101 protein-coding genes, 2 tRNA genes and 1 pseudogene (2 of these 104 running past the window's edge) are annotated in these 113855 nt (G+C 66.1%); 58 read left to right on the top strand and 46 right to left on the bottom strand.

What is annotated here, in order from left to right:
• Nucleotides 1–1896, top strand: partial view of a DUF3772 domain-containing protein gene (locus tag ABR323_RS10735; protein WP_439449288.1) — the 3' portion only. It extends 534 nt beyond the left edge of the window; 1896 of the gene's 2430 nt are visible here — the last part of the coding sequence; its start codon lies off the left edge, out of view; it ends in the stop codon at nt 1894–1896.
• A 479-nt stretch (nt 1897–2375) separates the two neighbouring features.
• Here the strand turns inward: ABR323_RS10735 and ABR323_RS10740 are convergent, their stop codons facing one another.
• Together ABR323_RS10740 and ABR323_RS10745 are read right to left on the bottom strand one after the other, a co-directional pair.
• Nucleotides 2376–4481, bottom strand: a complete 2106-nt coding sequence (locus ABR323_RS10740; RefSeq protein ID WP_439449289.1) for a phosphoglycerol transferase I — start codon at nt 4479–4481, stop codon at nt 2376–2378.
• A 240-nt stretch (nt 4482–4721) separates the two neighbouring features.
• Nucleotides 4722–6368 (bottom strand): annotated as a pseudogene (locus ABR323_RS10745) (ABC1 kinase family protein); the annotation flags it as partial.
• A gap of 241 nt (nt 6369–6609) precedes the next feature.
• Between ABR323_RS10745 and ABR323_RS10750 the strand changes: the two are divergent.
• A complete protein-coding gene (locus ABR323_RS10750) occupies nt 6610–7536 on the top strand; it encodes a DUF808 domain-containing protein (RefSeq protein WP_135275392.1) in 927 nt (308 codons plus the stop codon).
• Nucleotides 7537–7750: 214 nt separating this feature from the next.
• On the opposite strand, the gene ABR323_RS10755 is transcribed toward ABR323_RS10750, so the two are convergent.
• Nucleotides 7751–9292 (bottom strand): diguanylate cyclase domain-containing protein, encoded by a 1542-nt coding sequence (locus tag ABR323_RS10755; protein WP_439449290.1) that lies wholly within the window; start codon nt 9290–9292, stop codon nt 7751–7753.
• Between the two features lie 106 nt (nt 9293–9398).
• Here ABR323_RS10755 and ABR323_RS10760 point away from each other — a divergent pair, with 106 nt between their 5' ends.
• The 3 genes from ABR323_RS10760 to ABR323_RS10770 all read left to right on the top strand — a co-directional run bounded on the left by ABR323_RS10760 (nt 9399) and on the right by ABR323_RS10770 (nt 11459).
• A complete protein-coding gene (locus ABR323_RS10760; protein ID WP_439449291.1) occupies nt 9399–10034 on the top strand; it encodes an NAD-dependent dehydratase in 636 nt (211 codons plus the stop codon).
• Entirely contained in the window at nt 10034–10741 is a 708-nt protein-coding gene (locus ABR323_RS10765) for a helix-turn-helix transcriptional regulator (RefSeq protein WP_439449292.1), read from the top strand. Before ABR323_RS10760 ends, ABR323_RS10765 begins: the two co-directional genes overlap by 1 nt.
• A 331-nt stretch (nt 10742–11072) precedes the next feature.
• Nucleotides 11073–11459, top strand: a complete 387-nt coding sequence (locus ABR323_RS10770; protein WP_439449293.1) for a VOC family protein — start codon at nt 11073–11075, stop codon at nt 11457–11459.
• A 121-nt stretch (nt 11460–11580) separates the two neighbouring features.
• Here the strand turns inward: ABR323_RS10770 and ABR323_RS10775 are convergent, their stop codons facing one another.
• The 4 genes from ABR323_RS10775 to pdhA are packed head-to-tail and all read right to left on the bottom strand — an operon-like array spanning nt 11581 to nt 15457.
• Entirely contained in the window at nt 11581–12963 is a 1383-nt protein-coding gene (locus tag ABR323_RS10775; protein WP_439449294.1) for a dihydrolipoamide acetyltransferase family protein, read from the bottom strand.
• Entirely contained in the window at nt 12960–13313 is a 354-nt protein-coding gene (locus tag ABR323_RS10780) for an SH3 domain-containing protein (RefSeq protein WP_032973473.1), read from the bottom strand. Before ABR323_RS10780 ends, ABR323_RS10775 begins: the two co-directional genes overlap by 4 nt.
• 1 nt (nt 13314) lies before the next feature.
• Entirely contained in the window at nt 13315–14382 is a 1068-nt protein-coding gene (locus ABR323_RS10785) for an alpha-ketoacid dehydrogenase subunit beta (RefSeq protein ID WP_167796844.1), read from the bottom strand.
• Nucleotides 14375–15457 (bottom strand): pyruvate dehydrogenase (acetyl-transferring) E1 component subunit alpha, encoded by a 1083-nt coding sequence (pdhA, locus tag ABR323_RS10790; RefSeq protein WP_439449295.1) that lies wholly within the window; start codon nt 15455–15457, stop codon nt 14375–14377. Before pdhA ends, ABR323_RS10785 begins: the two co-directional genes overlap by 8 nt.
• Nucleotides 15458–15792: 335 nt before the next feature.
• Between pdhA and ABR323_RS10795 the strand changes: the two genes are divergently transcribed.
• The 4 genes from ABR323_RS10795 (at nt 15793) to ABR323_RS10810 (ending at nt 20390) form a co-directional block, all read left to right on the top strand.
• Nucleotides 15793–16668 carry a tryptophan 2,3-dioxygenase gene (locus ABR323_RS10795; RefSeq protein ID WP_439449296.1) on the top strand — a complete coding sequence of 292 codons (876 nt, stop codon included), beginning with the start codon at nt 15793–15795 and terminating at the stop codon, nt 16666–16668.
• A 179-nt stretch (nt 16669–16847) separates the two neighbouring features.
• Nucleotides 16848–18347 carry a peptide MFS transporter gene (locus ABR323_RS10800; RefSeq protein WP_439449297.1) on the top strand — a complete coding sequence of 500 codons (1500 nt, stop codon included), beginning with the start codon at nt 16848–16850 and terminating at the stop codon, nt 18345–18347.
• A gap of 19 nt (nt 18348–18366) precedes the next feature.
• Nucleotides 18367–18966 carry a thioredoxin family protein gene (locus ABR323_RS10805; RefSeq protein ID WP_439449298.1) on the top strand — a complete coding sequence of 200 codons (600 nt, stop codon included), beginning with the start codon at nt 18367–18369 and terminating at the stop codon, nt 18964–18966.
• Nucleotides 18967–19250: 284 nt separating this feature from the next.
• A complete protein-coding gene (locus ABR323_RS10810; RefSeq protein WP_135275382.1) occupies nt 19251–20390 on the top strand; it encodes a hypothetical protein in 1140 nt (379 codons plus the stop codon).
• A gap of 31 nt (nt 20391–20421) precedes the next feature.
• Here the strand turns inward: ABR323_RS10810 and ABR323_RS10815 are convergent, their stop codons facing one another.
• Nucleotides 20422–21438 (bottom strand): PDDEXK nuclease domain-containing protein, encoded by a 1017-nt coding sequence (locus ABR323_RS10815; protein ID WP_439449299.1) that lies wholly within the window; start codon nt 21436–21438, stop codon nt 20422–20424.
• A 418-nt stretch (nt 21439–21856) separates the two neighbouring features.
• Nucleotides 21857–22414: a MarR family winged helix-turn-helix transcriptional regulator gene (locus ABR323_RS10820; RefSeq protein WP_135275381.1), complete on the bottom strand. Its 558-nt coding sequence runs from the start codon at nt 22412–22414 to the stop codon at nt 21857–21859.
• 66 nt (nt 22415–22480) lie between these two features.
• Between ABR323_RS10820 and hppD the strand changes: the two genes are divergently transcribed.
• A complete protein-coding gene (gene hppD / locus ABR323_RS10825) occupies nt 22481–23593 on the top strand; it encodes a 4-hydroxyphenylpyruvate dioxygenase (protein ID WP_206141107.1) in 1113 nt (370 codons plus the stop codon).
• A 102-nt stretch (nt 23594–23695) separates the two neighbouring features.
• Nucleotides 23696–25003, top strand: coding sequence for a homogentisate 1,2-dioxygenase (gene hmgA / locus ABR323_RS10830; protein WP_439449300.1), 1308 nt, complete (start codon nt 23696–23698; stop codon nt 25001–25003).
• A gap of 283 nt (nt 25004–25286) precedes the next feature.
• Here the strand turns inward: hmgA and ABR323_RS10835 are convergent, their stop codons facing one another.
• Nucleotides 25287–25829: a hypothetical protein gene (locus ABR323_RS10835; RefSeq protein ID WP_439449301.1), complete on the bottom strand. Its 543-nt coding sequence runs from the start codon at nt 25827–25829 to the stop codon at nt 25287–25289.
• A gap of 124 nt (nt 25830–25953) precedes the next feature.
• Between ABR323_RS10835 and ABR323_RS10840 the strand changes: the two genes are divergently transcribed.
• On the top strand, nt 25954–26586 hold the full coding sequence (locus tag ABR323_RS10840) for a hypothetical protein (protein ID WP_439449302.1): 633 nt from the start codon (nt 25954–25956) through the stop codon (nt 26584–26586).
• 73 nt (nt 26587–26659) lie between these two features.
• Nucleotides 26660–27625 carry a sodium:calcium antiporter gene (locus ABR323_RS10845; RefSeq protein WP_439449303.1) on the top strand — a complete coding sequence of 322 codons (966 nt, stop codon included), beginning with the start codon at nt 26660–26662 and terminating at the stop codon, nt 27623–27625.
• A 162-nt stretch (nt 27626–27787) separates the two neighbouring features.
• Here the strand turns inward: ABR323_RS10845 and ABR323_RS10850 are convergent, their stop codons facing one another.
• The 8 genes from ABR323_RS10850 to ABR323_RS10885 all read right to left on the bottom strand — a co-directional run bounded on the left by ABR323_RS10850 (nt 27788) and on the right by ABR323_RS10885 (nt 35596).
• Nucleotides 27788–28177 carry a Na+/H+ antiporter subunit G gene (locus tag ABR323_RS10850; protein ID WP_049401677.1) on the bottom strand — a complete coding sequence of 130 codons (390 nt, stop codon included), beginning with the start codon at nt 28175–28177 and terminating at the stop codon, nt 27788–27790.
• Complete coding sequence (locus tag ABR323_RS10855) at nt 28174–28458, bottom strand: K+/H+ antiporter subunit F (protein ID WP_005411334.1); 285 nt, start codon at nt 28456–28458, stop codon at nt 28174–28176. Before ABR323_RS10855 ends, ABR323_RS10850 begins: the two co-directional genes overlap by 4 nt.
• Nucleotides 28455–28961, bottom strand: coding sequence for a Na+/H+ antiporter subunit E (locus ABR323_RS10860; RefSeq protein ID WP_439449304.1), 507 nt, complete (start codon nt 28959–28961; stop codon nt 28455–28457). Before ABR323_RS10860 ends, ABR323_RS10855 begins: the two co-directional genes overlap by 4 nt.
• On the bottom strand, nt 28958–30493 hold the full coding sequence (locus ABR323_RS10865; protein ID WP_439449305.1) for a monovalent cation/H+ antiporter subunit D: 1536 nt from the start codon (nt 30491–30493) through the stop codon (nt 28958–28960). The genes ABR323_RS10860 and ABR323_RS10865 overlap by 4 nt, the downstream gene beginning before the upstream one ends.
• Entirely contained in the window at nt 30490–30882 is a 393-nt protein-coding gene (locus ABR323_RS10870; protein WP_135275375.1) for a Na+/H+ antiporter subunit C, read from the bottom strand. Before ABR323_RS10870 ends, ABR323_RS10865 begins: the two co-directional genes overlap by 4 nt.
• Nucleotides 30882–33710 carry a monovalent cation/H+ antiporter subunit A gene (locus ABR323_RS10875; RefSeq protein WP_439449306.1) on the bottom strand — a complete coding sequence of 943 codons (2829 nt, stop codon included), beginning with the start codon at nt 33708–33710 and terminating at the stop codon, nt 30882–30884. The genes ABR323_RS10870 and ABR323_RS10875 overlap by 1 nt, the downstream gene beginning before the upstream one ends.
• Before the next feature lie 334 nt (nt 33711–34044).
• Nucleotides 34045–34530 (bottom strand): DUF962 domain-containing protein, encoded by a 486-nt coding sequence (locus ABR323_RS10880; RefSeq protein ID WP_439449307.1) that lies wholly within the window; start codon nt 34528–34530, stop codon nt 34045–34047.
• A 139-nt stretch (nt 34531–34669) separates the two neighbouring features.
• Nucleotides 34670–35596: a phosphoribosylaminoimidazolesuccinocarboxamide synthase gene (locus ABR323_RS10885; RefSeq protein ID WP_439449308.1), complete on the bottom strand. Its 927-nt coding sequence runs from the start codon at nt 35594–35596 to the stop codon at nt 34670–34672.
• A 141-nt stretch (nt 35597–35737) separates the two neighbouring features.
• On the opposite strand from ABR323_RS10885, the gene ABR323_RS10890 reads away from it, so the two are divergent.
• The 4 genes from ABR323_RS10890 to yegS all read left to right on the top strand — a co-directional run bounded on the left by ABR323_RS10890 (nt 35738) and on the right by yegS (nt 38554).
• On the top strand, nt 35738–36067 hold the full coding sequence (locus ABR323_RS10890) for a J domain-containing protein (RefSeq protein ID WP_025874605.1): 330 nt from the start codon (nt 35738–35740) through the stop codon (nt 36065–36067).
• A 30-nt stretch (nt 36068–36097) separates the two neighbouring features.
• Complete coding sequence (gene rpe / locus ABR323_RS10895; protein WP_439449309.1) at nt 36098–36772, top strand: ribulose-phosphate 3-epimerase; 675 nt, start codon at nt 36098–36100, stop codon at nt 36770–36772.
• 58 nt (nt 36773–36830) lie between these two features.
• Nucleotides 36831–37313 (top strand): GNAT family N-acetyltransferase, encoded by a 483-nt coding sequence (locus ABR323_RS10900; protein WP_180850947.1) that lies wholly within the window; start codon nt 36831–36833, stop codon nt 37311–37313.
• Nucleotides 37314–37618: 305 nt separating this feature from the next.
• Nucleotides 37619–38554 (top strand): lipid kinase YegS, encoded by a 936-nt coding sequence (gene yegS, locus ABR323_RS10905; protein WP_439449310.1) that lies wholly within the window; start codon nt 37619–37621, stop codon nt 38552–38554.
• Nucleotides 38555–38569: 15 nt separating this feature from the next.
• Here the strand turns inward: yegS and ABR323_RS10910 are convergent, their stop codons facing one another.
• Nucleotides 38570–39433 (bottom strand): ankyrin repeat domain-containing protein, encoded by an 864-nt coding sequence (locus ABR323_RS10910; RefSeq protein ID WP_439449311.1) that lies wholly within the window; start codon nt 39431–39433, stop codon nt 38570–38572.
• Nucleotides 39434–39538: 105 nt separating this feature from the next.
• Between ABR323_RS10910 and ABR323_RS10915 the strand changes: the two genes are divergently transcribed.
• From ABR323_RS10915 to ABR323_RS10945, 7 genes are all read left to right on the top strand, one after another.
• Nucleotides 39539–41896 (top strand): XVIPCD domain-containing protein, encoded by a 2358-nt coding sequence (locus ABR323_RS10915; RefSeq protein WP_439449312.1) that lies wholly within the window; start codon nt 39539–39541, stop codon nt 41894–41896.
• Between the two features lie 157 nt (nt 41897–42053).
• Nucleotides 42054–43529: an anthranilate synthase component I gene (gene trpE / locus ABR323_RS10920; RefSeq protein WP_439449313.1), complete on the top strand. Its 1476-nt coding sequence runs from the start codon at nt 42054–42056 to the stop codon at nt 43527–43529.
• A gap of 67 nt (nt 43530–43596) precedes the next feature.
• Complete coding sequence (locus ABR323_RS10925; RefSeq protein WP_439449314.1) at nt 43597–44382, top strand: SIMPL domain-containing protein; 786 nt, start codon at nt 43597–43599, stop codon at nt 44380–44382.
• Nucleotides 44383–44384: 2 nt separating this feature from the next.
• Nucleotides 44385–44972: an anthranilate synthase component II gene (locus ABR323_RS10930; RefSeq protein WP_053509142.1), complete on the top strand. Its 588-nt coding sequence runs from the start codon at nt 44385–44387 to the stop codon at nt 44970–44972.
• Nucleotides 44973–44988: 16 nt separating this feature from the next.
• A complete protein-coding gene (trpD, locus tag ABR323_RS10935) occupies nt 44989–46020 on the top strand; it encodes an anthranilate phosphoribosyltransferase (RefSeq protein WP_313440904.1) in 1032 nt (343 codons plus the stop codon).
• 74 nt (nt 46021–46094) lie between these two features.
• Entirely contained in the window at nt 46095–46889 is a 795-nt protein-coding gene (trpC, locus tag ABR323_RS10940) for an indole-3-glycerol phosphate synthase TrpC (protein ID WP_439449315.1), read from the top strand.
• Nucleotides 46886–47602 (top strand): haloacid dehalogenase-like hydrolase, encoded by a 717-nt coding sequence (locus tag ABR323_RS10945; protein ID WP_135275362.1) that lies wholly within the window; start codon nt 46886–46888, stop codon nt 47600–47602. The genes trpC and ABR323_RS10945 overlap by 4 nt, the downstream gene beginning before the upstream one ends.
• A 121-nt stretch (nt 47603–47723) precedes the next feature.
• On the opposite strand, the gene ABR323_RS10950 is transcribed toward ABR323_RS10945, so the two are convergent.
• Nucleotides 47724–48485, bottom strand: coding sequence for a sulfite exporter TauE/SafE family protein (locus tag ABR323_RS10950; RefSeq protein ID WP_135275361.1), 762 nt, complete (start codon nt 48483–48485; stop codon nt 47724–47726).
• Between the two features lie 62 nt (nt 48486–48547).
• Nucleotides 48548–49237, bottom strand: coding sequence for a cAMP-activated global transcriptional regulator CRP (crp, locus tag ABR323_RS10955; protein WP_010482649.1), 690 nt, complete (start codon nt 49235–49237; stop codon nt 48548–48550).
• A gap of 149 nt (nt 49238–49386) precedes the next feature.
• On the opposite strand from crp, the gene speD reads away from it, so the two are divergent.
• Together speD and ABR323_RS10965 are read left to right on the top strand one after the other, a co-directional pair.
• A complete protein-coding gene (speD, locus tag ABR323_RS10960; RefSeq protein WP_006473908.1) occupies nt 49387–50181 on the top strand; it encodes an adenosylmethionine decarboxylase in 795 nt (264 codons plus the stop codon).
• A 165-nt stretch (nt 50182–50346) separates the two neighbouring features.
• On the top strand, nt 50347–50667 hold the full coding sequence (locus tag ABR323_RS10965) for a DMT family transporter (protein WP_135275360.1): 321 nt from the start codon (nt 50347–50349) through the stop codon (nt 50665–50667).
• Nucleotides 50668–50762: 95 nt separating this feature from the next.
• On the opposite strand, the gene coq7 is transcribed toward ABR323_RS10965, so the two are convergent.
• Nucleotides 50763–51407 carry a 2-polyprenyl-3-methyl-6-methoxy-1,4-benzoquinone monooxygenase gene (gene coq7, locus ABR323_RS10970; protein WP_135275359.1) on the bottom strand — a complete coding sequence of 215 codons (645 nt, stop codon included), beginning with the start codon at nt 51405–51407 and terminating at the stop codon, nt 50763–50765.
• Nucleotides 51408–51603: 196 nt separating this feature from the next.
• Between coq7 and rplM the strand changes: the two genes are divergently transcribed.
• Complete coding sequence (gene rplM, locus ABR323_RS10975) at nt 51604–52032, top strand: 50S ribosomal protein L13 (protein WP_006398837.1); 429 nt, start codon at nt 51604–51606, stop codon at nt 52030–52032.
• 2 nt (nt 52033–52034) lie between these two features.
• On the top strand, nt 52035–52427 hold the full coding sequence (rpsI, locus tag ABR323_RS10980) for a 30S ribosomal protein S9 (protein ID WP_005411311.1): 393 nt from the start codon (nt 52035–52037) through the stop codon (nt 52425–52427).
• Nucleotides 52428–52711: 284 nt separating this feature from the next.
• On the opposite strand, the gene ABR323_RS10985 is transcribed toward rpsI, so the two are convergent.
• Nucleotides 52712–52785: transfer RNA gene (locus ABR323_RS10985), tRNA-Gln, on the bottom strand.
• A 58-nt stretch (nt 52786–52843) separates the two neighbouring features.
• Nucleotides 52844–52920: transfer RNA gene (locus ABR323_RS10990), tRNA-Met, on the bottom strand.
• 120 nt (nt 52921–53040) lie between these two features.
• Here ABR323_RS10990 and ABR323_RS10995 point away from each other — a divergent pair.
• The 4 genes from ABR323_RS10995 to bfr all read left to right on the top strand — a co-directional run bounded on the left by ABR323_RS10995 (nt 53041) and on the right by bfr (nt 54890).
• Nucleotides 53041–53664, top strand: a complete 624-nt coding sequence (locus ABR323_RS10995) for an RNA pyrophosphohydrolase (RefSeq protein WP_135275358.1) — start codon at nt 53041–53043, stop codon at nt 53662–53664.
• Nucleotides 53665–53768: 104 nt separating this feature from the next.
• Nucleotides 53769–53966 carry a hypothetical protein gene (locus ABR323_RS11000; protein ID WP_439449316.1) on the top strand — a complete coding sequence of 66 codons (198 nt, stop codon included), beginning with the start codon at nt 53769–53771 and terminating at the stop codon, nt 53964–53966.
• A 100-nt stretch (nt 53967–54066) separates the two neighbouring features.
• Nucleotides 54067–54276, top strand: coding sequence for a (2Fe-2S)-binding protein (locus ABR323_RS11005; RefSeq protein ID WP_005411309.1), 210 nt, complete (start codon nt 54067–54069; stop codon nt 54274–54276).
• A gap of 143 nt (nt 54277–54419) precedes the next feature.
• Complete coding sequence (bfr, locus tag ABR323_RS11010; protein ID WP_033833577.1) at nt 54420–54890, top strand: bacterioferritin; 471 nt, start codon at nt 54420–54422, stop codon at nt 54888–54890.
• A gap of 58 nt (nt 54891–54948) precedes the next feature.
• Here the strand turns inward: bfr and ABR323_RS11015 are convergent, their stop codons facing one another.
• Genes ABR323_RS11015 through ABR323_RS11025 form a run of 3 tightly spaced genes read right to left on the bottom strand, consistent with a single transcriptional unit; the run spans nt 54949 to nt 59706 of the window.
• Nucleotides 54949–57156, bottom strand: a complete 2208-nt coding sequence (locus ABR323_RS11015) for an ATP-binding protein (RefSeq protein ID WP_439449317.1) — start codon at nt 57154–57156, stop codon at nt 54949–54951.
• A 1-nt stretch (nt 57157) separates the two neighbouring features.
• The gene (locus tag ABR323_RS11020) at nt 57158–59044 is read right to left on the bottom strand and encodes an EAL domain-containing protein (RefSeq protein ID WP_439449318.1); all 1887 of its coding nucleotides are present in this window, start codon (nt 59042–59044) and stop codon (nt 57158–57160) included.
• 44 nt (nt 59045–59088) lie between these two features.
• Complete coding sequence (locus ABR323_RS11025) at nt 59089–59706, bottom strand: DUF4126 domain-containing protein (protein WP_439449319.1); 618 nt, start codon at nt 59704–59706, stop codon at nt 59089–59091.
• 179 nt (nt 59707–59885) lie between these two features.
• On the opposite strand from ABR323_RS11025, the gene ABR323_RS11030 reads away from it, so the two are divergent.
• The 5 genes from ABR323_RS11030 to ampE all read left to right on the top strand — a co-directional run bounded on the left by ABR323_RS11030 (nt 59886) and on the right by ampE (nt 63601).
• Entirely contained in the window at nt 59886–60629 is a 744-nt protein-coding gene (locus tag ABR323_RS11030) for a DUF6776 family protein (protein WP_135275353.1), read from the top strand.
• A 4-nt stretch (nt 60630–60633) separates the two neighbouring features.
• Nucleotides 60634–61098, top strand: a complete 465-nt coding sequence (locus ABR323_RS11035) for a bactofilin family protein (RefSeq protein WP_135275352.1) — start codon at nt 60634–60636, stop codon at nt 61096–61098.
• 31 nt (nt 61099–61129) lie between these two features.
• The gene (gene erpA, locus ABR323_RS11040; RefSeq protein ID WP_135275351.1) at nt 61130–61522 is read left to right on the top strand and encodes an iron-sulfur cluster insertion protein ErpA; all 393 of its coding nucleotides are present in this window, start codon (nt 61130–61132) and stop codon (nt 61520–61522) included.
• Between the two features lie 139 nt (nt 61523–61661).
• Complete coding sequence (gene nudC, locus ABR323_RS11045) at nt 61662–62567, top strand: NAD(+) diphosphatase (RefSeq protein ID WP_135275350.1); 906 nt, start codon at nt 61662–61664, stop codon at nt 62565–62567.
• 146 nt (nt 62568–62713) lie between these two features.
• Nucleotides 62714–63601 (top strand): regulatory signaling modulator protein AmpE, encoded by an 888-nt coding sequence (ampE, locus tag ABR323_RS11050; RefSeq protein ID WP_439449320.1) that lies wholly within the window; start codon nt 62714–62716, stop codon nt 63599–63601.
• Nucleotides 63602–63981: 380 nt separating this feature from the next.
• Here the strand turns inward: ampE and ABR323_RS11055 are convergent, their stop codons facing one another.
• The 10 genes from ABR323_RS11055 to ABR323_RS11100 form a co-directional block, all read right to left on the bottom strand.
• Nucleotides 63982–64407: a DUF2752 domain-containing protein gene (locus ABR323_RS11055; RefSeq protein WP_135275348.1), complete on the bottom strand. Its 426-nt coding sequence runs from the start codon at nt 64405–64407 to the stop codon at nt 63982–63984.
• Nucleotides 64408–64450: 43 nt separating this feature from the next.
• The gene (locus ABR323_RS11060; protein WP_005411298.1) at nt 64451–64729 is read right to left on the bottom strand and encodes a CD225/dispanin family protein; all 279 of its coding nucleotides are present in this window, start codon (nt 64727–64729) and stop codon (nt 64451–64453) included.
• A 34-nt stretch (nt 64730–64763) separates the two neighbouring features.
• Complete coding sequence (locus ABR323_RS11065; protein WP_012512303.1) at nt 64764–65051, bottom strand: CD225/dispanin family protein; 288 nt, start codon at nt 65049–65051, stop codon at nt 64764–64766.
• A 236-nt stretch (nt 65052–65287) separates the two neighbouring features.
• Nucleotides 65288–67177 carry an MFS transporter gene (locus tag ABR323_RS11070; RefSeq protein ID WP_439449321.1) on the bottom strand — a complete coding sequence of 630 codons (1890 nt, stop codon included), beginning with the start codon at nt 67175–67177 and terminating at the stop codon, nt 65288–65290.
• Between the two features lie 140 nt (nt 67178–67317).
• A complete protein-coding gene (locus tag ABR323_RS11075) occupies nt 67318–68112 on the bottom strand; it encodes an SDR family NAD(P)-dependent oxidoreductase (protein WP_439449322.1) in 795 nt (264 codons plus the stop codon).
• A 156-nt stretch (nt 68113–68268) separates the two neighbouring features.
• Nucleotides 68269–70446: a YccS family putative transporter gene (gene yccS, locus ABR323_RS11080; RefSeq protein WP_439449323.1), complete on the bottom strand. Its 2178-nt coding sequence runs from the start codon at nt 70444–70446 to the stop codon at nt 68269–68271.
• A gap of 183 nt (nt 70447–70629) precedes the next feature.
• Entirely contained in the window at nt 70630–72696 is a 2067-nt protein-coding gene (locus tag ABR323_RS11085) for a TonB-dependent siderophore receptor (protein ID WP_439449324.1), read from the bottom strand.
• Nucleotides 72697–72945: 249 nt separating this feature from the next.
• Nucleotides 72946–76068, bottom strand: coding sequence for an efflux RND transporter permease subunit (locus ABR323_RS11090; RefSeq protein WP_439449325.1), 3123 nt, complete (start codon nt 76066–76068; stop codon nt 72946–72948).
• Between the two features lie 31 nt (nt 76069–76099).
• Nucleotides 76100–79333, bottom strand: a complete 3234-nt coding sequence (locus ABR323_RS11095) for an efflux RND transporter permease subunit (RefSeq protein WP_439449326.1) — start codon at nt 79331–79333, stop codon at nt 76100–76102.
• 74 nt (nt 79334–79407) lie between these two features.
• Nucleotides 79408–80649 (bottom strand): efflux RND transporter periplasmic adaptor subunit, encoded by a 1242-nt coding sequence (locus ABR323_RS11100; RefSeq protein WP_439449327.1) that lies wholly within the window; start codon nt 80647–80649, stop codon nt 79408–79410.
• Nucleotides 80650–80835: 186 nt separating this feature from the next.
• On the opposite strand from ABR323_RS11100, the gene ABR323_RS11105 reads away from it, so the two are divergent.
• From ABR323_RS11105 to ABR323_RS11160, 12 genes are all read left to right on the top strand, one after another.
• Nucleotides 80836–82155 carry a M20 family metallopeptidase gene (locus tag ABR323_RS11105; protein ID WP_135275340.1) on the top strand — a complete coding sequence of 440 codons (1320 nt, stop codon included), beginning with the start codon at nt 80836–80838 and terminating at the stop codon, nt 82153–82155.
• Between the two features lie 535 nt (nt 82156–82690).
• Nucleotides 82691–83509, top strand: coding sequence for an NADPH-dependent 7-cyano-7-deazaguanine reductase QueF (gene queF / locus ABR323_RS11110; protein ID WP_439449328.1), 819 nt, complete (start codon nt 82691–82693; stop codon nt 83507–83509).
• Between the two features lie 323 nt (nt 83510–83832).
• Nucleotides 83833–84126 (top strand): LysM peptidoglycan-binding domain-containing protein, encoded by a 294-nt coding sequence (locus ABR323_RS11115; RefSeq protein ID WP_005419771.1) that lies wholly within the window; start codon nt 83833–83835, stop codon nt 84124–84126.
• A 44-nt stretch (nt 84127–84170) separates the two neighbouring features.
• Complete coding sequence (locus ABR323_RS11120; RefSeq protein ID WP_135275338.1) at nt 84171–84680, top strand: hypothetical protein; 510 nt, start codon at nt 84171–84173, stop codon at nt 84678–84680.
• Nucleotides 84681–84813: 133 nt separating this feature from the next.
• Nucleotides 84814–85683: an RHS repeat-associated core domain-containing protein gene (locus tag ABR323_RS11125; protein WP_439449329.1), complete on the top strand. Its 870-nt coding sequence runs from the start codon at nt 84814–84816 to the stop codon at nt 85681–85683.
• A 785-nt stretch (nt 85684–86468) separates the two neighbouring features.
• Entirely contained in the window at nt 86469–88691 is a 2223-nt protein-coding gene (locus ABR323_RS11130; RefSeq protein ID WP_439449330.1) for an NADP-dependent isocitrate dehydrogenase, read from the top strand.
• A 308-nt stretch (nt 88692–88999) separates the two neighbouring features.
• On the top strand, nt 89000–89971 hold the full coding sequence (locus ABR323_RS11135; RefSeq protein ID WP_439449331.1) for a hypothetical protein: 972 nt from the start codon (nt 89000–89002) through the stop codon (nt 89969–89971).
• On the top strand, nt 89964–90512 hold the full coding sequence (locus tag ABR323_RS11140; RefSeq protein WP_439449332.1) for a GTP-binding protein: 549 nt from the start codon (nt 89964–89966) through the stop codon (nt 90510–90512). The genes ABR323_RS11135 and ABR323_RS11140 overlap by 8 nt, the downstream gene beginning before the upstream one ends.
• On the top strand, nt 90505–90921 hold the full coding sequence (locus ABR323_RS11145) for a roadblock/LC7 domain-containing protein (RefSeq protein WP_439449333.1): 417 nt from the start codon (nt 90505–90507) through the stop codon (nt 90919–90921). The genes ABR323_RS11140 and ABR323_RS11145 overlap by 8 nt, the downstream gene beginning before the upstream one ends.
• A gap of 53 nt (nt 90922–90974) precedes the next feature.
• Nucleotides 90975–91334, top strand: a complete 360-nt coding sequence (locus ABR323_RS11150; protein WP_005419760.1) for a hypothetical protein — start codon at nt 90975–90977, stop codon at nt 91332–91334.
• A 146-nt stretch (nt 91335–91480) separates the two neighbouring features.
• Nucleotides 91481–93211, top strand: coding sequence for a bifunctional isocitrate dehydrogenase kinase/phosphatase (gene aceK / locus ABR323_RS11155; RefSeq protein ID WP_439449334.1), 1731 nt, complete (start codon nt 91481–91483; stop codon nt 93209–93211).
• 61 nt (nt 93212–93272) lie between these two features.
• On the top strand, nt 93273–94160 hold the full coding sequence (locus ABR323_RS11160; protein ID WP_439449335.1) for an energy transducer TonB: 888 nt from the start codon (nt 93273–93275) through the stop codon (nt 94158–94160).
• A gap of 34 nt (nt 94161–94194) precedes the next feature.
• On the opposite strand, the gene ABR323_RS11165 is transcribed toward ABR323_RS11160, so the two are convergent.
• The gene (locus tag ABR323_RS11165) at nt 94195–95769 is read right to left on the bottom strand and encodes a sensor domain-containing diguanylate cyclase (RefSeq protein ID WP_439449336.1); all 1575 of its coding nucleotides are present in this window, start codon (nt 95767–95769) and stop codon (nt 94195–94197) included.
• A 296-nt stretch (nt 95770–96065) separates the two neighbouring features.
• Here ABR323_RS11165 and ABR323_RS11170 point away from each other — a divergent pair, with 296 nt between their 5' ends.
• The gene (locus tag ABR323_RS11170) at nt 96066–97133 is read left to right on the top strand and encodes a hypothetical protein (protein WP_439449337.1); all 1068 of its coding nucleotides are present in this window, start codon (nt 96066–96068) and stop codon (nt 97131–97133) included.
• A gap of 87 nt (nt 97134–97220) precedes the next feature.
• Here ABR323_RS11170 and rho read toward each other — a convergent pair whose 3' ends face one another.
• Together rho and trxA are read right to left on the bottom strand one after the other, a co-directional pair.
• Nucleotides 97221–98984, bottom strand: a complete 1764-nt coding sequence (gene rho / locus ABR323_RS11175; RefSeq protein WP_439449338.1) for a transcription termination factor Rho — start codon at nt 98982–98984, stop codon at nt 97221–97223.
• 232 nt (nt 98985–99216) lie between these two features.
• Nucleotides 99217–99546 (bottom strand): thioredoxin, encoded by a 330-nt coding sequence (trxA, locus tag ABR323_RS11180; RefSeq protein ID WP_005411275.1) that lies wholly within the window; start codon nt 99544–99546, stop codon nt 99217–99219.
• A gap of 509 nt (nt 99547–100055) precedes the next feature.
• Here trxA and rhlB point away from each other — a divergent pair.
• The 5 genes from rhlB to ung all read left to right on the top strand — a co-directional run bounded on the left by rhlB (nt 100056) and on the right by ung (nt 105153).
• Nucleotides 100056–101765 (top strand): ATP-dependent RNA helicase RhlB, encoded by a 1710-nt coding sequence (gene rhlB / locus ABR323_RS11185; protein WP_439449339.1) that lies wholly within the window; start codon nt 100056–100058, stop codon nt 101763–101765.
• A gap of 178 nt (nt 101766–101943) precedes the next feature.
• Complete coding sequence (ftsE, locus tag ABR323_RS11190; RefSeq protein WP_019338976.1) at nt 101944–102630, top strand: cell division ATP-binding protein FtsE; 687 nt, start codon at nt 101944–101946, stop codon at nt 102628–102630.
• 2 nt (nt 102631–102632) lie between these two features.
• Nucleotides 102633–103580, top strand: a complete 948-nt coding sequence (ftsX, locus tag ABR323_RS11195) for a permease-like cell division protein FtsX (RefSeq protein WP_135275325.1) — start codon at nt 102633–102635, stop codon at nt 103578–103580.
• A gap of 7 nt (nt 103581–103587) precedes the next feature.
• Complete coding sequence (locus ABR323_RS11200) at nt 103588–104430, top strand: response regulator (protein ID WP_135275324.1); 843 nt, start codon at nt 103588–103590, stop codon at nt 104428–104430.
• A 9-nt stretch (nt 104431–104439) separates the two neighbouring features.
• Nucleotides 104440–105153 (top strand): uracil-DNA glycosylase, encoded by a 714-nt coding sequence (ung, locus tag ABR323_RS11205; RefSeq protein WP_439449340.1) that lies wholly within the window; start codon nt 104440–104442, stop codon nt 105151–105153.
• A gap of 37 nt (nt 105154–105190) precedes the next feature.
• On the opposite strand, the gene ABR323_RS11210 is transcribed toward ung, so the two are convergent.
• The 3 genes from ABR323_RS11210 to ABR323_RS11220 all read right to left on the bottom strand — a co-directional run bounded on the left by ABR323_RS11210 (nt 105191) and on the right by ABR323_RS11220 (nt 108775).
• Complete coding sequence (locus ABR323_RS11210) at nt 105191–106726, bottom strand: serine hydrolase domain-containing protein (protein WP_439449341.1); 1536 nt, start codon at nt 106724–106726, stop codon at nt 105191–105193.
• Nucleotides 106727–106856: 130 nt separating this feature from the next.
• On the bottom strand, nt 106857–108386 hold the full coding sequence (locus tag ABR323_RS11215) for a M56 family metallopeptidase (protein WP_439449342.1): 1530 nt from the start codon (nt 108384–108386) through the stop codon (nt 106857–106859).
• Nucleotides 108383–108775 (bottom strand): BlaI/MecI/CopY family transcriptional regulator, encoded by a 393-nt coding sequence (locus ABR323_RS11220; RefSeq protein ID WP_439449343.1) that lies wholly within the window; start codon nt 108773–108775, stop codon nt 108383–108385. The genes ABR323_RS11215 and ABR323_RS11220 overlap by 4 nt, the downstream gene beginning before the upstream one ends.
• A 358-nt stretch (nt 108776–109133) precedes the next feature.
• Here ABR323_RS11220 and rpoH point away from each other — a divergent pair, with 358 nt between their 5' ends.
• The 3 genes from rpoH to ABR323_RS11235 all read left to right on the top strand — a co-directional run bounded on the left by rpoH (nt 109134) and on the right by ABR323_RS11235 (nt 110886).
• On the top strand, nt 109134–110009 hold the full coding sequence (rpoH, locus tag ABR323_RS11225; RefSeq protein WP_006397457.1) for an RNA polymerase sigma factor RpoH: 876 nt from the start codon (nt 109134–109136) through the stop codon (nt 110007–110009).
• Between the two features lie 177 nt (nt 110010–110186).
• On the top strand, nt 110187–110570 hold the full coding sequence (locus ABR323_RS11230) for a type II toxin-antitoxin system RelE/ParE family toxin (RefSeq protein ID WP_043397589.1): 384 nt from the start codon (nt 110187–110189) through the stop codon (nt 110568–110570).
• Nucleotides 110554–110886 carry a helix-turn-helix domain-containing protein gene (locus ABR323_RS11235; RefSeq protein WP_439449344.1) on the top strand — a complete coding sequence of 111 codons (333 nt, stop codon included), beginning with the start codon at nt 110554–110556 and terminating at the stop codon, nt 110884–110886. The genes ABR323_RS11230 and ABR323_RS11235 overlap by 17 nt, the downstream gene beginning before the upstream one ends.
• Before the next feature lie 76 nt (nt 110887–110962).
• On the opposite strand, the gene purD is transcribed toward ABR323_RS11235, so the two are convergent.
• The 3 genes in view from purD to purH are tightly spaced (at most 58 nt apart) and all read right to left on the bottom strand, a layout consistent with a single transcriptional unit that may run on beyond the window.
• Nucleotides 110963–112246: a phosphoribosylamine--glycine ligase gene (gene purD / locus ABR323_RS11240; protein ID WP_439449345.1), complete on the bottom strand. Its 1284-nt coding sequence runs from the start codon at nt 112244–112246 to the stop codon at nt 110963–110965.
• A gap of 58 nt (nt 112247–112304) precedes the next feature.
• Nucleotides 112305–113183, bottom strand: coding sequence for a hypothetical protein (locus ABR323_RS11245; RefSeq protein ID WP_439449346.1), 879 nt, complete (start codon nt 113181–113183; stop codon nt 112305–112307).
• A gap of 16 nt (nt 113184–113199) precedes the next feature.
• Nucleotides 113200–113855, bottom strand: partial view of a bifunctional phosphoribosylaminoimidazolecarboxamide formyltransferase/IMP cyclohydrolase gene (gene purH / locus ABR323_RS11250; RefSeq protein WP_439449347.1) — the final stretch only. It continues 928 nt past the right edge of the window; only the last 656 of its 1584 coding nucleotides appear in the window; its start codon lies off the right edge, out of view; the stop codon is at nt 113200–113202.

Below are 113855 nucleotides of genomic sequence, written 5' to 3' on the forward strand. Positions count from 1 at the left end.
GTCGCCGAGCGCCTGCCGATCGATATCGCACGCGTCGCGCCGCTGGCCGAACAGGGGCGCGATACGCTGGTCGCTGGCATCCGGGCCAATGGCTGGGGCACGCCGTTGCTGGGCCTGATCGCCGCGCTGGTGATGATGTTCCCGCTGCGGCTGTGGCTGCGCCGGCTGGGCCGCGGGTTCGCAGCCTCCGAGCGCGCGCCGGACGGTCGCCTGCGTCGATCCGGACTGGCCATGTGGCTGCTGCTGGTGGGCACGCTGCTGCCCGGGTATGCCGTTGTGGTGCTGATGGCGGCGCTGGATGCGATCGATGCCATCGCGCCGCGCCTTCAGGTGGTGGCCGACGGCCTGGAGACGGCTACCTTCCGCGCCGCCTTCATCGCTGCACTCAGCGCCTGCATGCTGGTGCCCAAGCGTCCGTCGTGGCGGCTGCTGAATCTGGATGACACCGCCGCGCTCAAGCTGCGCAAGTACGCGTGGGGCGCGGCGGCGCTGGCATGGTTGAGCACGGTGCTGGTCGCCCTCGATCAGGCCACACGTACCAGCGACGTCACCACGGTGGCGCTGGATGGCCTGATTGCGCTGACCTACCTCGGCCTGATCATGGCCATGCTGGTGACCCTGGCGCGCCTGCATCGCCGGCAGACCGCAGAGGCCGAGGCCAAGCTGGAAGCGCAGGCCGATGGCCTCGGTGCGAGTACGCCGGTGCGCCGCAGCAGCTGGCTGGTATTGGCACGCGTGGCGGGCAATGTCGCGGTGGTGGCCGCCATCGTCGCAACGTTGATGGGCTACCTGAATTTCGCCAAGTTCGTGAACCAGCAGCTGATCGGCGGCAGCATCGTAGTGCTGGCAGCGACCCTGCTGTTCAAGTTCGTCGATGACCTGAGCACGTGGATGCTCAACGCGGACAGCAAGGTGGGCCAGACCATCCTGCTCAGTACCGGCCTGAGCGTGTCGCGGCTGGAACAGGCCGGCGTGCTGCTGTCGGCGGCGCTGCGTACCATCGTTGTGCTGATCACGCTGCTGGCGCTGGTGGCACCGTTCGGCAACATCGGCGCGGTGGTGGAGCGCTTCTCGTCGCTGTTTACCTCTGGATTCGATGTAGGTGGAACGAAGCTGGAGCCGGTGCGCATCGTGCTGGCGGTGCTGGTTCTGCTGGCCGGCCTGGCGATCACCCAGCTGGTGCAGCGCTGGCTGACCGACACCTATCTGCCCAAGACCGAACTGGACCTGGGCGCACGCAATTCGGTCAGTACGGTTGCCCGCTACGTCGGCATCATCATCGCGGTGATCTGGGCGCTGAGCGCGATGGGCCTGCAGCTGAGCAAGCTCGCGTTGCTGGTCAGCGCGCTGTCAGTGGGTATCGGTTTCGGCCTGCAGGTGATCACCCAGAACTTTGTCTCCGGCCTGATCCTGCTGGCCGAGCGCCCGGTGAAGATCGGCGACTGGGTGAAGCTGGGCGACCAGGAGGGCGACATCCGCCGCATCAGCCTACGTTCGACCGAGATCCAGGTGGGCGACAAGTCGACCCTGATCGTGCCCAACTCCGAGCTGGTCACCAAGACCGTGCGCAACATGACGATGGGCAACAACCAGGGCCGCATCCAGATCCAGTTCGCGGTGCCGACCAGCACCGACGTCGGCAACCTGCGGCAAGCGCTGCTGGATGCATATACCGCGCACACCAGCGTGCTGAAGCAGCCGGCGCCGACGGTCTACATCGACAGCATTGCCGGTGGCCAGATCACCATCAACAGCTTCGCGTACGTAGCCAGCCCGCGACAGGTCTACGCCACCCGCAGCGATCTGTACTTCAGCCTGCTGCAGATCCTGGCGGAGCGGAACATCCCGCTGTCGACCCCGACCGACATCCACATCACCCGCGATCCGCAGGAGTAGGGGTGTTTTGCAGGGCTGCGCCCTGCACCCGCTACGAGCCGGAGCAACAGCAACAGCAACTGCGTGCATTCCGTGGGATGGCGTGCTCTTGGTGGGTGTCGACCTTGGTCGACACGTAGATCCACGCCATGCGTGGATGCTCTTCGATCAATTGTCGAAATATTCGATTTCGATGGAGATTCATCCACGCATGGCGTGGATCTACCAGACGCTAGGAAACTGTCAAAGGTGGGGCGGTGTCGGAGTGCGGGGTGTCAGCCGCATGGGCCCGAGGCATGCCTCGGGCGGGTTGGGCAGGACGCCCAACCCTGGTCTTGCCGTGTGCGCAGGACTGCGCACACGAGCAAGCGGCTGCCAAGCCTACACGGACGTACTTGCGGCGTCCCCGCACTCCGATACCGCCCCGCCAAACCACGGATTGCACGCTGTTGCTCTGGCTGTTGCTTCGGCGGGTGCAGGGCGCAGCCCTGCAAAGAACCCTACCCTCGTGGTCGGCTGCGCGACGGCACCAGCGCGAACGTATCCACCGCCAGCTTCTCGGCATGGTTCAACCACGCGCGGATCTCCAGATCATCCACTTCGTGGTCCAGCCCGAACGACACGTTGATCTTGCCGTTGGCATCGGGCTGCACCCACTGCTGCGCCAGCACTACCTTGCGCTGCGAGGACACGGCCTCGATCCAGAAGCCACGATCCGGGCGCGTGCTTGCCACCAGTTGCAGCATGTACTGGCCGGCGCGGGTACGGCGACCCTTCTGGGTGATCATGTGCGCCTGGCGCACGCTCGGGCGCGGGCCCTGGAATGCGTCCAGCGGTGCATCCACGGCAATGCCGCCGCGCAGGTCGTTGTCGCGGTACAGCTTGATGCCGTTGTCGCGGTTGACCAGCAGGGCGCACCAGTCACCGTCGGCCGATCCATCCTCGAACGCGGTGCAGCGATCGACGTAGGCCAGGGTGTTGTCCGGGTTGGCATCATCGAACTGGCGCGAAGTGTTCTCCAGATACACGGACTTCAAACCCCAGTCCTTGTCGTACTCCAGCAGCACCGGTGGCTGCACGTGCTGCAGGCCGACCACCACCTGGTCGTCGCCATCGATCTTCAGCTCGCGGGTCGGTTCGCCCAGCCACAGCGAACGCGCGAAGGCGAGGTACTGCGGGTAATCGCGGCCGCCATCGCGCTGGGTGGCCACGCTGGCGCTGGGCGCGCGCTGGGTATCGATCAGTGAGCGGCCGAAGCCCATCGTCTTCAGGTTCGGGTCCAGCAGGCTGAGCAGGGTCGCTCCCGAATCCAGGGTGGTGCCGGCGTCGGCGCTGAGCTGCTGCGGGGCAATGCCATCGCCCAGGAACAGCAGCAGGTTCTCGCGCTTCTGCTTGGCCAGCACGTGGCTGAGGTCGTTGGGCATCGCCAGGTGGTCGGAGGCGATCACGATCAGCGTGTCCTTGCCGTACGGGCTGGCCTGGATGCGTTCGACCAGCTGCGAGATCAGGCGGTCGGTGCACTTGAGTGCATTGAGCAGGCCGATGTTGCCGTACGGGCTCTGGTAGTGCTCGCCCTTGCACGACACCGGCAGATGACCGGCGGGATGATGGGTATCCATGGTCAGCGTGGTCAGCATGAACGGCGAACCGGCGCGCGAGAGCTGCTCGAAGCGTTGGTAGGCCGTGTCCAGCAGCACGTCGTCGTGCACGCCCCAGGCCGAGTAGTGGATGCGGCCGATCTTCTTCTGCTGTTTGAACCACGCCAGGTCATGCACTTCGTCGAAGCCGTGGCTGGCCAGGAACTGGCCTTTGCCGGCGAACTGGCCGTTGGCACCGCCCAGATAGTGGTTGGTGTAGCCCTGCTGCTTCAGGTAGTCGCCCAGGCACACCGCCTTGGGCAGGAAGCTGCCCATCCGGTCCATGCTGTTCTCATCGCCCTGCGAGGTGGTCAGCGGCACGCCGCACATCGACGACACCAGGCCGGCGATGGTCCAACCGCTGCCCTCGGCCGAGGCCAGGTCGCGCACGTCCAGCGACTCGGAAGCCAGGCGGTTGAGGTTGGGCATCAGGCCGGGAAACACGGTCTCGTCCAGGTAGGTCCGTTCCAGGCTCTCACCGTAGATCCAGACGATGTTGCGCGGGCGCTGCAACGGCTGCGTCGGCACCTGGTACTCGGGGGCGATGCGCGCGAAGTCGACCGGGCGCAGCTGCTGGTAGAGGCGCTGGCCATCGCGGGCCAGTGGGCTGATCATGATCGTGGCCACCCATACGGCCGCGAAACCGGCGAACAACGCGCCGCCGTGGCCGGTCCGGCGCCAGCGCTTCACCCGCGTGGCGAACAGCGGCAGCAGCGAGACCAGCGCCAGCACGATGAAGCCGGCGATATAGCCCTTGAAGTCGGACACACCGGCGCCTTCCATGTCGGCGCCGAGGTGGTACAGGGTTGCAGCGTTGAGCCCATCACCGGACAGCTTGTCGATCAGCCACCATGCGCTGAGCATGAGCAGCAGCAGCGAGAATGCACTGGCCTTCCACCACACCCACTTGTCGGACGCGAGGAACAGCCAGCACAGCAGCAACAACGACAACAACAGTATCCAGAGCATAGGCAGCTTCGGCAGTGACGGGATGTTGATGGACGTCGTACCGACGCGTGTCCATCCGACCGGCGCTGTCGCAAGCACATACACATGACAGGCCGATGACCCGATAGTGCATGCACGAACCTGACTGAAATGTTTGTTGAAATGACGCGCGCGCAATCGCGCTCAGAAGGTAAAACGAGCGTGAAAGGCTTCGTTGGATTGCATTAAAAACCGCATGAATACGGCGGTTTTGTCGACACGCTAGCGGTGCCCACGTTCCTCGCGTGCCCGCGCGCGACGATCGAACAGCAATGCGCTGGTGACGATGCCAAGCCCCAGCACCACGCCGATCAGCAGCAGCACCAGCGCGATGAGCGGGTACCCGAACAAGTGCCAGCCTGTATCGATCTTCATCATCATTGCCGCCGCCATGATCAGTGCTGCGCTGATGATGCCGGCCGCCACGCGGTTGGCGATCTTCTGCAGGTTTTCCATCAACCGCGATTCTTCCAGCCCAGTCACCTTCATCTGCAGGCGGTTCTCGGCCAGCAGCGCCATGATGTCCGACAGCTTGCGTGGCCCATCGCGCAGCAGCTGCTGCAACTCCATCGCTTCGCTGGCGAGGTTGGCCGCAGACAGGGACTTTTTCAGGCGCGCACGCATTACGTGCTGCAGCTGGCGTTCGACGATGCGGCGGGTATCCAGATCCGGTGCCAGCAAGCGGCATACGGTTTCCAGGTTGAGCAGCGCCTTGCCCAGCAGGCTCAGCTCCGGCGGTGTGCGCAGGCCGCAGGCGGTGGCGATGCGCACCAGGTCCAGCACCACGCGGCCTTCGGAGAAGCTGCCACTGGCCGCGTAGCGCGCGATCAGCTGGCCGGTCTCGCGCAGGTAGCGTTCTTCGTCGAAGGCCTCCAGCCGCGTGCTGATGCTGATCAGGTCATCGGCCACTTCCTCGCCACGACCATCGACCGCCGCGAACAGGATCTTCAGCAGGCGCTCGCGCAGGCGTGGCGGCATGTGCGCGACCATGCCCAGGTCGAAAATCGCCAGCCGGCCATCGGGCATCACCCGCAGGTTGCCGGGGTGCGGGTCGGCGTGGATCTCGCCGTGCACGAAGATCTGGTCCAGGTAGCCGCGGATCAGCGCCGCCGCCAGCGGATCCATCGATTGTTCGGTGCGGCGCACATCGGGAATCGCATCCACGCGCACGCCGGTGGCCAGTTCCATGGTCAGCACGCGCTGGCTGCTGTAGTCCCACAGCGGCTGCGGTATCCACAGGCGGCGGAACGGCTTCAAGTGTCGCCCGAAACGGGCGAGGTTCTCGGCCTCGGCGTGATAGTCCAGCTCCTGCATCAGGGTCTTGGCGAATTCGTTGAGCCAGTCGCGCAGGCGCACGCGGCGGCCGACCTGGGTCAGATGGTCGGCCGCCAGCGCGAAGCTGCGCAGCGCCTCCAGGTCCGAGCGCAGTTGTGCAGCCACTTCGGGCTTCTGCACCTTCACCGCTACCTCGCGGCCATCATGCAGCACCGCGCGATGCACCTGTGCGATCGAGGCGCAGCCCAACGGCTCAGGATCAAACGCGGCGAACAGCTTGTTCACCGGCGCGCCCAGTTCCTGTTCGACGATGGCATGGATGCGCTCGACCGGAATCTCGGCCACCTTTTCCTGCATGCGCTCCAGCGCCGTAGCAAACTCCACCGGCACCATGTCCGGGCGCGTGGACAGCATCTGCCCGAGTTTGACGAAGGTCGGTCCCAGCGCTTCCAGATCGCTGACGAACTGTTCCGGGTTGCCGTCGGCGGGTACTTCAGTCTGGCTGCTGGCCGTATCCAGATTCATGCCCGAGAACACGCCTGAATGGCGGTAGCGCATCAACAGGCGCAGGATCTGGCTGCGCCGGTTCATGCCCTTGACCAGAGGAGGGTTGCCATTCGCGGTGGGCGGCTTGCTCAAGCGGAACTCCTTGCAGACGACGGCCGGTAGCGCCGGGCCATGCCCGGCGGATGCACCGCGCAGGTAGCGCCATGCCCGGCGAAAGAGGGACACCGCCAGTGTCCCCACAACGGGGTCGTCACGCGGTGAACCCGATATCTTCCTCAGCCCGCACCGGATCGGTCAGAATCCGCTCATTCCCTCTCTTGGACGCCCCATGGCCGGTGCCAGCCTGTTTGCCCTGCTCGACGATATCGCCACCCTCCTCGACGATGTCTCGGTCCTGACCAAGGTCGCGGCAAAGAAGACCGCCGGTGTGCTCGGTGACGACCTGGCGCTGAACGCGCAGCAGGTGACCGGGGTCAATGCCAACCGCGAGCTGCCGGTGGTGTGGGCGGTGGCCAAGGGTTCGCTGGTCAACAAAGTGATCCTGGTGCCGGCGGCACTGGCGATCAGCGCGCTGGAGGCGTGGCTGCACAGCCGCGGCTGGAACGTGCCATTGATCGTGCCGTTGATGATGATCGGCGGTGCCTTCCTCTGCTTTGAAGGCGTGGAGAAGCTGGCCCACCGCTTCCTGCACTCGGCCGAGGACGACGCCGAGCATCAGGCCGAACGGCGCAAGGCACTGTCCGATACGCAGGTGGACATGGTGGCGTGGGAGAAGGACAAGGTGAAGGGTGCGATCCGTACCGACTTCATCCTCTCGGCAGAGATCATCGTGTTGACGTTGGGTGTGGTTGCCAGCGCGCCGTTCACCAACCAGGTCGTTACCTTGGCCGTGGTTGCACTGGCGATGACGGTCTTCGTCTACGGGCTGGTCGCGGGCATCGTGAAGCTTGATGACGTTGGCCTGTACCTGTCGCGCAAGGGTGGCGCCATCGCCGCCTTCGGTCGCGGCCTGGTGGCCTCGGCGCCGTGGCTGATGAAGTTCCTGTCGGTAGCCGGCACCATTGCCATGTTCCTGGTGGGCGGCGGCATCCTGGTGCACAACGTGCCGGCGCTGCATCACGCGGTGCAGGCGCTGGGTGGCGAAGGACAGTGGGGCTGGCTGATCAGCGCGGCGGCCAACATGGTGGTCGGCATCGTCGCCGGCGCCATCGTACTGGCCGTGGTGACCGGCGTGCAGAAGCTGCGCGGGAAGTAATCGCCGGCAGGTTCCCAGGTAGAGGCCGACCTTGGTCGGCGCTTCGTTTGCCGCACGTGCCAACCAAGGTTGGCACCTACCGAAGCTGTTTAGGGTGGTCGGTATCATCGCCGGCGGGTTCCCCGGTAGAGGCCGACCTTGGTCGGCGCTTCGTTTGCCGCGCGTGCCAACCAAGGTTGGCACCTACCGAAGCAGTTTCCGGTGCGCCGGGGAACTACCCCGCCTGCACCCGGTTCTTGCCTTGCCGCTTGGCCGCATACAGCGCGTCATCGGCACGTCGCAGCAGGGTTTCGATATCGTCGCCCGGTTGCCATTGCGCCAGCCCGGCGCTGAAATGCACCGGCACGCGCCGGTCCTGCACGGTCAGCACGCGGTGCGCAAGTGAACGTTGCAGGCGCTGCACCGTGGCCATGCTGTCGGCGCCCTGGGTTTCCGGCAGCACCAGCACGAACTCGTCACCGCCCAGCCGTGCGATGCCGTCGGTGGCGCGCAGCAGCAGCTTGCACACGGCCACCAGGTGCTGCAGCAATGCATCGCCACCGGCGTGGCCGTGCGCCTCGTTGGTCAAGTGGAAATCATCCAGATCGATCACGGCCACGCCCAACGGCGAGCCGTTGCGTGCGGCACGGGCCAGCTCACGCTGCAGCAGCTCGTCCAGGCCACGGCGGTTCAGTGCCTGGGTCAGCGGATCGATGCGCGCCAGGTCACCGGCGGCACGCAGTTCCTGCTCCAGCTCGGCGATGCGCTGTTCGGCGCGTTCCACTTCCTGCCGCGCGCTGGCCAGATGATCGCGGGCCTGCGCGGCCTGCTGCTGCACCTTGCCGGTATCGCGCATCACCTCCTGCAGCAACTGGTTGAGGTCGGCGATGCTGCGCGCTTCGCGCAACTGCAGTGCGTAGCTACCGATGCGGTCGTGGTACTCACCGGTACTGGTGGCCATGCCATCCATGCGCTCGATGAATTCGCCCATCAACCCACGCATCGCCGCTTTGGAATCGTCGATGCCCTGGCGCAGCAGGCCCTGCTTGTAGATCACTTCGCGCAGTTCGGCGCGGGTGCGCTCGACTGCTTCAGCTTCCAGCGGCCCATCCAGCAACTGGCGCACCGCGGCGATCTGGCCCTGCAGCCAGCTGCGGTCATCCAGCAGCTCGCTCACGTTCTCCAGCAGCAGCGCGAACAGCTCCAGCAGCAGCGCCTGTTGCTCCTGCCAGCTCTCGGCGCGCACGCCGACCTGGTGGCCGAGTTCGCGCACGCCCTGTTCGATCGGTTCCAGCGCGGTACCGGGTTGCCACTGCCGCAGGCGCAGTGCCAGCGCCTGCGCCTGCTCGCGCAGATCCGGGTCGTGCTGCAGCAGGGCCACCACCGCGCCGCCCAGCAGCAGCCGCAGCTGCTCGGACAGGCGCAGGCTTTCCGGCTGCCCATCCGGCGAGTGCTGCTCGATGGTGCGGATGTACTTGTCGATCAGCTGGCGCATCGCGCGGCCATAGCGCGGCCAATCGGCACTGGCCTGGGCCGACTGCAGGCGGTCGCCCATGTCGCCCAGTTCGCCGGGCAGCGTGGCCATGCCGTTGGCGAACGCGGCCAGCAGCGGCTCGGGCGCGTCGGCGCCGGCGAACAGCTGCTGCAGGGCCACGCCACCACTACCCTGCAGTACCACGCGGTCACCGAGCCCGTCATCCACCACCGCACGCACGCGTGCCGGCGGCCCAAGGGCGGTACCGGGTGCGGCGGGAAGGGGGTCGGGCTGGTCCGTCATGGAGCAAATCCTGGGGGCTGGCAGGGACTGGTTCCAGCATATCGGCGCGGCTGCCGATGGCTTGAACGGCTAGGATGGGCGACAGGATGCCGCAGTGGAGGTGGTGATGCGCGTGATGTTGCTGGGGGCGACCGGCCTGGTCGGCGGGCTGACCCTGTCCCGGCTGCTGGACGACCCGCGCTGCAGTGGCGTGATTGCTCCCACCCGCCGCCCGCTGGCCGTGACCCATGGGACGCTGGAGAACCCGGTATTGGCCTTCGACGCGCTGCCTCCCGCGCCGCAGTGGGCGCAGGTGGACTCCGTCATCTGCGCGCTGGGCAGCACCATTGCCCAGGCCGGCAGCCGCGAGGCCTTTCACCGCATCGACCATGGCTATCCGTTGGCCTTCGCTCGCTTGGCGCAGGCGCAGGGTGCGCGGACCTACGTGCTGAACTCTGCAGCCAGCGCCAACCCGCAGTCGTCGATTTTCTACAGCCGGGTGAAGGGTGAGCTGGAGCGTGATCTGCGCGCGCTCGGCTTCAACTCATTGACCCTGGTCCGCCCAGGGCTGATCGGTGGCGAGCGCAACGAGGTACGCCGTGGCGAGCGTTTCGCACTGACGGTGTTGGGTGCATTGGGGCCAGTGTTGCCACGGGCGTGGCGGATCAACCCGGCCAGCGAAATCGCCAAGGTACTGGTCGAGGCCGCGCTGGCCCCGCAACCGGGTGAGCATGTGGTGGCATCGAGCGCGCTGGCCGGCTGATGTCGCGTGCGCTGCGTCTGACCCAGCTGCTGCAGTTGCTGCGCCGCCATCGACGACCGGTGGCCGGGCAGGTGCTGGCCGACGCGCTGGGCATCAGCCTGCGCACGCTGTACCGCGATATCGAGACGCTGCGCGAGCAGGGCGCTGACCTGCGTGGCGAGGCCGGCGTCGGCTACCAGCTGGCACCGAGCGACACCCTGCCACCGATGAGCCTGCCGCCGGCCAAGATCGACGCGTTGGTGCTGGGTCTGCGTTGGGTCGCGGCGCGCACTGAGCCGGCGCTGGCCGAAGCCGCGCGTGATGCCCTGGCGCGCATCGCGCATGTGTTGCCTGCGGCGCGCCGGGAAGCCTTGCGTGACAGTGGCCTGCGCGTGGGACCTTCGCGTGCGGCGGCCAAGGTTCCCGCCGCACGTCTGCAGGCCGTGCGTGAGGCCGTGGGTTCGCAGCAGCGCCTGAAGTTCGGCTACGAGGATGCGCAGGGCCAGCGCAGCGAGCGCATCGTCTGGCCGTTCGCGCTGGGCTACTTCGATGAGGTGCCGATGCTGGCGGCGTGGTGCGAGAGCCGCGAGGATTTTCGCCATTTCAGGTTGGACCGCATCCGCCAGGTGCGGGTGCTGGAGGATCACTACCTCGTGCCGCGCGCCACGCTGCTGCGGCGCTGGCAGAAGGCGCAGGGCATTGCGCCGGACTGGTTGGATCGTTCGTAGCGTCGGGCTTGTCCGCCTGCTTCCGCGCCTCGCTTCCTGCTGCTGGCGGGATGGGGTGACGGCCTTTGTTCTTCGCTCCTGGTAGATGTCGAGCTTGCTCGACTGCCCTTGATCTTCGCGAACAGCAGTCGAGCAAGCTCGACCTCTACCAAGGCAGGGGCAACAGCAGTCGAGCAAGCTCGACCTCTACCAAGGCAACGGCAACAGCAGTCGAGCAAGCTCGACCTCTACCAAGGCAACGGCAACAGACGTCGAGCACGCTCGCCGCTACTGACAGAATCTGTCAGCAGGCTCGTTCCACCATGATTGCTCCCAACAACGGAGCTTCCCCATGTTCAAGCCCAGCACCCTGCTGCAGTACGTGCGCGACGTCGCCGCCAGCGCCACCTTCTACAGCGGCATCCTCGGCAAACCGCCGGTCGAGCAGTCGTCAGGCTTTGCCCTGTTCCTGCTCGGCGATGGTGCCGCCCTGGGCCTGTGGCAGCGCGATGACGTGCAGCCGCCGGTGTCCGCGCAGGCCGGTGCGGCGGAACTGGCGATGGTGGTTGCCAACCCGGAGGCTGTGCAGCAGATGCACGATGCCTGGCGCGCACTCGGCGTGCAGATCCTGCAGGCGCCGGTGACGCTGGAGTTCGGCCATACCTTTGTCGGGGCAGATCCTGATGGCCACCGCCTGCGTGTGTACAGCCGTGCCGAGGGCTTGGTCGCGCGCGATTGATCGCCCGCATTGTGTAGATCCACGCCATGCGTGGATGCGGGCAAAAAAACGCCGGGCAGTGCCCGGCGTTTTCCCGTTCATGTGCCAACCAACGGTTGGCACCCACCGATAAGGCGGTCGATCAGCTGGCCAGTGCCAGGTCGTCCATCATCGCGCGCAGGAAGCGGGCGGCTTCACCACCGGTGGCCGCGCGGTGGTCGAAGGTGACCGACAGCGGGATCACCTTGTGCGCTTCCACGCCGCCCATCACCGGGGTCATCTGGTGGCGGGCACGGCCGGCACCGACGATGGCCACGCACGGCGGCACCACGACCGGGGTCGCGTAGCGGCCGGCGAACATGCCGAAGTTGGACAGCGAGATGGTGTAGCCGCTCAGTTCCGAGGCGGCGATGGAACGCGATTCCACCTGCTCGCGCAGGCGGTTGACGCCTTCACGGATGCCGCGTGCGTCGAGCATGTCGGCATTGCGCAGGGCCGGCACGAACAGGCCGTCGTCGGTGTCCACGGCGATGCCGATGTCCACCTGCGCGTGCAGGGTGCGGGTCAGCGCTTCACCGTCGAACCAGGCGTTCATCGCCGGCACCTTCTGTGCGGCGACCACGATCGAACGCACCAGGCGGGCGGTAACGTCGTTGCCCGGCAGCCAGGCATGGATGTCGGCGTCGTCGTTCAGCGTGGTCGGCACGACCTTGCTGTGCGCATCGGCCATCACCCGCGCCATGTTGCGGCGCACGCCCTTCAGCGGTTCCGGCTGGCCCTTGGCGACCACGCCCGGCGGCTGGGTGCGCATCGGCTTGCCGGCGGCGGACAGCGGGGTGCGAGCTTCGCTCTGCACCGGGGCAGACACCTGCGCCGGGGCCGGCGCGGCATACGCGGCGGCAGCGACCGGCGCCGGAGCGGCACCCAGCTTGGCGCTGCCATCGGCCGCAGCCTGCTTGACGTCGGCCATGGTGACCGCGCCGTCGGTGCCGGTGGCACGCACGCGGCTCAGGTCCACGCCCAGCTTGCGCGCGGTGGCACGCACGGCTGGCACGGCCTTGACGCCACCGACGGCCAGCGCCTGCTCGGCGTGCACGGCGTTGGAGCTCTGCATCGCGCCAACCACGGTACCGGCGTCATCGCGTTCGGCAGCGGCGGGCTTGGCTGCTTCGGCGGCGACCGGTGCGGCCGGCAGCGGCGGCGGCGTCGGTGCAGCAGCTGGCGCTGCATGACCGTGGCTGTGGCCGGTGTCCTGGCCATCGGCACGCTGCGGCAGGTTCGGGTCCAGCTCGAAGCTGGCCAGCACCGAACCGGTCGGGATGATGTCGCCGGGCCCGCCGGACAGCTTCAGCACCTTGCCGGAGAACGGCGAGGGCACTTCCACGACGGCCTTGGCGGTCTCCATCGAGACCAGTGGCTCGTCCAGCTTGATCACATCGCCTTCCTTGACGAACCACTCGACGATGGTCGCGTCCGGCAGGCCTTCGCCCAGGTCGGGCAGGTTGAAGTTCTTGGTCTGGCTCATTTGCAGTTCTCTTCCAGCAGTTCCAGTTCGCGGGCCGGCAGCCAACCCGTCGCGCCATTGGCGCGCTCGGACCACCACCACCCGCCGTGTTCGTGATGAAGCTTCACCATCTCGCCGTTTTCCACATCCAGCTCGCGGGCGTCGTAGTCGCACAGCGCTTCGGCGCGACCCTCGTCCAGCAGCTGCAGCCAGGCGATGGGCGCCCATCCAGCGCGCCCATCGTTGGTGCGTACCCAGGCAAACGCCGGCCATTCCTCGTCACGTACACCTACTTCGACGATCTGGCCGGTGCGGAACCGGAGCGGGTTGGGATACTGGCTGCGGTAAGCCCCCAGAAGGCGGGCCCGCATGTCAGCCTGCCGCCACCGCGCGCTTGGCCGCAGCCACGATCCGCTCAACGCTCGGCAGGTACTTCATTTCCAGGCGGAACAGCGGAATGTGGGTGTCGTAGCCAGTGACGCGCTCGACCGGGGCCAGCAGGTCGTAGATCGATTCCTCGGCCAGGCGCGCGGCGATCTCGGCGCCGAAGCCCGCGGTCTTCGGGGCCTCCTGCACGATCACGCAGCGGCCGGTCTTGGCCACCGATTCGGCGATGGTGGCGAAGTCCAGCGGACGCAGCGTGGCCACGTCGATGACTTCGGCACTGATGCCTTCGCCGGCCAGCTTGTCGGCCGCTTCCAGCGCTTCCTTCACCTGTGCGCCCCAGGTCACCAGGGTCACGTCGGTGCCGTCGCGCAGCACGAAGCACACGTCCAGCGGCAAGGCTTCGCCGTCGTTGACGACCACTTCCTTGTACTGGCGGTAGATGCGCTTGGGCTCCATGTAGATCACCGGATCCGGCTCACGGATCGCGGCCAGCAGCAGGCCATAGGCACGCTGCGGCGAGGACGGCAGCACCACGCGCAGGCCCGGCACGTTGGTGAAGATCGCCTCGTTGGCTTCGCTGTGGTGTTCCGGCGCGCGGATGCCACCGCCCCACGGCACGCGCAGCACCATCGGGCAGTGCAGGCGGCCACGCGTGCGGTAACGCAGGCGTGCGGCGTGGCAGATGATGTGGTCGACCATCGGGTACATGAAACCGTCGAACTGGGCTTCGGCCACCGGCTTCATGCCCTGTGCGGCCAGGCCGATGGTCAGGCCGGCGATGGTGGTTTCATCCAGCGGGGTGTCGAGGATGCGCTCGGAGCCGAAGCGCTGCTGCAGGCCGGCAGTGGCGCGGAACACGCCACCGTTGACGCCCACGTCTTCGCCCAGCACCAGCACCGACGGGTCGTGTTCCAGCTCCCAGGCCAGTGCCTGGGTGATGGCTTCGATCAGGGTGATGGGGGTGGTGGTCATGCTCTCTTCTCCGCGCGCGACGGCGGCGCTGTCGGCGGCGTTGGTGTGCGCGCCGGGCGCGCCGTTCTTGATCTCATCCATGGCGCTGCTCCAGCGCAATCGCCTGGGCACGCTGGGCCAGCAGGTCCTGCGGCGGATCGGCATACAGGAAGTCGAACATCGCCTCGACCGGCTGCACCGGCGTGTTGAGGTACAGGTTCACTTCTTCGTCCACGCGCTTGCCGCACTCGGCGACCCAAGCGGTTTCCTCGTCTTCGCTCCACACACCGGCGTTGATCAGGTACTTGCGCAGGCGCAGCATCGGCTCGCGCTGCCAGGCATCCTTCACTTCGGCGTCGTCGCGGTAGCGGCGCGCGTCATCGGCGGTGGTGTGGTCGGACAGGCGGTAGGTCATCAGTTCCAGCACAGTGCCACCGTCGCCGGCCAGCGCACGTTCGCGCGCCTGCTCCATCGCCGCCAGCACCGCGATCAGGTCGTTGCCGTCTACCTGCAGGCAGTGCAGGCCGCCGGCCAGGCCCTTCTGCGCCAGCGTTTCGGCACCGGTCTGGGCCGAACGCGGAACCGAGATGGCCCAGCCGTTGTTGACGATGCACAGGATCAGCGGGAGCTTGTAGGCGCCGGCCGAATTCAGTGCCGCGTAGAAGTCGGTCTTGGAGCTGCCGCCGTCGCCGCACACGGCCACCGCGATCTGCGGTTCCTTGTTGAGCTTGAACTTCAGCGCGGCACCTGCGGCATGCAGGCACTGGGTGGAGATCGGCACGCAGAACGGGAAGTCCTTGGCCGCGTTGCCACCGTAATCGTTGCCGCGTTCGTCGCCGCCCCAATACATCAGCACGTCGTGCGGACGCACGCCACGCATGAACATCGCGCCATACTCGCGGTACGAAGGTGCGAACACGTCGTCCTTCTGCATCGCCGCGCCGATGCCCACGTGCGCGGCTTCATGGCCCAGGCAGGCGGCATAGGTGCCGAGCTTGCCGGTGCGCTGCAGCGCGATGGATTTGCTGTCGAACGTACGTACGAACAGCATCTGCTTGAACAGCGGTACCAGGACCTTGGGGTCGCGCAGCGACGCGGGCAGGTCATCGCGGACGAGCGTGCCGTCCGTATCCAGGTACTGCAGGTATTCGATCTTGAATTCAGCGGCAACCGTCATTGCGTACTGCACCTTCGACAGAGAAGTTACAAATGATATGAATCGCCATGTTAAGGAACGCGTACGGAATAGCCTTCCTGCGGCGCAACACGGCGATGCCCTGTTTTACCCCTGCCGGCGGGTGGGGGGCCAATAACAACAACGTATTCAGTCGTTGCTGCAAAGCATCAGAATACGCCTCTGGCTGACTGCCCGTACAACGGCCCGAACGGTTCCACGCGCAGGCCCGGCATCGGCGGATGCTCCACGGCCCGCCGGACGCCCCGGTATGGACGTGGCGGCTGCCAGCGTGGCGGCAACGCGCTACCCTTGCCGCCCCCGATCTGGTCCCGCCCATGTCCGTCGACAACAACCAACGCGATCTCGAAGCCGGCATCCATACCGACCTGCAGGGACGGCTGACCTACGGCGGCTACCTGCGGCTGGACCAGCTGCTCAGTGCGCAGCAGCCGCTGTCCAGTCCGCCGCACCACGACGAGATGCTCTTCATCATCCAGCACCAGACCTCGGAGCTGTGGCTGAAGCTGCTCGGCCACGAGCTGCGTGCCGCAATCGGCTTCCTGCAGCGCGATGAAGTCTGGCAATGCCGCAAGGTGCTGGCGCGCAGCAAGCAGGTACTGCGCCAGCTGACCGAGCAGTGGTCGGTGCTGGAAACGTTGACGCCGTCCGAGTACATGGGCTTCCGCGACGTGCTGGGCCCGTCGTCGGGCTTCCAGTCGCTGCAGTACCGCTACATCGAGTTCCTGCTGGGCAACAAGAACGCGCAGATGCTGCAGGTGTTCGAGCATGATCCGGCCGGTCAGGCACAGCTGCGCATCGCGCTGGAAGCGCCCAGCCTGTACGAGGAATTCCTGAAGTACCTGGCCCGTTTCGGCCACGCCGTGCCGGCGGTGTACGAGGCCCACGACTGGACCCAGCCGCATGTGGCCGACGACGCGCTGCAGCCGGTCTTCGAACGCATCTACCAGGACACCGACCGCTACTGGCGCGAGTATTCGCTGTGCGAGGACCTGGTGGACCTGGAAACGGCCTTCCAGCTGTGGCGATTCCGACACATGCGCACGGTGATGCGGGTGATCGGCTTCAAGCGCGGCACCGGCGGCTCGTCCGGCGTGGGCTTCCTGGCCAAGGCGCTGGAGCTGACCTTCTTCCCCGAATTGTTCCAGGTGCGCACCAGCCTGCAGGCCGCGCCCGCGGCCGATCTGGCCTGACTCCCATTCAGCTTGGCCACCGACCCCGGTTTGATTGTTTCAGATGCAAGTTCAGCGAGCAGGTTGCCACCTGCCTCGAACGGCGTGTATTTGACGTGAACGACAGAAGTCGGTGATCCTCGCGCGTTGCTCCATTGCACATTGGACGTGCTCGTCATCCACCGAACCAGGAAACCCGCATGAGCGTAAACGCCACTGCGAACACCCCAGAGCCGGCCGTGCCGGACTTCAAGACCATGATGGGCCACCCGCGCCCGTTGTGGATGCTGTTCATGACCGAGTTCTGGGAGCGCTTTGCGTTCTACGGCATCCGCTGGGCCTTGGTGCTGTACATCGTCGCCCAGTTCCGCGATGGCAGCGCCGCCGGTGAAGCCGACGCCAGCCGCATCTATGGTGCCTACCTGGCGCTGGTGTACGCCGCGGCGATCTTCGGTGGCTACGTGGCCGACCGGGTGCTGGGGTACCAGCGATCGATCCTGACCGGTGCGGTCATCATGGCCGCCGGCCTGTTCATGATCTCGTTGCCGGAAGAGCATCTGTTCAAGCTTGGCCTGGCCACGATCATCGTCGGTAACGGCATGTTCAAGCCGAACATCTCGACCATGGTCGGCAAGCTGTACGGCCTGAAGGACGAGCGTCGCGATTCGGGCTTCACTATCTTCTACATGGGTATCAACATCGGCGCGATGATCGCCCCGGTGCTGACCGAGTACCTGGCCCGCAAGGTCTTCGGCACCTCGGAAATGCCGTCCTACAAGGTCGTGTTCATCGCCTCGGGCGTGGGCATGCTGGTCTCGCTGGTGTGGTTCTACATCGGTCGTGCCGGCCTGAAGGGCATTGGCGCGCCGCCGGCCGGCGCTGAAGGCTTCGGCCGCGTGGTCATGGTGCTGGTGGGCTCGCTGTTCGCCATTCCGGTGGCCTACTTCCTGCTCGCCACCGGTGCCGCCGCGCTGGCCTGGATCCTGGGCGTGATGTTCGCCGCCCTGGCCGTGCTGCTGCTGGTGGAGGGCATCCGCGAGGGCAAGGTGCAGCGCGACCGCGTGATCGCCATGCTGATCATCTTCGCCTTCAACGTGATGTTCTGGATGTTCTTCGAACAGGCCGGCAGCTCGTTCACCTTCCTGGCCGAGAACATCGTCAACCGCCAGATGGGTGAGTGGACCTTCCCGACCGCGTGGTTCCAGTCGGTCAACTCGGTGGCGATCATCACCCTGGCGCCGATCATCGCCTGGATCTGGGTGGCCCTGGGCCGCGCCAATCCGTCCATTCCGCGCAAGTTCGGCCTCGGCCTGCTGTTCAACGGCGCCGCCTTCGCCCTGCTGATGTACGCGCTGTCGCAGATGGTAGTGGACGGCAAGATCCCGTTCTGGACCCTGTTCATGGTCTACGTCATCCAGTCGGTCGGTGAGCTGTGCCTGTCGCCGATCGGCCTGTCGATGGTGACCAAGCTGGCCCCGGTGCGCCTGGTCGGCTTCGGCATGGGTGGCTGGTTCCTGTCCACCGGCATCGGCAACAACCTGTCGGGCATCTTCGCTGGTGTTGTCAGTGGTGAAGGTGGCATGACGGTCGAGTCGGCCCTGAAGGGGTATACCTTCGGGTTCTGGGCCCTGATCGGCTCCGGCGTGGTGCTGTTCCTGGTCGCCCCGCTGATCAACAAGCTGATGCACGGCGTCAAGTAATGATGAGAGGGTAGATGGCATGCGTAGCAAGCTCGGTACTGCGGTGGTGGTGGTCTGTGTGGCGCTGATCGGCGCCTGTTCCCAACCGCAACCGCCTGCAGCTGCCGAGCCTGCGCAGCCATTGGATACCCGACCCACCGAGCCACCGGTCGCTGACCCCAGCGAACCGGTGGCCTCGGGCAACACCCCGGTGGCGGCGGACATCGCCGCCATCGCCGGGCTCGGTGCACAGTTCGACCCGAGCCGCGACCCCGGCAACGATCTGGCCACCGCCAAGGTGGAAGCCCAGCGCGGCAACAAGCGCATCCTGCTCGAGGTCGGCAACGCCGCCTGCGAGCGCTGCAAGTCACTGGATGAGACGGTTGAAGGCAACGGCGACCTGCGCCGCTTCCGCGATGCCCACTATGTGTGGGTGAAGGTCAACGCCAGCGACGAACAGCCCAACACCGCTTTCTTCGCGCAGTTCCCGGTGATGGAACGCGACTACCCGTACCTGCTGGTGCTCGATGCCGATGGCGGACTGTTGGTATCGCAGGCCACCGGCGAGCTGCGCAAGGGCGAAGCCTTCCAGCCTGCGCGGGTGACCGCGTTCCTCAAGCAGTGGGCGCCTGACCGGTAGTGCCGGCCGCTGGCCGGCAGCTTTGGTGGGTGCCGACCGTTGGTCGGCACTGAGGCCGGATCGCATCCACGCATGGCGTGGATCTACTGTGGTGCTGATCGCTTGGCCGGCAGCTTTGGTGGGTGCCGACCGTTGGTCGGCACTGAGGCACATCCACGCATGGCGTAGCCCTACTGCGCGCGCCGTCACACTCTCCGAATCGGCGTCTCAACTTCAACGCACGTGCGCCGTTACCGGCAAGGACTTCAGTCGACGCCCCGTCGACGCACCCTACCGGAACGCCCATGCACAGCGACCACGCCGAACGATTGCCCGAACCTGCCAGCGCATTGGCCGAGGGCGGAGCAGACGAGGGCGTGACCTTGCCGGCACAGGAAGCGCTGCTCGATGACGCCGGAACCGGCGAGGACACCGTTGAACTGGCGCCGCCGCGCCACCGCCTGCCGCAGATTGCGCTGCCCGACAACGTGGTGCTGAAGGGCGCGGTGCAGAAGCTGGTCGAGCAGAAATCACGCTTGGATACGCTGGCCGCCGAAGGCCAGTTGGCCGGATTGCTGCCGCCGGAATGGCAGGGCCATGGCGTGCGCGCCATCGAACTGTCCACCTTCATCCAGGGCGTGCTGCCGTTCCTGCAGCCGGGCGAACGCGGCGAAACCGCGCCCGCGCGCTTGCCGGTGCGTCATGTGCTGGGTGACGACAGCCGCTGGGGCCTGGAGGATGTCTCCGAGCCGAAATCGCTGGCCTGGTACCTGGCCAGCGACGAACGCGCCACCGCGGGCAGCAAGGACGTGGGCGAGGCGTATCTGGTCGGTGCACTGGGGCTGGCGTGGATGCAGGAAGGGCGCAGCCGCCCCGGCTTCCTGCGCGCGATGGGCCAGGACAGTCTGGCGGCGCGGGTCACCATGCTCGGCTACCCGCCGGCCAACGAATTGGCGCTGTACAGCGTCACCGCGCACGGCCAGCCGCAGATCTGGTGCGTGCATGGCCGCCGCCGCATGCGCCCGTTGGTTGCGCCTTGGTTGAGCGTGCCGTTGCTGACCGCCTACGGCGTGCCGGCACCGGTCGCATGGCCGTCCAGTTTCCCGCCGGTGGAGGCCGTGGCCGACCTGTTGGCGACCGCACGCCAGGGCCGCGCGCTGCCCGAAGTGGACCTGGCCAAGGCGGTGGCGAAGATCGCAGAGGACGCCGCTTCCGACGCCTGGCAGCCGGTCAGCCTGCTGCAGCTCAACACCTGGTCGCCACGCTGGCACTTCTTCCTGGGCACCTTCGTCGGCCTGCCATCATTGCTGCTGGTGGCTGCGGCGCTGGCGCTGCCGGGGGCCATCGAAGCGGCCACGGTTGCCGCCTCGCTCGGCTTTGCCGGCGGTGCCATTGCGGCGCTGGCGGTGCCGTGGATCCATGCGCGGCGCAAGCATCTGAGCTGAGGCGTGAGCACCATCCACGCGTGGCGTGGCTCTACAGGGGGCTGGGTGCCGCGGTCTGCAGTTGTTGCCGGGCCCGCTCCATGGCGGTCTGCAATCTTTGCTTGAGGACCTCACGAGGGGGCAGGGTGGTCAGGTACTCCGCGACGTGGATGCCTGAGCGATCCAGCTCCAGCAATTCGATCTGGCCCGCCTTCTTCCCTGTGCAGAGGATGATGCCCAACGGCGCCTGTTCGCCGTCCTCACGTTCGTAGCGGTCCAGCCAGCGCAGATAGAGTTCCATCTGCCCTTTGTAGGCGGGCTTGAACTCGCCGATCTTCAGCTCGATGGCGATCAGCCTGCGCAGGCGACGGTTGTAGAACAGCAGGTCCAGGTGGAAGTCATCGCCGTCGATCTGGATACGCTTCTGGCGGGCGACGAAACTGAAGCCCGTGCCAAGTTCGAGCAGGAAGCCCTGCATCTCGCGAAGGATCGCGCTTTCCAGGTCATGCTCGTCCCAGCTGTCCTTCAGACCAAGAAAATCCAGTACATAGGGGTCACGCAGTACCAGCCCCGGAGACAGCTGCTGGTTGCCGCGCAGTGCCGCCAACTCATCGGCGATGGTCTGCTCTGGCTGACTGGAAAGCGCTGTGCGCTCATACAGCATCGAATCGATGCGCTGGCGTAACGTACGCACACTCCAGCCCTCGGTGGTGGCCATCTGCGCATAGAAGTCGCGCTTGAGCGGATCCGCCAGTGGGATCAGCGCGATGAAGTGGGTCCAGCTCAATTGTCGTATCAGCGATACGACAATCTGCTCGTCTGCAAATGCGGTGGAGAACTGCACCATCCTGCGCAGGCTCTTCTCACCGAAGGATGTGCCGAACTCGGCAGACAGCGCCTTGGCTATCCGGGCGAAGAGGACCTCTCCGTAGCGCGCACGTTGCCCAGCCATCTGGTCCACATGGATGCGACGCCCGATTCGCCAGTACAGCAGGGTCAGTTCGGCGTTGATGGTCCTGTGCATCCTGCTGCGCGCTGCACAGATCAGCTCTCTGAGATCGGCCAGCAATTCCTGGCCATGCGGCAGCGTTGAACGCGTGTCATCCATGAGGGAGCCCGTCCGATGTGGATCCATGGCCGGGCTGATACCCGTTGAACGCTTACCGTCAGGCTGCAGGCACGGACAGTCCAATAGGAGAATTCACTGGATCAGCTCGTTTCGATACACCAGCCTCGCGGAAACGGGCGGTAGCGGGCCAATGCGGAAATCCCGCCGGGCGAGAGCGACATCTCAGGACGACATCTGCAGGAAGTGAATGCGTCCGATGGCCTCGTTTGCGGCCAGCCCACGGTCCGCGAAAGAGCGGGTCGCGTCAGAAACAAAGGGGCGGACGACAACCGCCCAGCCGCTGTTCCGCTACCGGCCAGGGTCCGCACCCGCGACTTGGGGCCCAAAACGACTTAATCCCCTCCGTCCCCTTTTTTCCTCAGACCCCTTCGCCCATCCGTTCCAGACCATCACCGGCCAGGCGCTGGATCAGCTTCTCCAGCACCTGCTCTTCCTCTTCGCTCAGCACCGACATCAGCTTGCGGGTGATCTCGATCACCATCGGCGCGATGGTCTCGTACACCTCGAAGCCGGCTGCCGACAGCGCCAGCACCGAGCGGCGGCGGTCGTCGCCGTGGGTTTCGCGCTTGATGAAGCCGCGCTCCAGCAGGCGGGCCACGGCGCGGCTGACCGCCACTTTGTCCATTGCCGTGCGGTCGGAGACCTCGCTGGCCGAGGAGCCCGGGTACAGCGCCAGGATGGTGATCACCCGCCATTCGGGGATCGCCAGGCCGTAACGATCTCCGTATAGCTTGGCGATGTTGCCGCTGACCCGGTTGGACAGCACGCTCAGCCGGTACGGCAGGAACTGTTCCAGGTCGAGCAGGACGTGCGAGGAACGCAGGCGGGTCGAAACGGGATCGGCGGGGCTCATGTTGCGGTGCACCTTGCTGGTGGTTTCAAGTGTAACTATAAGGGGTAGGTCCAGACCCTGCATTCTCGCCGGGTCCCTACCTGCCCGCACCTGGTTTGTACCGATGCGGTACCGATTCGGAGCCACGCCATGAATACCGCAGTCCCGACCGCCTCGCATCCCAACCCCGGCATGCAGGTCACCACCTTCGAGAACCCGATGGGCATCGACGGCTTCGAGTTCGTCGAATTCGCCGCCCCGGCCGGCCGTGGCCAGGAGCTGCACGAGTACTTCCGGAAGATGGGCTTCAGCGCGGTGCTCAAGCACAAGCAGCGTCCGATTACCGTCTATCGCCAGGGCGACGTCAACTTCCTGGTCAATGAAGACCCCGATTCGTTCGCGGCCGACTTCGCTGAAAAGCACGGCCCGTGCGCCTGCGGCTTCGCCATCCGCTTCAAGAAGCCGGGCGCGGAGGTCTACCAGACCGCGCTGGGCAACGGCGCCGAAGCCATCGCCTTCAAGCCTGAGAGCAAGGCGGTCAATGCCCCGGTCATCAAGGGCATCGGCGACTGCATGCTGTATCTGGTCGACCGCTACGGCGATGCCGGCAGCATCTTCGATGGCGACTACGAACTGATCGCCGGCGCCGAACTGCGCCCGAAGGGCTTCGGCCTGACCTTCATCGACCACCTGACCCACAACCTGTACTTCGGCAACATGCAGCAGTGGTCGGACTACTACGAGCGTCTGTTCAACTTCCGCGAGATCCGCTACTTCGACATCAAGGGCCTGAAGACCGGTCTGGTGTCCAAGGCGATGACCGCGCCGGACGGCATCGTGCGCATCCCGCTGAACGAATCGTCCGACCCGCGCAGCCAGATCAACGAGTACCTGGATGCGTACAAGGGCGAGGGCATCCAGCACATCGCCTGCTTCACCGAGAACATCTACGAGACCGTCGAAGCGATGCGCGCGCAGGGCGTGGACTTCCTGGATACGCCGGAGACCTACTTCGACGTGATCGACCAGCGTGTGCCGAACCACGGTGAAGACGTGGCGCGCCTGGCGAAGAACAAGATCCTGATCGACGCTGATCCGGAAACCCACCAGCGCAAGCTGCTGCAGATCTTCACCCAGAACTGCATCGGCCCGATCTTCTTCGAGATCATCCAGCGCAAGGGCAATGAAGGCTTCGGCGAAGGCAACTTCACCGCGCTGTTCGAGAGCATCGAGCGCGACCAGATCCGCCGCGGCGTGCTGTAACGTTCAACAGTAGCGCCGGGTCATGCCCGGCGCCTGTTCACCTGTAGAGCCGAGCCATGCTCGGCTGCTTTCGGTTCCGGTCTCGTCGTGTCAGGAGTCCTCATGTCCCCCGCCATCACTGCCCGCGGCTACCAGTCCGGTTTCGGCAACGAATTCGCCACCGAGGCCGTCGCCGGCGCGCTGCCGGTCGGGCAGAACTCGCCGCAGAAGGTCGGCCACGGCCTGTACGCCGAACAGCTGACCGGCACCGCCTTCACCGCGCCGCGTGGCAGCAATCGCCGCAGCTGGCTGTACCGGATCCGCCCGGCGGTGACCCATGGCGAGTTCACTCCATTTGCGCAGTCGCAGCTGCAGTGTGATTTCGGCGCACAACCGGCCTCGCCGAACCAGCTGCGCTGGAGCCCACTGCCGTTGCCGGAACTGCCGACCGACTTCGTCGAGGGCCTGTACACGATGGGTGGCAACGGCTCACCTGACGCGCACGCTGGCGTGGGCATCCATCTGTATGCGGCCAACCGCGATATGGTCGGCCGCTACTTCTACGATGCCGATGGCGAGCTGCTGATCGTGCCGCAGCTGGGTAGCCTGCGCCTGCTGACCGAACTGGGTGTGATCGAGATCGAACCGCAGCAGATCGCGGTGATTCCGCGTGGCGTGCGCTTCCGCGTGGAGCTGCCCGATGGCCCGAGCCGCGGCTACATCTGCGAAAACTACGGTGCGCTGCTGAAGCTGCCCGACCTCGGCCCGATCGGTTCCAACGGTCTGGCCAATCCGCGCGACTTCGAGACCCCGCACGCGGCGTTCGAGGATGTCGACGGTGAATTCGAACTGATCGCCAAGTTCGAAGGCCGCCTGTGGCGCGCCCCGATCGACCATTCGCCGCTGGACGTGGTGGCCTGGCACGGCAACTACGCACCGTACCGCTACGACCTGCGCCGCTTCAACACCATCGGCTCGATCAGCTACGACCACCCGGACCCGTCGATCTTCCTGGTACTGCATTCGCCCAGCGATACGCCGGGGACCAGCAACATGGACTTCGCGATCTTCCCGCCGCGCTGGCTGGTGGCACAGAACACGTTCCGCCCGCCGTGGTTCCACCGCAACATCGCCAGCGAATTCATGGGCCTGGTGCACGGTGCCTACGATGCCAAGGCCGAAGGCTTCGTGCCCGGCGGTGCATCGCTGCACAACTGCATGAGCGGTCACGGCCCGGACGCACCGACCTTCGACAAGGCGTCCAATGCGGACCTGTCCAAGGCCGATGTGATCAAGGACACGATGGCCTTCATGTTCGAGACCCGCGCGGTGATCCGCCCGACCGCACAGGCCTTGGCTGCCAGCCATCGCCAGGGCGATTACCAGCAGTGCTGGAACGGCCTGCGCAACAACTTCCGGTCGACCCGCTAGCGTGGTGGGCGCCGACCTTGGTCGGCACGGATCCTGACCGCATCCACGCATAGCGTGGATCTACCGGTTGCTGCTCCTGGTGGGTGCCGACCTTGGTCGGCACGGATCCTGACCGCATCCACGCACGGCGTGGCTCTACCGGTTGCTGCTCCTGGTAGGTGCCGACCTTGGTCGGCACGGATCCTGACCGCATCCACGCATGGCGTGGATCTACCGAAAGGCGGTCGGGACGCGAAACCGTAGATCCACGCCATGCGTGGATGATTCCCGCCGGAACCTGCGCTTACGCCACCTCGGCGAACGCGTCGCAATGTTCCAGCGGCAGCGCCTCCAGCAGGCGCTGGCGTACGCGTTGGCAATAGCCGTCGGAGGTCAGCGCGGGCAGCACCTGCAGGGCTGACTGCAGCCGCTGCAGCACTTCGTCTTCCGCACGCGCCTGCTGCAGGTCGCGGAACACGGCGGCGGCCTGTGGGTGGCGCTGCATCTCGAGGATGCCCAGCACGTAGATGCGCGCGGCCACCAGCGAACGGCGACGTTCGACCGCGGGTGCAGCAGGTGCGGCTGCCGGTGGTTCGGGCACCGGCTCTACTGCGGCTGCGGGCGACGGTGCCGGGGCCGGGGCTGTGGCGCCAGTACCGGTACTGAGGTACCCCGCCTGTACCAGCTGGATGACCATCGCTGGCGCTTCCGGGCCCAGCAGGCCGGTCAGGTCGACGACGGTACGTTGGCCGTCGCACAGGATCAGCAGCCGTCGCTGGCGCATGTCCAGCGGCGCGCGGTGAGCTTGCAGCGCGGTTCGGGCGAGATCGGTCTTGCGCGGTTGCATGGGGGGACGGCCAGGTCGGTGCTCGCCGAGCCTGAACGAAGGCGATGAAACCGCGATGACAATGCAGCATCTGCACACGGGGTGGGCTAGCGTGCAGCCACCTTCGTGCCAGGGAACCGCACCGATGAAGCACCTCCCGATTGCTGGTCTGCTGTTGTTGTCGCTCACTGCCTGCAACCGCACGCCTGAGCCACCTGCTGATGCCCCGGCCAAGGGCGCTACGCCGGCTGCTGTCGCGGCTGATGCCGATCTGGCAACCCGGTCGCCGGCCGATCCCCGCACCGACAGCCCGGCGCAGTTGGACGGATTCGCCGGCGCAAAGCTGGGCGCTGGCATCGCCGAGGTCCGCAGCGGTTTCGGGAAGCCGCTGCAGGGGTTGGGTAGCGACGCCAGTGGCAAGCCGCTGCCAGCCGACGACGGCAACGACGGCTGCTATTTCCTGCGCCCGCAGGATGCCGAGGCCCCGCGCCTGATGATCGAAGGCCGCAAGCTGGTGCGCTATGACGTACGCAGTGCGGCGATCACTGCACCGGGTGGCGGCAAGGTCGGCATGACCCTGGGCGAGCTGCAGGTGCTGTATCCCGAGCGCGGTGATGTCGGTCCCGACAAGTACGACGAGAAGGCCCAGCACCTGCGTGTGCGTCCGGCGCAGGAGGGCGGGGCGGTGATCGACTTCGCACTCGGTGCGGATGGCCGGGTCGGCGCGTGGCGGGTCGGAAAGACCCCGCAGGTCGATTATGTGGAAGGCTGTGGCTGATCCTTGATCCACGGCCCAGCCACGCGCGCGGGCCAAGCGTAGAATCGCGCCACCACTGCTGGGGGAGTGCTCGATGATCGCCATTGCCATTGCCTGGTTCCTGCTTGGCCTGCTGCTGCTGGCGCTGGGCGGGGACTCCATCGTCAAGGCCGTGTCCGGTCTGGCCCAGCGCTTCGGGGCCAGTCCGTTCACTGCCGGACTGCTGCTGCTCGGGGTGACCACCTCGCTGCCGGAACTGGCGGTCAACGCGCGCGCGCTGGCGGTCGGCCAGCCGGAGCTGGCGCTGGGCAATGCGGTGGGCAGCAGCATCGTCAACCTGGGCCTGACCCTGGCTGTTGCCGCGATGGCTGCGCCGCTGCTGCTGCGCGCGCGGCTGCAGACGGTGATGTGGTGGTCGCTGCTGGCGGCCGGCGTGCTGTTGATCCTGTTCGGGCTCGATGGCGGCCTGGCGCGCTGGGAGGGTGGTGTACTGCTGGCCGGCTTCATCGTGGTGCAGGTGCTGCTGCTGCGCCGTGGCCGCAGCGAGAACGCCGAGGTGCAGGCGGCTATCGCCGAATCCGCTCTGAGTCGTACCAGCCTGCCGTTGAACGTGTTGCGGGTGCTGATCGCCGCGCTGACCCTGTACTGGGGCGCACGCCTGGTGGTGGGTGCGGCAGCTGACTTCGGCGTGGCCCTGGGTTGGACACCGCTGCTGGTCGGTCTGCTGCCGGTGGCGATCGGTACCGCGCTGCCGGAGGTGGCAACCGCAATTGCTGCCGCACGCCGTGGTCATGGCGACATGGTGTTGGGCCACGTACTGGGTTCCAGCGTGGTCAACCTGCTGCTGGTGATCGGTGCGATGGCGGTGCTGCAGCCGCTGGCACTGCCGGCCTCGTTCGTGCGCCTGGAACTGCCGGCGCTGCTGGCCTTCGCGCTGGTGCTGTACCCGATGCTGCGTGGCGACCTGAAGATCAGCCGCGGCGAAGGCGCGATCCTGCTGGTCGCGTTTGTTGGCTGGTTCGTGCTGGAGCTGCTGCTGGTGGGCGCACCGGTGTTGTAGATCCAAGCCATGCGTGGATGCGGTTGATGTCGTGCCGACCAACGGTCGGCACCCACCGGGCGTCGCGGTCGGTAGATCCACGCCATGCGTGGATGTGGTTGATTTCGTGCCGACCAACGGTCGGCACCCACCGGGCGTCACCTTGCCGGCCAGCGGCCGGCACTACCGGTTCTGCGTGGTTTCTTCTTCCCGCACCGGTTCCGGCGGCGGTAGCTGCTCTTCAGCAGCCGGCTCGTTGCCCGGCAGGCTGGGCCGGGTCTCCATCAGCAGCGACAGCGCGGCCTTGGCCATCATGTGCGCGCTGATCGGCGCGGTGATGAACAGGAACACGGTGATCAGCAGCTCGCGCGGCTGCGGGTCCTGGCCCAGGAAGATGTGGTAGCACACCGAGCACACCAGCACGCAGCCCACGCCCAGTGTGCTGGCCTTGGTCGGTGCATGCAGGCGCTTGAAGAAGGTGGACAGCTTCACCAGGCCCAGTGCGCCGACCAGGATGAAGAAGCAGCCGAACAGCAGCAGGATCGACAGGCCGATCTGGATCGCGGTGATCATTCGACGATGTCCCGGCGCAGCACGAACTTGCTCAGCACCACGGTGCTGCCGAAGCCGAGCATGGCGATGATCAGCGCCGCCTCGAAGTAGATCGGCGAGTTGAGGTACATGCCGAACAGCATCAGCTCGGCGATCGCGGTCACCGACAGGGTGTCCAGCGCGAGGATGCGGTCGGGCACGGTGGGCCCGCGCAGCAGGCGCCAGGTGGCCAGCAGCATGGCCAGGCCGACCACGTGCATGCACACCACCAGAGTGGTCTGGATGACTTCAAAACCGGTCATGGGAAGATCTCCATCAACGGCGCCTCGTAACGGCGCTTGATCGTATCGATCAGGTCCTGTGGGTCCTCCAGGTGCAGCACGTGCACCAGCAGGAACTTGCGGTCGTCGCTGAGCGCGGCCGAGACCGTGCCCGGGGTCAGCGTGATCATGCTGGTCAGCGCGGCGATGCCGTGGATGTTGGCGATGTCCAGCGGCAGCCAGATGAAACCCGGGTGGATGTTCTTCTCCGGGCCCAGCACCTGCAGGGCAACGCGGATGTTGGACATCAGGATGTCCCACAGGGTCACGCACAGCAGTTTCGGCAGCGGGCGCAGGGTACCGATGCGGGCGAACTCGCGGTCCAGGCGCGCGGCGAACAGCGGCACCACCACGCCCAGCAGCAGGCCCAGCACGATCTGGCCAAGGGTGAAGCTGTCGGACATCAGCAGCCAGAACGCCACCACCATGATGCTGAGCATCGGCGAGGGAATCAGGCGACGGAACAGGGAGCGCTGGGCGGTCATGGCTGGCGGATCTCCGGCGTGGTCGCACGCAGCTGCTGCACATACTCGCTGGGTTGCAGCAGCTGTGCGGCGGTGGCGTCGGTGTAGCGCATCAGCGGTGCAGCGGCCAGGGTCATGCCGATGCCGTAGGCCAGCAGGATGCAGGCCGCGTACAGTTCGACCCGGCGCAGGCGTGCCTTGCGCGGCTTGGGTGCATCCGCATCGACTGGCGGCACGCGCCAGAACAGGCGGATGCCGCCGCGGGTCAGGCCCATGATCACCAGCAGGCTGCTGACCAGTACGGCGGTCCAGACCGGGGCGGTGTACTGCGCCGGCATGCCGGCCAGCAGCGCGGCCTTGGCCAGGAAGCCGGACAGCGGCGGCAGGCCGGCCACTGACACTGCACCGATCAGGAACAGCACGGCCGGCGTTTCCTTGCCGGGCATCGGCGCCACTACTTCCTTGCGGTCGCTGGCGCCACCACGGCGGCGGCGGATCAGGTCGGCAATCAGGAACAGTGCGGCGGCGACGAAGCTGCTGTGTGGCAGGTAGTACAGGCCGGCCGAAAGCACCTGTGGCGTGCCCACCGAGAAGGCGATGAACAGCGTGGCGGCCGAAACGATCACCAGGTACGAGATCAGTACGCGCAGGCGGGTGGCCGCCAGTGCGCCGAGGCCACCGAGCACCAGCGTTGCCACACCGGCCCACAGCAGCCAGTCGCGGCCGTAGCCGGCCATCGCGCCGGCATCGTCGCCGAACCACAGCATCTGGATGCGCAGCACCGCGTACAGGCCGACCTTGGTCATGATCGCGAACAGTGCGGCCACCGCGGCCGGTGCGCGCGAATAGGCTTCCGGCAGCCACAGGTACAGCGGCATCAGCGCGGCCTTGGCGCAGAACACCAGCAGCAACAGGCCCATCGTCGCCTTCACCAGGGTCAGCTGTGCCGGCGGCACCTCGGCGATGCGCTGCGACAGCTCGGCCATGTTCAGCGAGCCCAGCGAGGCATACAGCAGGCCCAGCGCGATCAGGAACAGGGTCGAAGCAGTGACGTTGAACACCACGTAGTGCAGGCCGATGCGCATGCGCAGGCCGCGGCCACCACTGAGCAGCAGTCCGTAGGAGGCGATCAGCATCACCTCGAAGAACACGAACAGGTTGAAGATGTCGCCGGTAAGGAACGCACCGTTGAGGCCGACCAGCTGGAACTGGAACAGCGCGTGGAAGTGCGGTGCGCGGCGATCCCAGCCCGAGCAGGCATGCAGCAGGCAGGGTATGGCCAGCAGCAGGGTGGTCAGCAGCATCCACGCCGACAACCGGTCCGCCACCAGCGCGATGCCCAGCCGCGACGGCCAGTCGCCGAGCAGGTAGACGCTGACGTCGCCACTGGCGGTAGTTGCGAACAACAGGCCGACCACCAGTGCCAGCGCCGACAGCGAGGTCCAGGCCACCGCGCGCTGCACCTTCGGGCCATAGCGGCGGTGCTCGACGAACAGCGACAGCGCGGCACCGAGCAGGGGAACCAGGATCGGCAGGATCACCAGATGGTTCATGCGCGGTCCTCGCCCTGGCGCGGCGGCACGCGCTCATCCTGCAGGTCGTCATCCGGCTCGTGCGCGTCCACGTGGTCGCTGTGGTTGTCGCTGCGGCTGCGCATGGCCAGCACGATGCTGACGGCGGTCATCGCGAAGGCGATCACGATCGCGGTCAGCACCAGCGCCTGCGGCAGCGGGTCGGTGTAGTTGCCGAGGTGGCTGTCCACGCCTTCCTGCAGCACCGGTGCCTTGCCCAGTACCACGCGGCCACCGGCGAAGATCAGCAGGTTGGTGGCGTAGGACAGGAAGGTCATGCCGAGGATCACATCGAAGCTGCGCGCACGCAGCAGCAGGTAGATGCCGATCGCAGTGAGTACGCCGATCGCGGAGGCCAGGGCCAGTTCCATCAGTGCATCTCCCCGGTACGTGCCGAGCGGCGTTGCAGGTCGATCTCGCCCTTGCGTGCGGTACGGGTGCGAGAAGGTTTCACGGTGGCCATCATCGACAGCATCAGCATCGCGCCACCGAACACCACCAGGTACACGCCGATATCGAAGCCGATCGCGCTGGCCAGCGGTACGTCGCCGATCAGCGGCAGGTGCAGGTCGAGATGGCCGCTGGTCAGGAACGGCACGCCAAACAACATCGACGCACTGCCGCTGAGAATGGCGATCAGCAGGCCCATGCCGATGCAGCGGATGTAGTCGAAGCCGAAGCGCGATTCCACCGATGCGGTGCCCTGGATCACGTACTGGATCAGCAGTGGCACGGCCAGCACCAGGCCGGCTATGAAGCCACCGCCCGGTGCGTTGTGGCCGCGCAGGAACAGGAAGATCGACACGGTCAGGGTCAGCGGGAACATGATCTGTGCCAGATCGGCCGGAACCGGCAGCTTGATCGGCGGGCCGGGCATGATCTGCTCCGGCGCCATCCGCGTGCGCCGCAGCAGCGCATGCACCACCAGCGCGGCGATGCCGAACACGGTGATCTCGCCAAACGTATCGAAGCCGCGGAAGTCGACCAGGATCACGTTGACCACGTTCTGGCCGTAGGCCTCGGGCAGGGCACGGGCAAGCAGCTCGCCGGCCATGGTGTTCGGCGGCAGGGTCATCGCGGTATAGGCCAGTGCACCCAGGCCGGCACCGGCGATGATCGCGATCACTGCATCGCGACGCTTGCGCCAGCGCGGCCGCTCCGGCCCGGACTGCGCGGGCAGGTAGTTCATGCCCAGCAGCATCAGCACCAGGGTCACCATCTCCACCAGCAGCTGGGTCAGGGCCAGATCCGGGGCAGACAGGAACACGAAGGTCAGCGCCACCATCAGGCCGACGCCACCCACCAGCAGCACTGCCAGCAGGCGCTGCTTGTAGACGCGCAGGGTGGCGACGGCGCAGGCCATCATCACCAGCCACAGCACCCAGCCGAGCAGCGGAATCGGTTGTGGCGCGGTCCAGTTGGGCGAGGCCGGGTTGGCCACGAACGGCGCGGCCGCGACCACGATCGCCACCAGCACCAGGCCCAGCAGCATGCGTTGCAGGCTGCCGTTGGCGATGCCGTGGGTCAGCCGCTGTGCTGCGGCCGAGAGCAGGTCCAGCTGATGGTGGAACACATTGCGCCCGGGGCTGGTATTGGTCACCCCATGCAGATTGATCAGCTTGCGCAGGCCGAAGTACAGCGCCACGCCACCGACCACGCCGATCGCGCTCATCGCCAGCGGCAGGTTGAAGCCATGCCAGACCGACAGGCTGTACTCGGGCATGGCGCTGCCGAGGATCGAGGCCGCAGCGGCATGCAGCACCGGCGCTACGGTCAGTGCCGGGGCCACGCCCACCGCCACGCAGATCACCACCAGCAGCTCCACCGGCACCTTCATCCAGCGCGGCGGTTCGTGCGGTACGCGATCCAGATCATGCGGGCCTTTGCCGAAGAACGTGTCGTGCACGAAGCGCAGGCTGTAGGCCACGCCGAACACGCCGGCCAGCAGCGCGGCGATCGACACGGCCGTGCGCATGGTGTCCGTGCCACCGGCCGAGAGCGCTTCGGCGAACAGCATTTCCTTGGACAGGAAGCCATTGAGCAGTGGGATGCCGGCCATCGCCAGCGAGGCGATGATCGCCAGCGCGCTGGTGAACGGCATCAGCCTGCGCAGTCCACCCAGCTTGCGCATGTCACGGGTGCCGGTCTCGTGGTCGATGATGCCGGCGGCCATGAACAACGACGCTTTGAAGGTGGCGTGGTTGAGGATGTGGAACACGCCGGCCACCACCGCCATCGGCGTGGACAGGCCGAACAGCAGGGTGATCAGGCCCAGATGGGAAATGGTCGAGTAGGCCAGCAGGCCTTTCAGATCGTGCTGGAAGATCGCGTTCCAGGCGCCGATCAGCAGCGTGATCGCACCGATACCGCTGACGGTGTAGAAGAACAGATCGCTGCCGGCCAGGACCGGGTGCAGGCGCGCCAGCAGGAACACGCCGGCCTTCACCATGGTGGCCGAGTGCAGGTAGGCCGAGACCGGCGTCGGCGCAGCCATCGCGTGCGGCAGCCAGAAATGGAACGGGAACTGCGCGCTCTTGGTGAAGATGCCGGCCAGCACCAGGAACAGGGCGTACGGGTACAGCGCGCTGGCGCGGATCTGCTCGCCCGCGGCCAGCACCACGTCCAGGTCGAAGCTGCCGACGATGCGGCCGATCAGCAGCACGCCACCGAGCAGGGCCAGGCCGCCGCCGCCGGTGATCACCAGCGCCATGCGCGCGCCTTCGCGGGCGTCCTGGCGGTGCGACCAGAAGCCGATCAGCAGGAACGAGCTGATGCTGGTCATTTCCCAGAAGATCATCAGCAACAGCAGGTTGCCCGACACCACCATGCCCAGCATGGCGCCCATGAACAGCAGCAGGTAACAGTAGAAGCGGTGCGCGTTGTCCTGCTGGCTCAGGTAGTAGCGCGCGTACAGCACCACCAGTGCGCCGATGCCCAGCACCAGCCCGGCGAACATCCAGGCCAGCCCGTCCAGGCGCAGGGTGAAGTCGAGGCCGATCTGCGGCAGCCAGGGGACCATCGTCCGCACCACCTGGCCGTCGAGGACCGCCGGGGTCAGCCAGGCGAGGATGGCCAGCCCGCCCAACGGCGCCAGCGCCGCCAGCCAGGCAGCAGTCGAGCGCGAACTACGGGGGAAGGCCGCAACAGCCACTGCCATCAGGAACGGCAGGGCCAGCAGCAGGGGCAGGCTGGGGAGCATGCAGGGAATCCATGATTCACGAGCAGGTCAGGGAGGATAACAGGCTGCGAAATGTCGCCGAAACCCATCGAACAGCGATCAATTGCATGTAACGTTCGCTGATTCATTTTTTCTGCAGCGCAGCATCACGTTCCTGCGGTACCTCTCTGGCTGCCCTCGGGGATCACCCTACGCCCACGCAGGGAGACCGCAGGCCCTGTCGCACAGGGGCTGCCGTCAACGGGCGGGAGGTGGGGGGGCGGGTCACGGGCGCAGGCTGGCAGGGCCGCCGTGGACTACGGGTGACGGAACCTGCCCGTTCAGGAAACGGGGGGGGCCGTCTGCCGCTGTCAGGTCAGTAGCGCCAGTCGAGCTTGCGGTAGGCCTTGGCCATCACCCAGGCCGGACCAATCAGCAGGTAGGTCAGGTCGGTCAGGAAACTCGGCTTGCGGCCCTCGAACTTGTGGCCGATGAACTGCGCGATCCAGGCCACCACGAACACGCCCACCGCCAGCCAGAACAGGTTGTGCAGGCCGATCTCTGCCTCCAGCAGGCGGCACAGGCAGCCGAACACGAAGAACTGGATGAGCATGCCGATGCCCAGCGAGCGCGACAGCTTGTTGTAGAAGCACCAGGCGCTGAACATCGCGAACGCTGACCAGATGCCGTACTGGAACCAGGTGATCAGCGGCGGCAGGCACCACAGCAGCGCCACCACCGACCACAGGATCGCCGGCACCGCCACCACGTGGATGCGCTGGTTGATCACATTGCGGTGGTCGTCGGAATAGCTGGCGAAATAGCGGTCGATCGGCCGCGCAAGCTCGGTGGATGTCTGCATGCGGCCAGCATACTCCCGCCCGGGCCGTCAGTAGAGCCAGGCCATGCCTGGCTTCGGATTCGCCGAGGCTGCCGGCCAGCGGCCGGCACTACCCCTTCAAAACACCCCCGGCCATTGCGGCCGAGGGCGCAGGGGGGGATCAGTCGACGCTGATCCCGGCCAGGCGCTGCAGCGCCTCGGCGTACTTGGCGCGGGTGCGCTCGATGATCTCGGCCGGGATGCTCGGGCCCGGGGCGGTCTTGCCCCAGTCCAGCGTCTCCAGGTAATCGCGCACGAACTGCTTGTCGTAGCTCGGCGGGCTGGTGCCCACTTCGTACTCGTCGGCCGGCCAGTAACGCGAGGAATCCGGCGTCAGCATCTCGTCCATGATGTACAGGCGGCCATCGGCATCGGTACCGAACTCGAACTTGGTATCGGCCAGGATGATGCCGCGCTCGCGGGCGTATTCGGCGGCAAACTTGTAGATGCGCAGGGTGGCATCGCGCACGCGCTCGGCCATCTCCGCACCTACTGTCTTCACCATCGCATCGAAATCGATGTTCTCGTCATGGTCGCCCACGGCGGCCTTGGTCGAGGGGGTGAAGATCGGCTCGGGCAGCTGCTCGGCTTGGCGCAGGCCATCGGGCAGGTCGATACCGCTGACCTTTCCGGTGCGCTGGTAGTCCTTCCAGCCGCTGCCGATCAGGTAGCCGCGGGCGATCGCTTCCACCGGCACCGGCTTCAGCTTGCGGGTCACCACCGCACGCTTGGCGTACAGAGTCGGGTCCACGCCCTCGGGCAGCACGCTGGCCACGTCGATGCCGGTCAGGTGGTTGGGCATCAGGTGCGCGGTCTTGGCGAACCAGAAGTTGGAGACCTGGCAGAGCATCTCGCCCTTGCCCGGGATCGGGTCGGGCAGGACCACGTCGAACGCCGACAGGCGATCGGTGGCCACCATCAGCAGGTAGTCGCCCGGCGGGGTCCCTGCAGGCAGCCGCTCGCGCGGGATATCGAACACATCACGCACCTTGCCGCGGTGGCGCAAGGGCAGGCCGGGGAGATCGGATTGCAACAGCGTGGTTGGCACGGGCACTCCTGGGGCGTTGTCGATACGGCTGCCCAACGGACCCGGCGGGCCCGCTGACCAGCGGGCGGCCTAGTGTAAAGCCGTCCGGGCCCGCTGTGACGTAAAATGAGCGTCCATTTCGTCGGTCGACCCCGGAGCGCCATGCGCTGGTACGGAAAACTGCTCGGATTCATCGCCGGCGCCCTGCTGTTCCGGCCCAATCCGCTGTTCGGTGCGGTGGTCGGCCTGTTGCTCGGCCATGCCTTCGATTCGGACTGGTTCCGCCTGAACAAGGAGAATCCGTACCGGGAGCTGGGGCTGACCTCCGAGGCCACCGATGCCGAGGTCGAGCGTGCCTACCGCAAGCTGATCTCCCAGTACCACCCCGACAAGCTTGGCGGCGCCGCCCCCGAGCTGCAGCAGCAGGCCGAGCAGAAGTCGCGGCGGATCAATGCTGCCTACGACCGCATCAAGACCCTGCGCAAGCGCTGACCCTCTTTCCCCTCGTTGCAAGGCCCGGCCATGTCCCACTGCCTCATCGCCCCGTCCATCCTGTCCGCCAACTTCGCCCGCCTCGGCGAGGAAGTCGACAACGTCCTCGCCGCCGGTGCGGACTGGGTCCACTTCGATGTGATGGACAACCACTACGTGCCGAACCTGACCATCGGCCCGATGGTCTGCCAGGCGCTGCGCAAGCACGGCGTGACCGCACCGATCGACGTGCATCTGATGGTCGAGCCGGTGGACCGCATCATTCCGGACTTCGCCGAGGCCGGAGCCACCTACATCAGCTTCCACCCGGAGGCCAGCCGCCACGTGCACCGCACCATCCAGCTGATCCGCTCGCTGGGCTGCAAGCCGGGCATCGTGCTGAACCCGGCCACCCCGGTGGACATCCTGGACTGGGTGCTGGATGACCTGGACCTGGTGCTGCTGATGTCGGTCAACCCGGGCTTCGGCGGCCAGGCGTTCATCCCCTCGGCGCTGGACAAGCTGAAAGTGGTGCGCAAGATGATCGATGCCAGCGGCCGTGATATCCGCCTGGAGATCGACGGTGGCGTGAAGGCCGACAACATCGGTGAGATCGCGGCTGCCGGCGCCGACACCTTTGTCGCCGGCTCGGCCATCTTCAATGCCAAGACCAGCTACCAGGACGTGATCGCACAGATGCGCGCCAACGTCGCTGCGGCACGCTGACAAAAAGGGGACGGAGGGGATTAAGCTCGCTTAATTCCCTCCGTCCCCTTTTCCGCCCATGGCACTGTTGAACATCCGTCCGGCCACCGTTGCCGACGCGGGCCTGATCCTGCATTTCATCCGTGAACTGGCCATCTACGAGAAGGCCGAGCATTCGGTGCAGACCGATGAGATCGGCATCGCCGAGAGCCTGTTCGGTGCCGACGCCACCGCCCGCGCGCTGATCTGTGAAGCCGACGGCGAGGCCATCGGATATGCGGTGTATTTCTACAACTACTCCACGTGGCTGGGCCGCAAGGGCATCTACCTGGAAGACCTGTACGTGAGCCAGGAAAAACGCGGCGCGGGCGCCGGCAAGGCGCTGCTGAAGTACATTGCACGCCAGGCCGTGGCCGAAGGCTGCGGTCGCTTCGAATGGTCGGTGCTGGACTGGAATACCCCGGCCATCGAGTTCTACACCGCCGCCGGTGCCAAGCCTCAGGACGAGTGGACCGTGTACCGGCTGCAGGGCCAGGCGCTGCACGATTTCGCCAACGGTTGAGGCGAAGTGCAATCCACGCATGGCGTGGATCTACCAACCGGGTGGGTGCGCACCGCAGCCCGGTGGGTGCGATATTCAACCTGGTGGGTGCGAACCTTGGTTCGCACTCCCTGCGAACTCCGAAAAAAAAGCCACGCCAAACACTGGCGTGGCCTTGCTGCATGCGTGGGAGGCTGATCCTGCCTCCATCCGTCGTCCCTGCTATGGCCTTCCATTCTCCGGTAGCTGAATGACACCTGCGTGACATTCACTGTGGACAAACAGCGCATTGCTAGCCTGTGCCACCCCCTCCTTGGAAGCTCTGCATGACCACCCCGCGCTGGCGCCTGATCCTCAATGGAAAATCCGCTGGCAACGATGAGTTGCGCGATGCCGTCAGCCATTGGCGCGGGCAGGGCGTGCAGCTGGAAGTGCGGGTGACCTGGGAGGACGGCGACGCTGAACGCTATGTGGCCGAGGCGATCGATCATGGCGTGGACGTGATCGTTGCCGCCGGCGGCGACGGCACGCTCAGTGTGGTGGCCGAAACCCTGGCGCATCGTGAGGAATCGGCAGAATCATTGCCCTCGCTGGCGCTGATCCCGATGGGGACTGCCAACGACTTCGCGACTGCGGCCGGCATTCCGACCGAGCCGAAGGAGGCCTTCGCTTTGATCGGGCAGGCGACGCCGCATCCGATCGATCTTCTGCGCGTGGACGCCGATGGCACGCAATGGTGGTGCGCCAACCTGGCCAGCGGTGGCTTCGGCACGCAGGTGACGGTGGAGACCGATGCCGGCCTGAAGAAGATGCTGGGCGGGCTGGCCTACGTGATCACCGGTATCGCCAAGCTCGGTCGCATCGAGCCGATCACCGCACGGTTGTCCGGTCCGGACTTCGCATGGGAAGGCGACTTCATCGCACTCGGCGTCGGCAACGGCCGTCAGGCGGGTGGTGGCCAGCAGTTGTGCCCGCAGGCACTGATCGATGATGGGCGGCTGGATGTGACGGTGCTTCCGGAGCTGGAAGGAGAGGTCGCCGCCACCCTCGGCCAGATGCTGAAGTCCGGCACCCAGGCCGCACTGGAGCAGCTGGCCACGCGCGCGCGACTGCCGTGGCTGCAGATCGCATCGGAGCGCCCGCTGACCCTCAACCTGGACGGTGAACCCGTGCAGGCCCGGCAGTTCCGCATCGAGTGCGTGCCCGGCAGAGTGCGCATGCATCTGCCTGCCGGGTGCGCCTTGCTGTCGACGCCACGTTGAGCTGCAATGGAAGCGCTACAGCGCCGGGATATCCTGTTCCGTCGCCGGGAACCCGAGCGCTTCGCGCTTCTCGCGGATGTACTGCGGCAGCGGCGGCCGGGCAATGCCGTGATCGATCAGCCACTGCTGGCACTTCTTCTGCCAGGGCAGCAGGTCCGGTGTGGTGATTTCCCAGTAGATCGCTTCGACCATGGCCATCCGATCCGGCGCACCGGGTTGGGCCGATGACGGCGATGCAATCGTAGGGTCCGCACCATGTTCGAGCAGCCAGTAGGCCTGCTCGAAGCCCCCGCGGCCGGTGTACCAGCTCAGGACTGTATCGGCCTGGCCGATGTTGGATTCGTTGACGTGCGCGCCGCGCTCCACCAGCAGCTGGATGTTCTGCCACAGGTTGCCGGAAATGAAGGCCTGGTACAGCAGTGTTTCGGTGTTGGAGTTGCGGGTGTCCGGATCGCCGCCATGATCCAGCAGCAGGGCCAGGTAGCGCGGATCATCCATCTTCGCGGCGTAGACCATGGCGTTGTTGTGGCGGAACGTCTCGCCGTCCAGCGTTTCACTACGCCGTGCATTCGGGTCGGCGCCGTTGTCGAGCATCGCGCGCAGGCCTTCCAGGTTCTGCGCGCGTAACGGCCACGCGATAAGCGGAATGCCATCCTGCTTCGAGAATTCCTTGTCGGGGTTCACGCCTTCGGTCTTGATCAGGCGCGTGATCGTCGCCGCATCACCCTGTTCAGCGGCGATGGCCAGCTCAAGTGCCTTGCCTTCGAAATAACGCTCCGCGCCGTGTGAAGACGTGCGCGCGCAGGCGTTCAGCAGCATCAGCAGCATCAGCGCCACGCAGGAGAATGGCGTAAAGGAACTGTGAAGGTGGCGGCGCATGTGATTCCTTGACATGGACCCGTTCGGGGGATGATAGCGTTGGCCGTGGTCATTCCAGCAGGTCCTGGGTGACCGCGTCTTCACTGATGAGCAATGGAGTCTGCCATGAGCGGTCACGATCCCGAGCAGCAGGAACGCCTGCTGCAGGCACGGGCCAAGAGCATCCAGGCGCAGCAGCACCTGGTCGAGCAACTGCAGGGAAATGGACACGCCACCGAAGCGGCGCGGTTGCGCGAGACCTATCACGCCCGCGAGTTGGGCTCGCTTGCCGGTGATGTGTATGCCTCGGCAAAGGGCAAAGGGGAACCGCCGGTCGGGTGGACGCGTGCGAGCGCCGTGACCGACCCGGACACGCTCAAGGCGGCGGGTATCACGCTGGGCGCGGCCGACCTGAAGAAGCTGATGCGACCGAACGACTCGGGTTTCCGCGCAGAGATCTACATTCCGGACAAAAGGGTGTTCGGTGATGACGCCAAGCCGGTGCTGGTGTTCAAGGGATCAACCGGCGAAATCATCGATCCCCGGGCCAAAGGCGGACGGCGCGAGTCGGGCGGTGAGGATTTCCTCAACAACGGGCGGCAGGGCGTCGGCATGCAGAGCGATTACTACGATCGCGCCATGGGTCTGGCGAGCCGACTGAAGACCTCGGGCCTCAGCTTTGAACTCGCGGGCCACTCCCTGGGCGGCGGCATGGCGTCGGCCGCGTCGGCCGTCACTGGTGCGCGTGCCACCACGTTCAACTCGGCAGGCCTGCATCCGGTCACCGCTGATCGCTACGCCAAATTCCACGGGTTGCCGGTGTTCAACACGCGCGACACGGTGCACACCTACCAGACGTCGGGCGAGGTGCTCAACGATGTGCAGAATGGATTGAAGCGACTCAACGAGCATCATCGGCAGGGGTTTGGCCTGCTGGCCAGCGAGACCAGCCAGCTGCTGCGCCAGCCGGGCGTGCAGCAGATGGTCACCCGCAAGCTGCAGGAAATGATGCCGGCCGGTGCACAGACCGCCACCGCCCAGCTGGTTGACCAGCTGGCCTCGAAGTCCGGTGCCGAGGCACTGCGCAATGTTCCGGTGGCCGCCGGCAGGATGGAGCTGCTGCTGGATGCCAAGACCGAGGTGAATGGCAAGGTCGTGGACCGCCGCCATCGCGAGGCACCGAGCCAACTTGCCGAGTACGGTGGGCCGTTGGCGGAGGTGCTGATTGCCGGTGCCCGGGGCATGCGTGTTGGCCGGGTTGCGGGTGAACACATCGAGCAGGCGGGCGCGCTGGCGGGCCGCGGCATGAGCCTGTCCGGCGTTGCCGTTGAACGTGCGTCGACCCTGCAGGGAAATGCCATCGGCACCGTGGTGGATTACGGTGGCAAGAGCATGCGGGTGGGCATCGAAGGCGGTGCGACGGTTGTTGCCAAGGGACGCGAGCTGCAGGGCCTGGTCGAATCGGTCAGCCACCGCGTGCAGGCCAAGGGCAGCTACGGCTGGAACATCGGAGCAAGCGTGCTGGGCGCACTCGGTGCCGATGACATGGCCAAGCAGTGGCGCGAGCACGGTGATGCCGCGCGTGGCCAGCACGAGGCCAAGGCCCGTGAAGCCACCCGTGAAGCGACGGCAGACGCGGGTCGGATCCGCGCCGGTGGGCATCATCTGGGCGGCCAGGTGCAGGACGGCGTGCACGGCGTAGCCAATGGCCTGCGCAACGGCTATGCCGTGTATGGCGCAACCTTCCACATGGGCATGAACTGGAGCAGCCATCAGATCACCGGCCTGTCGTCGCAGGCGCCGGCCGTGCTGGCCGGCACCGTCGGGTTGGGCGCGATGGCCAACAAGGGCATCGCCACGCACCTGCCGACGCCGGCGTTGCCTCAGAACCTGATCAACCTGGCCAAGACGTCGTGGGTGGTCGGGCGTGGCGGGGCGACGCTGGGTGAATCCGTGGAGCGCCATGGCATGAGCGAGACCATGAATCCCAGCCTGGATGCGGCAATCGCCAGGCAGGAGACAGTCGCACGCAAGCTGCTCGGCCAGCCGCATGCGCAGCTGCAGGACGGGGGCGCGAAAGTGCCCGCGCTGAACGATCCGGCCCACACCGATTTCCACCTGTTCAAGGGGGCGCAATCGGGGGTGTACGGCCTCGACACGCGCCATGGACGCATGCCCGATCTGCAGAGCGACCAGCTGGCCGGCGCGCTGGCTGCGCAGGCCAAGCGTGACGGGCTGCAGGCCATTTCCCATGTGCTGCTCAGTGATGACCGCACGCGGGCATTCGCGGTCGACACCCCGGATCTGGACGCAGCTCACCGTCGGCATGCGCATGTGGACGTGGCGACCGGAATGGCCCAGCCGCTGGCCGTCAGCACGGCCCAGGTCGACGCCCTCAATGCCGGTCGCGTCGCGGCCCAGGACGCCGGTCTGGCCCAGCAGCAGGTGCAGGAGTCGCAGGAACAGGCGCGACGCATGGGCTAGGGTCGCGGGGTTCCCCTCCCGACCAAGCTGCGATACAGTCAAGGGGTGTCCAGCCTGACGACCCCGCATACCCTTTCTTCCGCACGCCGTTGGTGGCGATGGTGGCCTGTTGCCGTCGTCCGTCCCCATAACGCTGTGTCCCGGAAGGAAAGTCGTCTTGAACTCGCACGCTCAGTTTCAGCTGCAGGCCGCTGAAGGCCACACCCATATTCCCGTCGTCCGTGAAGTGCTGTCCGACCTGGACACGCCGCTTTCGGTCTATCTGAAGCTCGCCGACGGCCCCAATACCTACCTGTTTGAATCCGTCGAAGGCGGCGAGCGCTTTGGTCGTTACTCGATCATCGGCCTGCCGGCGCGCCGCGTGTATGCCTTCCACGGCCACACCCTGACCGTGCGCGAGGATGGCCAGGTGGTGGACACCCGCGAGGTGGCCGACCCGTTCGCCGAAGTCGAGGCACTGCGCAGCGCCCATTCGGTACCGAAGCTGGAAGGCCTGCCGGGCTTCACCGGTGGCCTGGTCGGCTGGTTCGGCTTCGAGTGCATCGGCTACATCGAACCGCGCCTGGCCCCGCCGGCCGGCCGCGATGAGCTGGGCACGCCGGACATCCTGCTGCTGGACTCCAACGAACTGGCCGTGTTCGACAACCTCAAGGGCCGCCTGTACCTGATCGTGCATGCCGACCCGCGTGTCGAGGGGGCTTTCGATCAGGCCCAGGCCCGCCTGGATGCACTGACCGCCAAGCTGCGTGCGCCGGGTGCGGGCTATCCCGCGCCGCTGACCAGCGACGTGCTGGACGAGTCCGATTTCATCTCTGGCTTCACCCGCGAAGGCTTCGTCGATGCGGTCCAGCGCAGCAAGGAATACATCCGCGCCGGCGACATCTTCCAGGTGGTGCTCAGCCAGCGCCTGAGCGTGCCGTTCAAGGCGCGCCCGGTGGATGTGTACCGCGCTCTGCGTGCATTGAATCCGTCGCCGTACATGTATTTCCTCGATGTCGGCGATCTGCAGGTGGTCGGTTCGTCGCCGGAAATCCTGGTGCGCCTGCAGGATGGCGAAGTGACCGTGCGCCCGATCGCCGGTACACGCCCGCGCGGTGCCACGCCCGAGCTGGACCAGGCGCTGGAGGCCGAGCTGCTGGCCGACCCGAAGGAGCGCGCCGAGCACCTGATGTTGATCGATCTGGGCCGCAACGATGCCGGCCGCGTGTCCAAGGCCGGCACCGTGGAAGTGGGCGAGCAGTTCGTGATCGAGCGCTACAGCCACGTCATGCACATCGTCAGCGAAGTGACCGGGCAGCTGCAGCCGGGCCTCAGCTATGCCGACGTGCTGCGCGCTACGTTCCCGGCCGGCACGGTCAGCGGCGCGCCGAAAATCCGCGCGCTGGAAGTGATCCGCGAGCTGGAACCGATCAAGCGCAATGTCTACGCCGGCAGCATCGGCTACATCGGCTGGCAAGGCGACGCCGATACCGCGATCGCGATCCGCACCGCCGTCATCAAGGACGGCCGTCTGTATGTGCAGGCCGGCGCCGGCATCGTCTACGACTCGGACCCGGACAAGGAATGGGACGAGACGATGAACAAGGGCCGCGCGCTGTTCCGCGCCGTCGCCCAGGCTGCCAAAGGCCTGTGAGATTCACCGTGCCGTGGCCTGCGCCGCGGCACCTGCCGCTGTTCCCATTCAAGACAAGGAGTACTGCATGAAGCTGCTGAGCATTCTGCTGTGGTCGTCGCTGCTGGCCACGATGGCCCCGTCTGCGTGGGCGCAGGCCAATACCATTCCCTCGCAGCCGCACCTGCTGGTGAAGGGCGAGGCGCGCCGTGTGGTGATGCCGGACCGGTTCGGCCTGCAGTTGAACATCGAAGAGACCGACATGGATGCAGATGCGGCGCGGCGCCGCGTGCAGGACAACGTTGCCCGCGTGCTGGCGCTGTTCAAGCAGCACAAGGCAGTGGAAGGCAGCGTGCGTGCGGACAACCTCCAGATCGGTCCAGCTACCCGCTACGAGCAGAGCCGGCAGGTCTTCGTCGGTACCCGCGTGTCGCGTCAGCTGCGTGCGAGCTTCGCCAGTGTGAAGGCGATGCAGGATGTGCTGGGTGCGCTGAAGGCCAACGAGAACGTGCAGGTCAGCAGCATTGCCCCGACCTATTCGGGCGAAGTGGCGCTGCGACGCGAGCTGAAGGGCGAGGCGGCGGCCAGGACCCGCGAGTCTGCGCAGGGCCTGGCCAAGGCCTATGGAACCCAGGTGCGCGGCCTGTACAGCATCTCCGATGTGGCACCGGACTTCGCCTACGGCATCCAGGCCGGGCAGTGGCCGCAGTCGGGCGAGGACGGTGGGAGCCTCGACAGGATCTCGGTCACCGGCGGCTACCCAGCAAAGGCGGCGCCTGCGCCTGCGCCTGCTGCACCCGAATCCATCGAAGCCGGCCCCATCACCTACACCGAAAACGTGTACGCCATTTTCCTGATAAGCGACGGAACCTGACCATGTTGTGGATGATCGACAACTACGACAGCTTCACCTACAACCTCGTGCAGTACCTGCAGACGCTGGGTGCCGAGGTGAAGGTGGTGCGCAACGATGCGATGAGCGTGGACGAGATCGCCGCGCAGAAACCCGAGCGCATCGTCATCTCGCCCGGCCCGTGCACGCCCAACGAAGCGGGCGTGTCGCTGGAGCTGATCGAGCGCCTGGGCCCGACCACGCCGATCCTCGGCGTGTGCCTGGGCCACCAGGGCATCGGCCAGGTCTACGGCGGCACGGTCATCCGTGCCGGCAACATCATGCACGGCAAGACCTCGCCCATCCGCCATGAAGGCAAGGGCGTGTTCGCCGGCCTGCCGGATCGTTACCAGGCCACCCGCTACCACTCGCTGGTGGTGGACAAGAACCGTCTGCCGGACTGCCTGGAAGTGACCGCCTGGACCGAGAACGACGACGGCTCGATCGAAGAGATCATGGGCCTGCGCCACCGCCAGTTCCCGGTGGAGGGCGTGCAGTTCCATCCCGAATCCATCCTCACCGAACACGGCCACGCCCTGCTGCGCAATTTCCTGCAGCGCCCGGCGGCCTGATCCAAGGAGCATTCCCATGAGCTTCTCCCCCCAGGAAGCCCTGCAACGCACCATCGAGCACCGCGAAATCTTCTTCGACGAAATGGTCGACCTGATGCGGCAGATCATGCGTGGCGACGTGTCGCCGATGATGACCGCCGCCATCCTCACCGGCCTGCGGGTGAAGAAGGAAACCATCGACGAGATCGCGGCCGCGGCCACGGTCATGCGCGAGTTCGCGCTGGCAGTGCCGGTGGCCGACAGCACCCACCTGGTCGACATCGTCGGCACCGGTGGCGATGGCTCGCACACCTTCAACATCTCCACCTGCGCGATGTTCGTCGCCGCTGCCGCCGGTGCGCGCGTGGCCAAGCACGGCAACCGCAGCGTATCGTCCAAGTCCGGCAGCGCCGACGCGGTCGAGGCGCTGGGTGCGGCCATCGAGCTGCAGCCGGCGCAGGTGGCCGCAGCCATCGAACAGACCGGCATCGGCTTCATGTTCGCCCCGATCCATCATCCGTCGATGAAGGTGGTCGCGCCGGTACGCCGCGAGATGGGCGTGCGCACCATCTTCAACATCCTTGGCCCGCTGACCAACCCGGCCAGCGCACCGTCGGTACTGATGGGCGTGTTCCACCCCGATTTAGTGGGTATCCAGGCACGCGTGCTGCGCGAGCTGGGCACCGAGCGCGCCATGGTGGTCTGGGGCCGCGACAACATGGACGAAATCTCGCTGGGCGCCGGCACCCTGGTGGGTGAGCTGCGCGACGGCAAGGTGCGCGAGTACGAGATCCACCCGGAGGACTTCGGCATCGCCATGTCGGCCAGCCGCAACCTGCGCGTTGACAGCCCGGAGCAGTCCATCCAGATGCTGCGCGCGGTGCTGGACAACACCCCCGGTCCGGCGTTGGACATCGTCGCGCTGAATGCCGGCGCCGCGCTGTACGTGGCCGGCGTAGCCAGTGACATCGGCGACGGCCTGGCCCGTGCCCGTGCCGCCATCGCCAACGGCAGCGCCCGCCAGCGCCTGCAGCAGTACGTTGACACCACCCGTGCGCTGGTAGCCTGAGCGCGCGGTTCAGCCTGACCCATCCGATGGCCGATAATGGTCGTCCTCACCGCCCCCGCACCGACCCGACGACGATGAGCGATATCCTGCAGACGATCCTGGCCCGCAAGGCCGAAGAAGTAGCCCAGCGCCGCGCCCAGCGCCCGCTTGAGGAGCTGCAGGCGGCGCTGGCCGATGCGCCACCGGTGCGCGGCTTCGTGCGCGCGCTGCAGGCTGCCGTGGCCAATGGTGACCCGGCGGTGATCGCCGAGGTGAAGAAGGCCAGCCCGTCCAAGGGTGTGATCCGTCCGGACTTCCGTCCGGCCGATATCGCGGTCAGCTACGAATTCGGTGGCGCCAGCTGCCTGTCGGTGCTGACCGACGTGGACTTCTTCCAGGGCGCCGACGCCTACCTGCAGCAGGCGCGCGAGGCGTGCACGCTGCCGGTGCTGCGCAAGGACTTTGTGATCGATGCCTACCAGGTGGTCGAGGCACGCGTGCTCGGCGCCGACTGCATCCTGCTGATCGTCGCCGCGCTGGACGACACCCAGCTGGCCACGCTGTCCGAACTGGCGCTGTCGCTGGGCATGGACGTGCTGGTGGAAGTGCACGACATCGACGAGCTGGAGCGTGCGCTGCAGGTGCCGGCGCCGATGATCGGCATCAACAACCGCAACCTGCGCACCTTCGAGGTGTCGCTGCAGACCACGCTGGACATGCAGAAGGCGGTGCCGCGTGACCGCCTGCTGGTGACCGAGAGCGGCATTCTCGGCCCGCAGGACGTGGCGCTGATGCGCGATGCCGGCATCCATGCATTCCTGGTAGGTGAGGCCTTCATGCGTGTGGAAGAGCCGGGCGAGGGTCTGCGTCAGCTATTCTTCGGGGCATGAAAACGCACTATCCGACGCCGCGCGACGATGCGCCGCTGGTGGTCTTCGACTTCGACCACACCCTCTACGACGGCGATTCGGGCACCCACCTGTTCGCCTCGCTGATCAAGCGCAACCCGTTGCGGATGCTGGCGGCGCTGCTGGTCACGCCGATCGCCGGACCGCTGGTGGCGATGCTGCCGACCCGTCGTACCGGCATTTCGGTCTATGTGTGGATCGGCAGTTTCGGCCTGCACCGCGCGCGCGATTTCAACAAGGTCATCGACGCCTATGTGCTGCGCAACGAGGCGCAGATGCGCGCCAAGCTGCTGCCGCAGGCGCTGGAGGTCTTTGCTGCGCATCGCGCCAAGGGCGACCGCGTGGTGGTCGCCACCGGCGCGCCGCCGGAGCTGGCACGGGCGATCCTGGCCTTCGTCGCCCACCAGGACGTGCCGGTGATCGGCACCGAGGTCGGCCCACGGCTGGGTGGCGTGGGCCCGACCCGGCACTGCCACAACGAAGAGAAGATGCGCATGCTGCGCGAGCGCGGCTACGGCGATATCGACATTGCATATTCCGACAGCACCGCCGACCTGCCGCTGCTGCTTGCAGCGAAAGCGCCGGTAGTGGTCAACCCGAAGCCTGCCAAGGTGGACTTCTTCCGCCGCGTGCTGCCCGCCGGCACCCGCATCCTCAACTGGGGCTGCGTGGACCGCGGCGGCGACAAGGCGTAATCCTCGGGGTCAGATCCCCGCAGGGGCTCTGACCTCGCTGCACGATCACGGATCCGCCGGGCATGGCCCGGCGCTACCGGAGCAGGCGCGGGTAGTGCCGGCCGCTGGCCGGCGAGCGCGCTCAGCGGTACAGGTGCCCGTACACCGCGTGGCCGATCTGGAACAGGCTGATGGTCAGCACCAGCACGCCGACGGCCACCAGCACCCAGCGTTCCTTCACCCGCTTGACCAGGATCGCCGCCACCGGCGCGGCCATCATGCCGCCGATCAGCAGGCCGGCGACGATCTGCAGGTGCTGCACGCCCATCGACAGCAGGAACGTGGCCGAGATGGTCAGGGTGACGATGAACTCGGCCGCGTTGACCGTACCGATGGTGGTGCGTGCCTGGCCGCCGCGGGCGAGCAGGGTGGAGGTGGCCACCGGGCCCCAGCCGCCGCCGCCGCTGGCGTCGAGCAGGCCGGCAAAGAAGCCCAGCACGGGCACCCGGCGGATCTCGCCCTTGGGCATCCAGCGCCCGGCGGCGCGGGCCAGGATGATGATCGCCAGCGCCAGCAGGTACAGGTAGATGAGGGGGCGGATGATGTCGCCCGGGATCTGGGTGAGCACGTAGGCGCCCACGGCGCCGCCCACCGCGCCGGGCAGGGCCAGACGCAGGAACAGGCGTTTATCGACATTTCCGGCAGCAAGGTGCGACACGCCCGAGGCGCCGGTGGTGAACACTTCAGCGGTGTGGATGCTGGCGCTGACCTGCGCCGGAGGCAGGCCCATGCTCAGCATCACCGAGGAAGACACCAGGCCAAAGGCCATGCCCAGCGCGCCGTCTACCAGCTGTGCGCCGAGGCCGATGAGGATGAACCACCAGAATTCGCTGCTCAGTTCCATGCACCGAGCCTAGCGCGCGAAGGAGTGCGGACCAAGGTCCGCACCCACCGGGTGCTCAACGGTCAACGGGTGCCGTACAGCACCACGGTCTTGCCACGTGCATGCAGCAGGCCGTCGGTCTGCAGCTTCTTCAGCACGCGGCCAGCCATTTCGCGCGAGCAACCCACCAGGCGTGCCAGTTCCTGACGCGAAACGCGCAGCTGGCTGCCCTGCGGGTGGCTCATCGCCTCCGGCTCCTGCGCCAGGTCGTGCAGAGTGCGCACGATCCGGTCGGTAACGTCCAGGAATGCCAGGCGGCTGGCCTTGCGGCTGGTGTCGAGCAGGCGCTTGGAGATCTGCTGGCCCAGCGCGTACAGCAGGCGCGGGGCGTCGGCCGACAGCGGGCCGAGGAACAGCTGGTGCAGGCGCTCGTAGCTGATTTCGGCCAGTTCGCAGGCGGTACGGGTCCGCAGGATCACCTCGCGGCGGTCCGATTCGACGAACAGACCCATCTCACCCACGAACTCGCCGGCACCGAAGTAGCCCAGCACCAGCTCGCGATCGTCATCTTCCTCGGCCATGATCGAAACCGAGCCGCTGATGACGTAATACAGGGTTCCCGCCGGGTCACCGGGTCGGAAGACGTCGGTACGGGTGGGGTATCGCCGCCTGTGGCTGTGCGCCAGGAAACGATCGATTGTGGCGATATCCAGGGCCAGTGGACTGCTAGCTAGGCGCACGGTTGACACGATAGGAGCGCTCCCTCTGCGCATGAACGGATTCACGGGGTCGATAGCGGAGCTTAACCAGCGCAATTGTTAAGGGCAAACAGTGTGCCAGATGTGAGCGGTCTTCACGTTCCCCCCGGAGACAGTTTGCCCCATAATTCACCCTTTCCCTTCTTACACAGGAATCGACCGCCGTGGTCAAGCCGTTGCCTCGCCTGAGGCTGCAGGGTTTCAACAACCTCACCAAGGCGCTGAGCTTCAACATCTATGACGTGTGTTACGCGCGCACCGAAGAGGAGCGTCAGCGTTACATTGAATACATCGATGAAGAGTACAACGCCGACAGGCTGACTCAAATCTTGACCGATGTCGCTGAGATCATCGGCGCCAACATCCTCAACGTGGCCCGCCAGGATTACGATCCGCAGGGTGCCTCGGTGACGATCCTGATCTCCGAAGAACCGGTGATCGACAAGAAGCAGGCCGGCAAGGAGCTGATCTCTGATGCCGTGGTCGCGCACATGGACAAGTCGCACATCACCGTGCACACCTATCCGGAAACGCACCCGCAGGAAGGTATCGCGACCTTCCGCGCCGACATCGATGTGGCTACCTGTGGCGTCATTTCGCCGCTGAAGGCGCTGAACTACCTGATCGAGAGTCTGGAATCGGACATCGTGATCATGGACTACCGCGTGCGTGGCTTCACCCGCGATGTGAAGGGCAAGAAGCACTACATCGACCACAAGATCAACTCGATCCAGAACTTCCTGGCCAAGAACATCAAGTCGCGTTACGAGATGTTCGACGTCAACGTCTACCAGGAAAACATCTTCCACACGAAGATGCACCTGAAGGACTTCGACCTGGACCAGTACCTGTTCGAGGAAAAGGCCAAGAACCTGTCGTTCAAGGAACGCATGAAGATCGAAGCGCTGCTCAAGCGTGAGATCGAAGAGCTGTTCCACGGTCGTAATCTGTCCGAGTGACCCGTGCGCGATGCCGGCAGGCATCGCCACCCAGGCGGGACGACCCGCTCCGTGGAACATGCGTGCTGCGCAATCTTCAGTTCCACGGCGATGTGCCGACCCACGGCCCGGTGTGAAAACACCGGGCCGTTTTGTTTTTCCCAAAAAGGTAAGGAGCCCCCACCCATGCCCTGGATCTACCTGCTGCTGGCCGGCCTGTTCGAGATCGGTTTCGCCCTCGGAATGAAGTACTCCGAAGGCTTCAGCAAACCCCTGCCCACCGCTGCCACGGTGGTAGCCGCGCTGATCAGCCTGTACCTGATGAGCCAGGCGATGAAGAGCATCCCGGTCGGCACGGCCTATGCGATCTGGACCGGTATCGGCGCCATGGGCGTGGCGGTGCTGGGCATCTACCTGTTCAACGACAGTGCGTCGCCGGCCCGCCTGGCCTGCGTGGGCCTGATCGTGGCCGGCGTGATCGGCCTGAAGCTGGTCTCGCCCAATTAAGCCCGGGTAGTGCCGGCCGCTGGCCGGCAACCTCAAGACCAGCGGCGACCCGTGCGTGGTTGCCGGCCAGCGGCCGGCACTACCGACAGGCGGCGTTACAGCCGGTAGGCGATGGTCTTCATCACCTTGGAGGCCAGCGCCATCGCGCCCGGGATCGGGAACGGCAGGCGGCGTGCGCCGGCCTGCTCGGCGTGCGCCGCGTGGCGGGCCTCGTCTTCCTTCATCACCGCGATGACTGCGCGGCTGCGCAGGTCGCCGGCCGGCAGTTCGACCAGGTGTTCGTCCAGATGGGCCTCCACCTGGCGCTCGGTTTCGACCACGAAGCCCAGGTTCCAGCCGTCACCGCGCAGCCCGGCCAGGGTGCCGATGGTGTAGCTGCCGGCATACCACAGCGGGTTGAACAGGCTCGGACGGCTGTCCAGCTCGCCCAGCCGGGTGGCACACCACGCCAGGTGGTCGGTTTCTTCCTGTGCCGCTTCCAGCAGGTGCTCGCGCGTGGCCGGGTCGCGGGCCACGGCGGCCTGGCCGAAGTACAGGCCCTGCGCGCAGACTTCGCCCACGTGGTTGATCCGCATCAGGCCAGCCGCATGGCGGCGCTGGGCGCTGTCCATGCCGGGCTCATCGGTATCCGCGGCCGGGTAGGGGCGGGCTGCCGGCGGGTTGCCGAAGACCGTGTCCAGGGCGCGCTGCGCCTCGGTCAGCAGGTGGTCCAGCGGGGTGGTCTGGCGGAGCGCGGTCATGGCGGTACACGGTGGGGCGGAAGACCCGGCGATTCTCGCCCGGCCCCGGCGCCCTGCCAACCCGGGAGGAGGGTGCTTGCGCCGGCGGTCTGATCTGCGTACAATCCCGCCTCTTGCGCTTCACCTTTTCACAACGCGTGGCAGAGTTCCGGCGAGTCTTTCGCCGCAATGAGCCCGACCTAACCTAGAGTTCTTCATGAGCACTTTCACTGCCAAGAACGAGACCGTCCAGCGCGACTGGTACCTCGTCGACGCCGAGGGCAAGACCCTGGGCCGTCTCTGCACCGAGCTGGCCCGCCGTCTGCGTGGCAAGCACAAGCCGGTCTACACCCCCCACGTTGATACCGGCGACTACCTGGTCGTCATCAATGCAGAAAAGATTGTCGTCACCGGCAAGAAGCTGCAGGACAAGATGTATCACCGTTTCACCGGTTACATCGGCAACCTGAAGACCGAGTCCCTGGCTCAGGCGCTGGAGCGTCACCCGGAGCGCGTGATCGAGACTGCCGTCAAGGGCATGCTGCCGAAGGGCCCGCTGGGTCGCCAGATGTACCGCAAGCTCAAGGTCTACGCCGGCACTGAGCATCCGCACGCCGCACAGCAGCCGCAGGTTCTGGATATCTAATCATGGCTATCACTCAAAACTACGGCACTGGCCGCCGCAAGTCCTCCACCGCTCGCGTGTTCCTGCGCAAGGGTTCGGGCAACATCACCGTCAATGGCCGTCCGCTGGACGAGTTCTTCGGTCGTGAGACTGCGCGCATGATCGTGCGCCAGCCGCTCGAGCTGACCAAGAACACCGAAAGCTTCGACATCCTGGTCACCGCCGCTGGCGGCGGCACCACCGGCCAGGCCGGTGCGATCCGTCTGGGCATCGCCCGTGCGCTGGTCGAGTATGACGAGACCCTGAAGTCCGAGCTGCGCAAGGCTGGCTTCATGACTCGTGACGCCCGTGAAGTCGAGCGTAAGAAGGTCGGTCTGCACAAGGCCCGCCGCGCCACCCAGTTCTCCAAGCGCTGATTTTCCGCGCCTGGTTGGGCTCCTTCGGGGGCCCGCTGGATGGAAAAGCAAAAGCCCGGCTTCGGCCGGGCTTTTGTCGTTTCGGGGTCGTGCATTTCCTGGTTGCCGGCCAGCGGCCGGCACTACCCGTCTTTTGCATGTCCGACCCCGGAGTTCTCTCTGGAGAGGGGCCCCCTTGATGTTCAAGGGGGTGCGCCGACAGGCGCGGGGGATAAGGTGGAATGCGTGACCAAATTAAAAAAGAAAAGGCCCGATCTTTCGATCGGGCCTTTTCTTTTTTAATTTGGCTGCCCCTGATGGATTCGAACCACCGATGCCTGAGTCAGAGTCAGGTGCCTTACCGCTTGGCTAAGGGGCAATGTAACGTGGAACGATTTTCTCACTTTTCACGCTGAAAAACAACTTGATTTTCAGTGTGGTGGCTATGGGTGGACTCGAACCACCGACCCCAGCATTATGAGTGCTGTGCTCTAACCGGCTGAGCTACATAGCCTTGGTGAGCCCGCTATTCTGCTGATGTGTATCGACCCTGTCAACACTTTTGTATCGCGCTTGTAGGCTGGCAAGCGGCATGGGATAGTCCCAACCAGTAGATTTTTTAGGAGTCCGCATCGTGATCGATCCGGACGGCTATCGACCGAACGTCGGCATTGTGCTGATGCGGCAGGACGGTCAGGTGTTCTGGGCACGACGTGTGCGCCGGGACGGCTGGCAGTTCCCGCAGGGTGGCATGAATACCGACGAGACGCCTGTCGAGGCCATGTATCGTGAACTGCAGGAAGAGACCGGCCTGCTGCCTGAGCACGTGGAAGTGCTCGGGGCAACGCCCGGCTGGCTGCGCTACAAGCTGCCGGCACGGGCCATCCGTCGCAACGAGCGGCAGGTCTGCATCGGCCAGAAGCAGGTCTGGTTCCTGCTGCGCCTGACCGGTGACGAATCCCATGTGTCCCTGGACCATACCGACTCGCCGGAGTTCGACCACTGGCGCTGGGTGGATTTCTGGTACCCGGTGGAGCACGTGGTGATGTTCAAGCGTGGCGTCTACGCACGCGCTTTGCGACATCTGGCGCCACTGGCGCGCGGGGTGGCCGGGCAGGGCGTTACCGCCATGCCCAAGAGCGCTGCCGAAGCCTGGATGCCGGGCCACGCCGCTGGTCACGACAGGCCCCGCAAACGCATGCCCAATCGCGGGGGTTACTGGCCGCGCAAGGCCAAGGGTGAGCCGGGGGCGGTTTGATGGGGAGGCCGCGTAGGCCGCGGGTCGATCCGTCACAACGCGTCCCCGCCGGGTATTTCCAGCAGGGGCTGGCTGTCCGGCTGGCCAGTCTGCCCTGGATGGCGATGGGCCTGGTGGTGCTCGGCGGCAGCGCAACGATCCCGCTTGGGCTGGGCCTGGTCCTCACCATGGCGAACTGTGCCGGTGCCCTGTTTCTGGCCGACTACCTGCTGCGCCTGAGGGCGGCAGGCGGCGGCCTGCACTGGCTGATCATCTTCTCCAGCACGCCGGTGCTGGCACTGCTGTATTCCATCGCACTCTGAACCGTATCGAGAATGGTTCAGCTCTCTGATTGACAACCATTCTCGTTTCCATTGGAATAGCCAACAGGCCACCTCTGGCCTGTCAGCCCGGTTCACGCCTGTGTACGTCTGCATCTGCAACGGAGTCACCGACCACCAGATCCGCGAAGCCGCCAGCCATGGCGTCAGCACGGTGGCCGAACTGACCATGCGTACCGGCTGCGGCGCTACCTGCGGTTCCTGCCTGGACATGGCCGGCGATCTGCTGGCCAAGGCGCGTGCCACCCACGATCTGCCGCTGCCGGTACTCGGTCTGGCCCAGGTCGCCTGATCGCCTCTTTCGCGGCGCGCTGACGCCGCGCTTTCGCATCCTTCACGTGCGGCCGCACAGGCCAATGCGCACGATTCGCGTTCCTTCACGACCGCACGCAAGGCGCTAAAGTGCCTGCGTTTTCAGCGTGCAGGAGCATCCCCATGAAGGGCGACACCAAGGTCATCGAATTCCTCAACAAGGTCCTCTACAACGAGCTGACCGCGATCAACCAGTACTTCCTGCATGCCAAGATGCTGAAGAACTGGGGTATCAAGGAACTGGCCGAACACGAGTACAAGGAATCGATCGACGAGATGAAGCATGCCGACATGCTCGCCGACCGCATCCTGTTCCTCGAAGGCCTGCCGAACTTCCAGGCGCTGGGCAAGCTGCGCATCGGCGAGAACCCGACCGAGATCCTGCAGTGCGACCTGTCGCTGGAACGCGATGGCGTGGTCACCCTGCGCGAGGCGGTGGCGCATGCCGATTCGGTTGGCGACTACGTCAGCCGCCAGCTGTTCGTGAAGATCCTCGATTCGGAGGAGGAACACATTGACTGGCTGGAAACCCAGCTCGATCTGATCGAGCGTATCGGTGAGCCGAAGTACCTGCTGAGCAAGCTGGAAGAGTGACGTAGCATCGAGCTTGCTCGACTGTGATCAGCATGGCGATAGTCGAGCAGGCTCGACTCTACCGATGCTGTGCAAGGTAGCCCGTCAGCGCCACACGCGCACGGGCGAACTCCGCAACCAGCAGCGCCACTGCCACGGCAGGGCGCTGCAGGCTGCCGGCACGGGCTTCGTGCTCGATGCGCTGCGCTACGGCCGACAGCGACAGCACGCCCACATTCGCACTGGATGATTTCAGGGTGTGCGCGAGCGCCTGCAGGCGTGGCTCGTCACCATCCTGCGCGGCCTTCTGCAGCTGTTGGACCATTGCCGGTGCATCTTCCAGGAATACCGAAACGATCTGGAGAGCGGCATCGCCGATCACCGCGTGCAGTTCGTCCAGCACATCACGGTCGAGTACCGGATGCGTCACCGTTTGGCTTTTCGTGCCTTGTAGAGCCGGACCATGCTCGGCTGATGGAGTGCGAATGCAATTGGCCGTCAGCCGATCATGGCTCGGCTCTACAGGTTGTCCAGGTGATGCAGCTTTCCCGCCACCCCATCGCTGCAACAGCGCGTGCAGCGTGGCGCGCGTGATCGGCTTGGACAGGTAGTCGTCCATGCCGGCCTGCAGGCAGCGTTCACGGTCGCCGGCCATGGCATTGGCGGTCATCGCAATGATCGGCAGTCGTGGGCGGGCGGCTTCCATTTCTTCGGCGCGCCAGAGGCGGGTGGCGGCGTAGCCATCCAGCACCGGCATCTGGCAGTCCATCAGCACCACGTCCACGCCACCCTCGCGCAGGGCGAGCAGCGCCTGTTCACCATCGCTGGCGTTGCGCACGTTGCACTGGAATACCCGCAGCAGTTGTTCGGCCACCATCCGGTTGACCGTATTGTCTTCCACCAGCAGCACACGCAGGTGCAGCGGCGGTAGTGACGCTGCCGGCTGTCCGTCGTCCGCGTTGGCCAGCAGCGCGGACGGGCGTGCATGCATCACCGGAACGGCCAGCAGTGCATGCAGGGCGGCATCGTCGAACTGGGCGGGCAGCTGGTGCTGGCGCGGGGGCAGCGAAGGCGCCTGGTCCTGCAGCCACAGCACCCGCAGCGTGTCGTCCTCGCCGCGTTCGGCCAATGCCCGCTGCAGCGTCACCTCGCCGTTGCGGCGGACACGTGCATCCACCAGCAGCCAGGCGGGCGCCTGTTGGCCCGGGCGTGGCACCGCGCGCAGGCGTTCGACCAGCGTATCCAGTTGCGACAGCGCTTGAACCTCCAGGCCGTGGTGGGCCGCGATACGCTCAATGCGTGCCTGCAGTGTGGCATCGGCGCTGAACAACAGCAGCGGTGCCGGTGCGCGCGCCATTGCGGGCAGATCGCCGGGCACCTTCAGCAGCGGAATCTCGAACCAGAACGTGGCGCCCTGGCCGGGCGTGGACTGCACGCCGATGCGGCCCTGCATCAGGTCGATGATGCGCTTGCAGATGGCCAGGCCCAGGCCGGTGCCACCATAGATGCGGGTAGTCGAGGCATCGGCCTGGCTGAAGGACTGGAACAGGCGCGCCTGCAGTGCCTGGTCGATGCCGATGCCGGTATCGATGATTTCGAAGCGCAGCTGATGCTGCGCCGCACCTTCGCCCAGCCGCTGCACGCGCAGCTGCACCTGGCCGCGTGCAGTGAACTTGATGGCATTGGCCAGCAGATTGCCCAGCACCTGGCGCAGGCGCACGGGGTCGCCGCGCACGGGCAGGCGCACGGCCGGGTCCAGCTGCAGGCTCAGTGTCAGGCCCTTGGCTTCGGCTGCGCGCTGCAGCAGCTGCACCACGCCGTCGAGCAGGTCGCGCAGGTTGAAGCTGGTGATCTCCAGTTCCAGTGCCTGTGCTTCCAGACGCGAGTAATCGAGGATGTCATCGACGATGCGCAGCAGCTGCTGTGAGCTGGCCGAGGCAGTGGCCAGCATCTGCCGCTGGTCCTCGCCCAGCGGTCCACGCGCGATCAGCTCCAGCATCGGCAGGATGCCGTTGAGCGGGGTACGGATCTCGTGGCTCATCGTGGCCAGGAATTCACCCTTGGCCAGCACCGCCGCTTCGGCGGCCTGCTTGGCCTGCAGCAGCTGCTGTTCCAGCTGGCCCTGGCGTTCGGTGGTGTGGCGCAGCTGGTCGCGCTCGGCGACCAGCGCGTCGCGTTCGCGCTGCAGCTGGGCCAGCGCACGGTTGCGCGTGCGCAGGTGCAGGCCCATCAGCAGCGCGATGGTGGCCGCAGCAAGGGCAACCAGCAGCGCGGCCCACAGCGGCACGTCAGAGCACCGCGTTGTGGAAGTCGAAGTTCAGGTCACTGCCGGCCGATTGCACCATGTTGCCCTGGATGTAGTCGACGCCACCGACCCACATCGCGGCTGCGGCCTGCGGGTCTTCAATCTGCTGGCCGATGATCTGCAGGCCGGCGGCATGCGCCTGCTCGATCGCCTTGCGCAGCTCTTCGCGGGTGGCCGGGTTGGCGTGGCTGCTGGAGAAGCGCGCAGCCATGCGCACGAACGACAGCGGCAACTGGGTCAGCAACGCATCGGCCTCGCCACCGGGTTCGAACTGGCTCAGGCAGAAACGCACGCCGGCGCCTGCCATGCGCTGGCAGAACTGCTGCAGTGGCACGGTATGGATCAGCGCGTCGGGCAGGCGTACATCGATCACCAGCGCACTGCCGGGCAGGTCGCGCCGCTGCAGCGATTCCAGCAGCCAGTCGGCGAAGGCGTCGCGCTGCAGGGTGCGCAGCGACTGCGAGACGAACAGGTTCAATGGTTGCGTGGCATGCCGGTACAGATCGAGCAGGCCCAGCGCATGGTCCATCACCTGCTGGTCGAGGTCGGCGATGCGGCCAGCTGCTTCCGCTGCCGGAATGACCTGGCTGGCCGCCAGCACCGTGCCATCGGCCTGGCGCAGGCGCAGCAGCAGCTGGTACTGCGCGGTGTTGCCGCCGGCGACGGCGACGATCGGCTGGTAGGCCAGCTCCAGCTGGCCTTCCAGCAGGGCCAGGTGTTCCTGTTCGGTGATCGCCTGGCGATGCACGTGGCCGGCGACGCCGGCGCTGAGCAGCCGCGCCTGCAGGGTGGTGCGTTCAACCGCTTCCAGGGCGCTGTGGGCATCATCGAAGCCCGGCGACATCGGCGCATAACCGACCACGCCGCGCAGATGCACCGATTCGTCGTCGCGGATCACGAACGCCCGTGCCGACAACTGTTCGCGCAGGATCGCGGCGATGCCTTCGAGGCTTTCCTCGTCAGCGCGTCGGGCCAGCAGCAGGAAACTGTTGTCGTTCAAACGCGCCAACAAGTGCGGATGGCCGGCCTCGGCAAGGCGCTGTCCGGCCTGCACCATCAGGCGCTCGAATGCGGCGTAGCCATAGCGCTCGCGCAGCCCCAGTGCGCTGGCCACTTCGATGAAGAACACGCCACCGTGGTCGCGGTGGGCGAGCGCGGTGTTGAGCTGCTGCAGCACGTGATGGCGGGTCGGCAGGCCGGTTTCCGGATTGCTGGTGGCCGGTGCGCCGGCAGCACCGGGCAGGGTCGCGGCCTGGGCGCGTGCGCGGCGGATGCGGTTGGCCACCGCAGCGATCAGGTGGCGCGGACGGATCGGCTTGCTCAGGTAGTCATCCGCGCCACTGTCGAGGACTTCGAACTGGCGCTCAGGGTCGGGATCGCCGCTGAGGAAGACGATCGGCAGCAACTGCAGGCCAGGCTGCTGGCGGATCAGCGCCGTCAGGCGCATGCCATCCAGGCCGGGCAGGTGCAGGTCCATCAGGATCAGATCGGGGCGATGTTCCTTGATCGCCTGCAGCGCGCCGTCGGCATCGCTGTGCACGATCGCCTGCATCCCGGCCCCATGCAGCACGCTCTGCGCGAACAGGGCCTGGGCGCGGTCATCCTCGACGATCAGGACGCGGTAGGGCGAATCAGAGGGGGGCGGTGCCTGGTCGTTGTTGCCGGCTTCGGCCAGCGCAGGTGCGCCGGGAAGCGGTGGCGGCGCGCTGCCGATCGTTGCCGGCGTATCGACAGCGGCCAATGGCGCGGTTGCCGCCGGTGCTGTCGCGACCGCGCTTGCCGGGTCTGCGGTCCAGCGCTGCCAATGATCGGCCGGAGGGGTTTCAGCGCGTCCCGGGCGGGCGCCCGCGGGGGATTCGTTTGCGGCCATCGGTGCTCCTGGTGTTCGCGTCCATTATGCGACAAGCCCGGCGCTCAACCGGTGCCGGGCTGCCGCGGACTGTCTGCGGAGACACCGCGTGCCAGCCAGCGCACGCCTTTCCACAAGGTGCGCCAGACCAGCCACACCAGCAGGGCACCGGCCAGGCTGCAGGCCAGCACCACCACCAGCGCGATCCACGGGTGCGCCAGAGCAAGCGCCAGGCCACCGATCACCACGGTGTCTTCGGCGGCAGAGGCGACCCAGTTGCTGGCTGGCTCAGGTGACGTGTTGAGGAGTGCGCGGGTGCCGGCCTTCAGGCCGTGGCTGGCCAATGCCACACCGGCACCGGCGGCAAGTGCGCCGGTGCCCAGTTGCCCATCGGGCGACAGCGTGGCGGCGGCGAGGAAGGCCCCCGCTGGCACGCGGGCCAATGTCTGCACGAGGTCCCAGGCCGAGTCCACGCCGGGAATCTTGTCGGCGAAGAATTCGGCTACTGCCAGCGCCGCAGAGGTGCCCAGCACCCACCACGACTCGGTGGCCTGCAGGGTGGGTGGCAAGTCGACCCAGCCGAGCAGGCCGGCGAGGCCGACACCGAACACAGTGAGGTAGACACGGATGCCGGCCAGCCAGGCCAGCAGGATGCCGATCACGAACAGGTGGGCTTCGGTCATGGCGATGCTCCGGCGACGGAACTGTGCAGGGGGCCACACTATCGACGATGGCGTGCCTGAACGCCACAGACCGCCGCGTGCCCATGCGCAGGAAACCCACCTGTCCTGTCATACACTAGCCCGTCGTTTGCCACAGGGGCCGTACCGGTGTCGCCCGCGCGATGCCCCGGAAACCACCCATGAACAACCGCCCTCCCATGCGCGTGCAGGTTCGCCTGCCCGGCGCGCCGCAACCACCGCTCGACCGCCGCCGCCTGCTGGTGATCGGTGGCATCTGGCTGCTCAGCCTGGTGCTGGCCGCGCTGGGGGGCTGCTGGATGGCCGCCCCGCGCGATGCACAGGGCCAGCGACTGCAGGCTGCCGAAAAGCGTGCCGAGAACCTGCAGGCGCAGCTGACCGAGTTGCGCCAGAAGCAGGCCACGCTGGAAGCCTCCGACCGCATCAGCCGCGCCGCCAACACCGAGGTGCAGTCCTCGCTGGCCGAGCGTGATGAAGAAATCGCCGGCCTGCGTGCCGACGTTGCTTTCTATGAGCGTCTGGTGGGTTCGACCAGCCAGCGCAAGGGCCTGAACACCCATTCGATCGAGTTCAGCCCCGAAGCGGCCGGCACCTGGCAGTACACCGCTGTGCTGACCCAGAACCTCAACCGCGGTGCCATCAGCCAGGGGCAGATGCGTTTCACCGTGGAAGGCGTGAAGAACGGCAAGCTGGCCACGATCAGCTGGGATGATCTGCACCAGCGCAGCAAAGTACCGGGACAGGATTACTCGTTCCGGTACTTCCAGCAGATCAGCGGCAGTGTGATGCTGCCGGCTGACTTCACCCCGCAACGGGTGAGGGTGACATTGGGGAGTGGTGCGGGGGGCACCACCCAGGTATTCGACTGGAAACAGGCCGGTGCGCCGGCCGCCAAAGGGGAGTAGGCAGATGTTCGGAAGCAGCAAATCCAACCGTGAAGGCCAGTTGGTGGTGGATGCCCTGATCGGCAACCAGGTGGTGATCCGCGGTGATGTGGAATTCAGTGGTGGCCTGTATGTGGAAGGCCGCATCCACGGCAAGGTGATTGCCGCCGAAGGCGCCAGCGGCGCGACCCTGACGGTCGCCGAGCATGGCGTGATCGAGGGCGAGATCCGTGCCCAGGTGGTGGTCATCAGCGGCCGCCTGGATGGCGACGTGCATGCCACTGAGAAGGTCGAACTGACCCCGAGCGCGCGGGTCAACGGCAATGTCCACTACCAGGTGGTGGAAATGAATGCGGGCGCCCAGCTGAACGGACGCCTGATCCATGCCAGCGCCCCGATGGCGGCCCTGCCTGCCCCGGAAAGCGACGAGGCCAATGGTGGCAAGGGCGACACCGCTGCGCGCCGCAAGCTGGCCGAGGCGATGGCTTGAAAGCCATCGTCGGCGGCCCCATGCTGACACCATGAGCACGCTAGTCTCCCTGCCCGGCACCACCCCGGTTGCCGCGCCCGATTACCAGTCGCTGGAGCGCCCGCTGAACTTCACCGAGTCGGCGGCCGCCAAGGTCAAATCCCTGATCCAGGAAGAGGGCAACCTCGAGCTGGCCCTGCGCGTGTACATCGAAGGGGGCGGCTGTTCGGGCTTCCAGTATGGGTTCGAGTTCGACGAGAACCGCGCCGAAGATGATCTGGCCGTGCAGACCAGCGGGGTGACCCTGCTGGTTGACCCGCTGAGCCTGCAGTACCTGATGGGTGCCGAGGTGGACTACACGGAGAGCCTGACCGGTGCCCAGTTCGTGATCCGCAACCCGAACGCGAAGACCACCTGCGGCTGCGGCAGCAGCTTCAGCATGTGATTGCGGGCGTGGGGCATGTGCCCCGCGCTGCCTTCGGTAGATCCACGCCATGCGTGGATGGTCTTTCCTGCAACCGTAACGGCAGATTGCGCACAGCGCCGACCTTGCCACCCGCATCGATTGGCGGCACGCTTGCCGGATGCCCACTATTTCTTCGCCGCTTTCCGGTTTCGCCTTCGTTGGCGAACCGCTGGAGCGCGCCGATGCCCTGCGCGACGATGCCGATGCACTGGCGCGCCTGTGGCCGGGCGCGCGCATCCTCGTGCTCGACCAGGACGGTACCGCCTTCACCGCCGATGACGACCAGCCACTGGCGCTGACCGGCGCAGATCTCGGCGGAGGCCCCGGTGCCGCGATCTTCCTCGGTCTGCGTGGCGAACAGGCCTGGTTCTCGGTCGAAGCCGCCAGCATCACCATCACGGCGCCCCGCCGCCTCGACCTGCGCCAGGCCGCCCTGCTGTGGTCGATGGCCGATGCGACCGCCTTCAGCTACGCCCGTGGCATGTCCTACTGGCATTCGCGCACCCGCTTCTGCGGCGTGTGCGGCGGCGCCGTGGCGTTTGCCCGCGGCGGCTTCGTCGGTCGCTGCGCGCAGTGTTCCACCGAGCACTACCCGCGGGTTGATCCGGCAGTGATCGTGGCCGTCGAGAACCAGGGCCGGCTGCTGCTTGGCCGGCAGTCCAACTGGGCGCCGCGCCGTTACTCGGTGCTGGCCGGCTTCGTCGAACCGGGCGAGACCTTCGAACAGACCGTGGTGCGCGAAGTACACGAGGAGAGCAAGGTGCGGGTGACCGCCTGCCAATACCTCGGTTCGCAGCCGTGGCCGTTCCCTGGCGCGCTGATGATCGGCTTCCGCGCACAGGCGCAGGATGACCTGCCGACCGTGGACGGTGAGCTGGAAGACGCGCGCTGGTTCAGCGCCGAAGAGGTGGGCGCGGCACTGGCACGCGATGTGGAGGACGATGGCCAGGGCATCCGCCTGTCGCCGCCGATCTCGATTTCGCGGGGGCTGATCGAGCACTGGTACCGCCAGCAGCAGGGCTGATGGCAAGGGGTTGCAAGGTGCGCCCTGGTGCCAGCATTGCCGCCACCTGAACACGCCTCGGGTTACAGTGCGATCCATCGCGGGAGGCGTCGCTGCGACAGGTAAGGTAGCGACGCCGAGCGTTCTGTTTCGTAGGGAGACCTGCCATGTTCACCACTCTGGCCGCCGTGCTGGTGGCACTGGCCCTGGGCCATGTGGCCCCGGCCGCTGCCGCTTCGCTGCGCCGTTTCGACGGCTTCCGGCGCTGGCTGGGCTGGCTGGACGCACGCGGTGGCAAGGCCTGGCAGGGGCCGGCAGGCGTCGCCCTGGCGCTGCTGCCGCCGCTGCTGTTGATGGCGCTGCTGGCCTGGCTGCTGCGCGGCGTGCTGTTCGGCCTGCCGTCACTGCTGCTGGGCGTGGCGGTGCTGGCCTGGTGCTGGGGCCCGCGCGACCTGGACCGTGATATCGAAGCGATCATCGATGCCGACGATGCGGCGACGCGCCAGGCAGCGGTGCGCAACCTGCAGTCGGCCGGCGGCAGTCTGCGCGATGACATTCCGTCACTGGTGGAAGCGACGGTGCTCAATGCATTGCGACGCTGGTTCGCGGTGCTGTTCTGGTTCCTGTTGCTGGGTCCGGCCGGTGCGCTCGGCTACCGGCTGCTGGCGCTGATGGCGGAAAGCCCGATGCGCGCACGCGTGCCGGTGGAGCCACTGGCGGTGGCGCAGCGCCTGCTGGGCTGGGTCGAGTGGCCGGTGGCGCAGCTGATGGCGTTTTCGATGGCGCTGGTGGGCAACTTCGATACGGCGTGGAAGGCCTGGCGTCAGGCCCATGGCGAGCGTCTGGCCGGGAACATAGGCTTCCTGGGCGCGGTGGCCCGGGCCAGTGTCAACGCCGAACTGCGCGAGGATGCACACGATTACACCGAGGCAGGATTGTTGCCGGTGTGGCAGCGGCTGCCGGATCTGCGTGATGCGATGAGCCTGGTGTGGCGGATGCTGCTGCTGTGGCTGGCGATCCTCGCCCTGCTGGTGATTGCAGGCTGGGTGACGTAGTTGCTTTGCAGGGCTTGCAGCCCTGCACCTGCAGAGGCCAAAGCCAAAGCCAAAGCGGCTCTGGGTTGCTGAGGGTTGGGCGGGGCGGTGTGGGGCTGCAGGACACGCCGTAAACCCGTCCCTGGGGGCTCGATGGCGCCTTGCTCGTGTGCGCAGGACTGCGCACACGAGCAAGCGGCGACCGAGCTTACATGGGTGAGGGCGCTTTGCTTGCGAAGCACTGCTTCGCGAGCGACCGAACGCACAGCCGCCAGCGGCTGGGCTGGGCCCCGGAGGGGGACTTGCAGCGGCCCCTGCGCAGCCCACCCGCCCGGCCAACCCTGGCGATTCTGCCTTCAGATACCGACCCACCACGAGGGGCTGCGCCGTTGGCTGGAAACCTAGATCGGTGCCAGTGCAGTGAACGGTGCCCATGGCAGGTTGCGCAGCAGCGCATACCCGGGCAGCACCCAGAGCCAGAACACGGGATTGGCCAGCACCCGCATCAGCGGGTCGAGCACACGGGGGCGAATGCCGGCGATGTTCAGCAGCATCAGCAGCAGGAACGGCAGGCTGATGACCAGCAGGGGGTTCATCGCCATCGCGCCGGGCAGGTCGAAGTGGACCAGGGAATACAGGCAGCGCGTGCTGCCACAGCCCGGGCAGTACAGGCCGGTCAGCGCGTACAGCGGGCAGCTCGGCAACGGGTTGCCGGCGACGTACGGATTGACGTTGCGCAGCACCGCCGTGGCGCCCACGGCCAGGCCGGCGGAAACCAGCAGAGGCGCCCAGCGGGCGAGTCGGGAACGAGCGGGAAGCGCGGACATGCAGCAACGGATCCGGCGCAGGCGCCGGATCCGTCCAGGCGTATCAGTAGCCGCTGTTGCTCATTGCGCCCATGCCGCCGAGCACAACGAAGAACAGCACGTACAGCACGACCAGCACGGCCCAGGCGATGGCCGACCAGATGGCCCACTTCTTGGCCTTGGCGGCCGAATCCTGGGCACCTGCGATGTCGCCGGCGGCCAGCTTGCCGTTGACCTGTGCGGCGTAGACGATCGACACGATGCCGGCCGGCAGGCAGCAGAACAGGGTGGTCAGGATGGCCCAGACCAGGTTGTTCGGGACCTGCGGAGTAGCAGTATTCATGGGTTCAAGCTCCTTGATGGGTGGTGGTGGTGAATCATTGGTCGGAAAGAGCGCCCAGCACGGCCAAGCCGCCGAACAGCCCGAACCACAACAGCAACAGGACCGGCAGGGACACGGCCGAAGCCACTGCCCACCAGCCCGCCTTGCGCGACGCGCTGTAAGCCCCCGGCAGGTCGCCGGCCGCGCGACGGCCATCGACCTGGGAGGCATAAACGATCGACACCACGCCCAGCGGCAGGCAGCAGAACAGCGTCGTCAGGATCGCCCAGACCAGATGGTTGGGGATGTAGACCGGACGGCTGAGCGGTGGTGGTTGATTCAAAGCAAGACTCCATTCCTTGGTGGCCAGCCGTGATGAAACGGCCGGACCTCCCCCCTGTGGGTGCGTAATCTACCGCAACCGACGTTGCATGTATGCGTTTACAGTCAGATGTTGGCGCATATGGCCCTTGACTGGACGCCATCGTACGGGCCTCTGCAATGAAACAGAGGCCGTCCTTCTCGAGGGCATCGGGGAGTACTGTCGCTAGGAAGGGTTACCAGTGGCCGTGGGGCCGATCAGGCGTGATCACCACGCAGGGCCCGCACCTGGGCTTCCAGCACCGGGGCGCTGGTGGTGTGGCCATCCACGGCGGGTGCCGCCACCACTTCGATGGTGGCGCGGAAACGGCGTGGTACGCGCATGCGGCCCAAGCGGCTGTCGCGCCGGCTCCACATGCTCGACCACATGCCGCGCAGGGCCATCGGTACCACCGGCACCGGCCGCCGCTCGAGGATCTTCTCGACGCCGGATTTGAATGGCGCCATCGCACCATCCTTGGTCAGTGCGCCTTCCGGGAAGATGCACACCAGCTCACCCTCGGCCAGGGCTGCGTCGATCTCGTCGAACGCGCGCTGCATCAGCGCCGGATCCTCGCGCGCACCGGCAATCGGGATCGCCTTGGCCGTCCGGAAGATCCAGCGCATCACCGGGATGTTGAAGATCTTGTAGTACATGACGAAGCGCACCGGTCGCGGAATCGTCGCTGACAGGATCAGCGCGTCCATGTAACTGACGTGGTTGCAGACCAGCAGCGCGGCGCCCTCGTCGGGTACGTTGGCCTCGATGCCGTGCGGGCGCAGGCGGTAAAGAGTGCGCACCATCACCCAGCTGAGAAAACGCATCAGGAATTCGGGGACGATGGTGAAGATGTAGATCGCCACCAGCGCGTTGGCGATGGCCAGCGCCAGGAACTGCTGCGGAATGGTCCAGTGCAGCAGCTTGTGCGCGGCAAGCGACAGCAGCGCGGCGCCGACGATGAAGCCGGAATTCTGGATGTTCAACGCCGCGAACACGCGCGACATCTGTGCCTTCGGGGTGCGGCTCTGGATCAACGCGAACAGTGGCACCACGAAGATGCCGGTGAACAGGCCGATGCCGATCAGGTCGATGACGATGCGAATGCTGCCCGGCTGCTGCAGGAACGTCCCGATGGTCAGCCCGTGTACCGTTGCTTCGCCACTGCGCGCGAAGTACAGGTCGAGCAGGAACGCGGTCATGCCGAACGCACCCAGCGGCACCAGGCCGATTTCCACTGTGCGCGCCGACAGCTTCTCGCACAGCAGCGAGCCGACGCCGGTGCCCACCGAGAACAGGGCCAGGGCGAAGATGTACAGCGTCGGTTCGCCGCCGAGGTTGGTCACCGCATAGGCCGGCAGCTGAGAGGTCAGCACGGTGCCGACGAACCAGAACCAGGACACGCCCAGGATCGCGTTGCGCACCGCTTTCTGCTGGCGCGCCATGCGCAGCACCGCCAGTGATTCCGGCAGCGGGTTCCAGTTGATCTTCAGGCCGGGGTCGCCGGCGTCGACCTTGGGAATCAGGCGCGCGGCGATGTTGCCGCAGATCGCCAGGCCGATGATCGCGCAGGCCGCCACCACCGTGCCGTGGCTGCCGGCCACGGTGAACACCAGGCCGCCCACGATCATGCCGGTGAGGATCGACATCGAGGTGCCCATCTCGACCAGCCCGTTGCCGCCAGTCAGCTCCTCGGGCTTCAGCACCGACGGCAGCACCGAATACTTCACCGGGCCGAACAACGTCGACTGCATGCCGGTGCAGAACAGGGCGACCAGCAGCACCGGCAGGCTCTGCGTGAGGAAGCCGGTGGCGGCCAGCGACATGATCACGATCTCCATGCTGGTGGTGATCACGATCAGCCGCGATTTTTCCAGTTTGTCGGCGATCTGCCCGGCCAGTGCTGAGAACAGGAAGTACGGCAGGATGAAAATGGCCGGGGCCAGCGTGGCATACAGCCCCAGTTCTTCCTCCGGCACGGCCATGAACAGCAACATGCTGATGATCGCCTGCCGGTACACGTTGTCGTTGAACGCACCGAGCGCCTGCACGACGAAGAACGGCAGGAAACGGCGCTGGCGCAGCAGGGCGAACTGGTTGTGACCGGACATGGAACCTCCTTGACCGGCGCAGCCTAGCATTCCTGCCCATCCGTCGGGACCGTCACGGGATGCGTCCACGCATGGCGTGGATCTACCCAGACCCCCACAACTGTGGGTGCGGACCGTTGGTCCGCACACCTCCAGCGATCTCAGACGATATCGTCAACCACGCCGCCATCCACGCGCAGTGCGGCACCGGAGGTGGCCGAGGCCTGCGGCGAGGCCAGGTACACCACCATGTTGGCTACCTCTTCGACCGTCGCGGCGCGCTGGATCACCGAAGACGGCCGCTGCGCCATCACGAACTCGCGGCCGATCTGTTCCAGCGGCTTGCCGCTGCGCTGACGTTCATCTTCGAACATCGCCGCGAAGCCATCGGACAGGGTCGGACCGGGCAGCACCGCGTTGACGGTGACACCGCTGCCAGCCACGCGCTTGGCCAGGCCACGCGACAACGACAGCTGCGCGGTCTTGCTGACCCCGTAATGGATCATGTCAGCGGGAATGTTGCGGGCCGATTCGGAGGAGATGAACAGCACGCGGCCCCAACCGGCATCGACCATCGCCGGCAGTAGTGCACGCGACAGGCGCACGCCGGACATCACATTGGTCTGCCAGTAGCGCTCCCAGGTGGCATCGTTGGTCTCGAAGAAGTCCTCGGGCCCGAAAATGCCGGCGTTGTTGACCAGGATGTCGACCTTGGGCAGGTCGGCCAGCAGCGTGTCAACGCCGGCTGCATCGGACAGGTCGGCAGCGATGCCGAGCACGACGGCGTCCGGAACGGCATCCAGCAGGCGCTGGCGTGCACGTTCAACGCTGTCGGTGCTGCGGCCGTTGAGGATGACCTGCGCACCCGCCGTGGCCAGGCCTTGGGCGATTGCCAGGCCGATGCCGGCGGTGGAGGCGGTGACCAGCGCGGTACGGCCGCCGAGTTCGATCTTCATGGGGAGTCCGGGAGCAGGGGATCACCCAGTATCCGCGCAGGAACGTGATCGGGGCGCATCGCCAGGCGCAACACGATGTTGCAGGCGGCGCAGTAGATCCACGCCATGCGTGGATGGAACGCGGTCCCGCACCAGGCCATGCCCGGCGCCAGGCTGTCAGGTGAGCGTGCGCACCGCTTCATTGGCCGCCGCCCGCACCTTCGGCAGCATCCGCAGCACCAGTGCCATCTGCGTGCGGATCAACTGCAGCTTCGGCGGCATGGTGTCCTCTATCTGTTCCAGCTCGGCCGCCACCGCGCGGTCGGCGTCGTTGTCGTCCTCGCTGACCGGTTGCCGTGCGGTGAGGGCCGAGGACAGCTGCTGCAGCGCCTTGCGCACGCGCTCACCGGCGGCCAGCGCCAGCGGATCGCCGGCGTAACTGTCCACCTGGTCGCGGTGCGCACCCAGCGCCGAAAGATGGCCGAGCAGCATGTTGGACAACGCCAGGAAATGGAAACCGGCATCCAGGTTGCGGCGCACGTGGCCCGGCTCGCGCAGCATGTTCGACAGCGCGGTGGACAGCGCGGCATCGGCGTTGTGCATGTCGCGGCGGGCGATGCGGTAGGCCAGGTCATCGCGCATGCCACTGCGGTACTGGCCCAGCACCGAATCCAGGTAGCGCGCGGCGGTGTCCAGCACGCGCGCCAGCACAAGGTGCAGCTGGCGGCCCTGCCAGTCGGGCAGGATCAGGAATGCGGCGGCGGCGGCAATCGCACAGCCCAGCAACGTATCGACCATGCGCGGCACGATCAGCACGAAGCCATCGCCGATCAGGTTGAAGCAGGTCAGGGCCATCACCGTGATCGCCGCCGAGGCCACCAGGTAGCGGTCGGTGCGGGTGAAGAAGAACAACAGCGCCGACAGCAGCGCGATCAGCAGCTGCACGTGCAGCTGCGGGAACAACTGCAACAGCGCCCAGGTCAACACCAGGCCAGCCACGGTGCCGGCGATGCGTTGCGCCAGGCGCTGGCGGGTGGCACCGAAGTTGGGGCGGCACACGAAGACGATGGTCAGCAGCACCCACGAGCCGTTCTGGGCATTGAACAGGCGGATCGCCGCGAAACCGGCGATCAGTGCCAACGCCATGCGCAGGCCGTGGCGGAACAGGACCGAGCCGGGCGTGAGTTGCTGGCGCACGCGCACACCCATCTCGCGCAGGGTGTGCGGATTGCTGTCGCGCAGGCGCGTATCGACGTTGTCCAGGCTGGCCTCGGAGCGCTCCGCATCCAGCAGGCGGCGCTCGATGCTGCGCAGGTTGTGCACCAGCAGGTCCAGCGAACCGAGCAGGCGCTGCCACTGCGGGCGCTGCTGGTCGCGCAGGTAGGACAGGGCGTCGGCGAGGTCACGCCCGGCCTGCTGGTTGCTTTCGCCATACACGAATGGACGGCGCAGGCGGATCGCCTCGCCCAGCCGCGCGCAGGCCTGGCCCTGCAGGTCGAGCAGGCGCTGGCAGCGGTACAGCACGTCGCTGTGGAAGAAGGCATCGACCAGCGCGCCGTAGGGGTAGTGCGAAGAGCTGGCGCGCTCGTGGAAATCCTGTGCCATGTAATAGAGGCGCAGGTACAGGCCGGAATTGACGCCGGGCCGGCCGGAGCGGCCGAAGCGCGCCAGGATGGCGGTCTTGGCCTCGTTCAATGCACCGACCACGCGCCGGTTCTGTTCGGCCAGGTCCAGCTGGCGACGCTGCAGATCGGCCTCGCGTACCGGCTCGAACAGCGCAGCTTTCAACTGCAGGTAGCGGCCCAGCTCAACGTACAGTCGTGCCACGCGTTCGCGTACCGGGCGGTTGGCAAACAGCGCGGTCCACAGGATCGACAGCAGGCCGTACCAGACCGCACCGGCCAGCAGGTGGCTGACCGCTTCCAGCGCGCTGTGCAGGTCGCTGGCGCCATGCTGCTCCAGCCCGATCATGGTGTAGATGGCCAGTGTGACCGTGGCCTGGGCGATCGACGCGTAGCGCTCGCCGAGCGCACCCAGCAGGGTCAGGCCGAAGGTGGACAGCGCCAGCGCGCCGATGAAGACCCATGGCCACGGAAACAGCCAGATCACCGAGGCGGCGGCAAGGCAGAAGCACAGCAGCGACAGCAGTACCGCCTTGGTCCGGCCCCACCCGTTGTCGTCGGTCTCGGCGATGGCGCTGGCGATGATGCCGAGGAACACGCCGGGCAGCGCGGTGAGCGCATCCAGCTGCCAGCACACGGCAAGCGCTGCGGTCAGGGCGATGAACACGCGCAGGCCGTAACTGGCCTTTTCGTGGGCCCACAGGCGGCTGAGACGGGATTCGTGGGCGGACATGCAGGCTCGGTGGAAGGGTCTCCCACCATTATTGCGGGCCACGCGTGAAATGGTAGATCCACGCCATGCGTGGATGATTTTCCGCTCGATACCCGGTAGTACCGGCCGCTGGCCGGCTCTCATGCGCCCGGACGAAGGTGCAAGGCGCCGGCCGGCGACCGGTACTACCGTTTTTGCCGCGCCTTACATGTCGAACCGCACGCTCACAGCGAACGTGCGCGGCAGGCCGACGCCCGCGTTCGACCAGTACTTCCGGTTGGCGAGGTTTTCCACGCTGCCGCGCACGGTCACCGGGTGGCCCGAGGCGAGCAGGCGATAGCCGATGCCTGCATTGACCAGCGTGTAGTCGGGCAACTTCAGGGTGTTGTTGGCGTCATACCAGACATCGCCGTAGTAGCGCACGGCGGCGTAGGTCTCCAGCCCATCCACCCAGGGCAGCTGGTAGCTGGCATGCAGTACCCCGCTCCAGCGCGCAGCACCTGAGGTGCGCTTGCCTTCCTGCGAGGCGCTGCCCGGCGACAACTTGTCGTAGGTCGGGTCCAGCCAGGTCACGCCGCCTCCCACCGTCAGCGCGTCTGTCAGGTGCAGGTCGCCACTGGCTTCGATGCCTTCGTACAGCGTGATGCCATCCTGCACCAGGCGAGGCAGGCTGCCGGCGATCGGCTGGTCGATGTTGGCGCCGCGCTCCAGCCGGAAAGCAGCCACGTTGGCGCTCCAGCGCACGGCTTCGATCTTGGCTCCGATCTCGTACTGCTTGCTGATGGTGGGATCGAGCAGTTCATTCGCGTTGACGTAGTCGATGCCAACGCGGCTGCCCGCCTCCAGCGATTCGATGTAGCTGGCGTAGAGGGTGACTGCATCGCTGGGTTTGAACATCAGCGCATAGGTCGGCGTTACCGGGTAGGTGTGGTAGCCGCTGCTGGATTTGACCTGGAAGTCGTTGTAGCGCCAGCCGGCCAGGGCGGACCAACCGCGTCCAAAGTCGACGGTATCGCTAAAGAACACCGCCTGCTGCACGGTTTCATCGCCGCGGGTCGTCGCACGGCTGGCCACCGCATCATGGCGCAGGGTGCTGCGCTGGTAGAGGTTGCCTTTGCCCACATTGCTGTAGACATTGGGGCGATCCCAGCCCAGTCCGCTCTGGTGACTCACGCCAGCGACGATCTGGTGCTGCAGCGGGCCGGTCTGCAGACGGCCCTGGACCATCGCCTGGGTCAGCTTCCACTCGCTCTTGCCGCCCAGTTCATAGGCGTACACCCCCATATCGCCGGCGCTGTTCGTCAGAGGGGCGAAGATTTTGTTGACATCGTTCCACGAGGTGGTGACGCCGTAGATCAGGCTGGCCTTCCAGTTACTGTTGATCTGCCAGTTCATGCCGGTCGACAGCAGGCTGGAACGGGTGTCGTAGTAGGTGCCGGGCACACTGTTGTCGACATCACCGGCAATCGGACGCGGCAACGAGGTCAAGCCGCTGAAGGAGTACTGAGGTGCTTCGTTGCTCAAATCGCGTGACTGGAACACGCCTTCTGCGGTCCAGGTCAGTACATCGCTCAGGCGCGCATCCAGCGACAGTGCGCCTACCTTGCGATCGACGTGACCACCATTGAAGGTCTCGCCCTTTTCCTGGAAGGCATTGAAGCGGTAGCCGAACATCTGCTCGTTGCCGAAGCGGCCGCCAACGTCGATGCCGCCGCTGACGATGCCCTGTTCGCGCCAGCCCAGCTGGGCGGAGAAGGTGGGCGTGTCCGTCGGCTTCTTGGTGATGTAGTTGACGATGCCGCCGGGGGCACCGAACCCGTACAGGAAGCCGCCCGGGCCTTTCAGCAGATCGACCTGTTCCATCACTTCCAGCGGCCATTCGGTACCCCAGGAAGAGACCTGCAGGCCATTGACGCGATAGCTGTCGAAATTCAGTTCGATACCGCGATTGCGGATCGGCGAGCTCCAGCCACTGGCATAGGCGCTGACCTGGGTGGTGACCGAGGGGTCGAGCAGGAAGGCTTCGCCCAGCGAGACCACCTGGCGCTGCTCGATCTGCTCGCGGCCAACAGCGGTGATCGCGAACGGAGTGTCGCGCAGGGCGCGGTCGCCCAGTGCACCGGCGTCGGTATGGGTGCGTTCGGCGGTGACCTTCACCGCATCCAGATCGGTGGCGTTACGGCTGGCGGCCGGCGCTTCGGCATGGGCAGCGCAGGCGACGGACAGGGCGGTGGCCAGCAGGGCCAGGCGGGGGAGACGGGAAGGCAGCATCGATGGTGGTCCTCGACGGACGGCCACAGGCCATCCGCCCACGGGTGGGGGAAGGGGCAGTGGCTGGGATCACGCAGGCGTGCCGGAAGCCGGCAGCGGGGCGCCACAACGGGGCGCAGGACCATGGCTGGATGAGAATTGTTCTCTTTTCGTTACGGCACGTCAAACCCGGAGGCGTGCGGACCAACGGTCCGCACCCACCAGAGGTACCAGGCAGAGTAGATCCACGCCATGCGTGGATGGGCCGTGCTACGCCCGCTGCGCGCGCTTGAGCAGCTTCGCTTCGCGCTTGCGTGCGCGACGTGCCCGCCAACGCTCGGACAGGCAGGAGAAGATCACATACAGGGCCGGCGTGCTGAGCAGGGTCAGGCTCTGCGAGAACAGCAGGCCACCGATCATCGCGATACCCAGCGGACGGCGCAGTTCCGAACCTTCGCCCAGGCCGATCGCCAGTGGCACCGCGGCTAGGATCGCCACCATCGTGGTCATCATGATCGGCCGGAAGCGCACGATGCTGGCCTCACGTGCCGCTTCGCGTGGGGCCAGCCCATGTTCGCGCTGCGCCACCAGCGCGAAGTCGATCATCATGATCGCGTTCTTCTTGACGATGCCGATCAACAGCACCAGCGCGATCATCGAGATCACCGACAGCTCGGTGTTGGTGCCGAACAGCGCCAGCAGCGCGCCCACGCCCGCCGCCGGCAGCGTGGACAGGATGGTGACCGGGTGGATCAGGCTCTCGTACAGCATGCCCAGCACCAGGTACACGGTCAGGATGGCCGCGAACACCAGGATCAGCATGTCGCTGGGGTCGGAATTGAACCCGAAGCCGGCGTCATCGGCCAAACGGATATCACCCGGCATGCGCATGCCGGCCACGGTGGCATCGATGATCGCCTTGGCTTCGCCCATGCTCACGTTCGGCGCCAGGTTGTAGCTCAGGTCCATCGTCGTGTACTGGTTTTCATGGGTGATCTGCGACGGTGCAAGTCCTGGCACCTGCTTGGCGATCGCCGTGATCGGCACCATGTCGCCGTTGCGCGCCCGCACGTATACCTCGTCCAGTGCCGCCGGCGTGGCGGTCTGCGAGGGCAGGGCGTTGACCACCACGCTGTACTGGTTGATGTCCGAGTAGATGGTCGAGATCTGGCGCTGGCCGAACGCGCCGTACAGCGCGCCATCAATGGCGCCGACCGAGACACCCAGGCGTGCGGCCTTGGCGCGATCGATCTCGATGTTCTGGCGCAGCCCGGCATTGTCGACGTCGGTGCCGACATCGCGCAGCTTCGGGTTCTTCTTCAGCGCCGCCTGCAGCTTGGGCAGCCATTCCTGCAGCGACGCCAGGTCGTTGCCCTGCAGCGAGATGCGGTACTGCGCGCCCTGGCTGCTGCCACCGCCATCGTTGCTGGGCAGGTCCTGGATCGCGCGCAGGCGCAGCTGCAGGTCGGGGTAGCGGTCAGCCTTGGCGCTCAAACGTGCCAGTGCATGCGCGGTGGTTTCGCGGCGGCCGTCCTTGCGCGATTTCAGCTCGACGTTGAACTGTGCGCTGGAGCCCTGGCGGCCGCTGCCCAGGCGCACGCCCACGGTCTTCACCGCCGGGTCGGCCATCAGCATGTCGGTGATGCGTCGCTGGCGGCTGACCATGTCCTCGAAGGAGACGGTGGCGCTGGAGTTGGCGCGGCCCCAGATCAGGCCGGTGTCCTGCGGCGGGAACGCGCCCTTCTTCACGGCACCGAACAGGAAGATGGTGACGCCGATCAGGATCAGCGGGGTGAGCGAAAGCAGCAGCGCGTGGCGCAGCGAGAAGTCGAGGAACACGGTGTAGATGCGCAGCATGCGCTCATGGCCAGCATCCAGCCAGCGGCCGAAGCGCGACGGCGCGGCCTTGTGGTCATGTGCGCTGAGGAAGCGGCTGCACAGCGCCGGGGTCAGCGTCAGCGAGACGATCATCGACACCACGATGGCCGCCACCAGGGTGACGGTGAACTCGCGGAAGAACGCGCCCATCATGCCGCTGGCGAACAGCAACGGAATGAACACCGCCACCAGCGAGGCGGTGATCGAGACGATGGTGAAGCCGATCTCACGCGCGCCGGTCAGCGCCGCCTGCATCCGCGGCATGCCTTCGTCGAGGTGGCGCATGATGTTCTCGATCACCACGATCGCATCGTCCACCACGAAACCGATCGCGATCACCAGCGCCAGCAGGCTCAGGTTGTTCAGGGTGAAGCCCATCACGTACATCACCAGCGCGGCACCGGCCAGCGACAGCGGCACGGTCACCGCGGCGATCAGCGTGGGTGCCAGGCGGCGCAGGAACAGCGCCATGGTCAGCACCACCATCGCCAGGCTGATCAGCAGGGTGATCTGCACTTCATGCAGTGACGAGCGGATGGTGGGTGTCCGGTCGAAGTACGGCGTCATCGTGGTACCTGGCTGCAGGTAGTCGCGCAACGCTGGAATCTGCGCCTTGACCCGGTCCACGGTTTCCACGATGTTGGCGCCGGCACGGGTGAACACGTACATCACCACCGCCGGCTTGTGGTCGAACCACGCCGCCTGGTAGGCGTCCTGCTGGCCGTCGTAGACGTTGGCGATGTCCTTCAGGCGGATCACCCGACCATCGCCCTGGGTCTTGACCACCAGGTCGGCGAAGTCGGCGGCGCGGGCCACCGAATCGTTGGCGATGATCGCGGTGGTGGTGTTGCCATCGCTGAGGAAGCCGGTCGGCGAGGTCACATTGGCCGCGCGCACTGCGTTGCGCAGGTCATCGGCGGTCAGGCCCAGCGCGTTCATCAGGCGCAGGTTGACGTCCACGCGTACCGCCGGCGTTGAAGCACCAGCAATGTCGACCGAGGCCACGCCGCTGATCTGGCGGATGCGCTGCGCCAGCAGCGAGTCGGCGACGTTGTACAACTCATCGGCCGACTGCGTCTGCGAGGTGAGCGCGATGGCGATCACCGGGTCGTCGTTCGGGTTCGCCTTCTGGTACATCGGCGACCCCATGCCAGAGGGCAGGTCGGCCTGTGCCGAGTTGATCGCGGTCTGTACGTCCAACGCGGCCGAATCGATGTTGTGGCCACTCTGGAAGATCATGAACACCAGCGAGCTGCCTTCCGAGCTCGACGAGCGCATGCGGTCGATACCGGGCAGCTGGCCGAGATGGCGTTCCAGCGGCGCGGTCACCGTGGAGGCCATGGTCGCCGCATCGGCGCCGGACTGGCTGGCATGCACGAAGATCACCGGGATCTCGATATTCGGCAGTGCGGACACGCCCAAGCGCAGATAGCAGATCAGGCCGACCATGAACAGGCCGATGGCCAGCAGCGCGGTGCCGATCGGACGGCGGATGAAGGGGCCGGACAGGTTCATCGTGCGGTCCCCCGCAGCAGCGGGGCGTGGATCATGCCTGCGGCTCCTGCAGCGAACCATCGCGCAGTGCGCGCTGCTCGCGGCGGCGGGCAAGCCATTCGGAGAAGCGCTCCATGTACAGGTAGATCACCGGCGTCGTGTACAGGGTCACCAGCTGCGACAGCAGCAGGCCGCCAACGATGGCAATGCCCAGCGGGCGGCGCAGCTCCGAGCCGATGCCGGTACCCAGTGCCAGCGGCAGCGCGCCGAGCATGGCCGCGGCAGTGGTCATCATGATCGGGCGGAAGCGCAGCAGGCAGGCCCGCCGGATCGCTTCGTGCGCGTTGGCACCGGCACGGCGTGCCTCGATCGCGAAGTCCACCATCATGATGCCGTTCTTCTTGACGATGCCGATCAGCAGCACGATGCCGACGATGCCGTCCACCGACAGGCTCAGCCCGCACAGCATCAGTGCCAGCAGCGCACCGACACCGGCCGGCGGCAGTGTGGAGATGATCGTGATCGGGTGGATGTAGCTCTCGTAGAGCACGCCCAGCACGATGTAGATGACCACCAGCGACGCCAACAGCAGCCACACCACATCGGTCTGGCTGCCGGTGAACTCGGCGGCCTTGCCGATGAACTCGGCATGCAGATGGGCCGGCATGTCCAGGCTGTCCTTGGTTTCCTGGATGGCACGTACCGCATCGGACAGCGAATAACCGGGCGCGACGTTGAACGATACCGTCACCGCCGGCAGCTGCTGCTGGTGGCTGACCAGCAGCGGCGCGCTGCTGACCTTGCCCTCGGCCAGCGCCGACAGCGGGATGATGTTGCCGGCGCCGACGGTGATGCCGGTGTTCTGCGCGCCGATGCCAGTGGCGGTCGACGAGTTCGACGAGGTGACCTGGCCGAAGCTGGTGGCATTGGTGCCAGTCAGTGCACCCGCACCGTTGGACGCCACGGCCAGCTGTTCCATCAGTGCGGTGCTGGTGCGGAACTCCGGCGCCACTTCCAGTACCACGCGGTACTGGTTGAGTTCGGTGAAGATGGTCGAGATCTGGCGCTGGCCGAACGCATCGTAGAGCGTGTCATCGATGGTCTGCATCGGCACGCCCAGCACGCTGGCCTTGTCGCGGTCGATGTTCAGCTCAAGCGCGCGGCCCTGGTTGGACAGGTTGTTGTCGACGTCGGCCAGTTCCGGGCGCTTGCGCAGCGCCTCGGTCAGGCGCGTGGCCTGGGTGGCCACGGTCGCCGAATCCACGTCCGACAGCGAGTACTGATACTCGGTGGCGGCCACGCGGGTATCCAGAGTCACGTCCTGCACCGGCTTCAGGTACAGCGCCACGCCGGGAATGCCGGCCACCGCCTTCTGCAGGCGCGGCAGGATCTCATCCAGACCGTCGCGCTCGCCGCGCTCCTTCAGCACGATCGACAGCTGGCCCTGGTTGAGCGTGGGGTTCATGCTGCCGGCGCCGATGAAGGCCGACACACCGGTCACGTCCGGGTCCTGGCGGAGGGCTTCGGCCACCTGCTTGGTGCGTTGCTCCATCTGCGGGAAAGCGATGTTCTGGTCGGCCTGGACCACGCCGGTGATCAGGCCGGTGTCCTGTTCGGGCAGCAGCCCCTTGGGAATCAGCACGTACAGCAGCACGGTCAGCACCAGCGCACCGCCGGCCACGGCCAGGGTCAGGCGCTGGTGGTCCAGCACCCAGTCCAGGCTGCGCTCGTACAGGCCCACGGTGCGCGTCCACAGGTTCTGCTTGCCGGCCGCCGCCGCACGCTCATGCGCGTCCTCGCCCTCGGGCAGGGCGTCGGGCTTGAGCAGGTAGGCGCACATCATCGGGGTGAGCGTCAGCGAGATCAGCATCGACAACACCACGGCGATGCTCAGCACCCACGCGAATTCATGGAACAGGCGGCCGGTGACGCCGGGCATCAGCAGCAGCGGCAGGAACACCGCCACCAGAGACACGGTCAGCGACAGCACGGTGAAGCCGATCTGGCGTGCACCAATCTCGGCCGCTTCCTTGCCGCTCTTGCCCTGTTCGATGTAACGCACGATGTTCTCGATCATCACGATCGCATCGTCCACCACGAAGCCGGTGGCCACCACCAGCGCCATCAGCGAAAGGTTGTCCAGCGACATGCCGGCGAAGGCCATCACTGCGAAAGTGCCGGCCAATGACAGCGGCACCGCCACCGAGGGAATGATCGTGGCCCACAGCCGGCGCAGGAACACGAAGATCACCGCGACCACCAGGCCGATGGTCAGGATCAGGGTGAACTGCACTTCATGCACCGAGGCGCGGATGGTCTCGGTACGGTCGTTGAAGATCTCCAGGTGCACGTCGGCCGGCAGCACGCCCTGCAGCTGCGGCAGCAGGGCGCGGATGCGCTCGACGGTCTGCACGATGTTGGCGCCGGGCTGGCGCCGCACTTCCAGAAGCACCGCCGGCTTGCCATCGGCCCAGGCGGCCAGCTGATCGTTCTCAACGCCATCGATCACCTGGGCTACGTCCGACAGGCGCACCGGACGTCCGTTCTTGTAGCTGATGATGGTGTCGCGGTACTCGGCGGCGCTGGACAGCTGGTCGTTGGTGCCGATGCTGTAGGACTGGGTCTTGCCGTTCAGCGAGCCCTTCGGCGCATTGACATTGGCCTGGGTCAGCGCGCTGCGCAGCTGCTCCAGGGTCAGGCCCATGTTCGACAGCTGCGCCGGATTGACCTGGATGCGCACGGCCGGGCGCACATTGCCGGCGATCGAAACCAGACCTACGCCCTGCACCTGCGACAGACGCTGGGCCAGGATCGAATCGGCGTAGTTGTTGACGTCGCGCAGCGGGCGCGTGTCCGAAGTCAGTTTCAGGGTAACGATGGCCGCATCGGCCGGGTTCACCCGGTTGTAGACCGGCTGGTACGGCAGCGACGAGGGTAGGGTGGCCTGGCGGATCGCCGCCTGCACGTCCTGCGCGGCGATGTCGATGTTCCGGTCCATCGAGAACTGCAGGATGATCGTCGACAACCCGGCCGACGAGTCGGAGGTCATCAGTTCCAGCCCGGAGATCTGCCCGAACTGGCGCTCCAGCGGGGTGGTGACCAGCGAGGCCATGGTGGTGGCATTGGCGCCGGGGTACTGGGTGGTGACCACCAGGCTGGGCGCATCGATTTCCGGCAGCGCCGACACCGGCAGCTTGCGGTAACCGAGGATGCCCAGCAGCAACAGGCCCGCCATCAGCAGCGAGGTGGCGATGGGGCGGCGGATGAAGATCGTCGAAAAGCCCACGGACTGATCCTTGCTGGCACTTCAATGGCAGCGCCGGCGGGATCGCCGGCGCGGGGAAGAGCGGTGGCCTGCGCTCAGCGCGGGCCACCGCCGCGACGGCCACCGCCGCCGTTCTTCTGCTCGGCGGCCTTCAGTTCGGCCTCGGTCGGCGCGACCGGGGTTTCGCCCGGCTTCAGCGCAGTTACCTTGCTGCCTGGTTTCAGGCGGAACTGGCCTTCGCTGACCACGCGCTCGCCGCCCTTCAGGCCTTCGGCGATCTGCACCTGGCTGTCGCCCACTTCCACGCCACTGCGCACGGTCTGCATCTTCACCGTGTTGTCGCCCTGCACGATATAGACGTACTCGCCATCCGGCCCACGCAGCACCGCCTGGGTCGGAATCACCACGCCGCCGCCAATCGTGCGCAGCTGCATGCGCACGTTGACGAACTGGCCGGGCCACAGGCCGTTGTCGGCGTTGTCGAAGATCGCGCGCGCCTTGAAGGTGCCGCTGTCGGCACTGATCAGGTTGTCGACCACGTCGAGCTTGCCGTCGCCGGACAGCACGTGCGAATCGGCGCGGTCCAGTGCCGCGACGGGTACCGCACCGGCGGCCTGCGCCTGGCGCACATCGCCGAGCTGGCGCTCGGGCAGGTTGAACAGCACGTGGATCGGATGGATCTGGGTCAGGGTGACCAGCGCGGTGCCGGCGTTGACCACGTTGCCGGCGTCGACCGCACGGATGCCGGCAATGCCGGTGATCGGTGCGGTCACCTTGGTGTACTGCAGCTGCACCTGCGCCGAGCGCATGCTGGCTTCATTGGCCGCGACTGCGCTTTCGTACTGTGCCACCTGGTTTCGCTGTGTATCCAGATCGGTCTTGGCGACGAACTGGCGATACTCCGGCGCGTTCGAGCGCTGATAGTTGGAACGCGCGGTGGCCAGCAGCGCTTCGTTCTGGCGCTTGGATGCCACGGCCTGGTCATAGCTGGCCTGGGCGGTGCGCGGATCGATCACCGCCAGCACATCGCCCTTCTTCACTTCCTGGCCTTCGCGGAAGTTCAGGCTCATCAGCTGCCCGCCGACCTGTGGGCTGACGGTGACGGTGTTCATTGCCGTCACCGTGCCCAGCGCGCTGGCATAGACCGGCACGTCCTGGCGTGCCGCATCCACCACGGTCACCGGCACCGGGCCGGCATCCGGGTCTTCTCCGCCCTGGCGCGCACCCGCTGCCGCGCCATCGGCCTTGTCCTTGCCCCCGCCGAGTACGCGCAGGCCGACCACGGCCAGCACCAGTACCGCCACGACCAGCAGCACGATCTTCCAAACACGTGACATTCAAGGACTCCAAGAGGGCTGGACGGGGCACGGCCCCGGTTGGCAATGCGCAAAGCATACCTGCGCCACATCACGTTTCCTGCATGACGGATGGGACGGGCGCTAAGACCGGATCTGGCCGCGGAGGTTCCCGCGGCGGCGGCGTTGCCCTACATTCAGCTGGAACCCCCTGCCGTGGAGATCGCGATGCGCCGTTCGTTGCTGCTGTCCGCCCTGCTGCTGGCCTTGCCGGCCCTCGCCCATGCCCAGGACGGGCAACGCCCCGAAGTGACCGCCGCCGCCCAGCGCCTGCAGGCCAAGGTGGTCGAATGGCGCCGTGACTTCCATCAGCACCCGGAGCTGTCCAACCGCGAGGTGCGAACCTCCGCCGAGGTCGCCAAGCGCCTGCGCGCGATGGGCCTGAAGCCGAAGACCGGCATCGCCCACCACGGTGTGGTGGCGATCATCGAAGGCGGCAGGCCCGGCCCGAAGATCGCCCTGCGCGCGGACATGGACGCGCTGCCGGTGACCGAGCAGACCGGCCTGCCGTTTGCCTCCAAGGCCACCGACCAGTACCGCGGCCAGACCGTGGGCGTCATGCATGCCTGTGGTCACGATGCGCATACCGCCACCCTGCTCGGCGTGGCCGAAGCACTGGTCGCGATGAAGAAGGACCTGCCGGGCCAGGTGATGCTGATCTTCCAGCCGGCCGAGGAAGGCGCGCCGCCGCCGGAAGAGGGCGGTGCCGCGCTGATGCTGAAGGAAGGGCTGTTCGCCGACTTCAAGCCGGAAGCCGTGTTCGGCCTGCATGTGTTCTCCAGTGTGCAGGCCGGGCAGATCGCTGTGCGCGGTGGTCCGCTGATGGCGGCATCCGATCGTTTCGGGATCAAGGTGATCGGTCGCCAGACGCATGGCTCGGCCCCTTGGAACGGCGTCGATCCGATCGTGGCCACCGCCGATCTGGTCGGCACCGCGCAGACCATCGTCAGCCGTCGCGCCAACCTGTCCAAGCAACCGGCGGTGCTGACCTTCGGCGCGATCAACGGTGGTATCCGCTACAACATCATTCCCGATGAAGTGGAAATGGTCGGCACCATCCGCACCTTCGACGAAGGCATGCGCCAGCAGATCTTCGCCGACCTGCGCAACGTGGCCGAGCACACTGCTGCCGCGCATGGTGCGAAAGCGGTAACCGATATCTACGAGTCGGAAGGCAACCCGGCGACGGTGAACGACCCGGCACTGACCGCGAAGATGCTGCCGAGCCTGCAGGCGGTGGTGGGCAAGGACAACGTGTACGAGCCGCCGCTGCAGATGGGTGCGGAGGATTTCTCGCTGTACGCGAAGGAAGTGCCGGGCATGTTCTTCTTCGTCGGCTCTACCAGCGTGGGCATCGACCCGGCGACGGCGCCGGCCAATCACTCGCCGAAGTTCCTGCTGGATGAGAAGGCGCTGGACGTGGGACTGCGCGCGCTGCTGCAGGTGAGCCTGGATTACCTGCACGGTGCAGGCACTCCGGCGGGGTGAGGGTTTCCGGCAGGGCTTGCAGCCCTGCACTCGCTGCAGATCAACGTCAACGTCAACTTCAAAAGCTGGTTTCCTGAGGGTAGGCGGGGTGGGTCCGGTTGAGGGGGACGCCGTAAACCCGTCCATGGGGGCTTGGTCGCGGCATCCATGCCGCTCACACCCCCTCAACCGGACCCACCCCGCCTTCGACAGATTTCCGCGATCTGTCGGAACGACATTCTGCTTCTGGTGGGTGTCGACCTTGGTCGACACGGCAGGCGTCAGGAACGTCTGAAGGATCGGTTTTTGATTTTGATTTTCCTGATCTTTCCCGGGGTGGCGCAGGGAACTGTCCGTGGCCGGGAGGGTGGGTTGGCTGGGGGCGTGAGCCGCATGGATGCGGCGACCGAGCTACATGGACGTACTTGCAGCGTCCCCCAGCCAACCCACCCTCCCGGCCAACCCCGAGATCCAGCACGCCCACACCCACCACGGAGGGGCTCCGCCGTTGGCCGACCCGGCCGAAGGCCCACCCCCGCGCGATACAATGCGCACCATGAACACCCCCCAGGACTCCAGCCTCGGTCGCGAGGTCAGTTACCCGTCGCAGTACGATCCCGGCCTGCTGTTTCCCATCCCACGTATCGGCGCGCGTGCCGAAATCGGCCTCGATGACGCTGCGCTGCCGTTCGTCGGCCACGACCGCTGGCACGCCTTCGAGCTGAGCTGGCTCGACCCGCGCGGCAAGCCGCAGGTCGCCGTCGCCACCGTGCAGGTGCCGTGCACCTCGCCGCGGTTGATCGAATCGAAGTCGTTCAAGCTGTACCTGAACTCCCTCAACAGCACCCGCATCGACAGCGCCGAGGCACTGCGCGAGCGCCTGGTGGCCGACCTGTCGGCCTGTGCCGGTGCGCCGGTCCGGGTCGTGTTCGGCCTGCCGGGCCTGCGCGAGACGCCGCTCGGTGAATCCATCGACGGGCTGGAGGTTGAAATCGACTGCTACGGCCCGCCGCAGGCGGACTTCCTCGCCGCCGATGCGGGCGAGGTGGTGGAGGAGACCCTGGTCTCGGCGCTGTTGAAGTCCAACTGCCCGGTCACCGGCCAGCCTGACTGGGCCACGGTCAGCCTGCGTTACCGCGGGCCGAAGATCGATCGTGCGGGCCTGTTGCGTTATCTGGTCAGTTACCGCGAGCACGCCGAGTTCCACGAGCAGTGCGTCGAGCGGATCTTCAGCGAGGTGTCTTCGCGCTGCCAGCCGCAATGGCTGGAAGTGGAAGCCCGCTATACCCGCCGTGGCGGCCTGGACATCAATCCCTGGCGTGCCAGCCCCGGCATTGCCGCCCCGGCTGCGACCTACCGCGAGCTGCGCCAGTAACCGCCTCAGGCGGTTACGGGTAGTGCCGGCCGCTGGCCGGCAACCGCGTGGAACCCGCGTGCAGGCCAAGCCGGCCAGCGGCCGGCACTACCGTGGGGCCGCTCTGTCACGGGTAGCGCCGGGCCGCGCCCGGCGAGCGCAGCGGCCCTATCCAGAGCCGCCGGGCATGGCCCGACGCTACCGGTTCACCGGCAAGCCCCTCGGGCGCCTTGCGCCCCGATTGTTCAGCCGCCCCGGGGGGCGGCTTCACATCTGCACCATCCCCATTTAACAACCTCCATGGCACCGTGCGAACCACGTAGTCATGCAAACGGGAGTTGTGGATGAGTACCGAGAAGAAAGCCGATTTCTCCGGCGTCAGTGGCAGCGTCGACAGTACCGCCGAGCAGGTGCCGAAGGCAGACTTCTCTGGCGTCAGCGCTTCGGTGGACAGCACCGCAGACGTCGTCAGCGGCGGCACCTACACCGTGCAGAAGGGTGACTCGTTGTCGAAGATCGCCAAGCAGCATCTGGGCGACGCCAATGCCTGGAAGAAGATCTTCGAAGCCAACCGCGATGTGCTCGACGACCCGGACAAGATTTTCCCGGGCCAGACTCTGAAACTGCCGCCGAAGTAAACGGCGATCGAACGCCGTCCGACAATCCCTGGGAGGAACCCCGAATGATCAAGACCACCCCGCTTCAGACCGCCTTGATTGCAGCCCTGCTGGGCAGCGTTGCCCTGGTCGGTTGCAAGAAGAAGGAAGAGTCCACCGACACCAACGCCGCGCCCGCCGCAACCGCTCCGGCCGAGGCGGCACCGGCACCGATGACCGGCGCGCCGCCGCCGATGGCTGAGGCTGCTGCAGTCAGCGTCTCGGCGGTCACCGTCGGCAAGACCGCAGCCGCTGACAAGTCGGTTGCAACGGCGGCATTGTTCGCGCCGAAGGACGACGTCATCGTCTCGGTCAAGACTGACGGCGCTGCCAACAACGTCAACGTTGGCGCCAAGTTGACCTACCAGGACGGCCAGGTGGCTGGCGAACAGAACGCCACCCTGAACACCAGCGGTGCGGAAACCACCAACGTCACGTTCAAGAATGCAAAGGGCTGGCCGGCCGGCAAGTACCGCGCCGAGGTCACCGTCGATGGCAAGGCGGCTGGAACGCCGCAGGAGTTCGAGGTCAAGTAAGTCCTGCCGACTCTCTCCCGGCAGGGCTCACGATGGACGCAGCCGCGAGGCTGCGTCTTTTTTATTGGGCGATGCTCGATCAAGGGGGATCTCGGGTACGCTGAACGGAATACGGAAATGTGGGGGAGATGGGATGCTCAACTGGATCGTTCTCACGCTGGCAATGGCGTCGGCGGACGGTGAAATAGTCACCTATGTTCATACGGATGCACTTGGGAGTCCGGTGGCTATCACGGACTCAAACGGGAACGTGGTCGAGAGATTTGCATACGAACCTTATGGCTCTGTCGTTGGAACCACCGTAGCAGATGGTCCAGGTTACTCAGGCCACGTGTTTGATTCCACGACAGGTCTCAATTACATGCAGCAACGATACTACTCCCCCGATATCGGTGCTTTTCTCAGTGTAGATCCCGTCGCTGCCTATGGTGGGAAGTCTTCCCTCTTCAACAGGTACCGATACGCCAATAGCAGTCCTTACAACTTTGTTGATCCGGACGGTAGAGTTCCTGTTGTTACGCGGATGAAGGACGGTTCGGTGAAAGTCAGCTTCCCAACAAAGTTCTCAGGGGATGGTGCGACACCCAAGAACATAGCGACCTTCAAGGAGCAGGTGGCGTCAATGTCGGGAACCTATGATATTGGCGGGAAGGAGGCGCGCGTGACGGTCGAAGTAACTGACATTGATAAAAGTACTCCGCGGGCCGCCCGTAATGAAATAAAGCTTGTAAACGGCGAAACATCCCACCGCAGCGGACGGAGTTTCGCGGAGTTGGGCGGAAAGAAAGGCGAGATCAATGTCCTGGATAGATTTGACAAGGGCGTTATTCCTCATGAAGTGTCACATCTTGGCGGTGTGGGTGATCTCTATGACAAGACGACGGGGCTGCCAAATCCTGCACGTGGCGACGGAATCATGAATAGGGTTCCTGGTGTGGTTGACAGTCATGCCATCGGTGGAATTGTGGAGGGGGATTCGGCGGTTCAGAAACGGGAGCGTTGAGATGCTTGCACGCATTTTGGTTTTCTTCGCTTTCTTGTGCCCGCTCACTTCGTGGGCCCAGGCATCTAGTCTGTGGAGCTACAGTTGCGACCACTTCCTATACGGCGCCTGTCTGCGCGTGCCAGCAGGCATGTCCGTGACCTACGAGGCGCCTGTTGACTTCGGCGTGCACCGAGTCAAACGCGACGGTCGGGAAGTGGCCTTGATCTACGAGGGCGATGCACCTGAAAAGCCTGCGCCTGGAAGCACGCCGGATCTGCGTTTCACAGAGAGCGGATACGCCGTGTCGGGATACGCAAGGGCGGAAGGGCGTTCTACCCGGTACGACGTCTACGTTCGACCCGGATCGTCCGGCGCTGGTTCGCTGCACATTCGAGGCTCTGCAGCGACGGCTGATGAACTCGCCAACCTGGCCGCCGTCGTTGGGGGATTCCGCGTCTGCAACTTCCAGCAAAGCAAGCGCGCACAGACATTGACCTGTCCGAGGCGTGCCGAGTGGGGGCAGCCATTGTCGGAGTGGGTCATGCGTGCCTCCACGAGCGGGAAGTCGAACTAGCCATCAAGCCTCAGATTTCAGACCGGAAGCGAGCCAACGACGAAACACAGCGGTCCAGTACCACCGCGTATGGCGCGGCTTTGCCCCGCGCGGCTGAAAACGCGACAATGCAGGGGTTTCCCCGCCGCGCGCCCACCCTGACGGCGACGGGGGAAAGCGACACGGTTGCACGTGGCCCGGCGCTGGCGCCGGCCTTCCCCTGAGCACTGCTACAGAGTCCAAGTCCCCCATGTCCAAGATCCTCTACACGCTGACCGACGAAGCACCGTTCCTGGCCACCCAGTCGCTGCTGCCGATCGTTGGTGCCTACACCGCCACCGCAGGCATCGTGGTGGAAACCCGTGACATCTCCCTGTCCGGCCGCATCCTGTCGCTGTTCCCGGAACTGCTCAGCGACGCGCAGAAGGTCAGCGACGATCTGGCCGAGCTGGGCCAGCTGGCGACCACGCCGGACGCCAACATCATCAAGCTGCCGAACATCTCCGCCTCGGTGCCGCAGCTGAAGGCGGCCATCAAGGAACTGCAGGACCAGGGCTATCCGCTGCCGGATTACCCGGAAACCCCGGCCGACGACCAGCAGCGCGACTACAAGGCGCGCTACGACAAGGTCAAGGGCAGTGCGGTGAACCCGGTACTGCGCGAAGGCAATTCGGACCGCCGTGCGCCGCTGTCGGTGAAGAACTACGCGCGCAAGCACCCGCACCGCATGGGCGCCTGGGCGTCGGATTCGAAGTCGCACGTTTCGCACATGGCCGCGGGTGATTTCTACGGCAGCGAGAAGTCGGCCACCCTGGCCAGCGCCGGTGCGCTGAAGATCACCTTCCACGGCAAGGACGGCAGCACCGTCGTGCTGAAGGAAAAGACCGCGGTCAAGGCCGGCGAGATCGTCGATGCCGCCGTCATGAGCCGCAAGGCACTGGCCGCGTTCATTGGTGAGCAGATCGCCGATGCCAAGGCCCAGGGCGTGCTGTTCTCGCTGCATCTGAAGGCGACCATGATGAAGGTCTCCGACCCGATCATGTTCGGCGTGGCGGTCAACGAGTTCTACAAGGACGTGCTGGCCAAGCACGCCGACGTGCTGAAGCAGGTCGGTTTCGATGCCAACAACGGCATCGGTGACCTGGCTGCGCGCCTGCCGTCGCTGCCCGAAGCCACCCGCGCTGCGATCGAAGCCGATCTGGCGGCCGAATACGCACAGCGTCCGGGCGTGGCCATGGTCAACTCGGACAAGGGCATCACCAACCTGCACGTGCCGAGCGACGTGATCGTCGACGCCTCGATGCCGGCGATGATCCGCGACTCCGGCAAGATGTGGAATGCCGAAGGCACGCTGCAGGACACCAAGGCCGTCATTCCGGACCGCTGCTACGCCGGCGTGTACCAGGCCGTCATCGACGACTGCAAGGCGCACGGTGCGTTCAATCCGGCCACCATGGGCTCGGTGCCGAATGTCGGCCTGATGGCGCAGAAGGCCGAAGAGTACGGCTCGCACGACAAGACCTTCCAGATCGCTGCCGATGGCGTGGTCAAGGTCACCGATGACGCAGGCACCGTGGTCTTCGAGCATGCCGTGGAAGCCGGTGACATCTGGCGCATGTGCCAGACCAAGGACGCGCCGATCCAGGACTGGGTGAAGCTGGCTGTCGAACGCGCCCGTCTGAGCAGCACCCCGGCCGTGTTCTGGCTGGATGCCGCCCGCGCCCACGACGCGCAGGTCATCGCCAAGGTCGAGCAGTACCTGAAGGATCACAACACCAGCGGCCTGGACATCCGCATCCTGCCGCCGGTGGAAGCTACGGCCTTCTCGCTGGACCGCATCCGCAAGGGCGAGGACACCATCTCGGTGACCGGCAACGTGCTGCGCGATTACCTGACCGACCTGTTCCCGATCATGGAGCTGGGCACCAGCGCCAAGATGCTGTCGATCGTGCCGCTGATGGCCGGTGGTGGCCTGTTCGAGACCGGCGCCGGTGGTTCGGCCCCGAAGCACGTGCAGCAGTTCGTCGAAGAGGACTACCTGCGCTGGGATTCGCTGGGTGAGTTCCTGGCCCTGGCCGCGTCGCTGGAACACCTGGGCAACCGCTACGACAACGCCGCCGCCCGCGTGCTGGCCAAGGCGCTGGACGAGGCCAACGGCCAGTTCCTGGACAACGACAAGTCGCCGTCGCGCAAGCTGGGCGGCATCGACAACCGTGGCAGCCACTTCTACATCGCGCTGTACTGGGCCCAGGCTCTGGCCGCGCAGGACGAAGATGCTGCACTGAAGGCGCGCTTCGCCCCGCTGGCCAAGGCGCTGGCCGACAACGAGCAGAAGATCGTTGAAGAGCTGATCGCGGTGCAGGGCAAGGCCGTGGACATCGGTGGCTACTACCGTCCGGACGTGGCCAAGGCCAGCAAGGCGATGCGCCCGAGCGCGACCTTCAACGCCGCGCTGGAGCAGCTGCGCGGCTGATCCATCGCCGTTCGGCCGTGACTCTGGAACCCGCGCTTCGGCGCGGGTTTCTTTTTTGGGCAGGATTGCTGCCGCCCTTCATCCACGCATGGCGTGGATCTACTGGGGGCCAGAACCGTGACGTCCGCCGGCTGTCGGAATGCCGTCAAAGAGGCATGAAACTTGCCCGCGATGGCCGTCGCAGAACCGATAGGAGCGGGTCTGCAACCCCCCTCAATCTGAGCAGTCGATCACGACGGATGCCGCTGGCGATGTCCTAGCCTTGGCGACGCGAGGCCACCGGGGAGGTGGCCGCACGGGGAACACGGATGGCACGCGTGCTGGTAGTGGGAACCGACATCCAGGGCGAGCAGGCCCTGCTGCAGCGGCTGCGCGTGGCATCGGCCCTGCCGGATAGCCAGATCCGGCGCAGCCAGGACCTGGACGACTGCGACCTGCTGGTCATCCGCGATACGCCGGCACTGCGCAACGCGGCCCAGCGCATGCGCCAGCAACGCCCGCGCCTGCAGTGCTGGATCGAAGACCTCGGTGGCCAACTGCGTGATGGCGATGGACATCAGGACGTACTCGACGATGGCGCCATCGGCCGCGCGCTGCGAGGCATGCAAGTGGCACCGGAGGTTGTGGCAATGCCCCTGTCCATCCCTGCACCGATCCGCCTGGCCGATGGTGCGCACGCCATCACCCGCCTGCTGCGCGAGCGCCTGCCGCTGCGGCAGGGGCAGGCGTTGCTCAGCGATGCTGGCGAGCCCTTGCTGCTGATGGATCTGGAACATGACCAGGCGGTGCTGCTGCAGGAGCCAGCCGCTGCGCTGGTGGAGCGCTTGGCCGATGCCTTCGAGCGCCTGCAGCTGGACGCGCTGACATCGGCACGCCTGCAGGCCCTGACCTGCGAGCGGCCACGCCAGCCGTTGCGGCCACTGCTCTGGCAATGGGCGCAACGCAGCCGTCATTGGCAGGCACTGGATGAGCGCCTGCGCGGCGCTTCGGTAAAGCTGCTGCGCTGGCCCGACTTCCGCGTACTGGGCCACGACCATGATGGCTTCCGCCTGTGTTCGCTGCTGCTCAAGCGGGCCTGCACGGTGGATGAGTGCGCGATGCTGCTCGAGCTTCCGCCTGCGGCCGTGCGGGATTTCATTCATGCCGCCTACCTGTGCGGCTATGCGCAATTGCAGTCCGCGCCTGCCGCTTCGGTAACGTCGATGCGCAGCAACGGAAGCGATAGCGGCCTGCTGGCCCGTTTGTGGCGGCACCTGCGTGGGAGCGAGCGCGATGCGTGAGCACAAGGTGGTGGTGCTGGGCGGGATGGGCAGTGGCAAGTCGACCCTGGTGCGCAGCATCGCGGCCGGTGCGGTGATCGATACCGACGTTGCCAACAGTGACCGCGCGGGGGCGGACAAGGCCTCCACCACCGTCGCGTTGGACTACGCAGACATCGACCTGCCCAATGGCGAACGCCTGCGTCTCTATGGAACGCCTGGCCAGCAGCGCTTCGATTTCCTGTGGCCGATCCTGCTGCAGGGCGCGCGTGGCGCGGTGCTGCTGCTGGACGCGCGCCGTGCCGGGTTGGCCACCGAACTGGAGGACTACCTGCAGGTGCTGCAGCCGTTCGCATCGTCATTGGCGTTGGTGGTAGCGGTCACCCATCTCGACCAGGCGCCCGCCGCCGCGCTGGATGACTGGACCGAACGCGCCTGCCTTGACGACCAGCCCCTGCCACTGCTGGCGGTGGATGCCCGTGACCGCGAACAGGGACTGCTGCTGATGGATGTGCTGATGAGCGAAATGGAAGCGCACGCGTTGGTGGCCGCACATGGCTGACGGCCAGGTGGCGGTACTGCCTGATGCCGACCAGCGCGAACGCCTGCAGCCGTTGCTGCAGGACCTGCAGCAGCGGGTCGAAGGCGTGCGTACGGTGGTGCTGGCCAGCGTCGATGGTTTTGCCCTGGTCAGTGCCGGTGCCGAAGGGCGTGGTGAACGTTTGGCGGCGATGACCAGCGCGATGCTGGCGCTGGCCGCGGCGGTGGGACGCGAACTGGTGCTGGGCGATCTGCAGACGCTGATGCTGGAGGCGGTTGGCGGCAAGGTGCTGATGCTGGCGATCCAGGCCGAAGGCCGCGCACCACTGCTGCTGATGGCGGCCTGCGACCAGCGCAGCGTGATCGGCCAGGTGCTGTGGCAGAGCAGGGAATGTGGCCAGGCGATCCTGGCAGAACTCGGCGGATCGTGAGCCCGGCCGCAGGGGAACGAGGGGCTCGAACCAACATCGACAAGGGGTGCGACGTGGCTGGATTGAATGAATCGTTGAACGCATTGATGGGCATCGACGGCGCGCAGGCAGTGGCGCTGGTCGACTACGAAAGCGGAATGCTGCTGGGCGAGGCCGGTGCCGGCATGGACATGGAGGTGGCCGCCGCCGGCAATACCGAAGTGATCCGCGCCAAGATGAAGACCGCTGCCTCGCTCAACCTCAACGACAGCATCGAGGACATCCTGATCTCGCTGGGCAAGGCGTACCACATCATGCGCCCGGTCGCGAAGAAGAAGGGCCTGTTCTTCTACATCGTGCTGGACCGTACCAAGTCCAACCTGGCGCTGGCCCGGCGCAAGGTGCAGGACGTGGAGGCCGAACTGGCGATCTGAGCCGGTAGTGCCGGCCGCTGGCCGGCATCTGCATCGATCCATCGACGGTCCAGGTGCTGCCGGCCAGCGGCCGGCACTACCTTCGCGCTCGACGCCATCGCACACGCCAGCGTATGGTGAAGCCGGTCCTTCCGGGTGAGCCCTGCATGTCCGAGTCTGTCATCGCAACCGAACTGGCGCCGCACATCGCCAGCGCCATCCGCGATGGTTTCGAGGATTACCACACCCGCTTCGCGGCGATCACTGCGCGCGCGCGCCTGCGTTTCGAGCAGCGCGACTGGGCTGGTGCCCGCCAGGATTCAGTCGAGCGCATCGCCCTGTACGACCTGTGCATTGCCGAGCAGATGGATGCGTTGCGTCGCCTCGCCGGTGACGTGATCGGCGAGCGCGCGCTGTGGCTGCAGGTACACGCCCGCTACAGCGCGCTGCTGCAGAGCCTGATCGACGCCGAGCTGTACAAGACCTTCTACAACACGCTGTCGCGGCGGCTGTTCGCCACCCGGGGCGTGGACCCGGCACTGGAATTCATCGCCTTCGACATCGAGCCCTCCGATGCAATCACCCATCCTGTCGCGCGGCATACCTATGCGGTCTCGCCGACGCGGCCGGTAGAGGCGCTGCAGCGGGTGCTGGCTGACTACCGCTTCGATATTCCCTACGCGCACCAGCTGCGCTGCGCGGCGGCCATCGCCGTACGCCTGCAGGATGACCTCGCGCACTGGGGCGACACGCCGGTGCGCAGCATTGAGCTGCTGGATACCGTGTTCTACCGCGAGCGCCGCGCCTATCTGGTCGGCCGCGTGTTCGGCGAGCATCGCTTTTCGCCGTGCGTGATCGCCCTGGTCAACGACGAGCGTGGCCTGCGTGCCGACGCAGTGCTGACCCGGCGCCGCGATGTTGCCCATCTGTTTGGCGTGTCGCGCAGCTACTTCCAGGCCGATCTGGGTACGGTGGGCGATGCCGTAGTGTTTCTGCGCAGCCTGCTGCCGGGCAAGCCCATCGATGAGATCTATACCGTGCTGGGCCGGGCCAAGCAGGGCAAGACCGAACGCTACCGCACCTTCTTCCGCCACTTCAACGAGCACTCACAGGAGCGCCTGGTGCATGCCGAGGGCACGCCGGGCATGGTCATGGCGGTGTTTACCCTGCCCAGCTACCCATTGGTGTTCAAGCTGATCCGCGATCGCTTCGCCTGGCCAAAGGCAATGTCGAGGCTGCAGGTGGAAGAGAAGTACGCGCTGGTGTTCAACCTTGATCGCGTTGGTCGGCTGCTCGATGCACAGCCGTATCGCCACCTGCGTTTTCCGCGCGAACGTTTCGCACCGGCGTTGCTGGACGAGCTGCTGCAGCAGTGCGCACAGAGCGTACGCATCGATGGCGACGAGGTCGAAATCGCGCTGTGCTATGTGCAGCGTCGCTTCCGCCCGTTGAACCTGTACCTGCGCGAGCAGGGCGGGGATGCGGTGCGCGCGGCGGTGCTCGACTATGCGCAGGCAATCACTGACATGGCGCGCAACAACATCTTCCCCGGCGACATGCTGCCAAAGAACTTCGGCGTCTCGCGGCACGGCCGCGCCGTGTTCTACGACTACGACGAGCTGTGCCTGGTCAGTGACTGCGTGTTCCGTGCCTGGCCGCAGCCGCGCACGCCGGAAGAGGCGATGGCCGACGAGCCCTGGTTCCATGTAGGGCCGCGCGACGTGTTTCCCGAGCGCTTCGGCCCGTTCATGGGCCTGCCGGCCGTAGAACTGGCAGCGGTACGCGAGCACTACCGGCACCTGTTCGACCCGGCCTGGTGGCAGGGCCTGCAGGAACGCTTCGCCCACGGTGACTATCCGGATACGCCGCCCTATGCGGGCGCACACCGGCTGGCCTGAGCCGACTGTCATGGGTGCTGGGACTGAGGTACGCTCGCCGCTCATCACCAAGGATCCGGCAATGATGCGTTCCCCCCTGTTTCTCGCTCTCGCGCTGGCTGTAGGTGCCGGCGCCCCGCTGCTTGCCGGCGATGCCACTGCGCAGACCTCGCGTGCCGTACGCGCCACCACCGAACTGAGCATGACCCTGACCGGTCGGGTCGAGGTCACTGCAGAGGGCGCGGTCAGCAATCTGGTGCTCGATCAGAAATCGATCATGGGCTCGACGGTGGCATCCTTCGTCGAACGCACCATTCATCTCTGGCGCTTCGAGCCGACGCTGGTCGATGGCAAGGCAGTGGCCACCCAGGCACCGTTTCGGGTGCGCCTGCGCGGCAGGTCGACGGGCAACGGCGACTACGAAGTCAGCATGACCAACGTGGACTTCAGCGAATACGACCCCAAGGCCACCGACTCGGTGACTGCAAAGCGAATGACTGCGCCACGCTATCCGGACGAGGCGATCAGGGTAGGGGGTCAGGGTGATGTGCTGCTGCTGATCAAGGTCGCCCGTGACGGTACGGTTGCCGACGTCATTGCCGAGCAGGTCAACATGACCGTGGCCGGCCCGGAGCGGACCATGGTCAAGCTGCGCGAAGTCCTGGCCAAGGCCAGCATCAGCAACGCGCGCAAGTGGACGTTCAATCCTCCGACCAGTGGCGAGGACCTGACCAGGGAATCCTGGACCGTACGCGTACCGGTGAGCTTTGCGTTCTCGGATGATCGCAATGCCGCAGTCGAGCGCAATGGGCGCTGGCGTGCATTCATTCCGGGCCCGCGGCAGCGTGCGCCTTGGATCACCGATGATGCCGCGGTAACCAGCGGCGACCTGTTGCCGGAGGGTGGGGTGTACATGGTCGACGCTGCCAAGCGCGGCCTGCGCCTGTTGACCCCGCTGGAACAGGGCTGAGAGCGATGACGGAGCCGGGCCAACCGGCTCCGCGTCAGTCGGCGTACGGGTACACCACCACCCGGTTGCGTCCCTGTTCCTTGGCCAGGTAGAGCGCCTTGTCGGCCAGCCTCAGCGCCTGCTCGGTGTCGACATGGAAGCTGGGGAAATGTGCCACGCCCATCGATACGGTGATGGTCCCGACCGGTTCGAACGGATGGTCGGCGATGTGCTGGCGCAGTCGCTCGCCAGCCTGCCGTGCCGATTCGGTGCCGATGCCCGGCAGCAGCAACAGGAATTCCTCGCCACCAGCGCGGCAGAGGATGTCGCTGTCGCGCGAGTAGCGACGCATCTGGTCGGCGATGTGGACGATGGCGGCGTCACCGACGTCATGACCATGGCCGTCGTTGATTGCCTTGAAGCGATCGATGTCCAGCGCCAGGATCGCGAACGGAATGCCCTGCACCTGCAGCGCCTCCAGCGCCTGCTGCAGGCCGCGGCGGTTGAGCAGGCCGGTCAGCGGATCGGTACGGCTGGCACGGTTGAGCGTGCCGATGCGGTCCTGCAGCGCGTTGAAACTGTGCAGTACCGCCTGCTTGAGCTGCGCGACCTCGAAGTACCAGGCGCGGATGCCGCTGACGTGATTGATCGCGTTGCCGGTGTCCTCGCCACCCTGCACGTTGCGCGCCAACTGCCACAGCGGCAGCGAGATACGGCGTGCAAACCACCAGGTGACCAGCAGCGACAGCAGTCCCAGCGGGATCGCGTTCCAGATCACCGCGGTCATCAACCGCGACAGCGGCTGCAGGGTGGATTCGGTCGGGCGCTGGGCGATGATGCCCCAGCCGGTGGCCGCCACCGGCGCATAGCCGGCCAGCATCGACACCCCGCGGTTGTTGCGCACTTGTTGTGCACCGTGTTCGCCGCGTACCACCGCCTTTACCGCCGGGTTGCCGACCACATAGTCGCCCACGCGCTTTCCATCGGCGTGATACAGCAGGCGGCCATGGCGGTCGACCACGTACAGATAGGAACCGTCGCGGTAGTAGTGCTTGCCCAGCAGCGTGTGCAGCGCGCTGCGCTGGCGCAGGTACAGGGTGCCGCTTACATAGCCGCGATAGTGGCCCTGGCGGTCGAAGATCGGGTGCGACAGCGACACCAGCAGCTTGCCGGTGGCTGACTGGTACGGGTCGCTGATCATTGGCTGGCGCGCCGCCAGTGCGGCGTTGTTGCCCACGCTGTGCAGTACCTCGCCCTGCAGCTGCAGGGTCTGTGGCGAGGTGGCAACCACCAGGCCGTCGGCGTCCACCACCAGTGATGAGTTGAAGCTGTTGGTCTGCAGTTGCAGGCGGCTGGCTTCGTCCTGGGCCTGCTTCGGGTCAAGATCGCCCTGGCCGAGGCGGGTGGCGGCATAGGCCAGCTCCTGTTGCGCGGCCAGCAGGAAGTTCTGGGTGGTCTCGGCCAGCTTGGTGGCATAGACGCGGTTGGCTTCCAGGGTGTTGCCGACCAGCTGGTCGCGCTGCACCCGGTAACTGGCCAGCAGCGTGTTGGCCAGGGCGATGATGGCGCTGAGCAGGGCCAGGGCGAGGATCAGCTTGCCCAGGTTGAGGCGGGGAGACAGCGTTCGCATGCGTCGACGGATCCGGCAGGAGGCTGGACCCGACCGGTTCTCCGGAAGGGGCGACAGCGGGAATCGGTGGCCATGCCGGCATGGCCGGGCAGGGGGCTGGCGGATTATCGCCAAAAGTCGGCAGCGGCGAAGTGAAGTGGGTCGCCCTGCAGGCAAAAAAAAACCTGCCGCAGCGAGCTCGGTGCCAGGACGCGTGGGCGCAGGGCCAGTCTGGCTGGTCAAGGAAATCTACAACTATTCGCATGGTACCTGCCCTCGGGAACTGAAAGCATGGTGCGTTTGGAGGATGCACGTTCATGCGATATCTGCTGCAGAGCTTGAGAGTTCTTCCTTGTGCAACCCATCGAAGCCACTTTGTCGAATCCCATCTTTCGCGGGTTCGCATGCACCTGAATGCCGGTGACCACGCTTCGGCCGAGGCCGTGATGGCGGGGGTGCCGGCTGAAACCCATGAGCACCTTGTCTGGCGCCTGTCGGTGGAACGCCGGGTTGGTCGATGGATCAAGACGTGGACGCAGGCGTTGCCACAGTCCTCTCATCCTCTATTGGTTTCTGCATATGCGGACATCAACAAGGCATGGGCAGTCCGCGGTGAGAGTTACGCAGCGGATATCCCGATGTTGCGGCGACGCAGATACCCCGGGATCATGATGCAGGCATATCGGAAGCTCTCGGACATCGTGGCCCAGGAGCCTGGCAATGCAATGGCGCTGGCTGGCCTGATTCACTGCAACGTCGTGGTCGGCGCAGGTGACGGAAACAGGGAGGAATGGCTCGATGCGGCGATGGCGGCCGAGCCGTTCCATTGCCCATCGATCGTGCAGTATGCGAGAGGGACATGGCAGCGCTGGGGAGGCAAGCCCGATGATCACTTTCGATTTGCCGATTGGGTGGTTGAGAACGCGCCCGTTGGCAGCTGCTCGCACATTGTGGCTGCACAAGCGGTGCTGGATGACGCCCTGACCGCGGCAGACAGCTTCAGCACGATGCGAGGGATCTCCCGCCATCTCGGAAACGAGGAAGCCGCTGCGTGGCTACGCCGCGCAATACTGAAATGGGCCGATGCCACGCCCGAATCCCTGGAGTGTCGTCTGCAGGACATTGCATCCCTTCATGGCGAGAGCTATCACGGGGTCTGCATGGAGACATTTGCTTTTGCGGCGTACTTCGCGGGTGCGAAGGACGAGGCCCGCCAGCTGCTGATCGCATTGAGGGGGCGATTGCAGGCTGATGTATGGGAGATGCTCTTGCCCTCCATTCCCGGCTGGCTGGCTGCCGTTGGCCTCGGGCATCGGGCGGCGCACCTGGCGCATGATCGCATCTGTCGTGATCTGGGGTTGGACCCGAGGCAGATCTGCCGATAGCTCCATGGCGCCCATGAACGGCAGCGATGGTCCCAATGAAGAGGCCCCGCATGGCGGGGCCTCTTCTCATTCCATCAATGCCGTGGATCAGCGCTTCATCGAACCGAAGAACTCGTCGTTGGACTTGGTGTTCTTCATCTTGTCGAGCAGGAATTCCATCGCCGTCATCTCATCCATCGGATGCAGCAGCTTGCGCAGGATCCAGATCTTCTGCAGCAGCTCCGGCTCGATCAACAGGTCTTCGCGGCGGGTGCCGGAACGATTGATGTCGATCGCCGGGAACACGCGCTTTTCAGCGATGCGGCGGCTCAGGTGCACTTCGCTGTTGCCGGTGCCCTTGAACTCTTCGTAGATCACCTCGTCCATCTTCGAGCCGGTGTCGACCAGCGCGGTGGCGATGATGGTCAGGCTGCCGCCTTCTTCCACGTTGCGCGCGGCACCGAAGAAGCGCTTCGGACGATGCAGCGCGTTGGCGTCCACACCACCGGTCAGCACCTTGCCCGAGCTCGGCACCACGTTGTTGTAGGCGCGGGCCAGGCGGGTGATCGAATCGAGCAGGATCACCACATCCTTCTTGTGCTCGACCAGGCGCTTGGCGCGCTCGATGACCATTTCGGCCACCTGCACGTGGCGCGCGGCCGGTTCGTCGAAGGTCGAGCTGATGACTTCGCCGCGCACGGTGCGCTGCATTTCGGTCACTTCTTCCGGGCGCTCATCGATCAACAGCACGATCAGGTGCACGTCCGGATGGTTGGTGGTGATGGCAGTGGCGACCTGCTGCATCATCATCGTCTTGCCGGCCTTCGGCTGCGACACGATGAGCGAGCGCTGGCCCTTGCCCTGCGGAGCCATCAGGTCGAGGATGCGGCCGGTGATGTCTTCCGACGAACCGTTGCCACGCTCCAGGGTGAAGCGGCGGCGCGGGAACAGCGCGGTCAGGTTCTCGAACAGCACCTTGTTCTTCGACGCTTCCAGCGGCTCACCGTTGATGGTGTCCACGATCGACAGCGCGAAGTAGCGCTCGCCATCCTTGGGGAAACGGATGCGGCCGGACAGGTGGTCGCCGGTACGCAGGTTGAAGCGGCGGATCTGGCTGGGCGAGATGTAGGTGTCGTCCGGGCCGGCCAGGTAGCTGGCTTCGGCCGCGCGCAGGAAGCCGAAGCCGTCGGGCAGGATTTCCAGCACGCCGTCGGCGGCAACGCCGTCACCATGGCGGGTCAGCACCTTCAGCAGGGCGAAGATCACGTCCTGCTTGCGCGCGCGCGCCACGCCTTCGGAGATCTGCAGCTGTTCGGCGATTTCCAGCAGCTTCTGTGCCGGCATGCGCTTGAGGTCGCTCAGCGAGTAGACCGGGAAACCTTCCGGCACACTGGCATGCGGGCGCGGCACGAAGGGCTGCTGCTCGCCGTTGTCGTTGGGCATGCCGTCATCACGGAAGCGACCACCACCGCCACCGCCGCCGCCGCCGCCATTGCGGTCGCGATCACGGCGGTTGCGGAAACGATCGCGGCGATTGCCTTGACCCTGACCCTGGCCTTGCTGGTTCTGGTTGTACGGGTTCTGGTTCTGGCCAGCGCCCTGGTTGTTCTGCTGCCGCGGCTGGCCGGATTCGCGGCCCTCACCACCGTCACCGCCGCCACTGCTGGCAGGGGCATCGGGGGCGGGCGCGCTCGGTGCAGGTGCGGCCGGTGCCGGCGCTTCGGGCGCGGCCGCCAGCGGCAGGGCGGGTTGCGCCGGTGCGGCGCTGGTTTCGGCGGCTGCCGGAGCGGCAGCCTTGGCTACGCGGGGCTTGCGCACGCGCTTTTCGGCGGGCGCTTCGGCGCTGCCGGTTTCGGGAGTGTTATCGGACAAGAGCGTTATTCCTCGCTTGAAGGTGCGAGCGCCCGGCTGGGGCGGCGAACGTTGGGAATGGGTCTGGAAGAAACTGCGTCCAGAGGGTGCGGCACGCGAACGCGGCCGGATATGCCGACACTATCATCGGCCTGCGGCGCCGTGCAAGGGCCACCGGGAACTGCATTCATGCTGGCGCGGTATGCGCCCACCGGCAGCCGCGTATGGCGGCCGCCGGTGATGTCACGCAGGATCAGGCCAGGGCCTTGTCCAGCAGGCCGGCCAGCTGGGCCTTGCCCACCGCGCCGATCTGCTCGCCGACCTTCTCGCCGTCCTTGAACACCACCAGGTACGGGATCGAGCGCACGTGGTACTTGGCGGCCAGCGCACGGTTGTGGTCGACGTTGACCTTGGCGATCTTGGCGCGGCCCTGGTAGGCATCGGCCAGTTCGTCCAGCGCCGGGGCGATCATCTTGCACGGGCCACACCACTCGGCCCAGAAATCGACCAGCACCGGTTCCTTGGAATTCAGCACTGCGCTATCAAAGTCGGCGTCGCCGACATGTACAACCTTGTCGCTCATCTTGGTTTCTCGTCTTGGATTGCACCCGGCCATGCCGGAGGTGGGTGAACTGGGCCATGCCCGGTGGCGCGACCCTCGTCGTTGCCTCGCAGCGCACTGCTGCGGTGCGTTCGGCGGGATGCCTGGACGCTCACGGCCGGCAGTGTACCCCTATCGCAGGGCAGGGACAGGCGCCGGCTGGAACCCAGCGTATCGTGATCGCTTCGATGCCCGGTATGTGTCGGATTTCACTGTCTTCCTTTAGATGGGGCTGGCAGTGGCGGACCCCAGCGCACCCCATCGGGCCGTTCAAGTACGGTGTGGCTGGGTGAAGGGGGCGTCTCTTGACTTTGTGAGACGGATCATTCCGGTTTGCCGGCCCGAGTGCGTTAAACTGGGGCATTGTGCGGCGTGCGGACCCGGTGGTCCCAGCCTGCCAACCCGCCGCAGGGGCCGCAGTTTGCGACGGTGCCCCTAGACGATGAAGTGCCAGCCGCCCCACGGGCCGGCGGCCATACCAAGACGGACTCATGAGCGACAAACCGCTGACCGATTTGACCTTTTCCTCCTTCGAGCTGCATCCGGCCCTGCAGGCTGGTCTTGAAGGAGCTGGATTCACCCGCTGCACCCCGATCCAGGCGCTGACTCTGCCGGTCGCGCTGCCCGGTGGTGATGTTGCCGGCCAGGCGCAGACCGGTACCGGCAAGACCCTGGCCTTCCTGGTCGCCGTCGTGAACCGCCTGCTGACGCGTCCGGCCCTGGCCGATCGCAAGCCGGAGGACCCGCGCGCCCTGATCCTGGCCCCGACCCGCGAACTGGCCATCCAGATCCACAAGGATGCGGTGAAGTTCGGTTCCGACCTGGGCCTGCGTTTCGCCCTGGTCTACGGCGGCGTGGATTACGACAAGCAGCGCGAACTGCTGCAGCAGGGCGTGGACGTGATCATCGCCACCCCGGGCCGCCTGATCGACTACGTCAAGCAGCACAAGGTGGTTTCGCTGCATGCCTGCGAGATCTGCGTGCTGGACGAAGCCGACCGCATGTTCGACCTGGGCTTCATCAAGGACATCCGCTTCCTGCTGCGCCGCATGCCCGAGCGCACCACCCGCCAGACCCTGCTGTTCAGTGCCACCCTCAGCCACCGCGTGCTGGAGCTGGCCTATGAGCACATGAACGAACCGCAGAAGCTGGTGGTTGAAGCCGAGACCATCACCGCCGCGCGCGTGCGCCAGCGCATCTACTTCCCGGCTGACGACGAGAAGATCCCGCTGCTGCTGGGCCTGCTGTCGCGCAGCGAAGGCGCGCGCACCATGGTCTTCGTCAACACCAAGGTGTTCGTCGAGCGCGTCGCCCGTTCGCTGGAAAAGGCCGGCTACCGCGTCGGCGTGCTGTCCGGCGACGTGCCGCAGAAGAAGCGCGAGAGCCTGCTCAACCGCTTCCAGAAGGGCCAGCTGGAAATCCTGGTAGCGACCGACGTGGCCGCCCGCGGCCTGCACATCGACGGCATCAAGTACGTCTACAACTACGACCTGCCGTTCGACGCCGAAGACTACGTGCACCGCATCGGCCGCACCGCGCGCCTGGGCGAAGAGGGTGATGCGATCAGCTTCGCCTGCGAGCGCTACGCGATGGGTCTGCCGGATATCGAGGCGTACATCGAACAGAAGATTCCGTCCGAGCCGGTCACCAAGGAACTGATGACCGCGCTGCCGCGTCCGGAACGCCCGGCCCCGGCCGCAGGTGAGGAAGGCGAGGAGAACGAAAGCGTCGGCCAGATCTTCCGTGAAGCGCGCGAAGCCCGTGCCGCCGAGGAAGAGCGTCGTGGCGGTGGCCGCAGTGGCGGCCGCTCCGGCGGTGGTGGTGGCCGTGGTGGTCGCGACGGTGAGCGCAGCGGTGAGCGCCGCCCGCGTGGCCCGCGCAAGCCGCGCGTGGAAGGCGAGCAGGGCGCTGCCGCCCCGGCCGCCGAAGGCGCCGTGGCTCAGGCACCGCGCCCGCCGCGTGCTGAAGGTGCACCGGAAGGTGCGGTGGACGGCGAGCACAAAACGCGCAAGCGCCGTCGTCGTCGCCACGGCCGTCCGGTCGAAGGTGCCGAGGGCGTGCAGGCCAATGCCGGCAATGGTGCCAGCCCGGTCACCCCGGTGCAGGTGGTGGCCAAGCCGGTGCGCACCGCCGCCGATACCGGCGATTCGTTCCTGACCCGCATCGGCCGCAAGATCCGCCGGATGCTGTCGGGCAACTGATCGGCGCTGCCGATCAGCAGGTAGCGCCCGACCGTTGGTCGGGCGGCCTTGAGAGGTGTGCCGACCAATGGTCGGCACCCACCTTGGCCGGCAACCCACGAGCTGCCGGCCAGCGGCCGGCACTACCGATCAGCGCGACCGTCTCCACGCCGTCGCGCCGGTCCTGCATAATCGGGGCATGAGTGTCCTGCGCTTCGACAATGTCAGCAAACAGTACGCCGGTGGCCACGAGGCGCTGACCGATGTCAGCTTCGAGGTCGCGCCGGGCGAGATGCTGTTCGTCACCGGCCATTCCGGTGCGGGCAAGAGCACCCTGCTCAAGTTGATCCACCTCGACGAGCGGCCCAGCCGCGGCGCGGTGGTGTTCGACGAACGCAACCTGCTGAAGGTGCGCGGTGGCGACGTGCCCCGCCACCGGCGCGCGGTGGGGGCGGTCTACCAGGACCACCGCCTGCTGATGGATCGCTCGATTGCCGAGAACGTGGCACTGCCACTGATCCTGCGCGGCACCCGCCGTGGCGACATCAACAAGCGTGTGCGCTCGGTGCTTGAGCGCATGGGCCTGGGCCATCGCGAGAAGGCGCTGCCCTCGCAGTTGTCGGCCGGCGAGCAGCAGCGCGTCGGCATCGCCCGCGCCATCGTCGGCGAACCCAAGCTGCTGGTGGCCGACGAACCCACCGGCAACCTCGACCCGACCCTGGCGGCGGAGATCATGGCCCTGTTCGCCGAACTGCCCGCGCGCGGCACCAGTGTGCTGGTGGTCAGCCACGACCTGCCGCTGCTGCGCCGCATGCGCAAGCGCGTGCTGATCCTTGACCACGGCCGGCTGGTGGATGACATCTCGCCGCAGGACCTGGCGGAGTAACCATGGCGAAGAACGAAAACAGCGAAGCCGCCGCCCCCTCGCGCGTGGGCGTCTGGTTCCAGCACCACGTACACAGCGTGGTGTTCAGCCTCGGCCGCGCTTGCCGCAAGCCGTGGGCGACCCTGCTGACGGTGATGGTCATGGCGCTGGCGCTGGCCCTGCCGCTGGGCCTGTCGATCGCGCTGGACAACCTCAAGCAGTTCGCCGGCAGCGTGCAGCAGTCGCGCGACATCAACGTGTTCCTGAAGGGCAACGTCGATGGTCCCGGTGCGCTGCGCCTGGCCGGCCAGCTGCGCGACCGCGACGACGTGGCCGAAGTGAACGTGCGCACGCCCGAGCAGGGCCTGCAGGAGCTGCGCGATGCCGGCCTCGGTGAGGCGATCGATGCACTCAACGACAACCCATTGCCCTCGCTGCTGGTGATCACCCCGGGCCAGGGCAAGGACGACGCACGCCTGGCGCGCGCGCTGGAAAGCCTGCCCGAGGCCGACCTGGTGCAGCACGACGCTCTGTGGCGCCAGCGCCTGGATGCGTGGCTGGCCTTCGGTGCGCGGCTGGTGCAGGTGCTGTCGGTGCTGCTCGGCGTGGGCGCCGCACTGGTGGTCGGCAACACCGTGCGCCTGGATATCCAGGCCCGCCGCGAGGAAATCGGCGTGCTGCAGCTGCTCGGTGCCAGCGATGGCTTCATCCGCCGCCCGTTCCTGTATCTGGGTGCGTGGTATGGCCTGGGCGCCGGTGCGGTGGCGCTGGCCCTGATCGCTGCCGCCGGCGCTGCCCTGCGTCTGCCGTTGGCCGAACTCTCGCGCAGCTACGGCAGCCCGTTCGTGTTGCATGGCCTGGACCTGCTGCATGGCAGCCTGGTCCTGCTCGGCACGCTGCTGCTGGGCTGGCTGGGTGCGTGGCTGGTGACTGGCCATTTCCTGCGCCAGACCCGACCGACCGACACCTGAGACCGGCATGCAACCGCAAGCGTTGAAGCACCTTGAAGGACCCGCGACGCGGGTGATGGTGGTCGATGGCTCGAAGCTGGTGCGCAAGCTGATCGCCGACGTCCTGAGGCGTGACCTGCCGGGCGTGGACGTGGTCGGCTGCGACAGCATCGAGGAAGCGCAGCAGGCGCTGGCGCAGGGCCCGGTGGATCTGGTGACCACCTCGCTGACCCTGCGCGATGGCGACGGCCTGGCGTTGGCGCGAATGGTCCGCGAAGCTGCGGGTCAGGCCTATGTGCCGGTGATCGTGGTCTCCGGCGATGCCCAGCAGCACCTGGAGCAGCGCCGTTTCACCGAGTACGTCACCGACTATTTCGACAAATCGCTCGGCCATGAAGCACTGGCGACCTTCATCCGCGGCTATGTGCAGCCACAGATCATTCCGGGCGCCACCATCCTCTACATCGAGGATAGCCGCGTAGTGGCCGAGGCCACCAAGCGCATGCTGGAACGCCAGAAGTTGAACGTGCTGCACGTGGTCAGCGCCGAAGAGGCGTTCACCCTGCTCACCGCCGAATCGCTGGGACGCAGCCGCCATCGCATCGACCTGGTACTGACCGACGTCACCCTGAAGGGCGAACTGAGCGGCCGCGACGTGGTGCAGCGCGTGCGCGTGGACTTCGGCTACGGCAAGCGCCGCCTGCCGGTGCTGGTGATGACCGGCGACGGCAACCCGCACAACCAGACCGGGCTGCTGCAGTCCGGTGCCAACGACCTGGTGCTCAAGCCGATCGAAGAACGGCTGCTGGTCACCAAGGTGTTGTTCCAGCTGCGGCTGGCCCGATTGAACGATGGACCCCTGATTCGATGAAGTGGCGCGATGATTGACGAAGTGGCCGACTCCCCGACGATCCAGCTGGAGCCGAGCTGGAAGCAGCATGTCGGCGATTACCTGCTGCAGCCGCAGATGCGCGAGCTGTCCGGTTTCCTGCGCCAGCGCAAGGCCAGTGGCGCGGCGGTGTTCCCGCCCGGCCCGCAGATCTTCGCCGCGTTCGACGCCACGCCGTTCGAACAGGTGAAGGTGGTCATCCTTGGCCAGGACCCCTACCACGGCCGCGGCCAGGCCCATGGCCTGAGCTTCTCGGTGCTGCCGGGCGTACCGGTGCCGCCATCGCTGCTGAACATCTACAAGGAGATCGAGAGCGATCTCGGCATTCCGCGTCCGGAGCACGGCTGCCTGATTCCGTGGGCGCAGCGCGGCGTGCTGCTGCTCAATGCCGTGCTGACGGTGGAAGAGGGCAAGGCCGGCGCCCACCAGGGGCGCGGCTGGGAAGGCTTCACTGACCACGTGGTGGATGTGCTCAACCGCGAACGCGAAGGCCTGGTGTTCCTGCTCTGGGGTGCCTATGCGCAGCAGAAGGGCAAGGTCATCGATACCCGCCGCCACCGCGTGCTGAAGTCGCCGCACCCCTCGCCGCTGTCGGCCCACCGAGGCTTCCTCGGTTGCCGCCATTTCTCGATGGCCAACGAGTACCTGCAGCGTCGCAGCCAGGCCCCGATCGACTGGTCGCTGCCGCCACGTTCGGCGCTCTGAGCGGGCCGGGCAGGAGCCCGGCGCCGCCAGCGATGGATCAGTGGCCCGTTGTCGGCGCGATATCCGCGCGCCGGTAGTAGGCACGCGCGCCTTCGGCGATCACGCTCAACGCCTGCACGCTGCCATCGCCGCCGCGATGGAACAGCAGTTCCGCCCCCGCACTGCCTGCCAGGAAGCGGACGGGTGTCAGCGCCTGCAACGCGACTGGTGTATCACGCCCGGGCAGGCGCAACTGCAGTCCAGCATCGACCGCCTGCACGTCCAGGGTAGTGACGTCGAACCAATCCGCCAGGCCACTGCGCAGATCCATGGGCAGAGTGTCATCGAGTACGAAGCGGCCGCTGAAGCGTGGATAGCCATCCACCAGCAATGCGGGATCCAGCGTGCGGATGACCGGCTTGGCGTTGTGACCGAGTGCATCGGACAGGGCGTTGCGGATTTCTGCACGCAGCGCCGGCCCGTTGTCACCATTGGTCAGGATGACGAAGCCGTCGCCGCTTTCCGGATACCCCTCGATACCGGCGTGGTAGCTGTCGTTGCTGCCGTTATGAAAGAAGCGCCGGGCGGCGCCGTTGCCGGCCAGCTCCGGGCCCAGTCCCCGGCCGGCCGGGGCGACCTCGCTGACCATCTGCAGGGCCAATGACTGCGGCAGCCATCCCTCCTTCGTGCGGATGCTGCGCAGCAGGGCCGCGACGAACAGGCCCATGTCGTTGGCGCTGGTCCACAGTCCGGACGCCGCCTGTTCTGGAAAGCTCTGCCAGCCACGCGGGAGGGCCTCCGGCTGGCCCTTGTTGTCGTGCGCATGGGCAACGTTGCCGTAGCCGGCAGGCAAGGGGTTCTGGTACGTACTGCGGGACATGCCCAGCGGTACGAATACCTCACGTCGCGCGATGTCCGCGAATGCACTGCCGGTCAGGTCTTCGATCGCCAGCTGGACCACCGTGTAGCCGCCACCGGAATAGTCGACCTGCTGGCCGGGTGCGTGGACCAGACGTATCGGTTCATTCTTTGCAGGCGCCAGTCCATCCAGTGTCTGCAGCAAGGTCGGTAGGCGTTCGGTGGGCTGGTAGTCCTGGAAGCCATGCACATTGAAGCCGGCAGTATGCGAGAGCAGCATGCGCAGGTTGATCGGCGCGTGCATTCCCTTCGCATCGGCCGGCACGTGCCAGCGGCGCAGGCGAAGATCGATGTTCTCCTCCAGCGAGACCTTGCCGGCAGCAACCAGCTTCAGGGTGGTCGCCGCGGCGCCCATCTTGCTGACCGAGCCCACCGAGAACACGGTATCGGCATCCACCGTGTCGCGCGTGCCGGCCTGGCGCAGGCCGTATCCGGCGGCGTACACCACCTTGCCATCGCGGATCACCGCAACGGCGGCACCCGGTACCTTGTAATGGGCAAGGCGTTCCTCGATCGACCAGCGCGGCAGCGCCGCGCCCAGCTGAGCCGTGCTGGGGCGCAGGCCATGGGCTATTGCCCGGGCAAAACGCGCAGCGTCTTCAGCGCCGGCGTCAGTGGCCATCACGCGGAACGGGGCCAGGGAGATCAGCAGCGAGCACAGCAACAGGCGGTTCATCATCGACATCCTTGCAGGAGCGGAAGAGGGTCGGGATCAGCGCAGGCGTTGCCACGCACGCCTGCCGCGTCCGATCGTTGCGGGTGGAACGGGTAAGCGCCGCAGCGCGGGAGGCGATGCGGCGGCGGAGTCAGCGTCGTTCGCGGCGCGCGCCCTGCGCCAGCAGGTAATCGCGCACGGCCGCGTTGCCGGCCTGGTTCAGCGGTGTCCGCCAGCGCCCCAGCCATCCGTCGGCTTCCACGCCCAGGTTGATGTCGGCGCCGTGCGCGAGCAGGTACTGCACGGTGACGAGGTGGCCTTCGCGCGAGGCATTGATCAGCGGCGTCTCGTCGTAGGTCACGACCCGGTTGACGTCGGCACCGGCCTGCACCAGCTGCTCAACGATGGATTGCAGGCCCAGCGCGGAGGCGACGATCAACGGGTTGCCTTCACCCAGCGCGGCACGGTCGGGGTCGGCTCCCAGTTGCAGCAGCGTGTCGACCATCGCCGGATCGCGTGCGCGAATGGCCTGGATCAGCGCCGTGCCATCGCCCAGCACGCGTGCATCGAGATTGACGCCGGCCGCCGCCAACACGCGGACCTGCGCGACGTCATGCGTGCTGGCGGCCTGGAACAGCTTGTTGACGCGCGTGTCGGAGGCGCTGGCAGCCGGTGATGGGGCGAGCCGTGGTGAGACAGTCACTGCCGTGCCGGCGCAGGCCAGCAGAAGCAGCAGGCCCAGCATCGACATGCTGCGGCGCCGGGGTGTGGGTGGCGTGGCATCCACCAGCTGATCGATGCGCTGCGCGAGCTGGCTGCGTGCACTGAACATACCCAGTGCAAGCGTCGGCGCCTCCTCGCGCAGGGCCAGCAGCTGTTCGGCACTGGCCAGCAGTGAACCTGCATAGTCCAGCGGCTCGCGTGCCTGGATCGCAGCGCGTGCATCACAGGCCATCTCGCGCAGTAGCGCCAGGCGCGCCTGGGCAAGGTGCAGGAGCGGATTCCACCAGAACAGTGCCACTCCCGCCCGCAGCAGCGTGCTTGTCCACAGGTCGCGTCGCTGCAGGTGTGCAACCTCGTGGCGAACGATGTCACGCAGCACGTTGTTGTCCAGCCGTGTCAGCAAGGGGCGGGGCAGGAGGATCTGCGGGTGCCAAAGGCCGACGACCATCGGCCCGTCGACGGCGCAGGTGGCGATCGTCACGTGGGCGGGCACGATGTCGGCCAGGACCGCGCGCAGTCCGGCAGACGCCGGCTGTGCCAGTCGCCGCAGCCGGCGTGCCTGCAGCACCGCGTCCAGCAGGCGCATGCCCAGCCACAGGGTTCCCAGCAGCCATAGCAGTGCAAGCAGTGTCGGCAGGGCCTTCGGCAGCTCGATGTAGTAGATGTCAGGCTGCCGTCCGGCTTCGAAGATGGCTTCTTCAGCCGTTGCTCCTTCGCCGGGCATCGGGTGGAACGCGGCCGCAGGCGGTGCAGGTGCGGGCAGGGTGGTCGACCAGCCCGGCAGGAAGGCGCTGAGCGGCAACAGAAGGGCAACTGCTATCGCTGCGGTCAGGAGCCAGGAGCGTTGTTCGGCACTGAGGGCTTGCCGCCGTGCGAGCCACAGCGCTGGCAGCAGCACAATTGCGGACAACAGCAACTGTCGAACGCCCAGTGCCATCGCCAGGTCGATGAGGCTCATTCCTTCCTCCCGGCCCTGGCATCGCTGATGCGCTGCTGCAGTGCCTGCAGTTCATTGCGGTCGATTTCGCGTTCGTCCACCAGGTGCTGTGCCAACACGTTCGGAGAGCCGTCGAAGAACTGATGCAGCAGATGATCGAGCGCTTGACGGCGGGCCTGCTCGCGGCTGAGCGTGGCGTGATAGATGTAGGCGCGACCTTCCTGGCGATGACTGACAAAACCTTTCCTCGCCAGCACGTTGAACATGGTCAGCACCGTGGTGTACGCGACCGGCTTGTGTTCGCCGAGCACATCGGCCACTTCGCGCACGGACGCTTCGCCCTTGTCCCAGAGGATGTCCAGGATGGCCTGCTCGGCCGGTGTGGGGCTCTGGGAGACGGGACGGGCCATGCGCATCTACGTATTAATTAGTTGATGCATCGGAGCATGTCGCCGGATGACTGTCAACGGGTTTCTTAGTAGTAAATCATCTAGCCTGTGGCGCTCGGGCCTGAACACCGGGCAACATCCCCGGCCCTGAATGGGCCTCAAGAACGGCCCGTTCAGCTCCGCTTGACCGGAATCGGCCGGTTTCCAGCGGTTAATTGCTTGAATTCCAAGGGATTGTGAATCCCGAAAAGCGTGCTCGCCACTGTCATCAAATCGCGCTACGGTAGGGCTCTGTTTGGGACCAGTGTTGCATCAATAGGATGCTGGAACTTTTTCCTCCTTTAGCAGTCCAAATCTCCGACTGCTAAGATGGGTGCCTATGAGCCAGAACACCTCTACTGCCCTTGTGGCAAACAATCTCCCGATTCCCAGTGCGCTCGGTTCGCTGGACGCCTACATCGGTGCCGTGCACCAGATCCCGGTGCTGTCGGTCGATGACGAACAGGACCTGGCCCGTCGCTTCCGCGACGGCAACGATCTGGACGCCGCCCGCGAGCTGGTGCATTCGCACCTGCGCTTCGTGGTGCACGTGGCCCGCGGCTACAACGGCTACGGCCTTGCCTTGGGCGACCTGATCCAGGAAGGCAACATCGGCCTGATGAAGGCGGTCAAGCGCTTCGATCCGGAGATGGGCGTGCGCCTGGTCTCCTTCGCCGTGCACTGGATCCGTGCCGAGATGCACGAGTTCATCCTGAAGAACTGGCGCATCGTGAAGGTCGCCACCACCAAGGCGCAGCGCAAGCTGTTCTTCAACCTGCGCAAGTCGAAGACGCGCCTGGGCTGGATGAACGCGGCCGAAGTCAGTGCGGTGGCCAAGGACCTGAACGTGTCCGAGCGCGAGGTCATGGAAATGGAGTCGCGCCTGTCCGGTCGCGATATCGGTTTCGATGCGCCGACCGACGAGGACAACGAGCACGCGCCGCCGTCGCCGGCTGCGTACCTGGTCGCCAACGACGAAGATCCGTCGATGGCCTACGAACGTGCTGACAGCGAAGACAACCAGATGCAGCTGCTGCGCGAAGGCCTGGCTGAGCTGGATGCCCGCTCGCGCGACATCATCCGCCGTCGCTGGCTGGATGCCGACAGCAAGGTGACGCTGCAGGAGCTGGCCGACGAGTACGGCGTGTCGGCTGAGCGTATCCGCCAGGTTGAAGCGAACGCGCTGAAGAAGATGAAGGCGCTGTTCACCGCGTAAGGCGGGATGGCGTCGCAATTGTGAAAGGCCCGGCAGCAGTGCCGGGCCTTTTTCGTTTGTGGGGCTTAGCCACGCATGGCGTGGCTCTACTCTGACGCCAGAGCGGTGATTGTGCCGACCGGGTCATGTGCGGGATGCTGATGTTCACGCCGTACCACGCAGTGGCACGGTATGATCATGCCACGCGTCTTCCGCACACGAAGTTTCAATCGCAGTATGCGTAGGACCACCCTGTCCGACGCTGCGCTGTACCGGTCGGTACGTGAAATGGAAGCGGGTCTGGTGGATGCTGATCTTGGCGGCGGAATCTTCAAGAAGCGCGTTCCGTTGCCGGGGCGAGGAAAGCGTGGGAGCGTTCGAATCATCGTCGCCACACAGCGAGGCGGGCATTGGTTCTTCCTTTTCGGCTACGAGAAGAATGAACGTGCTGCGATCACGAATGCGGAACGGGATGCGCTGCAGTTGTACGCATCGGAGTTCCTGAGAATGAGTACGGCGCAGCTGAATCGTGCCGTGGAGTACGGGGATCTACAGGAGATCGGCCATGACGAAGACCCCTGAGCGACGGCGCGCGAAAAGTGCGCTTCTTGAAGCGGTGCATGATGGTGCTGTGAGTCTGCACGCGCATGGCTTCATCGATAAACGTCGGTTGAGCAGCTACGAAGCACTTTGCCTTGAGCCGGTCCCTGAGTACAGCAGTGCCCAGATCCGTGCCCTGCGTACGTCACTGCAGCTCAGTCAGCCGGTCTTTGCGGGGGTTCTCAATACCAGCGTTTCCACCGTACGCAGCTGGGAGCAGGGTGAAAAGAAACCCAGCGGACCGTCACTGAAGTTGCTTAACCTGATTGATCGGAAGGGTCTCGAAGCAGTCCTGTAAAGCAAAGGCCCGGCAATGCCGGGCCTTTGCTTTACCGTGGTATTCAATCCGCGCCATGCATGGAAGCGGGGGAGCCTCAACCCTCGCGCGCGATCGCGCGCCAGCCGATGTCGGTGCGGTGGAACTCGTTGGCCCACGTCACCTTGGCCACGCCGGCATAGGCATTGGCCTGTGCATCGCGCACGCTGTCGCCCAGCGCAGCCACGCACAGCACGCGGCCACCGGCACTGACCACCTGGCCCTGCGCGTCCAATGCAGTCCCCGCATGGAACACCTTGGCACTGGCCGGCACCTCGTCCAGGCCGGAAATCACGTCACCGGTGATCGGCGCTTCAGGGTAGGGCCTGGCAGCCAACACCACGCCCAGCGACGGGCGCGCATCCCAGTGTGCTTCCACCTGATCCAGTCGGCCGTCGATGGCGGCTTCCACCAGTTCGACCAGATCCGACTGCAGGCGCAGCATCACCGGCTGGGTTTCCGGATCACCGAAGCGCACGTTGAACTCGATTACCTTCGGCGCGCCGCTGGCGTCGATCATCAGGCCGGCATAGAGGAAGCCGGTGAACGGGATGCCGTCGGCGATCATGCCCTGCACGGTGGGGTTCACCACCTCGCGCATCACGCGCGCATGGACCTCCGGGGTGACCACCGGAGCCGGCGAATACGCGCCCATGCCGCCGGTGTTCGGGCCGGTGTCGCCGTCGCCGACGCGCTTGTGGTCCTGCGAGGTGGCCATCGGCAGTGCGTGCACGCCATCGACCATGGAAATGAAGCTGGCTTCCTCGCCGTCGAGGAACTCTTCGATCACCACGCGTGCGCCGGCATCGCCGAACGCGTTGCCCGAGAGCATGTCACGCACGGCAGCTTCGGCTTCGGCCAGGGTCATCGCCACGATCACGCCCTTGCCGGCGGCCAGACCGTCGGCCTTGACCACGATCGGCGCGCCCTTCTCGCGCAGGTACGCCAGTGCCGGCTCGATCTCGGTGTGCACGGAATAGAACGCGGTAGGGATGTTGTGGCGGGCCAGGAAATCCTTGGCGTACGCCTTGCTGCCTTCCAGCTGCGCGGCGGCAGCGGTGGGCCCGAAGACGCGCAGGCCAGCCGCACGGAAGCGGTCGACCACGCCGGCCACCAGCGGTACTTCCGGGCCAACCACAGTCAGCGCCACGCCTTCCGCCTGGGCCAGCGCCAGCAGACCGTCGATGTCGGTCACCTTCACCGCCACGTTGCGGCACTTGTCTTCACTGGCGGTGCCGGCGTTGCCGGGCGCCACGATCACTTCGGTGACACGGGAGGACTGGGCCAGCTTCCATGCCAGGGCGTGTTCGCGGCCGCCAGAGCCGATGACAAGTACGTTCATCACGAGATTCCAGATTGCGTGGGAAGGGAAGATCGATATCCCCGGCGGCGCGCGTGGCTCACTCGCAGCCTTCGCGTCGCAGCGATTCGGGGAAGGAATAGGCCCAGGTCTTCGGGTCCAGGGTAAAGCGGTGCTGCTGCCGGACCTGCTTGTCGCCACAGGTGGTTCCGGTTTCCTCGATCAGCAGCGGCCAGACACGCGCGCTGCGGTCGCTGTCGTCAAAACGCAGGGCGAAATCGATGCTGAAGCGGCGGGTGCGGCAGTCATTGGCCGTATCCGGGTCGGTGCTGGCGTCGGCAGCGTCGCACTCGTACTGGGCGTCATTGTCGATATGGCTGCGCACGTTGCCGGTGGCTACCAACCCCTTCGGGCCTGGCAGCACAAGCGTCTGCGAGAGCAGCGAAAAGCCCTGTCCGAACCAGCCATCCTCGACGCGGAAACCATAGAAGTCGCTGCCGGCGCGGATGATGCTGGCGCTACCGGGCTGGCCGCCGCTGCCGAAGCGCTCGCCGGTCAGTTCGCTGGCCACCTCGAAGCCATCGCCCTTCGGGCGCAGCACGAAGAAGTCGATGGTTCCCGGGTCGATGTGGGCACCATCGGCCAGCGCGCCACAGACCGCCAGCAGCTGCTGCCAGCTGTCACCGCTCACCACCGGTTGTTCCGCGCAGACCTGCCAGTCCACCGGACGGGTGTCGCCGTCCTGGGTCCAGCTGCTGCGCCATTCACCGGAGAGCTTGGCGTTGCCGCCGTAACGCTGGACCAGGAAGGCCTGCAGTCGCGCGGTTCGGCTGACGTGCGGTGCCGGTGAGGCGGGGGCCACCGCCGGCGCATCCGCCTTCGGGGCCACGCTGGGCTCGGCAGCAGGCTTGCAGCCGACAAGCGTGGCCGCGCCCGCGAGGGCGAGCACGGCCAGCGATTTCATCGAAACTGTGGACATCCGTGTCGCTCCAGGATCAATGGCGGAAGTGGCGCACGCCGGTGAACACCATGGCCAGGCCATGTTCGTCGGCGGCGGCGATCACTTCGGCATCGCGCATCGAACCGCCCGGCTGGATGACCGCCTTGATGCCGGCGGCGGCAGCGGCATCGATGCCGTCGCGGAACGGGAAGAACGCATCGGAGGCCATCACCGAACCTTCCACCACCAGGTTCGCGTCGGCCGCCTTGATGCCGGCGATGCGCGCCGAGTACACGCGGCTCATCTGGCCGGCGCCGACGCCGATCGTGCGGTTGTCCTTGGCATACACAATCGCGTTGGACTTCACGAACTTGGCGACCTTCCACGCAAACAGCAGGTCGGTGAACTGCTTGTCGGTCGGTGCCAGCTTGCTCACCACTTTCAGTTCGTCGCGGGTCATGCCGCGGTTGTCCGAGGACTGCAGCAGCAGGCCCGAGCCCACGCGCTTGCTGTCGAAGTTGTTCAGGCCGTCGCCGTGTGGGATGCGCAGCACGCGCACGTTGGCCTTCTTCTGCGCGTATTCCAACGCGGCGGGCTCGTAGTCCGGGGCGATCAGCACTTCAACGAACTGGCGGTCGAGGATGACCTTCGCAGTGGCCGCATCGAGCGGCTTGTTGAAGGCGATGATGCCGCCGAAGGCGCTGGTCGGGT

The organism is Stenotrophomonas sp. ATs4, assembly GCF_051861585.1.
Taxonomy (GTDB): domain Bacteria; phylum Pseudomonadota; class Gammaproteobacteria; order Xanthomonadales; family Xanthomonadaceae; genus Stenotrophomonas; species Stenotrophomonas maltophilia_AS.

Bases quoted from the DNA above. Each gene is read 5' to 3' on its own strand.
- ABR323_RS10740 (WP_439449289.1), bottom strand. From the start codon at position 4,481: ATGCTCTGGATACTGTTGTTGTCGTTGTTGCTGCTGTGCTGGCTGTTC.
- ABR323_RS10750 (WP_135275392.1), top strand. From the start codon at position 6,610: ATGGCCGGTGCCAGCCTGTTTGCCCTGCTCGACGATATCGCCACCCTC.
- ABR323_RS10755 (WP_439449290.1), bottom strand. From the start codon at position 9,292: ATGACGGACCAGCCCGACCCCCTTCCCGCCGCACCCGGTACCGCCCTT.
- ABR323_RS10760 (WP_439449291.1), top strand. From the start codon at position 9,399: ATGCGCGTGATGTTGCTGGGGGCGACCGGCCTGGTCGGCGGGCTGACC.
- ABR323_RS10765 (WP_439449292.1), top strand. From the start codon at position 10,034: ATGTCGCGTGCGCTGCGTCTGACCCAGCTGCTGCAGTTGCTGCGCCGC.
- ABR323_RS10770 (WP_439449293.1), top strand. From the start codon at position 11,073: ATGTTCAAGCCCAGCACCCTGCTGCAGTACGTGCGCGACGTCGCCGCC.
- ABR323_RS10775 (WP_439449294.1), bottom strand. From the start codon at position 12,963: ATGAGCCAGACCAAGAACTTCAACCTGCCCGACCTGGGCGAAGGCCTG.
- ABR323_RS10780 (WP_032973473.1), bottom strand. From the start codon at position 13,313: ATGCGGGCCCGCCTTCTGGGGGCTTACCGCAGCCAGTATCCCAACCCG.
- ABR323_RS10785 (WP_167796844.1), bottom strand. From the start codon at position 14,382: ATGGATGAGATCAAGAACGGCGCGCCCGGCGCGCACACCAACGCCGCC.
- pdhA (WP_439449295.1), bottom strand. From the start codon at position 15,457: ATGACGGTTGCCGCTGAATTCAAGATCGAATACCTGCAGTACCTGGAT.
- ABR323_RS10795 (WP_439449296.1), top strand. From the start codon at position 15,793: ATGTCCGTCGACAACAACCAACGCGATCTCGAAGCCGGCATCCATACC.
- ABR323_RS10800 (WP_439449297.1), top strand. From the start codon at position 16,848: ATGAGCGTAAACGCCACTGCGAACACCCCAGAGCCGGCCGTGCCGGAC.
- ABR323_RS10805 (WP_439449298.1), top strand. From the start codon at position 18,367: ATGCGTAGCAAGCTCGGTACTGCGGTGGTGGTGGTCTGTGTGGCGCTG.
- ABR323_RS10810 (WP_135275382.1), top strand. From the start codon at position 19,251: ATGCACAGCGACCACGCCGAACGATTGCCCGAACCTGCCAGCGCATTG.
- ABR323_RS10820 (WP_135275381.1), bottom strand. From the start codon at position 22,414: ATGCAGGGTCTGGACCTACCCCTTATAGTTACACTTGAAACCACCAGC.
- hppD (WP_206141107.1), top strand. From the start codon at position 22,481: ATGAATACCGCAGTCCCGACCGCCTCGCATCCCAACCCCGGCATGCAG.
- hmgA (WP_439449300.1), top strand. From the start codon at position 23,696: ATGTCCCCCGCCATCACTGCCCGCGGCTACCAGTCCGGTTTCGGCAAC.
- ABR323_RS10835 (WP_439449301.1), bottom strand. From the start codon at position 25,829: ATGCAACCGCGCAAGACCGATCTCGCCCGAACCGCGCTGCAAGCTCAC.
- ABR323_RS10840 (WP_439449302.1), top strand. From the start codon at position 25,954: ATGAAGCACCTCCCGATTGCTGGTCTGCTGTTGTTGTCGCTCACTGCC.
- ABR323_RS10845 (WP_439449303.1), top strand. From the start codon at position 26,660: ATGATCGCCATTGCCATTGCCTGGTTCCTGCTTGGCCTGCTGCTGCTG.
- ABR323_RS10850 (WP_049401677.1), bottom strand. From the start codon at position 28,177: ATGATCACCGCGATCCAGATCGGCCTGTCGATCCTGCTGCTGTTCGGC.
- ABR323_RS10855 (WP_005411334.1), bottom strand. From the start codon at position 28,458: ATGACCGGTTTTGAAGTCATCCAGACCACTCTGGTGGTGTGCATGCAC.
- ABR323_RS10860 (WP_439449304.1), bottom strand. From the start codon at position 28,961: ATGACCGCCCAGCGCTCCCTGTTCCGTCGCCTGATTCCCTCGCCGATG.
- ABR323_RS10865 (WP_439449305.1), bottom strand. From the start codon at position 30,493: ATGAACCATCTGGTGATCCTGCCGATCCTGGTTCCCCTGCTCGGTGCC.
- ABR323_RS10870 (WP_135275375.1), bottom strand. From the start codon at position 30,882: ATGGAACTGGCCCTGGCCTCCGCGATCGGCGTACTCACTGCGATCGGC.
- ABR323_RS10875 (WP_439449306.1), bottom strand. From the start codon at position 33,710: ATGCTCCCCAGCCTGCCCCTGCTGCTGGCCCTGCCGTTCCTGATGGCA.
- ABR323_RS10880 (WP_439449307.1), bottom strand. From the start codon at position 34,530: ATGCAGACATCCACCGAGCTTGCGCGGCCGATCGACCGCTATTTCGCC.
- ABR323_RS10890 (WP_025874605.1), top strand. From the start codon at position 35,738: ATGCGCTGGTACGGAAAACTGCTCGGATTCATCGCCGGCGCCCTGCTG.
- rpe (WP_439449309.1), top strand. From the start codon at position 36,098: ATGTCCCACTGCCTCATCGCCCCGTCCATCCTGTCCGCCAACTTCGCC.
- ABR323_RS10900 (WP_180850947.1), top strand. From the start codon at position 36,831: ATGGCACTGTTGAACATCCGTCCGGCCACCGTTGCCGACGCGGGCCTG.
- yegS (WP_439449310.1), top strand. From the start codon at position 37,619: ATGACCACCCCGCGCTGGCGCCTGATCCTCAATGGAAAATCCGCTGGC.
- ABR323_RS10910 (WP_439449311.1), bottom strand. From the start codon at position 39,433: ATGCGCCGCCACCTTCACAGTTCCTTTACGCCATTCTCCTGCGTGGCG.
- ABR323_RS10915 (WP_439449312.1), top strand. From the start codon at position 39,539: ATGAGCGGTCACGATCCCGAGCAGCAGGAACGCCTGCTGCAGGCACGG.
- ABR323_RS10925 (WP_439449314.1), top strand. From the start codon at position 43,597: ATGAAGCTGCTGAGCATTCTGCTGTGGTCGTCGCTGCTGGCCACGATG.
- ABR323_RS10930 (WP_053509142.1), top strand. From the start codon at position 44,385: ATGTTGTGGATGATCGACAACTACGACAGCTTCACCTACAACCTCGTG.
- trpD (WP_313440904.1), top strand. From the start codon at position 44,989: ATGAGCTTCTCCCCCCAGGAAGCCCTGCAACGCACCATCGAGCACCGC.
- trpC (WP_439449315.1), top strand. From the start codon at position 46,095: ATGAGCGATATCCTGCAGACGATCCTGGCCCGCAAGGCCGAAGAAGTA.
- ABR323_RS10945 (WP_135275362.1), top strand. From the start codon at position 46,886: ATGAAAACGCACTATCCGACGCCGCGCGACGATGCGCCGCTGGTGGTC.
- ABR323_RS10950 (WP_135275361.1), bottom strand. From the start codon at position 48,485: ATGGAACTGAGCAGCGAATTCTGGTGGTTCATCCTCATCGGCCTCGGC.
- crp (WP_010482649.1), bottom strand. From the start codon at position 49,237: ATGCGCAGAGGGAGCGCTCCTATCGTGTCAACCGTGCGCCTAGCTAGC.
- ABR323_RS10965 (WP_135275360.1), top strand. From the start codon at position 50,347: ATGCCCTGGATCTACCTGCTGCTGGCCGGCCTGTTCGAGATCGGTTTC.
- coq7 (WP_135275359.1), bottom strand. From the start codon at position 51,407: ATGACCGCGCTCCGCCAGACCACCCCGCTGGACCACCTGCTGACCGAG.
- rplM (WP_006398837.1), top strand. From the start codon at position 51,604: ATGAGCACTTTCACTGCCAAGAACGAGACCGTCCAGCGCGACTGGTAC.
- rpsI (WP_005411311.1), top strand. From the start codon at position 52,035: ATGGCTATCACTCAAAACTACGGCACTGGCCGCCGCAAGTCCTCCACC.
- ABR323_RS11000 (WP_439449316.1), top strand. From the start codon at position 53,769: ATGGGCCTGGTGGTGCTCGGCGGCAGCGCAACGATCCCGCTTGGGCTG.
- bfr (WP_033833577.1), top strand. From the start codon at position 54,420: ATGAAGGGCGACACCAAGGTCATCGAATTCCTCAACAAGGTCCTCTAC.
- ABR323_RS11020 (WP_439449318.1), bottom strand. From the start codon at position 59,044: ATGGCCGCAAACGAATCCCCCGCGGGCGCCCGCCCGGGACGCGCTGAA.
- ABR323_RS11025 (WP_439449319.1), bottom strand. From the start codon at position 59,706: ATGACCGAAGCCCACCTGTTCGTGATCGGCATCCTGCTGGCCTGGCTG.
- ABR323_RS11030 (WP_135275353.1), top strand. From the start codon at position 59,886: ATGAACAACCGCCCTCCCATGCGCGTGCAGGTTCGCCTGCCCGGCGCG.
- ABR323_RS11035 (WP_135275352.1), top strand. From the start codon at position 60,634: ATGTTCGGAAGCAGCAAATCCAACCGTGAAGGCCAGTTGGTGGTGGAT.
- erpA (WP_135275351.1), top strand. From the start codon at position 61,130: ATGAGCACGCTAGTCTCCCTGCCCGGCACCACCCCGGTTGCCGCGCCC.
- nudC (WP_135275350.1), top strand. From the start codon at position 61,662: ATGCCCACTATTTCTTCGCCGCTTTCCGGTTTCGCCTTCGTTGGCGAA.
- ampE (WP_439449320.1), top strand. From the start codon at position 62,714: ATGTTCACCACTCTGGCCGCCGTGCTGGTGGCACTGGCCCTGGGCCAT.
- ABR323_RS11055 (WP_135275348.1), bottom strand. From the start codon at position 64,407: ATGTCCGCGCTTCCCGCTCGTTCCCGACTCGCCCGCTGGGCGCCTCTG.
- ABR323_RS11060 (WP_005411298.1), bottom strand. From the start codon at position 64,729: ATGAATACTGCTACTCCGCAGGTCCCGAACAACCTGGTCTGGGCCATC.
- ABR323_RS11070 (WP_439449321.1), bottom strand. From the start codon at position 67,177: ATGTCCGGTCACAACCAGTTCGCCCTGCTGCGCCAGCGCCGTTTCCTG.
- ABR323_RS11075 (WP_439449322.1), bottom strand. From the start codon at position 68,112: ATGAAGATCGAACTCGGCGGCCGTACCGCGCTGGTCACCGCCTCCACC.
- yccS (WP_439449323.1), bottom strand. From the start codon at position 70,446: ATGTCCGCCCACGAATCCCGTCTCAGCCGCCTGTGGGCCCACGAAAAG.
- ABR323_RS11085 (WP_439449324.1), bottom strand. From the start codon at position 72,696: ATGCTGCCTTCCCGTCTCCCCCGCCTGGCCCTGCTGGCCACCGCCCTG.
- ABR323_RS11090 (WP_439449325.1), bottom strand. From the start codon at position 76,068: ATGAACCTGTCCGGCCCCTTCATCCGCCGTCCGATCGGCACCGCGCTG.
- ABR323_RS11100 (WP_439449327.1), bottom strand. From the start codon at position 80,649: ATGTCACGTGTTTGGAAGATCGTGCTGCTGGTCGTGGCGGTACTGGTG.
- ABR323_RS11105 (WP_135275340.1), top strand. From the start codon at position 80,836: ATGCGCCGTTCGTTGCTGCTGTCCGCCCTGCTGCTGGCCTTGCCGGCC.
- queF (WP_439449328.1), top strand. From the start codon at position 82,691: ATGAACACCCCCCAGGACTCCAGCCTCGGTCGCGAGGTCAGTTACCCG.
- ABR323_RS11115 (WP_005419771.1), top strand. From the start codon at position 83,833: ATGAGTACCGAGAAGAAAGCCGATTTCTCCGGCGTCAGTGGCAGCGTC.
- ABR323_RS11120 (WP_135275338.1), top strand. From the start codon at position 84,171: ATGATCAAGACCACCCCGCTTCAGACCGCCTTGATTGCAGCCCTGCTG.
- ABR323_RS11125 (WP_439449329.1), top strand. From the start codon at position 84,814: ATGCTCAACTGGATCGTTCTCACGCTGGCAATGGCGTCGGCGGACGGT.
- ABR323_RS11130 (WP_439449330.1), top strand. From the start codon at position 86,469: ATGTCCAAGATCCTCTACACGCTGACCGACGAAGCACCGTTCCTGGCC.
- ABR323_RS11135 (WP_439449331.1), top strand. From the start codon at position 89,000: ATGGCACGCGTGCTGGTAGTGGGAACCGACATCCAGGGCGAGCAGGCC.
- ABR323_RS11140 (WP_439449332.1), top strand. From the start codon at position 89,964: ATGCGTGAGCACAAGGTGGTGGTGCTGGGCGGGATGGGCAGTGGCAAG.
- ABR323_RS11145 (WP_439449333.1), top strand. From the start codon at position 90,505: ATGGCTGACGGCCAGGTGGCGGTACTGCCTGATGCCGACCAGCGCGAA.
- aceK (WP_439449334.1), top strand. From the start codon at position 91,481: ATGTCCGAGTCTGTCATCGCAACCGAACTGGCGCCGCACATCGCCAGC.
- ABR323_RS11160 (WP_439449335.1), top strand. From the start codon at position 93,273: ATGATGCGTTCCCCCCTGTTTCTCGCTCTCGCGCTGGCTGTAGGTGCC.
- ABR323_RS11165 (WP_439449336.1), bottom strand. From the start codon at position 95,769: ATGCGAACGCTGTCTCCCCGCCTCAACCTGGGCAAGCTGATCCTCGCC.
- ABR323_RS11170 (WP_439449337.1), top strand. From the start codon at position 96,066: ATGCGATATCTGCTGCAGAGCTTGAGAGTTCTTCCTTGTGCAACCCAT.
- trxA (WP_005411275.1), bottom strand. From the start codon at position 99,546: ATGAGCGACAAGGTTGTACATGTCGGCGACGCCGACTTTGATAGCGCA.
- rhlB (WP_439449339.1), top strand. From the start codon at position 100,056: ATGAGCGACAAACCGCTGACCGATTTGACCTTTTCCTCCTTCGAGCTG.
- ftsE (WP_019338976.1), top strand. From the start codon at position 101,944: ATGAGTGTCCTGCGCTTCGACAATGTCAGCAAACAGTACGCCGGTGGC.
- ftsX (WP_135275325.1), top strand. From the start codon at position 102,633: ATGGCGAAGAACGAAAACAGCGAAGCCGCCGCCCCCTCGCGCGTGGGC.
- ABR323_RS11200 (WP_135275324.1), top strand. From the start codon at position 103,588: ATGCAACCGCAAGCGTTGAAGCACCTTGAAGGACCCGCGACGCGGGTG.
- ung (WP_439449340.1), top strand. From the start codon at position 104,440: ATGATTGACGAAGTGGCCGACTCCCCGACGATCCAGCTGGAGCCGAGC.
- ABR323_RS11210 (WP_439449341.1), bottom strand. From the start codon at position 106,726: ATGAACCGCCTGTTGCTGTGCTCGCTGCTGATCTCCCTGGCCCCGTTC.
- ABR323_RS11215 (WP_439449342.1), bottom strand. From the start codon at position 108,386: ATGAGCCTCATCGACCTGGCGATGGCACTGGGCGTTCGACAGTTGCTG.
- ABR323_RS11220 (WP_439449343.1), bottom strand. From the start codon at position 108,775: ATGGCCCGTCCCGTCTCCCAGAGCCCCACACCGGCCGAGCAGGCCATC.
- rpoH (WP_006397457.1), top strand. From the start codon at position 109,134: ATGAGCCAGAACACCTCTACTGCCCTTGTGGCAAACAATCTCCCGATT.
- ABR323_RS11230 (WP_043397589.1), top strand. From the start codon at position 110,187: ATGCCACGCGTCTTCCGCACACGAAGTTTCAATCGCAGTATGCGTAGG.
- ABR323_RS11235 (WP_439449344.1), top strand. From the start codon at position 110,554: ATGACGAAGACCCCTGAGCGACGGCGCGCGAAAAGTGCGCTTCTTGAA.
- purD (WP_439449345.1), bottom strand. From the start codon at position 112,246: ATGAACGTACTTGTCATCGGCTCTGGCGGCCGCGAACACGCCCTGGCA.
- ABR323_RS11245 (WP_439449346.1), bottom strand. From the start codon at position 113,183: ATGTCCACAGTTTCGATGAAATCGCTGGCCGTGCTCGCCCTCGCGGGC.